This is a genomic window from Aeromonas sp. DSM 116730, assembly GCF_046581335.1.
Lineage (GTDB): Bacteria > Pseudomonadota > Gammaproteobacteria > Enterobacterales > Aeromonadaceae > Aeromonas > Aeromonas rivipollensis.
The window spans coordinates 2097131-2211129 of record NZ_CP144265.1 but is presented as its reverse complement, the minus strand read 5'-3'; the positions used below and the strand labels follow the sequence as shown (position 1 = coordinate 2211129).

Sequence of the window (113999 nt, the reverse complement as noted above, 5' to 3'; positions counted from 1 at the left end):
CGCGCACCCCGGCCGACGGTCTGGCCGCCGGCATCGCCTATATCTCCGAGGATCGCAAGGGGGATGGCCTGGTGCTGGAGCTCTCGGTGCGTGAAAACATGAGCCTCTGCGCCCTCGGCGAGTTCATCAGTCACGGCAAGATAGATGGCAAGGCCGAGCGCCAGGCGGTGAGCGACTATGTGCGCCTGTTCAACATCAAGACCCCGAGTCAGGATCAGCTGATAAAGCTGCTCTCAGGCGGCAACCAGCAGAAGGTGGCCATCGCCAAGGGGCTGCTGACAAGGCCCAAGGTGTTGATCCTCGACGAACCTACCAGGGGCGTCGACGTGGGGGCCAAGAAGGAGATCTACCAGCTCATCAACCAGTTCAAGAAGGAGGGGATGAGCATCATCCTGGTCTCCTCCGAGATGCCGGAAGTGCTCGGCATGAGTGATCGCATCCTGGTGATGCACGAAGGGCGCATCAGCGCAGAGTTCAACACCCGCGAGGCCAATCAGGAAAAACTGATGGCGGCGGCAGTCGGCAAACAGTGGCAAGCAGAGCAAGAGGCAGCACAATGACAACCCAAACCCTTCCCCGCCGTGGCGTCATGAGCAAGGCCTGGTGGATCGAGAACAAATCCCTGGTGGCGCTGCTGGTGCTGATCGGCGTGGTCTCCTTCCTGAGCCCCAACTTCTTCACCGCCGACAACCTGCTCAACATACTGCGCCAGACTTCGGTCAACGCCATCATGGCGGTCGGCATGACGCTGGTCATCCTCACCGCCGGTATCGATCTGTCGGTCGGCTCCGTGCTGGCCCTGTGCGGCGCCCTGGCGGCGACCATGGTGGCCATGGAGCTGCCGATCTGGCTGGTGGTGCCCCTCACCCTGGGTGCCGGCGCCCTGCTTGGCAGCGTCAGCGGCCTCATCATCGCCAAGGGCAAGGTGCAGGCCTTCATCGCCACCCTGGTGACCATGACGGCCCTGCGCGGCGTGACTATGGTCTACACCGAGGGACGTCCCATCTCCACCGGCTTCAGCGACGGCGCCGATCACTTCGCCTGGCTGGGGACCGGCTATCTGTTCGGCCTGCCGGTGCCCATCTGGCTGATGGCCATCGTCTTCCTGCTGGCCTGGTACCTGCTCAACCACACCCGCCTCGGCCGTTATATCTATGCCCTGGGCGGCAACGAGTCAGCCACCCGCCTCTCCGGCATCAACGTGGCCAGGGTCAAGCTCGCAGTCTACGGCCTGTGCGGCATGCTGTCGGCCCTGGCCGGCCTCATCGTCACCTCCCGCCTCTCTTCGGCCCAGCCGACTGCGGGCATGGGTTACGAGCTGGATGCCATCGCCGCCGTTGTGCTGGGTGGCACCAGCCTGATGGGGGGCAAGGGCCGCATCATGGGGACCCTGATCGGGGCCCTCATCATCGGCTTCCTCAACAACGCCCTCAACCTGCTCGACGTCTCGTCCTATTACCAGATGATCGCCAAGGCCAGCGTCATTTTGCTCGCCGTGATGATCGATAACAAAAGCAATCGTTAATAACGTAAGCCATGCACACACAAGGAATGAAATGATGAAAAAGCTCAATACCCTGCTCGCTGCCGCCATCATGTCCGTGCTGGGTACCGCCCAGGCCGCCGATCAGACACTGGCCATGGTGGTCTCCACCCTCAACAACCCCTTCTTCGTCACCATGAAGGAGGGGGCCGAAGCCAAGGCCAAGGAGCTTGGTTACGAGTTGGTGGTGCTGGACTCCCAGAATGACCCGGCCAAGGAGCTCTCCAACGTGGAAGATCTCACCGTGCGCAAGGTCAATGCCATCCTGATCAACCCCACCGACTCCGAAGCCGTGGGCAACGCCATCCGCCTGGCCAACAAGGCCAACATCCCTGTGCTGACCCTGGACCGCGGCGCGGCCCAGGGTGAGGTCAAGGCCCATATCGCCTCCGACAACGTGGCCGGTGGCAAGCTGGCTGGTGACTTCATCACCGAGAAGCTGGGGGCCGGCACCAAGGTGATCCAGCTCGAAGGGATAGCCGGTACCTCCGCCGCCCGTGACCGTGGCGAAGGGTTTGCTCTGGCCGTTGCCGCCAACAAGCTGCAGGTGCTGGCTTCCCAGCCCGCCGACTTTGACCGCACCAAGGGTCTGAACGTCATGGAGAACCTGCTGGCGGCCCACCCGACCGTGCAGGCGGTGTTCGCCCAGAACGACGAGATGGCGCTGGGTGCCATCCGCGCCGTGCAGGCGGCCGGCAAAGAGGTGATGATAGTCGGCTTCGACGGCACCGACGATGGCAAGGCGGCGGTAGCCAAGGGTAAACTGGCCGCCACAGTAGCCCAGCAGCCGGCGCTGATCGGTGCCATCGGCGTGGAAACCGCCGACAAGGTGCTCAAGGGCCAGCCGGTGGAGAAATCCATCCCGGTACCGCTGCAAATCGTCAGCAAGTAAGCATGACGGGGGAGGTTCGCCTCCCCCTTTGTCTCCTGTGCGCAGGCAGAGCCTCCCGGCTTGGGCTCACTCAAGCCAAGATGTTCTCAATCAAGGGTGATCGATATGAATCGTCTCGTAGTTCTCGGCAGCGTCAATGCGGATCATGTGCTGCGCGTCCCCCACTTTCCCCGTCCCGGTGAAACCCTGACCGGCCATAGCTATCAAGTCGTCCCCGGTGGCAAGGGTGCCAACCAGGCGGTGGCCGCCGCCCGCCTCGGGGCCGCCGTCTCCTTTATCGCCCGCATCGGCGATGACGCCATCGGCCAGCAGATGAAAACCGGTTTTGCCAACGACGGCATCGACGTGAGCGCCGTCGAACTCGACGACAAGCTCCCCACCGGCATCGCCATCATCTATGTGAGCGATGAGGGGGAGAACAGCATAGGCCTCTCCACCGAGGCCAACGGCGCCCTCGACAGCGCCATGGTCAAACGCCATGAGGCCATGATCGCGGGCGCCCATACCCTGCTGCTGCAGCTGGAAGTACCGCTTGAAAGTGTGTTTGAAGCCGCCAAGCTGGCTAGATCCCACGGCACCCGGGTGGTGCTCAACCCGGCGCCCGCCCAGCCGCTCTCGGCCGATCTGCTGGCGCTGGTGGATCTCATCACCCCCAACCAGACCGAGGCCGAGCTGCTGACCGGGGTCAAGGTGACGGGCGAGGCGAGCGCGGCGCAGGCGTCGGCCCGTTTCCACCAGATGGGGATTGCGGATGTGATGATCACCCTAGGCTCCCAGGGGGTCTATTGCAGCAACGGCCAGCAGCAGGCGCTCATTCCGGGCTTTCGGGTCGAGGCGGTGGACACCACGGCCGCAGGCGATACCTTCAACGGCGCCCTGCTGGCCGCCGAGCTGGCTGGTGCCGATTTCCACAGTGCTGTGCGCTTCGCCCACGGGGCGGCGGCCCTCTCGGTGACCCGCTTCGGAGCCCAGAGCTCGATCCCGGGCAAGCAGGAGGTCGATACCTTCCTCCAGTCCCAAGCGGCGCAGGGGCTCTGATGGCCAACATCAAGGAGGTGGCGGCGCGGGCGGGGGTCTCCACCACTACCGTCTCCCACGTCATCAACGAGACCCGCTTCGTGGCCGAGGAGACCCGGGAGCGGGTCTTCAGTGCCATGCGCGATCTCAACTACGCCCCCAGCCTGGTGGCCCGCAGCCTCAAGGTGAAGGAGACCAACAGCATCGGCATGCTGGTCACCACCTCCAGCAACCCCTTCTTCGCCGAGGTGGTGCGCGGGGTGGAACGCTACTGCTTCGAGCAGGGTTACAACCTGATGCTGGGCAACACAGAGGGGCAGGCCGAAACCGCCCTCTCCTACCTCAAGATGATGCTCAGAAAACGAGTGGATGGCCTGCTGATCATGTGCAGCGAGGGGCAGCAGGAGGTATTCAACCAGCTCGACTGGCTCAAGAGCCTGCCTGTGGTGGTGATGGACTGGGGTATGGAGAGCAAGGAGGTGGATCTCATCGCCGACAACTCCCATCGCGGCGGCTATCTGGCGACCCGTCATCTTCTGGCCCTCGGCCACACCGATATCGGCTGCATCACAGGGCCCCACAGCCGCGCCCCCGCCAACCAGCGCCTGGCGGGCTTCGAGCAGGCGATGCAGGAGGCGGGGCTCACCGTCAATCCCGGCTGGATCCAGGAGGGGGACTTCGACTGCGCCAGTGGTTTCAGCGCCATGGAGCGGCTGCTTGCCCTGCCTGCGCGCCCCAGCGCCCTTTTTGTGTGCAACGATATGATGGCCATGGGGGTCATCAGCGCCGCCCATCGCGCCGGACTTCAGATCCCGCGGGATCTCTCCCTCGTCGGCTATGACAACGTGGCGCTGGCCCAGTATATGTCCCCGCCGCTGACCACCATCAATCAACCCAAGGAGGAGCTGGGTCGCCTCGCCGTCACCCGGCTACTGGCACGGATCAATGGCGAGCAGATTGATAATCGTATGATCACCGTGGACCCTGACCTGGTGATCAGAGACTCCTGCGCCCCCTTGTCGCCCTCCACCGGCCCCCAGCAGCATTGATTTTCGCACAATGACAAGGGCGGCCGAGGCCGCCCTTGTCATTCTCTATCCGTCACTACCAGGTCAACGGGGCTCCCCCTGTCTCCTTATCTCCCCTTCCTGCACCTCTGCCGGACAGCCCAGCCGCAGCAGCCCCAGTTGCTGCGCCAGGGGCTGCAGCAAGACATCGTGATCCGAGGGATCGGGCAACCAGTAGCGCACCGGCCAGCCCGCTCGCAAGAGTACGGGGACCCGACTGCCCAGTTCACGCAATGCCAGCACGCAGCCGCGCTGGCTCAGTTTCTCCAGCAGCAGGGCATCCTCCGTCAGGGTCGGCAGCGCCAGGATAAGCGTTCGCTCTCCCAGGGGCGGCAGATAGGCCAGCACATGGGCCAGCTGGGACTGCTGATGGAGCATCAAGAGCAGCGGCAGCCGCTGTTCGGCATCCGTCAGCAGCCGTGCCACCACAGGGCCCAGGATACCGCGCTCCTGCATCCAGTCCATGTCGCACACCTGCTGCCCCACCCGCCAGCGCAGGCTGATGCCCAGCACCTGTTGCCCCCGCTCGTCCTCCAGGGTCTCTGAGATAGTCTCCAGCGGCGAGGGCGCCGCCCCCGCCAGCCACTCCCGCAGTTGATGCAGCTGGCGCTGGCCCATGCTCAGGGAGGCCTTCATCGCCGGCTGGTACCAGATCAGGGTCGCGTTGTCCCGCTTGGCCTGGTTCAGCGCCAATATGGCCTGCTCCAGCAACTGATCCGCATCCTCTCCCTCAATGGCCCTGGCCACCCCGAAGCGGCAGGCCAGATCGAAGCTGCTCTCCCGGGTCACGAACTCGAACTGCAGCAGGCTCACCATGGCCTCCATCTCGGCTTCGAGACCGGGCTGCTCGCCGGCCAGGACCACGGCAAATTCATCTCCCCCCAGCCGGTAGGCCCGACCTGGATAGGCCTGCCGCAGCCTTGCGGCCACCGCCTGCAGCAGGCGATCCCCGACCTGGTAGCCGAGCAGATCATTGACCTGCTTGAACCGCTTCAGATCCAGTACCACCAGGGCCTGGACACGGCCACGCTGCAGGGATTGCCTGAGCTGGCCCTGCAAGGCGCGGCGATTGCCGAGTCGGGTCATGGGGTCTAGCAGGGAGAGACGGCGATTCTGCAGATTGGTGCGGATCAGGGCAAACACCAGCATACCCCCCATCACCAGCAGGATCAGTTGCCAGATCTGGATCCAGAACAGGCTCTGGCGCAGCTGATTGAGCGAGGCTTCCCGCTCCTGTCCCGAGAGGATCTGATCCCCTATCTGCTCCACCTGGCGGGTCAGCTCGGCAATCCGGGCCTGGGAGCGATCGAGAGCCTCCCCCTCCTGCAGCGCACCAGCCTGTATCTGGGGCTCGAGCGCCTTGATCTCGTCAAACAGCCCGGCCAACACAGTCCCCAGGCCATGGCGGGCGCGGGCATCTGCGGTCTCGCTGCTGATCAGGAACACATCCAGTCGATTCCACAGCAGATCGTAATCCAGGCTCAGGGCCTCCATCTCGAGGCCCCCCGCCCGATAGAGGCGCAAGCCATAGAGGAAACGCTGGGACTCCAGCATGACCTGGCTGATGTTCCAGTGGGTGTTGCGATAGAAGATATCGACCAGCTGCTCGTGCCGGCTCTGCAGCAGCAGCCCCCAGACGGAGGAGAACAGAAACAGCAGGGAGATGGCCGCCAGCAGCAGGTTATGACGGTGGCGACGAGTCACGGGATGACCTCGATGCGCACCAGCTGCCACACCATGAAGCTGTGAATGGGAGAGACATCGAACTCTGGGTATTCAGAGAAGGGCATCAGCAGCCATACGGGTCCCTTGTTGCGACGGGTCAGCGGCTTGTCATCCTGATAGCGCACCAGGGTCAGCGGCACCTGGGCAAACGGGGCGAGATCGAACTGCTGCTGATAGCCATTGAGGCCAGTCACCCTGACATGAGTGACATCCTTGAGCCCCTGCGCCGCCAGCATCGCCTTCAGTGTCGGGCCACGATAGCGATGAACCCCGGCGGTCCAGGGAGTCGCGGTCTCGAACTCGGTCTGTGGCAAGGCGGCCAGCGCCGCCTCATCCAGGGGGATCTCCCGCTTGTCTGGCAGGATCAAGTGCAACAGTGGTGAAGAAGCGGTTGCCTGAGTGCCGAACGCCGTCAGCACCAGCAGAAGAAACGCGATTCCATGCTTGAAAATGTCCATATCCCTTGCGCCAGCTGCATCTTCTATTTTACGGGTCAGTTTGGCGGCTTCATTGAGTCAATGCAACTATGTTGTTACTCAATAGTTATGGCCCACGCATCTCCATCCAGTTATGACCGTCGATCTGTTTGGGCTGATGCACCCCGCAGCTTTGCAGCAATTCGTCCACGAAGGCGGGTACCAGCAGGGAGGCAGGGCCATAGCGCTTCTCGTCAAACTGGCTACCCACTTCGCTTGGCTCCAGGTTGAGTTCGACGGTGTGCGCACCATTGAGGCCCGCCTCATGGACGAAGCCCGCCGCGGGATAGACGGCCCCCGAGGTCCCTATGGAGATGAAGAGATCGCATTGTGCCAGGGCGGAATAGATGCGATCCAGCCCGAGGGGCATCTCGCCAAACCAGACCACATGAGGCCGCAGCGGCTGCGGCAACTGGCAGCAGGAGCAGAGCTCGTGCTGGTGGAGATCCCCGCGCCACTCGATCACCTGTCCCGAGCCCGGGCAGCGCGCCTTGAGCAGCTCGCCGTGCATGTGGATGAGGTGCTTGCTGCCCGCACTCTCGTGCAGGTTGTCGATGTTCTGGGTGACCAGGGTCACTCGCCCCGGCAACAGGCGCTCTAGGCGCGCCAGGGCATAGTGGGCAGGATTGGGGTGGATCTCGGCGCGTTGCAACTGATGGCGCCGCGCGTTGTAAAAGCGCTGAACCAGTTCGGGATCCCGGGCGTAGCCCTCCGGAGTGGCCACGTCTTCCACCCTGTGCTCCTCCCACAGACCGTCGCAGGCCCTGAAGGTCTTGATACCGGATTCGGCCGAGATGCCGGCACCTGTGAGGATCACGATATGTTTGGCTGACTGCACCATGGTTGACTTCCTCCAACGGATCACAGGCTGACCTTAGCACAGCCGGCTGGCCCGGCACATTCGCCCTTGGTCTTAGGAATGCCGGGGCACCAGGGTGCCCAGTATGCTCAAGTCCAGCCTGACAAAGACCATCTCCCGCCCCGTCACCAGGGTCAGCGGCAGCCCCAGCCCCTTCAGCAGGGCCAGCATGGGGCGATTCTGGCCGAGCACCTCGGCGGTCCACTCGCGGATCCCCTCCCCGTGCGCCAGCAATGCCAGCGCCAGCAGGATGCGGCGCCCGGCCCCTCTATGCTGAAAATGATCCGCGACTATGCAGGAGAACTCCGCCCTGTCCGGGTGCAGACGCCGCCGGATGGACTGAGCCATGGCCAGCGGGGCCCCTTGTTCGTCGGTGAGCAGCAGCCCTATCTGGGGCGCTCTGGGGTAGTCAAGAAAAAAAGAGAGCTGATCGGCGGTGGCAGGCTGCTTGGCGCGCATGAAGCGCAGGTAGACACTCTGCTCGCTCAGCGCCTCGTAGGCCGCCTTCAGCAGCTCGGGATCGGATCCTGCCAGCTCCTGCAGTCGGCAGGGAATGCCACCCACCTCCATCATCAGGGGCAGAGAGGCCCGCGAGCCGGGGTGTACCCAGCCCGCCAGCGCCCGGAGCAGGCGCGCCTCGTCGGGAGGCCAGCAAAGGTAGCGCGGCACGGGCTACCAGCGCCCCGCCATGCCGAGATCCTGCCACTGGGCAGGATCCTGGAGGTTGAAGGGATCGTCGAGATAGAGGGCCATGCCGAGCTCGCGAGCACGCTGGATGAAGCGGGCGAGCAGAGAGTCGGCGGCCATGGCCTCCAGCTCCGGCAGCAGATGCTGCCCCAGCAGCAGGCTCTGGATCGGCAGCCGCTCCAGCTGATCGAAAGGCAGGTGCTGGGCATTGTCCAGCAGCAGGGCAAGCCTGGCCCCGGCAAGACTCGCCTGCAGCACCAGGGCGAAGCGATCCGCCTGGTTCAGCAAGTTATCCCGCCGATGGATGACCAGGGTCAGCTCGCTCGCCTGCCTGCCATGCTGCTCCAGCCATGCCTTGAGGGGCTCCCAGTGAGGGGTCAGGCTGCTCACGGCCAGCCAGATTGGCAGGGGGCTGGAGGCCGCATCCGCCTGCAGACCAAGCTGACCCCGCGCCCCTCCCTGCCAGCTGCGAATGGTACGCTTCAGGCCACCCAGCCTGCGCTGGCGCTGCGGCCCCAGATAGAGCGCCTTGAGCAGGCGCAACAGATCGTCGCTCTGCAGCGGCTTGGCCAGGGCAGCCAGCACATTGAAGCCGGCGTCGTGCAGCAGGCGTCTGGCACCGTCGATCAGGGTCTGATCGTGGGCGGACAGCAGTATGATGGGCAGGCCGCTGTGACGGTACTGGGGATGGCTCATCAGGAGACTGATGGCATCCTGCTCCGCCAGGCTGAGATCGCAGATCAGCAGCCCCACGCCCCCCTCTTCCAGCGCCTGCAGGCAGCCGTCGCCATCCTGCACCCAGTGGCAGGGAAGTCCCAGCATCTGGATCTCCTGCTGGATGCAGGCCCCCTGGAAGGGGTGATCCTCGAGCAGCAGGATCTGGAGCCGGGCGAGCCAGTCCCGCCACCCCTGCTCCCGCGCCTGCAACCCCTCAAGCCAGGGATCCGACAGGCGGTAGATCCCCACCCCCGGGGTCTGCAGATGGGGCAGATAGTCGGCCCCCCCGTGGGAGGCGGGATCGAACAGGGCGATGGCCCCGGCGGCGAACAACCCCTCCCACTGCCAGCTCGCGTCCGGCCGGGTACGGTGCAGGCTGGCATAGGCCGGCAAGCCCGCCTCCTTTGCCGCCTGATGGGAGACGGCGTCCAGGGCATAGACGCTGACGGGGTGAAATACGGGTTCCTGGCTGACATCTGACTCCAGCAAGGCCAACAACTCTTCATCTGTGATGATCATCTCATGCTCTCTCGCCCAGTTGTCGGCAGACGTCTTCCACGGCCTGCTGCAATTCTTCCACCAAGGGGTGCCCAGGGGCGCGCTGCCAGCGCTCTATCACCTGTACCAGGGCGGCGGCCCCCACCATTTTGGCGGCCCCCTTCATCTTGTGTAAAGCCGTATTGAGGGCGCCTTCATTCCCTGCCGTGACGCACCCCTCAATGTCGGCCAGATCCTGACGAGCCGACACCAGATAGAGGTTGATGAGCGCCGGGTTGAGCAGTGTCGTCATGGGGGTGGACTTGACCGAAGTCTCCACCAGGGGCGCACTGCTGCGACCGGAGACGGTGCGCAGCAAGATGGCCAGCTCCTTCAGCAGGACGGGTTTGTCCAGATGGCCCTGGCAGCCGCAGTCGGCCAGACGCTGGGCCGCCTGCTCACTGAGATCGGCGGTGATCACATAGACGGGCAGCTGCTGCCAGCGCGCCGAGGCCCGCAACTGCTTGCAGAGCTCGGCACCGTCCATCACCGGCATCTGCAGGTCGGTCAGCACCAGATCGACAGATTCCCGCCCCAGGATCTCGAGGGCCAGGCGGCCATTGGCGGCGCTCAATACCCGGGCGCCCAGCTGACTCAGCTGCATGCTGATCAGCACCCGGTTCACCTCGTGATCTTCCACCAGAAGGACCCGCATGCCGGCCCCCGGCAGATCCGCGACCTCCCCGCCCCCCTGAACCAGCCTGGGTTGCAGCAGGCTCACCACGGCGCCCGGGATCCAGGGCTCCCCCTGCCAGGACCAGGCACGCAGTCCCTGTTCATCCTGGGTGGCGGCAAGACCGGGCGCCGTCGCCTCCTCGGTCACGCCAAACTCGGCGAGCCAGGCCCGCACGTACGCCAGCTCCTCGGGGGGGAGCTGCAGGGAAATCTGTTTGAACCTTGGCTGCCAGGGCGCCTTCTCCTGCGTCTCTTTGAGGGGCCATGCGCAGATGAAGCGGCTGCCGCCAGTGGCCACCGGCTCGACCCGGATCTCCCCTCCCATCTGCTCCATCAGCTGGCGACAGATGGCCAGCCCCAAGCCGGTGCCCTGGGCCCTGAGCTGACCCAGCTCCTCCCCTTGCTCGAAGGGCTGGAACAGCCTAGGCTGCAGCTCGGCACTGATGCCGGGCCCCTGATCGTCCACCCCGCACCAGACCCAGTCCCCGTGCCGGCGGGCCCAGAGCACCACCTCGCCGTGCTCGCTGAACTTGATGGCGTTGGAGAGCAGGTTGTGCAACACCTGCTGCACCCTGTGGGGATCGAGCGCCATCAGGGCGGGCAGTGCCGGGTCCAGGTTGAGGCGCATCTGCAGGTGTTTGGAGCGCGCCTTGGACCAGTGCACCGCCGCCACATGCTCGCACAGCTCCACCAGATCGGTCGGCTGCATGGTGAGCCGCAGCTGGCGGTTCTCGTTGCGGCTGAAATCGAGCACGTCGTTGAGCAGCCCGAGCAACTCGTTACCCGCCTGCCTGACGTGCGCCAGCACCGAGGTCTGCTCCGCGGAGAGCTCGGTCTGATCCAGCCACTCCAGCAAGCCCAGGATGGCGTTCATGGGGGTGCGGATCTCGTGGCTCACGGCGGCGAGGAAGCGCCCCTTGGCGAGCACGGCCTGCTGGGCCTGCTCGTGGGAGAGTTGCAGGGAGTGCTCCTGCTCGACCCGGTTGGTCACATCCTGCACCACCCCAAAGACGCGCCACCCCTCCCCCTGACGGCGCCCTCTGCCGGAGAACTGCAGCCAGCGCGTGCCCTTGGTCGGATGCTGGTAGCGCAGCAGATGGGAGAAGGGGCGCCCGGCCTGCAACATGGTCAGCATGGGGGCGCGCATCTCCCGCCTGTCCTGGTGCGAGATGCGGGTGAGGGTCTCGTTGGGATTGAGGCGGATCTGTTGGCTGGCCAGCCCCAGCAGCTCATGGCTGCCGCGGCTGACAAACTCCACCCGGGTGATGGCGCCGCCTTGCAGGGTGAACTGCAGCACTACCCCGGGCACCGTATTGGTGAGGGCCCGCAGGCGGCGCTCCGCCTGGCGCAGCAAGCGGGTGCGCTCGCGCAGGGCGCTGATGTCTGACAGGGCGATGAGATCCCCGGCCGGGGCCTGGGGCCCCAGGCGCAGCGGGATCTGGGCATAGGAGTAGACCTGATCCCGCAAGGCTATCTCCCCCTCAGCCCCTTGCAGCTGCGGGGACGGCAGCACGAGATCGGTGGCGTAGCGCGCCTCCATCCGTTTGGCACGCTTGTTGCGCTTGATCACTTCCCCCTTGTCATTGCGCAAGAACACGGGCACGGGCAACGCCTGGAACAGGGACTCCCTGAACTTGCTCTCCAGCGCCAGCGCCTGCTCCGCCTTCTGGCGCTCGCGCGCCTCCTGGGCCAGCTGCTGGCGGGAGCGCCAGATTGACCAGATCACCCCCGCGCTGATCAGGAGTGCCAGCAAAATGGAGCCAAGCCAGAAGCCGTAACTGACCCCCTCTTGCTGGTTCAGGACGAGGCGCCGCCAACGCTGGACCAGCTCGCTCACCTGGCGATCGTTGATCGTCGTCAGGCTCTGCTCCAGCACCCCGGCGAGCCTTGGCTGATCCCGCCTGATGGCAAAGCCGAGGCCAAACACCTCAGGCAGCTCTGTGATGCTCAGCTCGCTCAGCTGGTTGTTGCGCAGCGGATATTGCAGTTGATAGAGCTCGGCCAGCATGGCATCGGCCTCACCGCTCTGCACCGCCGCCAGCCCTTGCAGCAGGTTGTCGGTCACCCCCCAGTCGTGTGGCCCGAACCGGGCCAGCAGGCTGGGGTCGTAGAGCATACGGGGCACGACCACCTTGCCCTTGACCTCGGCAAGGGCGTGATAAGCCCCCCCCTTGCGGCTGACCAGGGCATAGCGACTGGTTGCCACCGCACGGGTGAACTCGAACTCCTCGTGCAGCGTCGGGGACTCCAGCAGACCGGCCATCATGGCGGCCTCCCCGCTGCGCAGCCTGGCCAGCGCCTCCTCCTTGCTGGCAACGGGGATCAGTTCGAAATTCAGCCCAGTCTGGCGGCTCACCTCCCGCAGCACATCGCCGCTCCAGCCGATGAGTTCACCCTGCTGGTTGACGCCGCTGTAGGGCATGAAGCCGGGATCCGCCACCAGCTTGATGGTGCGCGCGCTGCCGACCAGCCAGGCCTGCTCCTTGTCGGTGAAGTGCAAGGGGTTGATGTCCTGCTCGCTCTGGGGCAGATAGCGCCCCAGATCCCGATAGAGGCTGCCCGGCGGCAGGAAGCGGATCGCCGTGTCTATCAGCTCCTGCAACTGCGGCTTGTCGTCCATCATCAGCCGGTAGCTGATCACCAGATCGTCGCTGCGCATCCGCCGCAGGCGAAGCCCCTCGTCCGGGAACTCCCGCATCAGGTAACGCAGTTGCAGATAGTCACCGAGGTAGGCGCTGCCCCTGCCCGCCACCAGGGCCCCGTACCAGTTTTCCGCATCGGTCAGGAGCAGCTGGGACGAGTGGGGATAGAGCCGCTGCAGGGTCTCCTCTGCCTGCCAGATGGGCGAGACCAGGAAGGTCGCCTGCTCGAGCTCCCCCCGATAGAGGATGGCGGACTCCGCCTCCAGCATGGCCCGGCTCAAGGCCGTGCCGGGCATGGTCTCCCGGGTTGGTCCCACATGGGGGATGAGATCGCACTGCCCGCGCTGCAAACCCTGCAGGGTCGCCGCCCAGTTTGGCAGTTTTTCAAAACGCAGCGGCACCGGCAGTTGCAGGGCCAGTCGTTTCATCTGATCGATGAGCAGGCCCCCCTGCGCTTCCAGGTAGGGCGGACGCTGCAGGGCCGGGTAGCAGAAAGTCAGCCCGGTGAGCGTATCGGCATAGGCCTGGGTCTCGGCTGACAGGGGGAGCGTGGCGGCACGCAGCGGCAAGGTCAGCAGCGCACCAAACAGGAAGAGGGTCTTTATCATCGAAACGCAAAAGCCAGGCGGTTGCCTGGCTTTTCATCACTCATTGGGTTCAACATTTTCTACCCTGGCCTTGAGCTTCTGGCCAGGCCGGAAGGTCACCACGCGACGGGCGCTGATGGGTATATCCTCGCCCGTCTTGGGGTTACGTCCGGGACGCTGGTTCTTCTCACGAAGATCAAAGTTACCGAAGCCTGAAATCTTGACTTGTTCACCGCGCTCGAGCGCCTGTCTGATTTCCTCAAAGAAGGCTTCCACCATGTCTTTGGCTTCACGCTTGCTCATCCCGAGCTGGGTGAACAGGTGCTCTGCAATGTCGGCTTTGGTAAGCGCCATAGATCAATCCCTCAAGGATGCATTCAACTCTTCACCAAGGGCCCGCACGACATTGTCTACGGTCTCGGCAATCTCTTTCTCCTCCAGGGTGCGCTGGGTGTCTTGCAACACTAGACTGATGGCCAGGCTCTTCTTGTCCTCTGCCATACCAGCACCCTGGTATACGTCGAACAAGTTTATTCCAACTAACTGATTTCCGCCAACTTTTTTAATTACTGCCAGGACGTCACCGGCCAGAACCGCAACGTCGACCACCACGGCGATGTCACGGCGATTGGCCGGGAAGCGGGAAACTTCGGCTGCAACCGGCACCTTGGCAGGAGTCAGCTTGTCCAGTTCCAGCTCGAACATCACGGCACGGCTCTTGAGACCCAGCTTCTTCTCGAGGCTCGGGTGGATCACGCCGATGTGGCCGATGACGGCGCCATTGCGCAGTATGGCGGCACTCTGACCAGGATGCAGGGCGCTGTGCTCGGTGCGCTCGAAGCTGAAAGTAGCCCCTTCGGCGGTGAGATCCAGCACAGCTTCCAGATCCCCTTTCAAATCAAAGAAGTCGCTGCCACGGCTCTTGACGTCCCAGTGCTCGTCGCTCTGGTTGCCGGTGATGATGCCGGCCAGCATGGGCTCCTGACGGATGCCGTTCTCGGCGCTCGCGTCCTTGATGAAACGCAGGCCCTGCTCGAACAGACGCACACGGCCCTGCTGGCGGTTCTGGTTGTAGACCACAGCCTGCACCAGACCCGGGAAGAGCGATACCCGCATGGCGGACATCTCGACCGAGATGGGGTTCGGCAGCACTATGGCATCGCTCTGGGGGAACAGGGTCTGCTGGGCCTTGGGATCCACGAAGCTATAGGTGATCGCTTCCTGGAAGCCTCTGTCGACCAGCAGGTCACGCACCCGCTTGAGGGTCACCTGGCCTTCGGCCTGCTCCACCATCGCCAGGGAGGCGGCGGGTTTCAGGTTCGGGATCTTGTTGTAGCCGTAGATGCGGGCCACTTCCTCGATGAGATCTTCCTCGATGGCGATGTCGAAACGCCAGGAGGGGGCCAGTGCGGTCCAGCCGTCGGCGTCCACCGTCACCTGCATGCCGAGGCGGGTCAGGATCTCGAGCACCTGGGCGTCGGCCACGCTGATGCCGATCACCTTGTCGAGCTTGGTGCGGCGCAGTTTTATGGGGGCAGCCTTGGGCAGATGGGCATCGGATTTGACCTCGATGACCGGACCCGCTTCGCCGCCGCACTCTCCGCCACAAATGTCCAGCAGCAGGCGGGTGGCTCTGTCCATCACCTTGGCTTGCAGCAGCGGATCCACCCCGCGCTCGAAGCGGTGGGAAGAGTCTGTGTGCAGGCCATAGGCACGGGCACGACCGGTGATGGAGAGCGGCGCGAAGAAGGCGCACTCCAGCAGGATATCGGTGGTGGACTCGGAAACACCGGTGCGGTTGCCGCCGAAGATACCGGCCATGCAGGCAGGGCCTTGTGTATCGGCAATCACCAGGGTGTTGTCCTTGAGCTTCACCTCGGTACCGTCCAGCAGGGTCATGGGCTCATCGCTCTTGGCGCGGCGCACCACCAGTTCCCCTTCCAGCTTGGCCAGATCGAAGGCGTGCATCGGCTGACCATATTCCAGCAGCAGGAAGTTGGTGATGTCGACGATAGCGTCGATGGAGCGAATGCCGCCACGGCGCAGTTTCTCCTGCATCCAGAGCGGGCTCTGTGCTTGCAAGTTCAGCCCCTTGATAACGCGGCCCAGATAACGGGGGCAATCGGCTGGCGCTTCAACCCGGATCGGGAAGGTCGCGTCTATGGTAGCGACAGCAGGGGTCCAGCTCGGCTCGACCACATCGACGCTGTTGAGCACGCCAATCTCGCGGGCAAGCCCTGCAATCCCGAGGCAATCGGCCCGGTTCGGGGTCAGATCCACGTCGATGGCGACGTCGTTCAGATTCAAGTAGTCGCGAATGTCGGTGCCGATGGGGGCATCGGCCGGCAGCTCTATGATGCCATCCGCTTCAACGTCAATACCCAGCTCGCTGAAGGAGCAGAGCATGCCGTGAGACGGCTGACCACGCAGCTTGGCCTTCTTGATGGTGAAATCACCCGGCAGGGTCGCTCCTACCTTGGCCACGCAGACCTTGAGGCCGGTGCGGCAGTTCGGCGCGCCACAGACGATGTCCAGCAGATCGCTCTCGCCCACGTTGACCTTGGTCACCCGCAGCTTGTCGGCGTCCGGGTGCTGGGCACACTCGACCACTTCACCCACCACCACATTGTTGAACTGGCCGGCCACCGCTTCCACGGCGTCCACTTCCAGGCCGGCCATGGTGATCTGCTCGGCCAGTGCGTTGTCACTCAACTCGGTGCGGACCCACTCCATCACCCAGGATTTACTGAATTTCATGTTCTCTCGCCCTTACTTGAACTGCTTGAGGAAGCGCAGATCGTTTTCGAAGAAGGCACGCAGGTCATTGACCCCGTAGCGCAGCATGGTCAGGCGCTCAACGCCCATGCCGAAGGCAAAACCGGAGTATTTTTCCGGATCTATGCCGACCGAGCGCAGCACGTTCGGGTGCACCATGCCGCAGCCCAGCACTTCCAGCCACTTGCCGTTCTTGCCCATGACGTCCACTTCGGCGCTCGGCTCGGTGAACGGGAAGTAGGAAGGACGGAAGCGAATGGTCAAGTCTTCCTCGAAGTAGTTGCGCAGGAAGTCGTGCAGTATGCCCTTCAGCTCGGTAAAGCTGGCATGCTCGTCCACCAGCAGACCTTCAACCTGATGGAACATCGGGGTGTGAGTCATGTCGTAGTCGTTACGATAGACGCGACCCGGCGCTATGATGCGAATTGGCGGCTGTTGCTGCTGCATGGTGCGGATCTGCACACCGGAAGTGTGGGTACGCAGCATCAGATCGGGATTGAAGTAGAAGGTATCGTGATCGGTACGCGCCGGGTGATGGGCCGGAATGTTCAGCGCATCGAAGTTGTGGAAGCCATCTTCAATCTCGGGACCGCGCTCTACCTTGAAACCCATCTCGCCAAACAGGCGCTCGATGCGTTCAATGGTGCGGGTCACCGGGTGCAGGCCACCGTTCTCGATGCGACGGCCCGGCAGGCTGATGTCGATGGTCTCGGCGGCCAGCTTCTGGTTCAGCACGGCAACTTCGAGGGCTTCACGGCGCGCGTTCAAGGCATCCTGAACCAGCTGCTTGGCCTGGTTGATCACGGCGCCTGCGGCGGGACGCTCCTCAGGCGAAAGGGCGCCCAGGCCCTTCATCTGCTCGGTGAAAAAGCCCTTTTTACCCAGATATTTGACCCGGATTTCGTCGAGGGCGGCGATATCGCTTACGCCCTCAATTTCGGCCTTGGCCTGGCCGACTACTTCTTCAAGCTGTTGCATGTCTTCCTCGTCACCACTCCCGATACAGGAGCCTTTAGGCTAAATAAGGTCAAGAGGGGAATAATACAAAAAAAGCCCCTTGGCTGACCATAGTTATGGCGGGCTTTTCTCCCTATAAATCATTTTGTTATATCAAGCGAGTCTCAAGCTCTCCCCCCGCCCGCTTCAATTTCTGATGTTCGACCTTGGTTTGTTGGCATATCAGACATTTTCGCATCAGCCACCAAGACGGATGGCGCTGTACGGCACAACATCCTGAAAGCAAAAAACGGGCAACAAAAAAGGAGGCCTGAGCCTCCTTTTATCTTTCATAACAGAACCGGATTAAACCAGAGCTGCTTTGGCCTTTTCAACCAGGGCGGTGAAAGCCAGCTTGTCGTGAACGGCGATATCGGACAGGATCTTGCGATCGATCTCGATAGAAGCCTTCTTCAGACCGTCGATCAGACGGCTGTAGGACAGACCGTTCTGACGGGCTGCAGCGTTGATACGCGCAATCCACAGCTGACGGAACTGACGCTTCTTCTGGCGACGGTCACGGTAGGCATACTGACCAGCTTTGGTTACCGCTTGTACCGCTACGCGGTAGACACGGGAACGGGCGCCGTAGTAACCCTTGGCGGCTTTCATTACTTTCTTGTGACGAGCGCGAGCAGTCACACCACGTTTAACTCTTGGCATTTTTCACATCCCCCTTATGCGTACGGCAGACAAGCGACAACACGTTTGTGGTCGGCAGCAGAAACCATGAACTTCGGCCCCAGCTTACGCTTACGCTTACTGCTCTTCTTGGTCAGGATGTGACGCAGGTGGTTGTGCTTGCACTTGAAGCGACCTGAGCCAGTCTTCTTGAAGCGCTTTGCAGCACCCCGGTTGGTTTTCATCTTCGGCATTTCATACTCCGCATTGTGAGTGACAACAAAATCGCAAGGCGAACCGACTCATGGGGCGAACCCATGAGTCAATTTCTTGTGGGCCTTAAGATTTCTTCTTGGGTGCGAGGACCATCACAGCTTGACGGCCTTCGACTTTCGGGAACGACTCGACTACGGCCAACTCTTCCAGATCGTTCTTGACTCGCTCCAGAACCTTGATACCAAGATCCTGGTGGGCCATTTCACGACCACGGAAGCGCAGGGTGACCTTCGCCTTGTCCCCGTCTTCCAGAAAGCGAACCAGGTTGCGTAGTTTTACCTGATAGTCGCCTTCGTCAGTGCCAGGACGGAATTTGATTTCCTTTACCTGGACGACTTTCTGCTTTTTCTTCTGTTCTTTGGTGGTCTTGCTCTTTTCGTAGAGGAATTTGCCGTAATCCATGATTCGGCAAACGGGCGGCTCAGCGTTAGGACTGATCTCGACCAGATCCACTCCGGCTTCAAGGGCCAAGTTCAGTGCATCCTGAATGGTAGTGATGCCAATGGCCTCACCGTCCAAACCAGTCAGACGAACTTCTTTCAGACGGATCTCTTCATTGATCCGGTGAGCGCGGGCTTGCGGTTGCTTGCCCAGTTTTTTTCCGCCTTTTATAGCTTATTCCTCCACTTTCTTTTGTCCGCGGGTCTGAACTTCCTGGGTTAACAGAGCTATCAGCTCTTCAACAGGATAAGAACCCAGGTCAGCCCCTTTACGAGTCCGTACTGCAATCTTGCCGGCTTCTACTTCTTTATCGCCGCAGACCAGCATGAAAGGCACTCGCTTCAAAGTATGCTCGCGGATTTTAAAGCCAATCTTCTCATTTCTCAAGTCCGCTTTTGCGCGAAGGCCCGCATCATTCAATGCCTTGGCAACTTTCACCGCATAATCGGCCTGATTATCCGTGATATTCATGACCACGGCCTGAGTCGGTGCCAGCCAGGTCGGGAACAGTCCGGCGTACTCTTCGGTCAGGATACCGATGAAACGCTCGAGGGACCCGAGAATGGCCCGGTGGATCATCACGGGTACGTGACGTTCGTTGTCTTCGCCCACATAAGTGGCGCCAAGACGGCCCGGCAAGGCAAAATCGAGCTGCACGGTACCACACTGCCACGCACGATCAAGACAATCGTGCAGGGTGAATTCGATCTTGGGACCGTAGAACGCCCCCTCCCCCGGCTGCAGATCGTACTTCAGACCGTTTAGCACCAGGGCTTCAGCCAGGGCGGCTTCCGCGCGATCCCAGGCTTCATCGGAACCGATGCGCTGCTCCGGACGGGTGGAGAGCTTGACCACGATGTTTTCGAAGCCAAAGGTGCCGTAGACGTCATAGACCATGCGAATACAGGCCGAGACCTCTTCCATGATCTGATCTTCGGTACAGAAGATGTGCGCGTCATCCTGGGTGAAGCCACGCACCCGCATCAGACCATGCAGGGAGCCAGAGGGTTCGTTGCGGTGGCAGGAGCCGAACTCGGCCATGCGCAGGGGCAAGTCCCGGTAGGACTTCAGACCCTGGTTGAAGATCTGCACGTGACCCGGGCAGTTCATCGGCTTGATGGCGTACTCGCGGTTCTCGGACTGGGTGGTGAACATGGCCTGGGCATACTTCTCCCAGTGGCCGGAGCGTTCCCACAGCACGCGATCCATCATGAAGGGGCCTTTCACCTCCTGATAGTCGTACTCCTTGAGCTTGCCGCGGATGAAGGTTTCCAGCTCACGGAAGATGGTCCAGCCATCATTGTGCCAGAACACCATGCCGGGGGCCTCTTCCTGCATGTGGTACAGGTCGAGCTGCTTGCCGATCTTGCGGTGGTCGCGCTTGGCGGCCTCTTCGAGACGCTGAAGGTAGGCCTTGAGCTGCTTCTTGTCGGCCCAGGCGGTGCCGTAGATGCGCTGCAGCATCTTGTTGTTGGAGTCGCCGCGCCAGTAGGCGCCGGACATCTTCTGCAGCTTGAAGTGGTGGCAGTGACGCATGTTCGGCACGTGGGGGCCGCGACACATGTCGACGTACTCTTCGTGGTGATAGAGACCGGGCTGGTCATCACGGGCGATGTTCTGATCCAGGATCTCGACCTTGTAGGTCTCGCCGCGGGCCTCGAACACGTCGCGCGCCTCCTGCCAGGAGACCTTCTTCTTGACGACGTCGTAATCCTTGGCGGCCAGCGCCAGCATGCGCTCTTCCAGGGCAGCCAGATCTTCATCGGTCAGGGTGCGGTCGAGATCAACGTCGTAGTAAAAACCGTTGTCGATCACAGGACCTATGGCCATCTTGGTCTGGGGCCAGAGTTGCTTGATGGCATGACCCAGCAGGTGGGCACAGGAGTGGCGCAGAATGTCCAGACCGTCTTCGTCTTTGGCGGTGATGATGGCCAGGGAGGCATCGGCTTCGATCAGCTCGCACGCATCCACCAGTTCACCGTTCACCCGGCCAGCAATGCACGCCTTGGCGAGACCGGGACCTATGTCGGCGGCGACGTCCATGACGGAAACGGCGTGGGGAAATTGACGTTGGCTGCCGTCAGGCAGAGTAATGATTGGCATTAGGTGTTTCCTTATACAGTGGTGCCCCCTACCAAAGGGCACATGCAGGTTGGAGAAAACTTTTCATTTCAAGCAGTTCACTCCTGAGTTTCACCGTTCACAATACGGTTGGTACACAGGAGTGGTACACACCCTCTTGGGTGTGCAAGGCCATCAATTGACAGGTACAGCGGAGGATTGTATCAGACGTCACGACTCAGACAAGTTGCCTTGCCGATTTTGTATACCATGGAAGGGGAAAGCGAGGTGCGCCGTCATCAGTTGATTTGCCTGGTGTCACAGAGGCAGTCGGGACGGTGCACATGCGATGCGGGTCCCGTGGCGCCCTCTCTGTGCTAGGGTTCCAGTGAGGCGTCTGCCTGAGCAAGGAGAGCATGATGTACACCTATGAGATTTCGTTTCCGGAGCATGCGGAGAAGATTGTCCACCCGGACCACCTGCTGACGACACACTGCCCCGTCCATCTCGGGGAGCTGGTGATCCTGAGCGATGGCAGCAAGCGAGAGGTATGCAGCATAGTGCACAGCGCCGATCGCAGTACCCTCTATGTCACCGACGTGACACCGGGCAAGATCACCGCCAGCCGCTGAGGGGCTAACCCTCCCCCAGCAGTGACTGGCCATTGAAATCGAAGGCGCTGCGACCCTCTTCGGCCAGCGCCAGCTCCTGCAATACCGTCAACGCCAGCTTGTTGCCCTTTTGCGAGGCCTGATAGAGCCACTGCTTGGCCTCGGCCATGTCGACCCGGCCGTTGGCCCCCATCAGATGCAGCACCCCCACCTTGAGCATGGCGGGCACATCCCCGTTGCGGGCCGCTCGCTCCATCCAGTGAAAGGCGATACGTAGATCCCGTGGCACACCGACCCCGCGCAGATAGAGCTCCGCCAACCGGTACTGGCCAAACGCATCTCCCGCCTCGGCGGACTGGCGATAGAGTCGGATGGCCTGCACCAGATCCTGTTCGCTCCCCTGCCCCAGCTCATGGCTCCACCCCATCAGCGCCTGCGCCCTGGGTTGACCCTGTTCGGCCAATGGCTGCCAGATACCGGTCGCCTGCTCGAAGTGACCTACCCGCCAGGCGCGGTTGGCCGCCGCCAGCTCCTGCTCGGTGGAGAGCGGGAGCAGACGCCAGGTGACCAGGGCAATGAGGGCGATAAACAGCCAGCGGTAAGTGGTGGGGCTCATGACGATTTCCGTGATCCAGTTCGCATTTTGTTTATGTAAACGAAATGTAGCGACAGATCAAGCAAGAGATCCCGTTCTTTGGCCGAGTGAAATAAGGGAAGACTGGCCGGACTTGATGTTTGGCACTATCCCGAGCAGAATAACTGTATATATAAACAGTGCATGGTGTGATGAGATGGCAGGACGAGGCAGCACCCACAATATCGAACACCGTTTCAGCGGCCCGCAGATCGATGCCGTCGACGATGGCTGGCAGGCCGTGGAATGGGAGGCGGCATTTCGTGCGTCCCAGCCCAGAACCGAGGTGCGGGAGATCCATGCCAAGAGCATCATCAGCCACAACCTCTCGCCGGATGTCCCCTTCGGCCGCTCCATCAATCCCTATCAGGGGTGCGAACATGGCTGCATCTACTGCTATGCCAGACCCAGCCACGCCTACCTGGAGCTCTCCCCCGGCCTGGATTTCGAGACCCGGCTGTTCGCCAAGCTCAATGCCGCCGCGCTGCTGCGGCGGGAGTTTGCCAAGCCCAGTTATCAACCGCAGACCATAGTGCTCGGGGCCAATACCGATCCCTACCAGCCTATAGAGCACCACTATCGCCTCACCCGCGAGCTGCTGGAGGTGATGCTGGCCCATCGCCACCCGGTGGGGATCATCACCAAGAGCGCCATGATATTGCGCGATCTCGATCTGCTGGCCGAGCTGGCCCGGGAGGGGCTGTGCCAGGTGATGGTGTCGGTCACCACCCTGAACGAGACGCTGAGGCGACAGCTGGAGCCCCGCGCCAGCACGGGCGCGGGTCGGCTCAAGGTCATCGAGAAGCTGGCACAGGCCGGGATACCTGTGGGGGTGCTGGCGGCCCCCATGATCCCGAGGCTCAACGAGCCCGAGCTGGAGCAGATCATCAAGGGCGCCGTGGAGGCGGGTGCCGGCTGCGCCGACTATATCCTGCTGAGACTGCCCCACGAGCTGACCACACTGTTTAGCGACTGGCTTGAGGAACACTACCCCGGCCAAAAGGAAGCCATCCTGAACCAATTGCGGGCAAGCCGGGGCGGCAACCTCAACAGCCCCGCCTTCAGTACCCGCATGCGCGGAGAGGGGCAATTCGCCGACTTGCTCGCCCAGCGCTTTCGCCTCATCAGCAAGCGCCTTGGTTTGGGCAAGCGCCACGTGCAGCTCAATGTGGAGCGCTTCTTGCGCCCCAACGAGCAGTTGCGCCTGTTCTGATGGCTGCGGCTATCTCTGATCAGCCCCTGGGCCTGGGCGGATAAGGGCGCACCGACTTGCCCTGCGCAATCAGCTCGGCGGGCAGGCGCGATGGCTCATAAGCGACCTCCTCCTGCTCGCTGTGCGCCAATGCCTTGGCATCCTCTCCCCACATCCGGCTCCACCAGATCTCCCACATGATCCAACTGGTCATACCCTGCTCCTTCTGGATGATATTGCCAACGCCGGGCTCGGGCATGGTCGTGCCCTTGCCCCACCTGAACAGCCGCAGTCTGTCCCGCCGGGATGACAACCAGATGACGTCGGGATGAAGGATTGGGTATGAGAATGAACTGGCGCCCAGACTTGGGCAGAGTGGCGCCCTCACGTCGATGTGGCTCGGAAGAATTCGGGTGGATCGCCACGGCGGGAGCGAACGGCGACAAGGGCAGGACAAACAAAAAGAGCGGCCCAAGGGCCGCTCTTTTTTATCGAGGCAGGTAACGATTATTCGTCGTCAGCCACACCCTCTTCGCTGGAGCCAGCATCGTCGGCAGCACCGGCGTCTGGCGCAGTCTCTGCCCCTTCCACCTGCTCGCCGTCGATGGCCATGCCCTCAGTGACCAGAGCGTCGTTCTCTTCCTCGTCGCTCTCGGCGATGCGCTGCAGACCGACCACGGTCTCGTCTTCACCGGTACGGATCAGACGGACACCGCCGGTGTTACGGCCAATGACGCTCACCTCGGCAACGCGAGTACGGACCAGGGTGCCGCCGTTGGTGATCAGCATGATCTGGTCGGTATCTTCGACCTGGATCGCATCGATCACCTTGCCGTTGCGCTCGTCCACCTTGATGGAGCGAACGCCCTGGGTACCACGGCTCTTGGTCGGGTACTCTTCGAGTGCGGTACGCTTGCCGTAACCGTTCTCGGTGGCGGTGAGGATGGCACCGACCCCGCGCGGAACGATAAGGGAAACCACCTTGTCGCCAGCGGCCAACTTGATGCCGCGCACACCGGCGGCGGTACGGCCCATGGGACGCACGCCCTTGAAGGTACCCTTGCTTTCGGTGCCTTCAGTGCCTTCGCCGTTGTCGCTGCCATCATCGTCGTTGCCGGCGTCGTCGTCGGTCTCGACGTCATCACTGGCATCCGCATCGGCTACATCGGCGCGACCGCTGCCTTCAGCGAAGCGAACCACTTTGCCCGCGTCGGAGAACAGCATGATCTCGTTGCTGCCGTCGGTGATGTCCACCCCGATCAGCTCATCACCCTCTTTGAGGTTGATGGCGCGAATACCGGAGGAGAGCGGACGGCTGAAGTCGGACAGGCTGGTCTTCTTCACGGTGCCGTTGGCGGTGGCGAAGAAGACGTACTTGTCGGCATCATATTCCTTCACCGGCAGTATGGCGGTGATGCGCTCACCCTCTTCCAGCGGCAGCAGGTTGATGATGGGACGACCACGGGCGCCACGGGACGCTTCCGGCAGCTGATAGACCTTGAGCCAGTAGACCTTGCCACGGGTGGAGAAGCACAGAATGGTGTCGTGGGTGTTGGCCACCAGCAGACGCTCCACAAAGTCCTCTTCCTTGATCCGGGTGGCCGACTTGCCACGACCACCGCGGCGCTGGGCCTCGTAGTCGGAGAGCGGCTGATACTTCACATAGCCCTGGTGAGACAGGGTGACGACCACGTCTTCCGGGGTGATCAGATCTTCGATGTTGATCTCGGCACTGGACATGCTGATCTCGGTGCGACGCTCGTCGCCATACTGCTCGCGCACGGCCAGCAGTTCATCGCGGATCACTTCCATCAGGCGTTCCGGGCTTGCCAGGATGAACAGCAGCTCGGCGATGAGATCCAGCAGAGATTGGTACTCTTCCAGGATCTTCTCGTGCTCGAGGCCGGTCAGCTTGTGCAGACGCAGGTCAAGGATGGCCTGGGCCTGGATCTCGGTCAGGAAGTACTGCCCTTCACGGATACCGAATTCCGGCTCCAGCCACTCAGGCCGTGCCGCGTCGTCGCCCGCTTTTTCCAGCATGGCGGCCACGTTGCCGAGTTCCCAGCCCTTGGCAACCAGGCCCGCTTTCGCATCCGCCGGGGTCGCACTGTGGCGGATCAGCTCGATGATGGGGTCTATGTTGGCCAGCGCCACCGCCAGACCTTCCAGGATGTGCGCCCGATCCCGCGCCTTGCGCAGTTCGAACACAGTCCGGCGAGTCACCACCTCACGGCGGTGCAGCAGGAAGGCATCCAGGATCTCTTTGAGATTCATCACCTTGGGCTGGTTGTTATCGAGCGCCACCATGTTGATGCCGAACGTGGTCTGCATCTGGGTGTGCTTGTAGAGATTGTTCAGCACAATCTCGCCGGACTCGCCGCGTTTGATCTCGATAACGATGCGCATGCCGTCTTTGTCAGACTCATCGCGCAGGGCACTGATGCCCTCGACCTTCTTCTCTTTGACCAGCTCGGCGATCTTCTCGATCAGCCGCGCCTTGTTCACCTGATAGGGGATCTCGTGAACGATGATGGTCTCGCGACCCGTCTTCTCGTCCACTTCCACCTCGGCCTTGGCCCGCACATAGACGGAGCCGCGACCGGTGCGGTAGGCCTGTATGATGCCGGAACGCCCGTTGATGATGCCGCCGGTGGGGAAATCGGGACCGGTGACATAGGTCATCAGCTCGTCAATGGTGAGGGCGCCATTCTCGATCAACGCCAGACAGCCGTTGACTATCTCGGTGAGGTTATGAGGAGGAATGTTGGTCGCCATGCCCACCGCGATACCGGAGGAGCCGTTGATCAACAGGGTGGGTACCTTGGTGGGCATGACAGCCGGGATCATCTCGGTGCCGTCGTAGTTCGGCACCCAGTCCACTGTCTCTTTGTCCAGATCGGCCAGCAACTCGTGGGAGATGCGCGCCATCCGCACTTCGGTGTAACGCATGGCCGCAGCGTTGTCGCCATCGACCGAGCCGAAGTTGCCCTGACCATCGACCAGCATGTAACGCATGGAGAAATCCTGCGCCATCCGGACAATGGTGTCATACACGGCGCTGTCGCCGTGCGGGTGATATTTACCGATTACGTCACCGACCACACGGGCCGATTTCTTATAGGGCTTGTTCCAGTCGTTCCCCAACTCGTTCATAGCAAACAGAACGCGGCGGTGAACCGGTTTCAAGCCATCACGCACATCCGGCAGAGCTCGTCCTACGATCACGCTCATGGCGTAATCCAGATAGGAACTCTTGAGCTCTTCTTCGATGTTGACCGGCGTGATCTCTCTGGCCAGATCGCTCATAGAAAGCCTTAATCCCTAATTAGTTGTTCTTTGGCTTAAACAGCGCGACATGGTAACACACTGAGCCAAATACCTTAAGCCACAAATCCGGGTAACACGTCGGGCTGGTGTGACCAAGTCCGTCCGTTATAATGCCCGCCAGGACAATAGATTGCGCGCGCCCTGCCCGCTGCGCGCCCTGCCACAGGATCATCAAAAAATGAACAGTGATGCCAATGTCGATCTGACAGAAATCGCCAAATTTGAAGCCATCGCCTCCCGCTGGTGGGACATGGAGGGCGAGTTCAAACCCCTGCATCAAATCAACCCGGTGCGCCTTGACTGGATCACCGACAAGAGCGGCGGCCTGTTTGGCAAACGCGTGCTCGACATCGGCTGCGGTGGCGGCATCCTCTCCGAGAGCATGGCCCGCCGTGGTGCTCGCGTGACCGGCATCGACATGGGCAAGGAGCCTCTCGGGGTCGCCCGTCTGCACGCCCTGGAACAGGGGGTGGAGCTCGAATACCGCCAGATGACCGCCGAGGCCCACGCGGACGAGGCCCCGGGCCAGTATGACGTGGTCACCTGCATGGAGATGCTGGAGCACGTGCCTGATCCCGCCTCAGTGCTGCGCGCCATCGCCACCCTGGTGCGCCCGGGTGGCAAGGTGTTCGTCTCCACCATCAACCGCAACCCCAAGGCCTACCTGATGATGATCCTGGGGGCCGAGTACCTGCTGAAGATGGTGCCCAAGGGCACCCACGATCACAAAAAGTTCATCACCCCCGCCGAGCTGTGTCGCATGGGTGAAACCGCGGGCCTCTTGGTGCGGGACATGAGCGGGGTGCACTACGCGCCGCTCTCCAACAGCTTCAAGCTCGGCAAGAACGTCGACGTCAACTACATGGTGGCCTTCGTGCGCCCGGAGTCAGTCTGATGAACACCGACAAGGCTCCCCTGCGCTGCGTGCTGTTCGATCTGGACGGCACCCTGCTCGACACGGCCCCGGATCTGGGGGCCGCCGTCAACCATGTGCTGATAAGCGAAGGCTTTGCCCCGCTGCCCGAGACCATCATCCGCCAGACCACCTCCCACGGGGCGCTCGGGCTGCTCAGGGCGGGCCTTGGCGACGATCTGCTGGAAGAGCTGGGGGCCACGCGCCTTCGCACCGCCCTGCTCGACCATTACGCGGCCAACCTCTGTGTCGGCACCCGTCCCTATGAGGGGATGCTGGATCTCATCGAATGGCTCGATGAGAAGAAGCTGCCCTGGGGCATAGTCACCAACAAGCCGGGTTTTCTCACCGAGCCGCTCTTGGCAGCCCTGCCGGCGCTGGCCAGCTGCGGCGTCACCGTCAGTGCCGATACCCTGCCGGTGCGCAAGCCCGACCCCGCCCCCATGTTCTTTGCCTGCGAGCGGCTCGGGGTCGAGGCGAGCCAGTGTCTCTATGTGGGGGATCATGTGCGTGACATCGAGGCGGGGCGCAATGCCGGCATGCGTACCGCGGTGGCGGGTTGGGGCTATCTGAGCGATGACGAGGATACCGCCGACTGGGGCGCCGATCTGCAGTTCGACACCGTGCAAGCCCTCCACCATTGGCTGCGCTACGAGCTGACCTGATCCAGACCAACACTGCATAAAAGGTATTAGTGGAACATCGGGGTATGTATCTGCAGTTCGACGCCCAGCAAGGCAGGCCCTTCACCATTGGCTGCGCTACGAGCTGAGCTGATCCAGACCAACACTGCATAAAAGGTATTAGTGGAACATCGGGGTATGTATCTGCAGTTCGACGCCCAGCAAGGCAGGCCCAGCACCACTGGCTGCGCTACGAGCTGAGCTGAGCTGAGCTGAGCTGAGCTGAGCTGAGCTGAGCCAGCACAACATAACGCTATAGATGGATCATCCGGGCAGCTTTAGCGTCAGAGGGTTCCCAGATGAGCACGGCGCTCATTCACCGAGCCGCACAATGGCAATGACAGGGGGCGCAGATGCGCCCCCTGTTTTGAGGGGATGACAACTGCATGCCTGCGGTGACAGGACAGCTTTTGACCCTGGCTGCACAAGGGATAACCAGGCTGAATTTGCTAGTAAAAACACCCTCTTTTCGCAAGCAAAAAAAGTTATTTAAATTTTCCATCTTCGATCATCGGACTTGCATTTGCCGGATCGGACGGATGAAAACCCACTCACTGTGAGCAGTCACTAACTCGAGCCCGAACACCCACAATTTATCCACAGCTAATGCGTTATCCACAGATTGCAATGCCGTGCCGACCTCACTATCTTGTAGTTCGAATTTAAAATAACACTATATCTTGTGATTCATGGCGCACTTCGCCCCCAGGCCACCCTAGAGAAGGGAACCCTGGATGCGTGGCGCCATGGTTTTTCGGGAATCAACTAAAGGTCATCAGCCAATGAACTTGTTTGTGACGAAGCGTAACGGCCACAAAGAACCCATCGATCTGGATAAAATTCACCGCGTGCTCGACTGGGCCGCCGAGAAGCTCGACAACGTGTCGGTCTCCCAGGTGGAGCTCAAGTCCCACATCCAGTTCTATGACGGTATCCGTACCGCCGATATCCACGAAACCGTCATCAAGGCCGCTGCTGACCTGATCTCCGAACAGAGCCCGGATTACCAGTACATGGCCGCCCGCCTGGCCATCTTCCACCTGCGCAAGAAGGCCTACGGCCAGTTCGAGCCGCCCCACCTCTACCAGCATGTCGCCCGTCTGGTAGACATGGGCAAGTACGACAAGCACCTGCTGACCGACTATACCCAGGCCGAATTCGAGGAGCTCAACGGCTACCTCGACCACTGGCGTGACATGGACTTCTCCTACGCTGCCGTCAAGCAGCTCGAAGGCAAGTACCTGGTGCAGAACCGCGTCACCGGCGAGATCTACGAGAGCCCGCAGTTCCTCTACATACTGGTGGCGGCCTGCCTCTTCTCCAAGTATCCGAAAGATACCCGTCTGGACTACATCAAGCGTTTCTACGATGCGGTCTCGACCTTCAAGATCTCCCTGCCCACCCCCATCATGAGCGGCGTGCGCACCCCGACTCGTCAGTTCAGCTCCTGCGTGCTGATCGAGTGCGATGACAGCCTGGATTCCATCAATGCCACCGCCAGCGCCATAGTGCGCTACGTCTCCCAGCGCGCAGGCATCGGCATCAACGCCGGCCGCATCCGTGGCCTGGGCAGCCCCATCCGTGGCGGCGAAGCCTTCCACACCGGCTGCATCCCCTTCTACAAGTACTTCCAGACTGCCGTGAAGTGCTGCTCCCAGGGCGGCGTGCGCGGCGGTGCAGCCACCCTCTTCTACCCCCTGTGGCACACAGAGGTGGAGAGCCTGCTGGTCCTGAAAAACAACCGCGGCGTGGAAGAGAACCGGGTCCGTCACATGGACTACGGGGTACAGATCAACAAGCTGATGTACCAGCGCCTCATCAAGGGCGGCGACATCACATTGTTCTCCCCCTCCGATGCGCCGGGTCTGTACGACGCCTTCTTCGCGGATCAGGACAAGTTCGAGCAGCTCTACGTCAAGTACGAGCAGGATCCGTCCATTCGCAAGAAGACCCTCAAGGCGGTGGATCTCTTCTCCCTGATGATGCAGGAGCGCGCCGGTACCGGTCGCATCTACATCCAGAACGTGGATCACTGCAACACCCACAGCCCCTTCGATCCGAGCGTGGCCCCAGTGCGCCAGTCCAACCTCTGTCTCGAGATTGCGCTGCCCACCAAGCCGCTCAACAACGTGGATGACGAAGAGGGCGAGATTGCCCTGTGCACCCTGTCTGCCTTCAACCTCGGCGCCATCGAGAAGCTGGAAGACCTGGAAGAGATGGCGGATCTGGCGGTGCGCGCCCTGGATGCCCTGCTCGACTATCAGGACTACCCGCTCAAGGCCGCGATGAAGGGCAGCATGAACCGCCGCACCCTGGGGATAGGCGTCATCAACTACGCCTACTACCTGGCCAAGAACGGCGCCCGCTACTCCGATGGCTCAGGTCTGGCCCTGACTCACCGCACCTTCGAGGCGATCCAGTACTACCTGCTGAAGGCATCCGTGCAGCTGGCCCGCGAGTTCGGCCCCTGCCCGGCCTTCAACGAGACCACCTACGCCCAGGGGATCCTGCCCATAGATACCTATAAAAAGGATCTGGATGTGCTGTGCAACGAGCCGCTGCACCTGGACTGGGAGTCCTTGCGTGAAGAGATAAAGACGGTGGGTCTGCGCAACTCCACCCTGACCGCCCTGATGCCGAGCGAGACCTCCAGCCAGATCTCCAATGCCACCAACGGCATAGAGCCGCCGCGCGGCCTGGTGTCGGTCAAGGCCTCCAAGGACGGCATCCTCAAGCAGGTGGTGCCCGAGTACCATCGCCTGAAGGATCAGTACGAACTGCTGTGGAAGCAGCCGAGCGTCGACGGTTACCTGCAACTTGTCGGTATCATGCAGAAGTTTGTGGATCAGGCGATCTCCGCCAACACCAACTACGACCCGGCCCGTTTCGAAGGCAACAAGGTCCCGATGAAGCAGCTGCTCAAGGACTTGCTGACCGCCTACAAATACGGCCTCAAGACCCTCTACTATCACAACACCCGTGATGGTGCGGACGATGCCCAGACCGATCTGCAAGATGACGGTTGCGCCGGCGGGGCTTGTAAAATATAAGTCGCAGCACGATCTGATGAACCGGGCGGGAGCATTAAGCTCCCGCCCTCCTGTTTCCTCTCATTCAAGACATTCAAATCACCATGGCTTATTCAACTTTCTGCCAGACCCAGAACGACCAGCTCAAGGAGCCGATGTTCTTCGGCCAGTCGGTCAACGTGGCCCGTTATGATCAGCAAAAACACGACATCTTCGAGCGGCTGATCGAGAAGCAACTCTCCTTCTTCTGGCGTCCGGAAGAGGTGGATGTGTCCCACGATCGCATCGACTACCAGGCCCTGCCGCCCCACGAGCAGCACATCTTCATCTCCAACCTGAAGTACCAGACTCTGCTGGATTCCATCCAGGGTCGCAGCCCGAACGTGGCGCTGCTGCCGCTGGTCTCCATCCCGGAGCTGGAGACCTGGATCGAGACCTGGGCCTTCTCCGAGACCATCCACTCTCGCTCCTACACCCACATCATCCGCAACATCGTCAACAATCCGGGGCAGGTGTTCGACGACATCATCACCAACGAGCAGATCTTGAAGCGTGCCGGCTCCATCAGCCACTACTACGACGATCTGATCGAGGCGACCGCCCTCTACCACCTGCACGGTGAAGGCACCCACAGGGTGGGTGAGCGCGAGTTGACCATCACCCTGCGGGGGCTGAAGAAGAAGCTCTATCTGTGCCTGATGAGCGTCAATGCCCTGGAGGCGATCCGCTTCTACGTCAGCTTCGCCTGCTCCTTTGCCTTCGCCGAGCGCGAGCTGATGGAAGGCAACGCCAAGATCATCAAGATGATCGCCCGCGACGAGGCCCTGCACCTGACCGGCACCCAGCATATGCTGAACCTGATGCGCAATGGCCTGGACGATCCCGAGATGGCGGAGATTGCCGCCGAGTGCGAGCAAGCCTGCTTCGAGATCTTCAAGGAAGCCGCCATTCAGGAGAAGGAGTGGGCCGAGTACCTGTTCCAGGACGGCTCCATGATAGGCCTGAACAAGGACATCCTCTGCCAGTACGTGGAGTACATCACCAACCTGCGCATGAGTGCGGTCGGTCTGCAGCCAGCCTTCGCCGGCGCCAAGCAAAACCCCATCCCCTGGATCAACACCTGGTTGTCGTCCGACAACGTGCAGGTCGCCCCCCAGGAAGTGGAAGTGAGCTCCTACCTGGTCGGCCAGATCGATAGCGAAGTGCATGCAGACGATCTCGGTGACTTCGAGCTGTGATGAGGTTTACCCTGATGACCTCGGTGACATCGCGCCGTGAGTGACGCCACCAACATGCTACCCCCTGCCCCCTGCTCTGCCTCCGCGCAGAGCGAGGCGGGTTCGCCACGGGTGCATACCCAGGATGGCGTCCTGCACGCCCATCCCGGCGAGAGCCTGTTGGAGACCCTGGAGCGCCACGGTCACAGGCTGGAGTTCCAGTGCCGCAGCGGCTATTGCGGCGCCTGCCGCACCCCGCTGCTGGCAGGCAGAGTGCACTACCCCAGCGTGCCGCTGGCATTCGTCTCCCCAGGGGAGTGCCTGCCCTGCTGCTGCAAACCGGTCGGTGCCATCCGGCTGGATATCCAGAAGGATTGACCCCACCCAAGGTTGAATCGCACCCAACAAAAAGCCGCCGGAGCAATCCGGCGGCTTTTTGTTGGGTCATCTGATCAGGGCGCCCTGCGCAGGCGCCCGAACCCTCACAGGGTCATAACCAGGGAGCGGCGGTCGGCCCCTGGTGCAGGCCCAGCTTCCAGACCCGGCCAAAGTGCTTGTAGTGACCCGCGGCCACACCGGCCTTCTCCCCCATGCCGTGATAGAGATCGAGGTGACCCTTCTTCACGGCGCCGCCCACATCCAGCGCGATCAGCAGGCGCAGCTGGTGTTTGCCGGTCCAGTTGCCGGCTTTGTCGAGCAGCGGCACTTCCGCGAGGATAGGTGTCCCCATGGGCAGCAGCGTCTTGTCGGCGGCCACCGCCGCCATGGGCAGCAGCGGAATGCCGGCGGCGCCCACCACGTCGTTGGTGGGGCGACGTTCGAAGAAGACGTAGGAGGGGTTCTGCTCCACCAGCTCCTTGACGTTCGCCTCCGGCTGGCGGTTCGCCCACTCCTTGATGGCCTTCATGGACATCTGCTCCTTGGGCACCTCGCCCCGGTCGATCAGCACCCGACCTATGCTGACATAGCCGTGGCCGTTCTTGCCGCTGTAGCCGAGGTACTGCAACCTGTCGTCATCCCCGTAGTGCACGAAGCCGGAGCCCTGCACATCCATCAGGAAGTTGTCGATGAGGGACTTGCTGTAACCCAGCTCCAGACCACGGTTGGCCAGGGCCCCCTGATGGATCTCGGCACGACTCGGGCAGCGGCCACCACACTTGGGCATGGCATAGATGGGGTACTTGTACTTGGCATCCGGGCGGTGGCGCACCTCCAGCACCGGCGAGTAGTAGCCGGTGAAGAGCACGTTGCCCATGCGATCGGCACCGCCGAGCTGGGCCAGGCTGATGCCGTACTGGGTGATATGGGCAGGATCACCGCCATTGGTCACCCAGCGGGAAAGCTGGCGATAGAGCTCGCCATAGCGGCGGGTCATCTTGCCGGAGCGCTCCAGCACCAGTCGGCTCTGGGGGCCGAACTTGCTGTAGTCGGCACGCTGGCGACTGTTGACCCGCTCCACCCGCACCAGATCCCCGGGCAGGGCACCATCCAGATACTGCTTGCCCAGATTCTCGGGCACCTCGCAGTTCAGAAAACATCTGGATTCCGCCTTCTTCTGGGGCACCTTGGCGGGTTCAGGGTTGCCCGCACAACCGGCCAGCCCCACGACGGCGGCGGCAAGCCAGTACGCATGTTTATTCATATGTCCTCATATAACACCGAGCATCATGTTCGGCGGGGAAGATGCCAAATTTGCCGGGGGAAAGCAAACGCCATCCGCCCCCGGGCGCCCTATTTCTCCAAAGGGGATCTTCTGGGTTATAACAAGGTGACAAGATGTGAGAGGTCGTGGATGGAACAGCTCGAAATCTTCCCCCTGACAAGCCCCTGTGTCGGGGTCTGCGAAGTGAACAACAAGGGATATTGCAAGGGGTGCCTGCGCAGCCGGGAAGAGCGCTTCAACTGGCAGGTCATGACCCCGACCCAGCAGCAGGAGGTGATGCGCCTGTGCCGCAATCGCAAGGCGCGGGTCGACGCCGCCCGCCGCAAGGCCAGAGAGGGTGACCCCGTCGAGCCGCCATCGCAACCCGGCTGGGATTTCTGACCCCTTCCCTGCCCTCCTTCTGCCCACCAAAACAAAAGGCGGCCCGCAGGCCGCCTTGTCATTCATCGGAGTGATGCCCGTCAGGCCGTTGCCAGCTTGGCCTGCTCCTCGCCGCGCTTGAGCATGGCGTAGGAGACCCCGGTCAGGAGCGAGCCTGCGGCAATCGCCAGTATGTACATCATCACGTGGCTGATGGCGTTCGGGATGAAGAGCACGAACAGACCGCCGTGGGGCGCCACCAGTTCGCAGCCGAACAGCATGGAGAGCGCACCTGTCAGGGCACCGCCCACCATGCAGGCCGGGATAACCCGCATCGGATCCTTGGCCGCGAAGGGAATGGCCCCCTCGGAGATGAAGCACAGACCCAGCACGAAGGAGGCCTTGCCCGCTTCCTGCTCCGCCTTGATGAACTTCTTGCTGGCCAGGAAGGTGGCTATCCCCATCCCCAGGGCCGGCACCATGCCGGCGGCCATCACGGCAGCCATGGGGGCATAGGTCTTGGAGGCGAGCAGGCCGACCCCGAAGGCGTAGGCCGCCTTGTTGACCGGGCCACCCATGTCGAAGCACATCATGGCGCCGATGATGACACCCAGCAGCACGGCGTTGGCAGAGCCCATGTTGTTGAGGAACTCTGTCATGGCATTCATGATGCCGGCCACCGGGCCGCCCACCACGTAGATCATGACGAGGCCGGTGAACAGGCTGGCAAAGAGCGGAATGATGAGGATGGGCTTGAGCGCTTCCAGGGTCACCGGCAGGCGCACCTTGTCGCTCAGGTACTTGGCACTGTAACCGGCGAGGAAACCGGCGACTATGCCGCCGAGGAAACCAGCGCCCAGCGAACTTGCCAGCATACCGCCAATCATGCCGGGAGCCAGGCCCGGACGGTCGGCAATGGAGTAGGCGATGTAGCCGGCCAGTACAGGGATCATCAGGGCGAAGGCGGAGCCGCCGCCAATCTTCATCAGGGCAGCCGCCAGGGTACCCTCTTCCTTGAACGCCTCTATGCCGAAGATGAAGGAGAGCGCGATGATGAGGCCACCGGCCACCACCATGGGCAGCATGAAGGAGACACCGGTCAGCAGGTGCTTGTAGGGGCCGGCCTTCTCCTCTTTCTTGGCCGCGGCGGCGCCGCTGTGGCGATAGGTCTTCGCCTCTGTCCACGCCTTGTCGAGCTCGGCGCGGGTCTTCTTCAGGGCTGCTCCCGTGCTGGTGCGATAGACGGGCTTGCCATCGAAGCGTGCCATGTCCACTTCGATGTCGGTGGCGAGGAACACCAGATCGGCGGCGGCGATCTCATCCGCAGTCAGGGCGTTCTGGGCACCGACCGAACCCTGGGTCTCGACACGGATCTGGTGACCCAGCTGCTTGGCCATGGTCTCCAGCGCTTCCGCCGACATGAAGGTGTGGGCCACGCCGGTCGGGCAGGCGGTGACGGCAACGATGCGCTTGGCACCTGTGGTCGCCTTGGGAGCGGCAGTGGCAACCACGGGCGCGGCCTGATGGCGATAGAGGCTGGCACCACTCGCGGCGGCTTCCAGCAGGGCGGCAGGATCCTGCAGCGCCAGATCCATGCTGCCCTGATAGAGGCGCTTGCCGTCATAGGCGGCGAGATCCACAGGGGCACTAGCGACTACCAGCACCAGTTCGGCGGCGGCAATCTGCTCTTTCGAGGGAACCTGGCGGGGCTGCACGCTGGAGCCGACGTCGAGGGTGAGCTCCCAGCCCGCCAGCTTGGCCTGCTGTTCTATCCGTTTTGCAGCGAGAAAGCTGGTGGCAATGCCCGCCGGGCAAGCCGTAACCAGAATTGCTTTCATTGGGCATCTCCTGAGTGTGTCATCGAAAGGGGATTGGATTGAGCCGGTGCCAGGTCATCCAGACGCTGCACGCGCACCTGCTCGAGTAAGGGGGTGAGTACCTTGATATCGTCAAAGCCGACCGCCACCTGGCTCACCGCCAGGGCAGAGACGGCGGTGGCCAGGCGCAGGGTCTGCTCCGGCGCCCAGCCAAGGCTCAAGCCATGGGCCAGCCCCGCCACCAGGGAGTCGCCGGCACCGACTGTGCTGACGACATTCATGCGCGGCGGAATGGCCTGCCAGACGGCATCGGGGCCAAACCAGATGAGGCCGTCGGCGCCATTGGAGATCACCACATGGGGGATACCGGCGGCCTGCAGGGCGCGGGCACAGTCGGCCTGATCGCTCAGGGTCTTGATGGGGCGACCTGCCCACTGGCTGAGTTCTTCCAGATTGGGCTTGACCAGGGTCGGCGCCGCCTTGATGCCCTCGCTCAGGGCCGCGCCGCTGCAATCGAAGATCACCTGCTTGCCCTTGGCCTTGAGCAGGCTGATGAGCTTGGCGCAGTAGCCAGGCTCGACCCCCTTGGGCAGGCTGCCCGCCAGCACGAACCAGTCGGCACGCGGCGCCAGTTTCTCTATCTCGGCCTCCAGCGCGGCCACTTCCGCCTGGTGCACGTCAAGCCCCGGCAGATTGAGATCCGTGACCCGACCCGATTGCTCGGAGATCTTGACGTTGATGCGGGTGCTGCCCGCCACGCGCACGAAGTGATCGGCCAGTGAGCGTTCGGCAAACAGGGAAACAAAACTCTGCTGGTTGTCAGCCCCGAGCCAGCCGGTCAGGCCCACGTCACGGCCGAGATCTTTCAGGACCATGGCGACGTTGATCCCCTTGCCCGCGGCGCGCAAGGAAGCCTCGCTCACCAGGTTCACCTCCCCCAGGCTCATGGTGCCCAGACGGGCGGTGAGATCCAGCGCTGGGTTGAGGGTGATGGTCACTATGTCCATCAGTGTGCCCCCTCGCCCAGACCGGCGGCAATGGCTTCGCCTATGCCCTTGAGGGCCGCCTCGGCATCCGCCCCTTCTGCACGGAACGCAAGACGGTGACCGCACTTGACACCAAGGCCGATGACCTTCATCAGGCTCTTGGCGGAGACGGCTTCGCCGCTGCCATCCAGGTTCGCCACCCGGATGTCGGATGCAAACTCCTTGGCCACCTTGACCAGCATGGCGCCCGGGCGGGCGTGCAGGCCATGGGGGTTGATGATGGTGAAAGTCTCGGCAAGACCGCTCGCCGGCCCCGCCTGCAACATGGCCAGCCCGTCACTGCCCGCGAGCGTCCCGAGCTGACCGGCGGCAGCCAGCTTGGCCAGGTTCTCCAGCTGGGGCAGATGGCTGCTGTCTGCGGCGCACAGCAGCAAGAGGGCGCTGACCGGCAGCTCCCCTGCGCTGAGCGCGTTGCTCGGAGTCGCCAACACCCAGCCGGTCTGGGCTGCCGGCGTGCGGGCCAGCCAGACGCCATCCCCCAGATAGACAGGCTCGCTTGCCAGCAGGGAGGTCACCATGGCGGCCTCCCCCCAGCCGGCGGATTTGGCGCGGGCGGCGGCTCCCAGCAGCAGCTGGTCGCGATCGTCGGCCGGGAAGTCCGCCAGGGTCAGGTATTGCACCTCTTTGGCCGCGGTCGCGCCGGTGAGGATGTTGATGATGGTCTCTTCATCTGTGGCCTCTTTCAATTGCGCGGCCGCCTGCTCGTCACCCAGTACATGGGTGAGCTGGCGCAAGATGCCCAGATGCTCGTCGGACTTGGCGGCGATGCCGATGGCCACATAGGCAGTCTGCCCCTCATCCCACTCGATGCCATGAGGGAACTGGGCCACCATGACACCTGTGCTCTTGACCAGATGGCGGGTGTCCGTGGTGCCGTGGGGAATGGCGATGCCGCTGCCAAGGTAGGTGGCGTGCTGGGCTTCCCGCGCCAGCATGCCGTCCACATAACCGGCCTCCACCAGACCCGCTTCGGTCAGTTTGCCTGCCAGCAGGGCGATGGCGTCCGCCTTGTTCGTCACCGATTGTCCCAGCAGGATTTGCTGTCGCGCCAACTTCAACATAGAGATTCTCCATCAGGTCCGGCTTCGCCTCGCGGCACACCGGCTCAACTCAACTTGGATTTCGGGTAATTTGCCTGCTGACAATAGACGGGAATCTTCCCCCGGGGATGCCGCTGCGGCATTTCCTGGTCGAACATTCATCGCTTACTGACAAGCTGAATCGTTTCACTTACACTCAGACTGAATCGTTTCAGCCAATTGTTCAAGATCCCACTGAGAGTGCTTTTCAATGATATGATCCCGCGCACACTTTTCGGTGCCCCCACCTGAAACCGTCGCGGGCCTTGCAACTCAAACAGAGCCAATATGATGAAACTGGATGAAATCGCCGCCCTGGCCGGTGTCTCGCGTACCACCGCCAGCTATGTGATCAACGGCAAGGCGGATCAATATCGCATCAGCCAGGCCACCCGTGACAAGGTGATGGCAGTGGTCCTGGCCCACAACTATCAGCCGGACAGCCGCGCCGCCTCCCTGCGCGGCGGCCAGACCAGGACCCTGGGCTTCATCCTGCCGGACCTTGAGAACGCCAGTTACGCCAAGCTCGCCAAGCGCCTCGAGCAAGGCGCCCGGGCTCAGGGCTATCAGCTGCTGATCGTCTGCTCGGAAGACGAGCCGGAGACCGAGAAGGAGCTGGCCCGGATGCTGGTCAGCCGCCATGTGGATGCGCTGCTGGTGGCGAGCTGCCTGCCACCGGCGGATCCTTTCTATCGGGAGCAGCAGACCCATGGCGTGCAGATCCTGGCCATAGACCGGGCCCTGGCCGCCGAGCACTTCATTACAGTGGCGAGTGAAAACCAGAAGGCGAGCTGCGATCTCACCGCCTCCCTGCTCACCCCCGCCCTTCGCCACCTGGCCCTGATCACAGCGCTGCCAGGTCTCACGATCAGCCAGGAGCGCCGCGCCGGTTTCGAGCAGGCGTTGAGCAGCCACGCCAGCGCCGCCCTGCTGACACCCCATGTCTGCGAGGGAGCCCACTTCTCCCGCGCCGAGGGCTATCGTCTGATCAAGGAGCTGCACCAGCGGCTCGGCCAACTGCCCGAGGCGCTGGTCGCCACCTCCTACATATTGATGGAGGGGGTGCTCGACTATCTGCTGGAGCAGGAAGCCGACATGAGCCGGATTGCCATGGCCACCTTCGGGGACGATCGGCTGCTGGACTTCCTCCCCTTTGGCATCAACTCACTGCCCCAGCAGCACGACGCCCTAGCTGCCCAGGCCCTTGCCCTCGCCTTCGAGGCCATCAACGGCCACTACCGCTCTGGTCTGCACTATGTGAGCCGCACCCTCAAGCGTCGCCGCTGACGCCCCCTCACGCGCCGGCGGCCTCCTGCCACGCTGGCGCGCTTTTCCACCAGTCAAGACCGCTTACTGTCATCTTTTATTTCCACTCATTGCCACCTCACAGTACAAAATCCGCCTTTTCAGGCTTGTTTCCACTATTTTGATCCGTTAACGTGGCAACCATATTTTACAATCCACAGGGTTTTCGTAACGATGCGTCCACTCCGATATTGCTAGCCTCCGGTCTCGCCCCCGGAGGCACCCGGCCAACAGCGCCACTGACACGCTTTTTTGAATACGCAGTTTCTCTATCTGGATGGACACCATGAACACCAAAACCCTGGGTTGCACCCTGCTGATTGCCGGCACCACCATAGGCGCAGGCATGCTGGCCCTGCCGCTGGCCTCCTCGTCGCTGGGCGGCCCCGCCACCCTGCTGCTGATGGTCGGGCTCTGGGCCCTGATGGCCTTCACCGCCATGCTGCAGGTGGAGGCCAGCCTCAATACCGGCAAGTGGTACCTGCACCAGTTGGCGGATCACCTGCTCGGCCCCTGGGGCAAGCGCATCGCCTCCTTCTGTATCCTGATGCTGTTTTACTCGCTGGCCTCCGCCTACATCAGCGGCGGCAGCAGCCTGTTGGCACAGGCGCTGGCCGATGCGGGCACCACCGTCAGCCAGGAGCAGGCGGCCTGGGCCTTCACCCTGCTGTTTGGCGGCATGGTGTGCGTCGGCACCAAACAGGTGGATTACCTCAATCGACTGATGTTCACCGTCAAACTGGTGATCATGGTAGGGGTGCTGGCACTGCTGCTGCCCCGCGCCGAGGGGCAACATCTGCTCTCCATGCCGCTCGGTCAGGGCTTGCTGCTGGCGGGCCTGCCGGTCATCTTCACCTCGTTCGGCTTCCACGGCTCCATCCCGAGCGTCATGCTCTACCTCGGCGACTGCCCCAAGCAGCTGCGCAGGGTCTTTGTGTGGGGCTCTGCCCTGCCGCTCATCCTCTATGTGCTGTGGCAGGTAGCCATCCTCGGCCTGCTCGGTCAGCAGACCCTGATCCAGACCGGCGGGGCGCTCGACAGCCTGCTCGCCAGCGTCGGCAACCTGGTCAGCTGGCCCGCCTTCAATCAGGCGATGCACCTGTTCGCCGATCTCGCGCTCGCCACCTCCTTCCTCGGGGTGACCCTGGGGCTCTTTGACTTCATGGCCAAGGTGACCCGCCGCAAGGACAACTGGCAGGGCCGCAGCCAGACAGGCATGATCACCTTCGTGCCTCCCCTACTGTTTGCCCTTTACTTCCCGCAAGGCTTCATCATGGCGCTGGGTTACGCCGCCATTGCCCTGGCTGTGCTGGCGGTGCTGCTGCCGGTGGCCCTGGTGTGGCAGAGCCGCAAGCAGGCCGAGGCGCACCACTACCGTGTCCCGGGCGGCGTGCTGGCCCTCGGACTCGCCGGCGCCATGGGGGTGCTGATCGTTGGCGTCCAGGTGAGCGTCAGCCTCGGCATGTTGCCCGAGCTCTAAGCCGCGACCTTCCCTGCGGCTCGCGAGAGGCCCCGCCAACCCGGTTGGCGGGGCCTCTCATCATTTACCCGCCCAGCAATGGGACGCCGCACCTTGCAGCCTCTCTATTCGTGTCCCGATATGAACAAAATTACACATGCATGTACATATATGGACAATTTCGCCATACTGAGGACAAGGCAAACTCACACCGAGGTTCGCCCCGATGCAACCCATAAGGAGGAGCCATGGTCGCCACAGCACAAGCCAACCACCGGGACACTGCCGTCGATCCCAGCAAGGCGCTGCCGGTGGTGTTCCGCATTCTGGACAAATGGCGGTGCAGCACGGATGAACAGCTGACCCTGCTCGGTATCTCTTCCCGTTCGACCTTGAGCAAGTACAAGGAGGCGAGCGGTGGCATCCGGCTCAGCGCCGATCTGCAGGAGCGGATGAGCTACATCCTCAACATCCACAAGAGCCTGCGGGTGCTGTTCAGCGTCGATGAGAGCATCTACGGCTGGGTGCGCAAGCCCAACAGCCACCCCTTCTTCGCCGGGCGCAGCGCCATGGATGTCATGCAGGGGGGCCGCGTCGCCGATCTCTATGAAGTGGCCAACCGGTTGCACGCCTGGCGTGGAGGCATGGCCTGATGTCCGCGATGCCGCCATCGAGCGAGCTACAGGATCAGCAGGCCTTTCGCATCATCCCGAGCCGCTATCCCCCCATCTGCCTCTATGAGGACGTGGCCAACGCGGACGAGCTGGAGGCGGTCTGGGCCGTCGAGGCCCTGACCAACGATCGCCTGCGGGAAGAGGCCGGGGAGCTGGCGCGAGTACCGAAAGAGGATTGGCTGGTGGGACTGGCCGGTGGCAGCTATGTGATGGCCGCCTTCACCCACCTCAATCCGGAGGGGGCCCGCTTCACCACGGGGGACTTTGGCGGCTACTACTGCGCCCCCCTGCTCGACACCGCGGTGAAAGAGACCGTCTATCACCAGGAGCGGGTCTTCGGCTACACCCAGGAACCGCCCCAGAAGCTGCAGATGCGGGTGCTGCACACCGAGTTTTGCGCCAAGCTCGTCGATATCCGCGGGGATGGTTACCTCACCTCCCCCCTCTATCACGCCACCGACTATGGCCACTCCCAGGCCTTCGCCCAGGAGCAGAAGCGCGGAGGGGCGGACGGCATCCACTATCGTTCGGTGCGCCACAGCGGCCACGACTGCTATGTGCTCTACCGCCCCCGCCTTATCACCAAAATTCACCAGACCCAGCATCTGGAATACCACTGGAACGGCAGCGCCATCGCCAATGTGCTGCAGATAAGGCTCTATGGGGAATGACTCTCCCATCTTGGCATAATAAAGCCCGCCAGATTGGCGGGCTTTATTATGCCATGAAACCCTGGAGCTATAGTGGTACAGTATTATCTAACTTGGTCCAAGCAAGGTATCAATTCCAGTCCGGTGCCAAGTAATAACTAGTTATGTACATACAATTGTTATCTTCTTTCATCAATCCAGCTCTTTATGCTTGTGAGAGGCTGCTGTCCGACAACGGTAGGATTCTGATGCAAGATGCAAGATGCAAGATGCACGATGCACGATGCACGATGCACCAGATTATCCCAGCTCCAAATAGCGATATAAGTGTGTTTTCACTATGCCTGCTTCTGATCCACAAGCTAATAAAACCCCATTGGCGAATTTAAAATAAATAACAATGACAATAATATATCCACCAACAAGCTAAACAATCACTTTTTTAAAAAGTCAGTAACTAAAAGATATAATGTAATCGATGTTCCAGCAATAACCCCGTATACTATAGCTCGCTCTACATCCTCCCAAGATGTGATTACCTGCCCCTTTGTAACATAAAAAAACAACGTTCCTACAACACCTAAAAAGAAACATAGAAAAATACAATACAAACATGAATAAACCCACACTTTAATGTAATCTTTCATTTTGTTACAACTTTTTTTCTTTGCCGGTATTATTATCTATATATTTATTTGCAAAACCAGTGAATAACTCACTTCCGAGAGCGCTTGTTGCCTCGAAAATAAATTCTGGAACTCTCCCATCACTAATAGCTTTTCCTACTACTTCAGGTGCATATCTACCATCCCCCCTCCAGTGCAGAACCGGTTTCTTAAATAGCTTTTTTGTCTAGCTTGAAGTCGTCAATTATTAGAAGTGACCCAATGGCCACACCTATATCACCCTTTATCCCATGACCAGGGGATACTGCCCCAGCAACAGCAGCAAGGGTGGCAATGATGCTTCGGGTTTCTCGCCAATTCGCCACATCTTGCTGCTACCCTCAGAGGCAAGCCATTGAGGCGCCAAGCAATATCAAAGCAAACACATCCACTCGAGAGCCAGATACCATGACCATAGTGCCCATCTACGCAGCCCTGCTCGCCCTGCTCTTTGTCTTGCTCAGCGTGCGCACCATTCGCACCCGCCATAGTCGGGGGGTGGCGCTGGGGCACGGGGAAGATCCCGCCATGCTGCGGGCCATGCGGGTGCACGCCAACTTTGCCGAGTATGTTCCCCTGGCCCTGCTGCTCATCTATTTTGTCGAAGCCTCCAGCCAGACCCCCTGGCTTGTTCATCTGATGGGAGCCAGCTTGCTGTGCGGCCGCCTCTGCCACGCCTTTGGCATGAGCCGCACACCGGAGAACTTCCGCTATCGGGTGGTGGGGATGGGGCTGACCTTCAGCGTGATCCTGGTGAGCGCGGCTCATATCTTGACCACGGCGCTCATCCCCTGACCATTTCACTGCTGGCCACAAACAAAAAGCCCGCACCAGATGGTGCGGGCTTTTTTAGCAACCGAACAGCCGGGGAGCCTGGCTCCCGAGCCGCTTACTGGTTGTGGCTGGCGCGGCGGGGACGACGGGCCTGGGCCGGTTTGGCGGCACCCTCGGCCGGACGCTGTCCACCTTGCGGCTTTGGCTTGCCCGCGTTGCCACCGGTGCGCGCACCGCCAGCATTGCCGGAGCGACCGGCCCCCTGACGCTGACCCTGCGGGCGCGGCGCACGGCGCTCTTCGCTCGGATCGCGCGGCTCTTTGCGAAGGGGCGCGCCTATGCCACGGGCGATGTTGTCCAGTGTCTCGCGGGAGGCTTCAAAACCGACCACCTGCTCGCACTTGATGTTCTGCTTGGTCAGACGCTCGATGGCCTTGATGAGCTTGCCTTCATCGGCCGCCACCAAAGAGATGGCGTGACCAGCGGCGCCGGCACGGCCGGTACGACCGATACGGTGCACGTAGTCTTCCGCCACGTTGGGCAGCTCGAAGTTGACCACTTGCGGCAACTTGTCGATGTCCAGACCACGGGCGGCGATGTCGGTCGCCACCAGCACCTTGACACTGCCTTCCTTGAAACCGGCCAGGGCACGGGTACGGGCACCCTGGCTCTTGTTGCCGTGGATGGCGGCGGCGCTGACGCCGTTCTTGTCGAGGGTCTCGGCAACACGGTTGGCCATGTGCTTGGTACGGGTGAACACCAGTACCTGCTGCCAGTCGTTGCTGGTGACCAGGTGGCTCAAGAGCGCGATCTTGTTGGCCTTGTCACAGGGGTGCACCAGCTGCTCGATACGCTCGGCGGTGCTGTTGCGCGGGGCCACTTCGATCACCGCCGGGTTGTCCAGCAGACCGGTGGCCAGCTCGCGGATCTCGTCGGCGAAGGTGGCGGAGAAGAGCAGGTTCTGGCGCTTCTTCGGCATCAGGGCGAGGATCTTGCGGATGTCGCGGATGAAGCCCATGTCGAGCATGCGGTCCGCTTCGTCCAGTACCAGGATCTCGACTTCGTCGAATTTCACGGCGTTCTGGTTGTAGAGATCCATCAGGCGGCCCGGGCAGGCCACCAGCACGTCCAGACCACGGCGGGTTGCCATCATCTGCGGGTTGATGCTGACACCGCCGAAGACCACGTGGCTGCGGATCGGCAGGTGCTTGCCGTAGTTGCGCACGCTCTCGCCCACCTGGGCAGCCAGCTCGCGGGTCGGAGTCAGCACCAGGGCACGAATGCGGTTCGGGGATACTTTGCGCTTGCTCTCGGTGAGGCGCTGCAGCATCGGCAGGGTAAAGCCTGCGGTCTTGCCGGTCCCGGTCTGGGCGGCGGCCATCAGGTCACGGCCAGCCAGGACGGCCGGGATCGCTTGTTGCTGGATGGGAGACGGGGTGTCGTAGCCTTGCTCGGCAACGGCACGCAACAAGGGTTCGGCCAGACCGAGGGAAGTAAAACTCATAATTACCTGCTAGGGATAGGGGCGCCGGGGATCTGTGGTGGGGCTCCTCTGCTGAGCCGATGCCATCTCACAGGATCTGGGCCTATAGAGAAAACAACGATTTCCCCGGGGAGCAGAGCAAAGGGGAAAGAATAGAGGCGCAGTCTAACGGAGTTGGCGCACTTAGACGAGGAAAATGTGATATGCCTCCCAGCGCGGCTGGAAAAGCCCACTTTGGCGGGGCAGAATGGCGATGATGACGCTCGCCAGGGCCCCTGCCCATTCTGGGGTGCATATTCATACACTCACGACACAGAACAGGGAGGTTCTGCTTGATCAGAAGACATATCCAGGCCGCCATCCGCTCTGCATTGAGCCTGGGACTGCTGCTCACACTGAGCCTGCCTCTGGGCGCCAAGGAGACACTGTCGGTGGCCTGGAGCCACTGGCCCCCCTTCAGCGAGATCGAGGCCGATGGCGAGCTCGGCGGGCTGGACGTGACCCTGACCCGCCAGATCCTCCGCGGCGCCGATCTTGAGCCCGCGTTTCGCAACCTCCCCTGGGCCCGGGCCCTGCACCTGATGGCACGCCAGCAGCTGGATGTCGCCATGGGGGCCCTGAAGACCCCGGAGCGGGAGCGTTTCGCCCGCTTCTCGGCCCCCTACAGACGCGCCAGCTTCGTGCTGCTCAGCCACAAGGCGGCCCCCGGGAATCCAGATCGCTGGCAGGGGATAAGGGGCCTCGCGGATCTGTGCCAGCAGACGGGGCTGCGCCTTGGCAAGCTGCGAGGCACCCGTCCCCTCCCCCTGAGCGACGCCTGTGCTTCCCTCCGGCAGGCGAGCGAATACAACTCGGATGACAGGCTGATCGCCCTCTTGCTGGCGCGGCGCCTCGATGGGGTCATCATAGAGTGGCAATATGCCCGCCATCGGCTGGCCCAGCTGGGGGCAGAGGAGTTCACCCTGTGTCAGGTGCTGTTGCACCAGCAGCAGGTCAGCCTGATGTTTGCCAGCCAGGCGGTGAGCGACGCAGAGCTCGCCCGCATCGATGCCGCCATCGCCGACCTCCCGGCGCCGGACGCGGCGTTTGCCCCGCCGGTGTGCCGCCTCGATGGCAGCCAACCCCGGGAGGAAGGCACTCAGGGCTGACCCTGACGACACCGCACAAACGAGAAAGGCGACCCTGGGGTCGCCTTTTTTGCAGAGCATGGTGATCAGCTGACAGCGCTGCTTGCAGATCAGCGCAGCAGCGGGGTCTGGGTATGCACGCCCTGGTTCTGGGCACGGTGGCGCAGCAGGTGATCCATCAGCACCAGGGCCAGCATGGCCTCGGCGATGGGCACGGCACGGATGCCGACACAAGGATCATGGCGCCCCTTGGTGATCATCTCGGTGGCCTCGCCGCTGGTGTTGATGGTCTTGCCCGGCACAGTGATGCTGGAGGTGGGCTTGAGCGCCATGCTCACCACTATGTCCTGGCCGGAGGAGATACCGCCGAGAATGCCGCCCGCATGGTTGCTGGCAAAGCCGGCCGGGGTCATCTCGTCGCGATGCTCCGAGCCTTTTTGCTCCACCACGGCGAAACCGTCACCTATCTCGACCCCTTTCACCGCATTGATGCCCATCATGGCGTGGGCGATGTCGGCGTCGAGCCGGTCGAACACCGGCTCACCCAGTCCCACAGGCACGTTGCGCGCAATGACAGCCACCTTGGCGCCTATGCTGTTGCCCTCTTTCTTGAGGGCCCGCATGTACTCGTCGAGGGCCTCCAGCTTGCCCGCATCGGGGAAGAAGAAGGGGTTCTGCTCGATCTGGCTCGCATCGAAGGCCTCGGCCTTGATGGGACCAAGCTGGGAGAGAAAGCCCACTATCTCGATACCGTGCATCTGCTTGAGGTACTTCTTGGCGATGGCCCCCGCCGCCACCCGCATGGCGGTCTCGCGCGCCGAGGAGCGGCCACCGCCACGGTAGTCACGCTGACCGTACTTCTGGTGATAGGTGTAGTCGGCGTGGCCCGGACGGAACAGGTCCTTGATCTCGGAGTAGTCCTTGGAGCGCTGATCGGTGTTCTCGATGAGCAGCCCGATGGAGGTGCCCGTGGTGCGTCCCTCGAACACCCCGGCCAGGATCTTCACCTCGTCCGCTTCGCGGCGCTGGGTGGTGTAGCGGGAGGTGCCGGGCTTGCGCCTGTCCAGATCGATTTGCAGATCCGCTTCGCTTATCTCCAGCCCCGGGGGGCAGCCGTCGACCACGGCGCCAAGCGCCAGGCCGTGGCTCTCGCCAAAGGTGGTGACCCGAAAGAGTTGGCCAAAACTGTTCCCTGCCATGGGTGCTCCTTGCTGCTTAGCTCTTGTAAATCGCGAAATGGGCCTGGTACTGCACCAGCTCGGCGCGGGTCATCACGAAGACGCCGTGACCGCCGTTCTCGAACTCGACCCAGGTAAAGGGTACCTCGGGGAATTGGGCTTCCAGGTGGATCATGCTGTTGCCCACCTCGACCACCAGCACGCCGTCATCCTTGAGGAAGTCCGCGGCATTGGCCAGGATGCGCTTGGTGAGCTTGAGGCCGTCGGAGCCCGATGCCAGCGCCAGCTCCGGCTCGTGGCGAAACTCCTCAGGCAAGTCCGACATGTCCTCGGAGTCCACATAGGGCGGGTTGGAGACGATGAGATCGTACTTGTCGCCGGCGGGCAGGTCGCGCATCAGATCGGAGCGGATCGGGATGACCTGCTGCTCGAGGCCATGGTCGTTGATGTTGCGCTCGGCCACGTTGAGGGCATCGACGCTGATGTCGATGGCATCCACTTCCGCATGGGGGAACTCGTGGGCCATGATGATGGCGATGCAACCCGAGCCGGTGCAGAGATCCATGATCCGGGTCGGTTCATGTTTGAGGAAGGGGGCGAAGCGGTTAGCCACCATCTCGGCGATGGGGGAGCGCGGGATCAGCACCCGCTCGTCCACGTAGAACTCCCAACCCGCGTACCAGGCCTTGTTGGTCAGGTAGGCGGCAGGCACCCGCTCCTGTACCCGGCGGATGATCAGCTCGGCGATGCGGTGGCGCTCGCTGGTGGTCAGGCGGGAGTGGCGCATGCCCGGATCCACGTCCGGCGGCAGATGTAACGCGGGCAGCACCAGTTGCACGGCCTCATCCCAGGCGTTGTCGGTACCATGTCCGTAGAAGATCCCGGCGTCGTTGAAACGACTCATGGCCCAGCGCAACATGTCCTGGATGGTGTGCATCTCGGCAACCACCTCGTCGATAAATATCTTGTCCAAATCCACCTCCAAGTCGAGTAATATCCGGCCCGAGAATTCTATACAGCGAGCAAGACGAGTACCTGATGAAAAAATCGCCCTCACCCACAGACGAGGAAAGCCTGCTGTTTCGTGATGCTGTCAAAGGTACCCGGAAAATTAAGCAAGATACCATAAGGGCCTCCTCAAGCCCGGTCAAGCAGAAACGCGAACTGCGCGAAAGCCGCGAAAAGCTTGGGGTTGACCACTTTTTCAGCGACGAGTACCAGCCTCATCTGGACGAAGAGGGCCCGACCCGATTTGTGCGTGAAGACGTGTCAAAATTCGAGCTGAAAAAGCTCAAGCGCGGCCTCTATCCGCCGGAGATCTATCTGGATCTCCATGGCATGAGTCAGCTCCAGGCCAAGCAGGAGCTGGCCGCCCTGCTCACCCTGTGCCAGAAAGAGAACATTCACGTCGCCTCCGTGATGCACGGCATCGGCAAACATGTGCTCAAGCAGCGCATTCCGAGCTGGCTGGCCCAGCACCCCAATGTGCGCGCCTTCCATCAGGCCCCGCGGGAATGGGGGGGCGAGAGCGCCATCCTGGTGCTGCTGGATATCGAGGAGTAGCCCGGCGCCGGGCAGGAGAAGCTTGATCGAAAAGCGCGTCTCAGGACGCGCTTTCCATATAGCGTTTGAAGTTGTCGAGTATGCTCTGCCAGCCGGCGCGCTGCTGCTCGCCGCTGTGTTCGGATTCGGCGTCGAACTCCTCGTGCACCCGGGTGCCTCCCTGCTCCTCCACGAACGTCACCCTGACGGCGCGGCCGTCGTCCATGACATAACCCAGGGAGGTTAGGGGCACCACCTCGGTGAAGGTGCCCTCGAAATCAAACCCCATGCTGCCATCCCGGGCTTCCATACGGTGACAAAAAAGCCCGCCGACCCGCAGATCCACCCGGCTGCCGGGGCAGTGCCACTCGGGGGAGGCGGCGTTCCATGCCATGATGCTGGCGGGGGTGTTCCACCCCTCCCATACCAGAGCGAGTGGCCGCTCGACCCGAACGCTGACACTTATCTTCATCCCTCTTCTCCTCTATTTACCTGCTGATCCGGCGCGGCGGCAGGCAGACCCCTGCGCAGCGACACGACATCGGCTCCTGTTGCGCCTTCAGGGCGTAGGGTGCTGCGTCAGATGGTGGGCCACCAGGGCATTGGCATGGCCGTGGCCCAAGCCGTGCTCGGCCTTGAGCCAGGCCACCAGCGCCATGTGTTTGCGCTCCTCCCGGCCCGCCAGCAGGGCCAGCCAGTGGGCAATCGGCTGCCCGTAGGTTTTCTCGATGGAGGGAAAATAGGAGGCAGGCCCCCTCACCTTCTGTTGCTCATCCATGACAGTCTCCTTGGGGTTTTGCCGACACTGCTGGCGCAGCGACGGGCTCAGGGTTTGGGGGCGAACTGCTCGAACACCTGCTGCCCGGTCAGGGTCGGGGTGTCGTTTTTAAGCTCGTAGAAGTCCGGTTTCTCGTCGATAAAGATCTGCCCGGTGAGCTCGAACGCCTGTTCCTGAAACAGCCCGGCACAGAGGATGTACTCGTCCGTCGGCAACAGATGGTAAAAAAGGTGGGTGCCGCAGGTGGGGCAGAAGCCGCGCTCCGCCCACTCGGACGAGCGGTAGGCCACAGGGCTGAGCCCCTTGAAACTGACCCCCTTGCCGCCATGCACCGCGAACATGGGCCCGCCGGACCAGCGCCGGCACATGGCGCAGTGACACAGGTTGACCTCCTTGTGATCGCCGCTTGAAACGGTGATCCCGCCACACAGACAATGACCTTCCATGATGCCTCCTTGAGTGCTGAGCGGCAGACGGGGCTAAGTGGATCTTGACTCCTTGCCGCACCAGATGAAGTAGCACGGGATCCGGGCGGCGGCAACTGACCATCCCGGGGCCCCACCGCGGGGCCCACGACCCTGGCCTCCCCCCAAAAGGGGAAATCCGCCGCCTTCATTCATGACACGAATGATTCAATAACCCCCATGCACCGGATGAATAAAACTCAGAGCCCCTCCTGCAGGGCGATGCGGTTGCCTTCGCAATCCCTGAGCTCGGCCACCCGGATGTGCTCGTTCACCCGGGTGATGGTATAGAGACACTCCCCTCCCGCTGTCAGCGCCCGGGCCATGGCCCGCTCTATGTCCGCGACCTTCAGATAGACCCGGGTACCGTCCTGGCTCGGCACATAGCTCTCCCCCTTTGCCAGGGCGCCGGAGCAGCCCGCCATGCCGTCAAACAGTGGGAACAGCGCCATCTCGTTGTCATCTATGTGCGCCCGCTCGAGGGTTATCTCGAAGAGCGCTTCATAGAAGCGGATGGCTCGCGTCAGATCCTGCACCGGAATTTCAAAATGGATGGCGATATTCATGTGTCACTCCTCTGTGTGGGATGAGCTCCCAAGCTCCCTCGAATAGATGAAGAGCGCAGGCAAGTGCCCGCCGGGCCCGTCAGAGGCCCCCTTGCGCCGGATCCCCATGAAAGAGGGGAAGAGAGGCCCATCACCCCCCTTCCCCATCATGACTGATGACGCGGCCTGCCGGGCTCAGTTCACCGGCGCCCAGGGATCTCCCTTGCCCGGCTCGTTGCCCTGGGTCCACCACTTCGCCTGATACACCACGCCCTTGTGGCTGACTTTATTGCCTGCGGTGTAGACCTTGCTGGCCACCCAGGCAGGCACATCTCCCACGGGCGGGTCGGTCGGATCAACGGGCGCGGGATCGAGCTTGGCCACCACCCGCACCTTGGGCCAGTTGGCGTGGGAGCCGTAAAAGTTGGTCACGCACTTCTCGTAATCCCCCGGCACCAGGGCCGAATAGGCGGTCTGGAATCCCACCAGCTCGCACTCGAACGAGTAGCCACCTGGCCTGTCGGCATAATATTTCCAGTTGCCGTCCCAGTTGGTGTAAAGCACGTCGGTGGCGCCGTTCAGGTTGAGGCTGCCATAGGGAGTCTGCTGCCAGCAGGTGTTCTTCTCGTCCGCCAGGACAGGGATCCCGTAGTGGGCGGCCAGCCCTTCCCAGTAACGGATGCGGTTGACCGGCTGCCCCTTGTTCTTGTTCTGCTCGCCACACTCTATGCCGCCGTTGATGACATTGATGGTGGTGCCAAAGCCATAGCCGATGCCCGCCGCGACCTCGCGCTGGGAGGGCACCCAGGTTCTGTCGATGACATGCAACATGGCGGGTTTGGGGGCTTGCGGCGTCAGGAAGAACCAGATGGCGGAGGCGAGGTTGAGCCAGGAGTCGGCCACCAGGCCGGGGTTGTTCAGCAGCACAGAGGCGTTGCCGTCAAACATCGCCTCGGAGAAGGCGCCGTAGTTGAAGTGATAGGAGAGCTGTTTAGCGCCACGGCCAAAGTAGCCCTGCCCCGTGCTGCAGGGCCATTTCCTGTTCTGCCAGTCATTCTGGCCACAGCCCGTGGTATAGCCGAGTTGTCCCTCGGCCCAGCCCATCTCGCGCACATGCACCAGCGCCTGCTGCCACTCCTCGAGCCCCAGCGGGTTGTCGGACACATTGTCCTTGCCGATATGGCCGCCCGTCTCCTGGGCGAAGTGGGCGAAGGCGGTGACGATGGATTTCTTGCAGATGGCGTCCGCATTGCGCCCGTCCGTGTAGTCGCCGCAGAAGGCGGGGAACTTGCCGACCGCCCGCAAGAAGCGCTCATAGGTATATTCAGGGGCCGCCATCTGGGTCAAAAAATCCCAGTCCGACTCGGTAAAGACCCGCTCGACCCGTTTGACGTTGTCCGGGTTGTCGGCTCGCCTTGGCACAATCGCCTCCACCAGGGTGTTGGGTCGAGTGGCCAATGCCTTTGACCAGATGCCGTACATGGGGTTGGCCGTCTTGGCCTTTTCAACGGCAGTTATATCGGAGGCGGCAATCACATAGCCACCGCTATTTTGTGGGTCGGGCTGAATATTCATGGCCGCATAAGTTGGCGAGGCGCAGAGCCCCGCAACCAGCCAGGCGCTGTGCTTGAGTGTGAACATAGATAACAATCCTTGTCTCGATGTGAAGTTCAGGGCGAGCATAGACGCCCCCATAACTAAATTCACGACAAGAATTAAGAGTTTGGCGATTTTGTGAGCCATTTCACTCTGCACTCAGATGAAACCTCGCCACGGCCTCATGTTGGCCCCTGCTCGCTCGCTTTTTATGCAGCCTGAACGCGCACCGCCCGGATCAGCAGATTGCGAGGAGTCATGGGCTTGTCGCAAAACGCCCCCAGCTCTACCTCATAGCCCTGCTCCTCGAGGAAGAGGGCGCGATCCAGGGCGAGCCAGATCTCCAGCGGACGGCGAAACAGATGGCGCACCAGCTCCATGCGGGCGACGTCCCCAAAGCGCCGCTCCCCCCTGGCGAGGAAATCGCCATGGTCTATCCCCCCGGGCAGCACCATCCCCTTGCGCTCGGCGGCCCAGTCACAGAAGGCCTCGAAACTGCCCGCCAGCAGGCTCTTTTGCAGGTTGGGCACCGGCAGGTACTGATCCACCCCGCGCACCTCCCGTTGCAGGCAATCGAAGGCGAGACGCCAGATCACCTCCTGCTCGCGCAGGCGGGAGATGCGGGCACCACCGGTCACCGTCTCCTGCAGCGGCAGCTTCAGGTCACTCTTGCCAAGGTGCAGGGCGCTGGCCTTGGCGGCCTGTGACAGGGGGCGGTAATGAGAGGTGCGGATCAGGTGATAGCAACAGGGGGAGAGGGTCACGCCCCGGGCGCCGCGCTCGGCCACCTGCTCCAGCAGATGGGTATGCAGCTCACCACAGGCATGGAGCGCCATGGCGTGATGGTGCGGGGCTATGAGCGCCCCCGACTCGGCGGCGAAGGCGTCGGCCTCCACAAACTGCATGCGGGCACCATCCCGCGCCGCGAGCTGCCGCCCCTCCTCGCAGAGCGTGCGCTGCAATTCGAGGCTCAGGATCTCGGCCCCCCTGTGCAGGGAGACCAGGCGCCCCAGGTGGCCCTTGCCGGCGCACCACTCCAGATAGGGACCCTGATGGGCGGGCAGGCAACCGGTGAAGGCTTCTATCTGCGCCTGCTTGCGCCCCGGCATGTACATCGCCATGGCCCTGGCACAGTGAATGGGTTCGGGGACAAAGGTGTCGAGCTCGCTCAGGACATGGAGCTCGGCCCCTGCCGGGATCCAGGGGGCAAGCAGGGTGCAAAGCGCCCCCATGTCGCCGTCAAGCCGCGCTATCTCGTCAAGGCTGAGGCCATTCAGGCAGGCGGCAAGCTCGGGAGCCTCGGCGGCGAAGGCCAGGCTCAGATGATGATAGGGCTGGTATTGCCACCAGCGTCTCTCGTCGGTCAGCAAGCGATCCAGTTGTCGAAAACGGTGAGCCAGCACGGTGAGCTTGTCCTGCTATCCAAAAGGGAGGCTCATTCTAGCGATCTGCCATCAAAAAGCACTCGCCAGCGCGCCTGCCCCCACCCCTTGCTGGTAGCCTGACAAAAAGCAGGGATTTGTGCTATATTCCGCCCCCTCATTAGCGCGACTCGCCCACGCGGGTCGTTTTATCCATATGAACGGAACCAAAACATGACCATCAATGCCATCCTGCAAGCGCGTGCGGACGCCAAGTGTGAGCTGTGTGGAGCAGAACATGCGCTGACTGCCTTCCCGGTGCCACACTCCCCCGCCAGTGACGATGACCACAGCGTGGCGCTGTGCACCACCTGCCGTGGCCAGCTGGAGCAGCCGGACACCACAGAGGTCAACCACTGGCGCTGCCTGGGTGACAGCATGTGGAGCCAGGTGCCGGCGGTGCAGGTGATGGCATGGCGCCAGCTTAAGAACCTGTCCGCTCGGGGCGAGATCTGGGCCCAGGACATGCTGGACATGATGTACATGGAAGAAGAGACCAAGGCCTGGGCCGAAGCGGGCGCGGCCCGCGACGATGACGACAGCGTGCCCACCGTCGACTCCAACGGCGCCGTGCTGCAGGAGGGGGATTCCGTCACCCTGATCAAGGATCTGGAGGTCAAGGGCGGCGGTTTCACCGCCAAGCGTGGCACCCTGGTCAAGGGCATCCGCCTGACCAACAACCCGCTGCACATCGAAGGCAAGGTCAACGGCGTGCAGATAGTGCTGGTCGCGGCCTACCTGAAGAAGGCCTGATCCCCTCGCTTGTGGTTCGGATGATGCAAAAAGCGCCCCCAGGGGCGCTTTTTTGTTGCCCGGCCACCGACAATGTCGGCGCGGCAGAAGTGGCGCCGCCGGAAAACTGGACTATCCTGCAAACCAGTCCCGATGAGCGAGCCCCCCTTCGCCGGATTTGCGTCAGGGGAGCATCCGCTCCCGGAACCGCGAAACACTGGCCCGGATGGAATTCATGTGGCACTCTGGGCTCTTCACATGGACAGATCCTGAACATCATGACCCCATGATGACCTCTTGACACAAGGAGCACTACCTATGGCCAAAGCCAGCAAGAAAGATATCAAGAAGAAAATCGCCGCCCGCAAGGATAAAATTGCCAAGCACGAAGGCAAGATCAAGAAGCTGAAGAAAGCCCTGAAATAAGGGTCGGCACCATAAAAAAACCGCCCACTTCACAAGGGCGGTTTTTTATTGTGCGATTTCCCTCTCAACACCAAGTGCCCATAACTGCCAGCGTCTGGCTGTGACCAGGACTTCTTGTTCCAACCAGGCTTTATTGGCTGTCAAATGAGCCAATACCTCTGCCAGCACTGTGCCCCCCTGAACGGGTGCTATGTTGTCTCGCCAAGCAATTTTGCCTCGCTGCCTCTTTTGTTCTTTCGGCTGACGGAGTAAGTCGCGGGCATAGTGATGGACGTAATCCATGAGATTGTCGGGTAACCAGAGCGCCAGAGGACGACCCAGAGCCCCCGCCAGTTCGGTGGCAATGTCCAGGCCACGTTGATCCAGATCCCCAAAGTGTGCCCAGGGGAGGCTCTCTGGCAATAGGGGGAGCAGTTGCTTTGCCAGGGTGGTATTGCGGCCAGGGACATACAGCAGCAATTCGCCCTCTTGCAGCGGGTAGTCCACGAAGGCACCCTTGTTTTCCACCGTGACTAACTGCCGCCCTTGCCATTCCATGCCTTCCAACCCGACCAAGGCTCGTTCTGGCAATGCCAACTCCCCCAGAAGCACCATCACAGCGGTCATGTCGTGCCGTCCGCCCTCCACATCGACCAATATCAGTGGTGTCAAGGTACGTAATCGTATGACCTCATCACCAAATACCCTAAGCCCCAGCGCTGCAACCTGCTCCATGTGATTCTGTGACAATCTGACCTTGCAGTCTCGGTGCCAAAGGCCACTCAGGGTTGCACCGTTAATTCGCCGAGGCAGTTGGCAACCCAACTCTGTCAGCACGGCATCACCCGACCAAACATTGTCGTCTGCTGCCTCTGCGAGCTTGTCCATCAAAAAACCACGACCCCGCTCGGTAAGCTGACGCCGCGCACCCAAACCGAGCGGTTGCACACCGCCAACGCGCTTGAGCATGTCATCCAACTCTCGGCCTGCGGCACTAGTCAGTAGCATCCCCTGCCCCTGTGACAACCCCAGCAGCTTTTCGCTCAATGCACGAATATCCGCTCGCTCAAACAATCCCATCGACATCGTCCTCCTGCCTCAATTGACGTGGTATTGCGTATGATGCCGGTTCAGATCCACCGCGCCCCGCCTGACACCCGAATTGAACTGCCGGATTCCGCCGGGATCTCGGCATGCAACCGCGACGGCATGCCCATGTCTTCCCCCTGCACTATGTCGATGGCGCCGCCGTGGGGCCAGTGGAGATCGCGCAAATAGCCGGCGAAGGCGGCTGTCGCGGCGCCGGTGGCCGAGTCCTCATAGACGCCGCCGTAGGCGAAGGCATTGCGGGTGTGGAACAGCCTCTCCCCGGCCACATGCACCAGCAGAATAGTCACCAGGCCCTCGCGGCGCATCAGCAGGCGCCCCTGAGCCTGCGAATAGTGCATGGCCGAGAGCGTTGCGCGATCCTTGAGCGCCAGCACCAGATGATCGGCGCCGCCGTGAATGATCGCCGGGGGTATGCGGGGATCCAGGCTGGCCGCATCATAGCCAAACAGCGCCAGGGTTTCGCGCATCAGATCCGCCGGCGCAGGTTTGCTGCGGGTTGGCGGGGATTGCAGCGCCGCCTGCCATTGCCCCTGCTCATCCTGCCAGCCCGAGACCCGAATCTGGGTCTGGCTGAGACGCAAGGCATGGTCCCCTGCCCCGAAGCGGCGCGCCAGCGCCACCCCGAGGGCTATGGTGGCATGGCCGCAAAACGGCACCTCCGCCTCGGGAGAGAAGTAGCGCACCCGCCATTGGCGCACCTCTGCGCCTTGCCCTTCGCTGTGCAGCGGGGCGGCGAAGGCCGTCTCCGAGAATCCGACCTCTGCGGCGATCCGCTGCATCTCCTCCGCCGTCGGCAGTTGGGCCCCTACCCAGACACCGGCGGGATTGCCCCCGCGGGATCCTTCGGAAAAGGCGGCGATCCGCACCAGCTCAGTGACCAGCTCCGTCATGACAACTCCTTGGCTTCTTGCTTCACGAAAAGTGGGGTTCATAGGCTCATCCTTGCGGCCCCTTCCGGGGGAACCCATCAGGGGGTCAGCTTACCCATAAAATTAACGGCCGCACAGGTGCCGCTTGAGCGCCGCGGATCCGGGCACTGGCGGCTAGAGTTGGGAAACCTGTCTGTATATGCGCCTGCAGTGGAGTGCCATATGTATTCATACACCCTCATCTTCAGGGAAGAGGCCGACAAGCTGACGGCCCCCGAACACGAGATCCTCTTGCAAAGCCCGGCCCAGGCCGGGGATTTCGTCATCCTCTCCGACGGCAGCCGCCACCAGGTGATGTTCGTCACCCATCGCGCCCACTACAGCAGCCTCTACCTCGACAAGGGGATAAGAGTGCCCCAAAGCTGAGTACGCGGGCTCAGGGATCCCCTGGATGGCACCTATTTTTCCGCCCCCCTGTGCGAGTCCCGTTCCAGCTGCTAACGTGAAACAGGCCTGCCACCTCGCACCCAAGATATTGCCGCGAACCCAGGCTGTTGCTCATGGCAGTCAAGGCTGCGATGAACCGGCAAGACTCACATTTTGAGGGATGAATTATGTCCAGGAATGCTGCACTGATCGTGACCCTGCTTGGCATGGCCCCGGCTCACGCCATCAACGCAAAATATGCCCAGCAGCTGGAGCGCTCCGGCTGCACCCAGGTGACCGAGGCCCAGGGCTGCGATATTCACAAGACCAAGGCCGAGAACGCGGCCGCCGGGTTTGGTGAGGCTCCGGCGGCCACCAGCGCCAGCCCCTACGCCGGCAACTGGGTCGCCACCTTCCCCGAGACGGGCGCCACCGTCGCCACCATCCGCATCGACGACAAGGATCAGGTGTGGGTCAACGACAAGAAGGTCAGTGCCAAGAAATCCGACGGGGCCCTGGTGTTCAAGGACGGCATGGTCATCTACACCATACAGGGGGATCGTCGCATCAAGGGGGAGGATGGCTGGGTCGATAACGATGCGGGCACCAAGGGGCCGATCGCCGCCAAATAAGCGACATGACGGGAATGTGAAGGGGAGCCTGGGCTCCCCTTCTTGTTTGATCTCTTGCCAACTTATTCACCAGACCCCGGTGAGCGACAACCCTGCGCTTCCTCTTGCTATTCACTTACCCCTTTTTCGGATAGTCGAGCACGGCAGTCACCGGCCTTTGCGACGCGGCGGCCGACCAGGAGGGGGCGTCAAAGGTGAAGCGGGCGACGGCGCAGGTCGGCATCCGGGTGATCTTGCCGGAAAAGCGGTGGGCAAGGTCGGTGAACTCGGGATCGTGACCAAAGAGCATGACGCACCTGAACTCGTCACCAAGCTCACCCATCACCTTCATCAGGGTCCTCACATCGGCGCCATAGAGCCGCTCGTCCGTCATTATCTCCTCTGGCCGGTAGCCGAGCACCTCGGCGATGATGTTCGCCGTCGACAAGGCCCGGCAGGCGGGGCTCGAGAGGATGAGATCGGGTCGCACCTTATCGTGCGCCAGCCGTCTGCCCATCAGGGGCGCATCGCGCAGGCCCCGCTCGGCGAGCGGCCGCGTCCTGTCAGGCAGCCCCTGCTCTTCCCAGCTCGACTTGCCGTGACGCACCAGGATCAGGGTTCTCTTCATGACGTCTCCCGTGACGGCAAACCATGGGCCCAGTACCACCTTTGGCTAGTGACAGCCGGGTTTGCATGCCGCGCCCTCAGTCCCAGTCACTTCGCCCTCTCAATCATAGCGAAGCCGCACCGTTCGGGAACATGGGGCAAGCGAACGGGCAGGCTCTCAGCCCGGCCCCATGGTCGATGGCGGGCTCACCTCTTCCATGAAGATGAGGCGAAGGGGCTCTGCCAGCAAGTCGTCCGCCTGGCGGGCGAAGGCCTGGAAATAGTCCGTCTCGCAGTGGGCATCCAGGGCGGCCTGACTGACGAAGGCTTCTCGCATGTAGAAGGTGCCGGGTTCGTCTTTGAGCTCGAACAGCACATAATCGAGATTGCCAGGCTCCCGGCGGGTGGGCTCTATCAGCGCGAGCAACTCGTGGCGCAGGCGCTCTCTCATGCCGGCTTTGGCCTTGAGCACGGCGATCGACACTATCTTGTCCGACTCTCTCTTCATCCCTACTTCTCCACTGTCACATCATCAAGAGACCGGGAGGTGCCTGCCCTCTCATGGCAGCCGCCTCCCTCAACATGGCGCCCAGTGTAGGCATGGCGGCCAGGTCGATATAGAGGGGCAGGATGGACAGAGTGTTCACCCGGGTGAACAACGGGACTACGGCAGAGACATAAGCGCGGCCAGAGGCAAGAACGTGGCTCGCCGTCAGGGCCTGCTCCAGATCTAAACGCTGAAGTAATAGGTGGTGAAGGTGTGCCCCGACAGTGTCGTCTTTGTCACCCTGGTGGCGCGCCTGGCGAGGGACTTGTATAAGGGGCGTGTGCCAAGCAGATGAAAGACGACCTCCTGATGGCCCATGCTGCGCGCCCAACCCATCATCTCGTTGAAGATGGCGAGCCCCCTGCCCCAACCCGCCCTGGCGATGACGATGGCTATCTCTATCCCCTCCTCATCGGGCTGGAGACCGCACCACCCCGCAAGTCGGCCATCGATGAGGACGGCGCGCACGCGGCAACCGGGCAGCGCATCTATCGCCATCTTCTCCTCCATCCAGCGCCGCACCGTGACCAGCTCGAAGGAGGGATGGTCTATCAGGTGCTTTCGCAGCGTCTCGTCGTTGACCAGGGGCAGAAAATCCTCTGCGCGCACCTCACCTAAAGGTATGAATTTCATAGGCTTATCATGCTTTCCCAAAGAGTGATGGGCCCCTAATAGGGGGGCCCGTCCTTATGTCTGGCAGCCCAGGCGCCATCGGCGCCCTGAATCAGGGCCAGATCGTCGTCAGGGTATTGGACTGTGTCCCCCGCCAGCCTGTCCCCCAGCTCGAGATAAACCGCCTCCACCTCCCCAGGGTTGAGCAACTGGTGGGCCAGGCCGTTGCCGCCCTTGAAGCCGATGCACTCCCCCGGCGACATCAGGTACTCCTCCTCCCCATAGCGCAGCATAGGGGTGCCCGAGAGCACATAGATGAACTCATCCTGCTTGCTGTGGTGATGTTTGAGCGCAGAGATGGCGCCCGGCGCCAGGGTCGTCAGGTTCACCCCAAGATTGGCAAGACCGAAGTGGTCCCCCAGCCTGCGTCTGGTGCGGTGTTTGACCAGGGAGGCGAAGGGCTCCGGATAGAGGGACTTTGCCTTGTTCTCCGGGATCTGTGTGGCCTGAATGGGCGTGCGGTTCGTCATCTCAACAACCTCCATATTGGCGCCCTGGCGAGGGGCAGCAAGAGACAAGCCGAGTGCCTTGAGCGGCAGTCATGCAATAACACAGATACGACTGGAGGCTGGAGGCTGTCAACGCTGAGATGCAGTGTCCGGGGCCTTGCCGTTTCCCGCTGTGCAATGGGCCGGGCTTATGGCCCTCTACAACACCTCGACCTTGACCTTGAGAAGGCCGGATCGGGTGTTGCCTATGCTGCTAAATGCCGCCCTTGAGAGATCGATGATCCGGCCTCTGGGGAAGTTGCCCCTGTCATTGACCCGCACCACCACGCTCTTGCCGTTGGCAAGGTTGGTCACCCGCACCATGGCGCCGAAGGGCAGCGTCATATGGGCGGCGGTGTTGGCGCTCTTCTGGTAGGGCTCGCCGCTTGCGGTGCGCTTGTTGTGGTAGCGATCGGCATAGTAGGAGGCCAGCCCAGTCTGGGTATAACCTCGCCCGTTGCCCGCACTGCCCGCATCAGGCTGGCTGCTGCAGGCCGCGAGCAGCAGGCACAGGGAGGCCAGCAGCCCTTTTTGTAATTTCCACGTCATGCTTTATTCCCTCGATGCGATGTCAGGTTGATGTGCCGTGGCCGTTACCCTGCATCGCCAGTCTGGATCCCGCGAACAGGCGCCTACTCTCTCATATTTTCCATGGAAAACGGGAGGCCCAAGCCTCCCGTTTGTGTGTTCACCCGTCAGCCCCTGTCAGGGGAAGAGGTCAGGCGATCAGCTTGTCATCGGCGAAACCGAAGCCCCGCAGCCCCACCACGTGCACGTGCTCGTGCTTGCCCTGCACCTTGCGGATGAGCTTGTAGGTGGTGCCCTTCTCGGGACTGATGTTCTCCGGCGCCGCGATGAGCAGCTGCATGTCCTGGCGCTCGCACAGCTCGAACAGGGTGGCGATGGACTTGCCGTCCAGGCGCGCCGCTTCGTCGAGGAACAAGAGACGGCAGGGGGCTATGTCCTTGCCGCGCAGACGGCGGGACTCCTCCTCCCAGCTGATCAGCACCATCAAGAGGATGGCCTGACCTGTACCAATCGCCTCGCCGGTGGAGAGGGCGCCGCTCTCGGCACGCAGCCAGCCATCGGCACCACGCTGCACCTCGATTTCGAGCTCTAGGTAGTTGCGATAGTCCAGCAGCACGTCCCCCATCACCTGATAGTTGCGCTCCCCCTGCTCTATCTGCGGGTTCAGGCGCTGGAACAGCTTGGCCATGGCCTCGGAGAAGCTGAGCTCCTTGTCGGCGAACAGATCGTTGTGCATGGCGCTCTGATCGGCAAGCGCGGTCAAGAGACGAGTGTGGGCCTCGCGGATGTTGACGTTGAGGCGCACCCCGCGCACCAGGCCGAAGGCGATGTTCTGCAGGCCCTGGTTGAGCACCCGGATGCGGTTCTGCTCCCGGCGTATGATGTTGGTGATCTTGGCCGCCACCTCGTGGGAGGAGAGGGACAGATGGTTCTCCCGCTGCTTGAGCTCGTCGGCAAGCCGCGCCAGCTCGATCTCCATCTCCTCGATGGCCTCCACAGGATCGTCCGAGCGGATGATGTCGTTGCGGATGCGATCCTTGAGGTAACGGTAGACCTGCACGTAGAAGGCGACCTTCTGCTCCGTGCTGCGGTTGCCCTCGGAGAGGCGCAGCGCATCGCGCAGGGCCTCGTCGTGGGCCACCGCCACCCGCAGGGCGCCGAGGGCCTTGTCCGACATGGAGCGCAGCTCGTCGCTGTCAAGATAAGCCAGCTCGCGCTTGTTGAGGCGCTTCTCGACATCGGTCTCCCGCGCCAGCCGCACCACCCGCGACCAGTTCGCCTTGTGGCCCACCAGGGATTTACGGGCGCCGAAGTAGTCCTTGCCCTCCAATTTGAGACGACCGCCCAAGGATTCAATCTCGCGCTTGGTCACCTGCAACTGGGCCTCGGCGCTGGTGCGACGGGAGCGGGTGCGGATGAGCAGCTCTTCGATCTCCTTCTTGTGGGCGCGGGATTTCTCTTCCATGTCGTCGGACAGGGTGAGCCCCATGGCCCCCAGCTCCTGCTCGAACTCCGCCAGGGTCTGGCCCTTGGCCGAGGCGCTGGAATCGAGCGCGGTGCGCAGTTGCAGCGCTTCGGTGTGACGCAAGGCAATCTGCTTGTGCTGCTCACCAGCGGTGCGGGCCGCCAGCTCGGCGGCTTTGAGCTTCTCTTTGAGTCGCTCGCTCATCTCCGAGGCCTTGCCCAGCAGGTCTTGCGCATCCTGATAGGCAAAGTGCGGCAGACGGGCCACCAGCTGATCCAGCGCGTAGCAACGCCGCTTCTGCTCGGCCAGCAGTTCGCTCGCCTCGTCAAAGGCTGCCTGCAGGGCAGAGAGATCCTGGGGATCCTGGCGCAGCACCTGCACCAGGGTCTCGAGCTTCTCGAGCCCCTTGCCGTGCTGGGCCACAAAGGCTTCGGCTGTTTTAAGGGCTTCCACATCGGCGTGGGCCGCCTCGAGACGGGCCGCCAGATCAGTCTCGGCAAACAGATGGGCAAAGGGCAGCATCCCCTGTACCAGCTGGATATGGCGAGTCAGCTGGGCGGCGGCCGCTTTGGCCTCACTCAGCTGCTTGTCGCACTCGCCGATGGCCCCTTGCAGCGCGCGCAGCTCGGCCTGTTTGGCCTGCACTTCGGCTTCCGGATCGGGGCGGAAGGCGATATCTAGGTGCTGGCCGATAAAGTCGCGAAAATGCCCGTAGAGGCGGTGGTACTTCTGCTGCTCAAAGGCGGCCTTGGCGTAGCCCTCGATAAGATTTTCCCGCTCAAGGTCGAGCTGCTCGATGCGTTTCTCCCGGGCGGCGCGGCCAAAGAGCGGCAGCTCGGGGTAGCGGGAGAAGCGCACCTGGCGCTTGCTGGTGCGCACCAGCACGGCATCACCCAGTTCGTCCGCTTCCACCAGATCCTCGTCAAAGGAGTCGGGGTTGCCCTGGATGAGGTAGATATCTTCCGGGCAATCTTCCAGCTTTTTCAGCCGCTCTATGGCGCCCTCAAGGTCGAGCACTACCAGGGCGCTGCGAGCCGGGCCATAGAGCGCCGAATAGTAAGGGGCATCGTCGATGGAGATGTCGTCATAGACGTCGGAGAGCAGCACGCCCCCCACCTGCTCGGCGACGCGGGCCAGGCGCGGATCCGCCTCACCGGCCCCCAGCTGCAGGTTGCGAATTTGCAGCTCCAGCGCCTGCTTCTGGCCCTGGATGCGGTTGCTCTCCTGCTCGAACTCCCGCTCCTTGTCGAGCACTGTCTGCATACCGGCCGAGAGTTCTTCGGCGGTGGCGAGCGGCAATCCGCTCTGCTCGCGCAGTTGTTCGAGCTTCTCGAACGACTTGAGCCAGCGCGGCGCCAGCCTGGTCAGCTCGGCAATATCGCGGCCCAGCTGGACGCCCTGATGCTCGAGGCTGGCGCGGCGCTGGTTCGCCTCCGCCTGCTGATCGGCGAGCTCTTCCTGACGGTTGCGCTGGGCCTCAAGAAACAACTCCAGCTCGTCTTGGCTCGCGATCAGCTGGCCAGACGCCTGCTGCAACTCATCGCGCAAGCGGAAGAGCGCCTGCTGGCTGTCGCTCTCTTTCTCGAGGCGAGCCAGCGCGGCGCGCAGCCCCTGCCCCTGCGCAATGCGGGCCTTGTCTTCGATGTGACGCTTGAGCAGCGCCTGCGCCGTGGGCCAGGCGGCCTCGCGGGCGGTCTCGGGGGCAATGCTCAAAAGCAGCGTCAGCGCGGCCTGATGCTCGGCCACCGCGGCCTTGGCCAGCGCCAGCTGCTGCTCGGCCCCCAGTACTCGACTGGTAAGGCTCTGCTCGGCGGCGCGGAACTGGTGCAGGCTGTCGCTCGCCTGTTCGGCGGTCAGTCCCGGCAGTTCGCACTGCGCGCGGGCCGTCTCCAGCGCCTGCACCGCCTGGCGGTACTGGATGGCGCGGGTCTGCTGAATGTCCAGTGCCTGCTGATAGTCGGCCAGCTGGGTCTTGAGGCTGTCCACCTCGGCCTGGGCCAGCTCCTTGCGCTCCTCCACTTCCAGCAACTGGCCGTGGATCTCTTCCACCACCGCCTGCTGCTGTTCGAGCTTGTCGTTGAGCTCCCGCAGATCGGCGCGATACAGCTCTATCTTCTTTTGCAGCGCCACTGCCGCCATCACCTTGGCCAGGTGCTCGGCGGCGGATTCCAGCTCGTCGGTCAACAGCTTCTCGCGGTTGGTGAGCTGATCCACCTCGTCCGCCAGATAGATGGCGCGCTGCTTCTCTTCCGCCAGCAGGCGACGCTTGCCGGCGAGCTCAGCGCGCGCCTTCAGGGCCAGCTCGGAGAGACGGCTCTTCTCGGCGGCGCCCCGCACATACTCGGCCGCCACGTAGTGGGTGGTCTCGGTAATGAGGTTCTTGAACAGATCCCGCTGGCCCTGGGTCTCCTTGATGGCTTCCAGGGTGCGGCGGTTCTCGTAGATGGCCGCCTCCATGTCCTGGAACGCCTTGCGCACCCCGGAGTTCTCCGGCAGCAGGTATTCCCGCAAGGAACGGCTGATGGACGAAGAGATGCCGCCGTAGAGGGAGGCTTCGATCAGGCGATAGAACTTGCCGCGATCCTTCTGGTCGCGCAACTTCTTCGGGGTGATGCCGAACTCGAACATGAAGTTGTGATAATCGGTCACCGTATTGAACTTGGCGACCTTCATGGCCCCCAGCTCGGCGGCGGCCCCCTTCAGATCGGTGAAGGCACGCACCCGGCCCTTGCCGTCATGGAGTTTTTCCAGCAGCAGATCCGTGGGTTGCAGCTGCTCAGGCACGTCCACCAGGGCGAAGGGGGTGATGTTGACCTTGTTGTCGCGATTCGCCACCTGCTCCAGGTGTACGCCGACCCAGATCCGCTGCTCGCGGCTGTTCATCACTTCCAGCAGCGAATAGCAGTGGCCGCGCTGCAGCTTGCCGTAGAGCCCCTTGTCACGGGAGGCGCTGCTGGAGCCCGCTTCCGTGGTGTTGCGAAAATGCAGCAGGGACTGATCCGGGATCAGGGCCGCGATAAAGGCCGCCATTGTGGTGGACTTGCCCGCCCCGTTGCCGCCGGACAGCGTGGTCACAAGCTGGTCGAGATCGAAGGTTCGGGCGAAGAAGCCGTTCCAGTTGACCATGGTCAGGGATTTGAATTTGCCTCTCACGCCGCACTCTCCATCAAACCGGCCAACTCCATCTGTGCCAGAACATTAACGTTGCAGATCATCTTCCACCTCCAGCTCCAGCTGCTCTTCATCCAGATCTCCCTCGATGTCGTCAAACAGCGAATCGCTGCTCGGCATCTCGTCGTCGTGGAAGATGGCCTCCCCTTCCTGGATCATCCGCAGCTGCACGGCGCGGGGATCCTCGTCGGAGCGCACGTCGGCGGCAAAGCGGAACACGGATTCGTTGACCCGGAACTTGTCGCTGTTGCCAAGGGCGGTGATCATCCCGAGGCGCTTGAGGCGGCGCATGGAGGTGCGGATCTTCTCGAGCAGCTTCTTCTTGTCCAGATCGGTGCCGCCGGAGCGGCTGTTGACCATGCGCAGCAGCTGCTTCTCGTCGGCCAGACCGAGCACCTCCTCCTGCAACTCGCCCATGGTGAAGACACCCTCGGAGGCGAGCCTGTCCGGGCTCAAATAGAGGTAACAGAGCACCTTGCCCACCAGCATGTCGAGCTCGGAGAGCACTGTGGTGCCGATGTCGGCGCTGGGGCGCGGACGCAGGTAGAAGAAGCCCTCAGGCGCCTTGATGAGTTCGACCTGATAGCGGCCGTAGAAGATCTCCAGCTCGCCATGGAACTCCACCAGGGCCGAATGCTGTTCGAAATCGTCGGCACTGATGTGGCGCCCCGAGCGCAGGGCGGTGTCGATGCGCGGAAACAAGGGGTTGGCGATGGCCTCTGCGAGCCGCAGGGGCAAGGGAAACTCAGAATTGATCAATGACATAGGCCTGAACCTTGGATCCAGCTTGGTTAATGGGTTTCCATGCGGGTTGGCGGTGCAGCTCGCGCTCACCGCTGGCATGGCCGAGGCGCACGGCCTGGTCTATCAGCAGACGCGCCACATCGAAGTGGGCGTGGGCCGGGAAATCGAGCAGGTATTCCCGCAGCACGTCGGCCAGGTCCATCTGCTGTCCCTGCTCGGGATAGCGGGCCAGATAGCGCTCGATGCGCTCCGCCAGCGCCTGGTTGATGTCCACCATCTCCATGAATTCCATCTCGAGGGGCACCTCGCCGGTCACCTCCTCGTCGTGGATGGCGATGGTTTCGTCCCGCAGCTCCAACAGGCGCGGCTCCTCGGCCACCCGCAGCAAGAAGTTGTGCTGCTCGAAGTTGCGAATGGATTCCCGCAGCCGCTGGCTGAAGGCGCGGTTCTTGTCCATGTCGATGGCGTTGCGGATGAACTTGTGGACGTGCCTGTCATAGCGGGACCAGAGCTCGATGCACTGCTGGCCCCAGGAGGTGATGACGTCGAGCCGCCCCTGCAGGGCATGGGTCAGCTCCTCGACGTGGAACAGATCGTCGCGCCCCTGGGCCGCTTCCTGAATGTTGAGCAGCCCCGCCTGCAGCCGGTGGCCGGCGGCGTCCAGGGTATCCTGCAACTCGCGCAGGGTCTGGCCGGTCTCGCGCAGCAGCTTCTCGCAGCTGTGGATGGCGTCTATCCAGTTCTGGGTCAGCAGGGCCGCTATCTCGTTCTTGACCTGATTCTGCTGCTCGTCCATGGCGCGCTGGGTGAGATCGATGCGACCGAGCGTCTCCTCCAGGGAGAAGGAGAGGCGCGGCAGCACCTCTGCATCCCACTGCTCCCGGGTATTGGTCTCAAGCGCCGCCTTGCGGGCGGTGTCGAGCTCGGATGCCAGGTGTTCGAGCAGGATGGAGAGCTTGATGGAGTCGACCTGGCGCTGATCCATGAAGAAGTCGACGATGCTCATGCCAAGGCGCGACAGGCGATAGAGGCTCTCCCCCGCCACCATGTCGGTGGTGAAGCGCGACAGCAACTGCTGGCGAATGAGATCGTTGATGGCGTTGTTGGCGCGACCGATGAGGGTCTCGTCCATCTGGCCGAAGGCGCTGCTCACATAACCGAAGGCGTCGTGCAGCGCGGCCTCCGAGAGATCAGACTCGTCCTCGGACAGTGTCTTGATCGCAATCAGAAAGGCCAGCCTGTCGGTGGGCAGATTCAAGGAGAGGCCCTCCTGTCTGACCCATCCCACCGTCTCTGGCAGGGTACGGGATGTACTCATCATGACGTTATCATCTCGTTGTTATAAACGGGGGCACAAGACCCCTCGTGGTGATTTGGACCCGGGGATGGGCAACCCCGGCGGCGGTATCCCGGCCGCATAAACCCTTGCATCCCGACCATTCAGGCCCCCATGACCACCCTCAGCCGACCGGCTTCTGGGCCATCACATGGATGTAGCGCCCGAGGGAAACAAAGGGTTCCTGACGACAGTAGTGCTGCTCCATGGCCAGCAGATCATCGAATTTCTCGACCTGCTCCTGCTTGTGGCGCATGTAGTCGTGAATGACCCGCACCCCTGTCTTGCCGATGATCTTGAGGCCCCCCCGGCCTATCCAGTCATAGACCTGTTCCGGCAACTGGGGGTTGGTGGGCGTGAGCGCGGTCTGACGCTTCTTGTTCAGCCCCTGGCGCACATAGTCGAAATTGCCCACCACCAGGCTCTGGAACAGCAGACCATGACGATTGTAAAAAAGCAGCGACAGTATGCCCCCTGCATTGACGAAAGGGAACAGACCGAGCAGGGTCTGGCGGGGCTCGGCGAGCCACTCCAATACAGCGTGGCAAAGCACCAGATCAAAGGTGACGGTCACATGGGCCTTGAGATCCTGAATGGGGCAATGGATGAGACGGATTCTGTCTTCAAGCCCCTTCTCGGCGATCTGGACCCGGGCCAGTTCCAGCATTTCTGCCGAGAGATCGCACAGCTCCACCTGGTGGCCCATGGCCGCCAGCTTCTGGGCGAAGTAGCCAAAGCCGCCGCCGGCATCCAGGATGCGCAGGGGTCTGTTGCCAAGGCGTGCCAGGCAGGCTTCGATGTCGCTCCACACCACGGCGGTGCGAATGCGCCCCTTGGTGGAGTCATAAATGTTGCGGGCGAACTTGTCGGCGCGCCCGTCAAAACTCTGATCTTGCTTCAAGACACACTCATCTTCGGCCGCCCCGCTGTGGGGGCTCGCAGGAGGAACCACACAGGATTGGGCCACAGGAAAAAAGAGGGGTATTCTGTCACATCCCGGATCCGCTGAAAACTCAAGGACGACACCACAGTGTTTGAGCTTAAAAAATGGTTAGGCCAGTTGCTGATGCCGCTGCCCTTCTCCCTCTCCTTATTGCTGCTGGCGCTCGCGCTGCTCTGGTTCACCCGCTTTCAGAAGAGCGGCAAGCTGCTGGCGACCCTCTCCTTGGTGATCATCGCCCTGATGGGGATGAGACCCGTCAGCTATGAGTTAGCCCGTTCACTGGAGCAGACCTATCCGCCCTTCGAGGTGAGCCAGCATCCGGATATCGAGGCCATAGTGGTGCTCGGCAACGGCCATGTGAGCGATCCGGCGGTGCCGATGCGCAGTTGGCAGAACAACATAGCCCTGGCCCGCACCCTGGAAGGAGTACGGCTGGCCCAGGCCTATCCAGAAGCCGAGCTGGTCTTCTCCGGTTATGTGTCCGGGGATCCCCTGTCCAATGCCGAGGTCAACGCCCGCATGGCGCAGAGCTTAGGGGTAGACAGATCCCGAATGACGTTGTTTGAAAACAACAAAGACACCCATGACGAGGCGGTCAGCATCAGCGCCCACCTCAAGGGCAAGCGGGTCGCCCTGGTGAGTTCGGCCACCCACCTGCCCCGGGCCATGGCGCTCTATCGCGGCCAGGGACTCGATGCGGTGCCGGCCCCCACAGACTACACCGCCAAGCAGAGTCAGGTGGCGCAGCCCCTCTACAGCTACCTGCCCAAGGGGCGTTACCTGATGTATTCCGAGGCTGCCATTCACGAGTGGATTGGGGTATGGTGGGCCCGTTTGCGGGGGCAGGTTAACGATTGAGCGATCGGTTCTTGCATTCCTGATTTGGATCAGGAAAGCGAAAAAAAATTACGTCATTTGCCGCCGGGTCAGCTATCTTGGGCTCGGTTCAATTCATATAATGTTGCGCAATCAAATGCCTAGGAGATTGAGAAGATGAGACAGCACCTGGTAATGGGTAACTGGAAACTGAACGGCACCAAAGCTTCTGTCGAAGCTCTGATCAAAGGACTGACCCCGGCTGCTGCCGCTCATCCTTCCGTGCAAGTCGCCGTCTGCCCGCCGGTTATCTTTTTGGGTCTGGTTGAACAGCTGACCGCTGGCAGCAAGATTGCTTACGGTGCCCAGAACGCCGACGTTCACGAGTCCGGCGCCTTCACCGGCGAGAACGCCCCCTCCATGCTCAAAGCCTTCGGTTGCACCTACTCCCTGGTCGGCCACAGCGAGCGTCGCACCCTGCACGCAGAGACCGACGACGTGGTTGCTGCCAAGTACGAAGCCATCCAGAAAGGCGGCCTGGTGCCGGTTCTGTGCATCGGTGAGACCCTGGAGCAGTTCGAAGCCGGCGTGACCAAGAACGTGGTCGAGACCCAGCTCAAAGCCGTCATCGACCGTTGCGGCATCGCCTCCTTCGAGAACGCCGTCGTGGCTTACGAGCCGGTATGGGCCATCGGCACCGGCAAGACTGCCACCCCGGAAATCGCGCAATCCGTTCACGCTCACATCCGTCAGTACCTGGCCGGTTTCGACGCCGCCGTGGCTGCCAAGGTACAGATCCTGTACGGTGGCTCCGTCACTGGCGCCACCGCTGCCGATCTGTTCGGTCAGCCGGACATCGACGGTGGCCTGGTGGGTGGTGCGTCCCTGAAAGTGGACGACTTCTCCCAGATCATCGCTGGCGCAGCCCAGTAAGTGACGCAAGAGAGGGGCCTGGCCCCTCTCTTGATATCGCTTTCCTATGGGTCCCCTTCTTCCATAGGAAAGCCGATATAGTAAAAACGGCTGGCCCCATTTTCAGATATTGATATTCGACAACTCAGATCCAGAGGCACTCATGACCAAACAAATCAAACGTATTGGTGTTTTGACCAGTGGTGGTGACGCACCGGGTATGAACGCAGCCATCCGCGCCGTGGTGCGCGCCGGTCTGCATCATGGCCTGGAAGTCTACGGCATCTATGATGGCTACCTCGGTCTGCATCAGGACAGGATCGTCAAGCTCGAGCGCCACAGCGTCTCCGACGTGGTCAACCGCGGCGGCACCTTCCTGGGTTCTGCCCGTTTCCCTGCGTTCAAGGACCCTGCAGTGCGCGCCGAAGCGATCGAGAACCTGAAAAAACACGGCATCGACGCCCTGGTGGTGATCGGCGGTGACGGCTCCTACATGGGTGCCAAGAAGCTGACCGAAGAGGGTTTCCCCTGCATCGGCCTGCCGGGCACCATAGACAACGACATCGCCGGTACCGACTTCACCATCGGCTTTGACACCGCCCTCAACGTGGTGGTCGACGCCATCGACCGTCTGCGTGACACCTGCAGCTCCCACCACCGCATCTCTGTGGTCGAGATCATGGGCCGCCACTGTGGCGATCTGGCCATGTCTGCCGCCGTTGCCGGTGGCGCCGAGTACGTGATAGTGCCGGAAGTGGCTTTTGACAAAGAGAAGCTGCTGCAACAGATCAAGGAAGGCGAAGCCAAAGGCAAGAAGCACGCCATCATCACCATCTGTGAGCACGTCACCGACGTCAACGCCCTGGCCAAAGACATCGAAGCCATGACAGGCCGTGAAACCCGCGCCACCATTCTGGGTCACATCCAGCGTGGCGGCTCGCCGACCGCTCGTGATCGCATCATGTCCAGCCGCATGGGCGCCTTCGCCGTCGAGCAACTGCTGGCCGGTCAGGGTGGCCGCTGCGTCGGTATCCAGGGCAACGAGATGGTGCACCACGACATCATCGACTGCATCGAGAACCTCAAGCGCCCCTTCGATCAGGAGCTGTACGATCTCTCCACCACCCTGTTCTAAGCCCCCTGGCGCTTCATGCAGGTTGTTGTGACAAAAACCCTCCGTTGGAGGGTTTTTTCATGCCTGCCGGTTGTCATCAGCGCCCCCTGCTGGCAGACACAGGCCACCGCCCTCCCTGCCCCATCCATAAGCCAGCCTGCCGATCCGCACCCTGCTGCGTTTCTGCCAGATAAGGTGGCGAGATAGGCGCGCACTCTTTTCTCTCCTTTCTCTTTTCACCTTTCTCATTCACCCCTCTTCAGCAGACGCCTGCTCCCTTCACTCCCCCGTCTTGCGCGCACTCTTGCCGGCACTTCTGCCTGCCCCTGGGCCATAGGGCTTGCTCGGCCTGGAACCCGCACGTCCCTGGCCGATGTGCTTCTCAAGGCGGCTCTCGTCCTGCCCCTTGCGCCCTCTGACAGGAGCCCCATGCCTCGTGCGTGCCTGTCTCTGTGCACCTGTGAATGCAAGCTCATGCCCCCAACCATGACGCAGCCCAAAAAGAGCGGCTTGGCGGGCTGTGCTGCGGGTCTTTCTCCTGCCGAATGTCTGCTGTTTTGCCCTGTTTTCCTCTGTGAATTGAAATTCTGCCGGGAGGTGATGACGATAAAGCACCGCCCAGACTGGGCTTATCCCATGGCGGGCAGGTAAAAGTGATGAGACAAGGGAAATGGTGATACCAGCGAGCCAACCCATCATTGGCGACACTTTCAGGCGCATCGCCCTGCCATTTTCCGTCACAAAAGTTGAAGACAATTAAATGAGCCTCGTACAAAACCCATCAAAAAACACAAACGAAAAACAGTAACTATATGTATATAAAGAATATTATTGTATTGAAGACATGCGAAAAGTTGACCACCCTATGATTAGACGATAAAACAGCCACAAAATTACAAAAACATGGCACTACATCACCACCAAGTGAAATTGGTCATATAAATACATTTTTCATTGTTATCCCCTGTCATTGTGGTATCTTGGTTTCATCATCAGTCAGCCAAGGGAGACAAAATAATGAAAGAGTTCGTTGTTACCGCCGTTTTTACCGTGTTTTTCACTCTGGTTGCCGTCTCTCTGCCCTCGCTGGCACAGCTCTAAGGCGGTTAATCGGTCAGGAAGCCGCTTGCCCTGGGTCTTGATAGCGTCACCAGGCCGCAAAAACACCCACAAAGATGGATTTTTGAAGCTTTGTGCAAGAACAGGATGTCAGTCAGGACTTATTGGCTATCTGTGAGCATTTAACGACCAGGGCGTCATGATCGCCGTTCTTGCAAGGGGAGCCTCAGTGCTCCCCTTGCCGCATCTGTCTCTGCGGGATTTACTCTTGCCCCCCTGCCCGTCACAATGTCCGCTGGATTTGCCATGCAGGAATCACCATGACTCAGGATGCTCTGCGCCACTGGCGCCGTGACCTTCACCGTCTCCCCGAAGCCGCCTGGTGTGAATTTCGCACCAGTGCCCTCATCGCCCACCACCTTTCCGAACTCGGTTTTTCCGTCATGCTGGGGGACAAGCTGCTGGCCAGCAACCTCATCATGGGACGGGAGATCGACGTCGCGGCCCAGAAGGAGCGAGCCCTGCGTCAGGGGGCACACCCCGACTGGCTGGCTCGCATCGACGAGATCACCGGTGTGATGGGGGTCTGGGACAGCGGCCGCCCCGGCCCCACCCTGGGGTTTCGTTTTGACATAGATGCGGTAGAGGTGGAAGAGAGCCGGGATCCGGCGCACCAGCCCTGCCAGGAGGAGTGGCACTCCGCCAACCCGGGCTGGATGCACGCCTGCGCCCACGACGGCCACACCGCCATCGGGCTGGTGCTAGCCGAGCGGATCAGCGCCCTGGCCGAGCGGCTCAACGGCCGCATCAAGCTGTTCTTCCAGCCTGCCGAAGAGGGGTGTCGCGGCGGCAAGGCGCTGGCGGCGGGTGGTCAGCTCGACGACGTGGATGCCCTGCTGGCGCTGCACATCGGCATTCATGCCAACAGCGGCGAACTGGTGGTCAATCCCACCGAGTTTCTCTGCTCCACCAAGTTCGATGTGGAATTCATGGGGCGCGCCGCCCACGCGGGGCTCGAGCCCAACGCCGGCAGCAATGCCCTGGCGGCGGCCTGCACGGCCACCACCGCCATGCTCGGCATTGCCCGCCACCGGGACGGCATGACCCGCATCAACATAGGCCAGCTCAATGGGGGTAGCGGTCGCAACGTGATCCCGGGTCACGCCCGCCTGCAGGGAGAGACCCGGGGCGCCACCCCGGCGCTTAACGACTACATGTTTGGCCAGGTGCAGCAGATAGTGGAAGGGGCCGCCATGATGCAGGGGGCCAGCTACCTCATTCGCAAGCAGGGGGAAGCCATCGGCATAGAGAACAGTCCGGCCCTGCTCGAGGAGATAGTGCCCCTGGCCGAGGCGCTCAAGCTTGAAACCATCCACAGCCGCCGTTTCGGTGCCAGCGAGGATGCCGGTTTTCTCATCGAGCGGGTGCAGCAAAATGGCGGCCAGGCCGCCTACCTGATCCTGGGGGCCAATCTGGCGGCGCCTCATCACCATCCGGAGTTCGACTTCGACGAGGCCGTGCTGGCCCCAGGCGTCGCCCTGCTCGAGGCCTGGCTGCTCAGCCGCCTCGGCACCTGAGAACGCCTCAGATGAAAAAAGGCAGCCCGAGGGCTGCCTTTTGTGTCTTTGCGGATCCGCTTAGCGCCTGGCTCAGCGTCCCAGCACTATGTCAGAGAGGTGGGCGAAGTGATGGATCTCGTGAGTCGCCTCGCAGGGCCCCTGCTGGCGGGCGGGGTTGTACCAGCAGGTCGCCAGCCCCTGGGCGGCGGCACCGGCGATGTCGGTCTTGGGGTTGTCCCCCACCATCAGCACTCGCGCCGGGCTCGGTTGCCCCATCAGATCCAGAGCATGCTGGAAGATGGCGGCGGCCGGCTTGGTCACCTGCACCTCGTCGGAGATAACGAGGGGCTCAAACCACTCATTCCAGCCCAGCTTGTCGAGACGACCGCGCTGGGGCAGGCTGAAACCATTGGTGATGATCCCCATCCTGACCCGGCTCTTCAGGGCCAGCAGGGTCTCCTCCACCCCCTCCAGCGGCACGCTCAGGGCGATGATCTGCTGCAGGAAGGTGTCATTCATCGCCATGGGTGCCACGTCCACCTGCTCGGCAAACATCGAAAACCGGGTCTGCTGCAGCCAGGTGGCGTCTATCTCGCCTGAGTTGTATTGCTGCCACAGCTTGTGGTTCAGCTCGTGATAGGCCGCCATCCTGGGGGGCGTCGGCGTCACGCCATAGATCTGCAGGGTGCGCTCCAGTGCCTTCGCGACCGGGAAATCGAGCAGGGTCTCGTCCAGATCGAACAACACCCAGTCATAGCTTGCTTGTTTCACGCTTGTCCTCATTGGTTGTACTTGGCGATTCATGTGGCGGGCTCGGCCGTCCCGAGCGGGCTGGCGAGCAGCGTCAGCGACAGCCTGACGCCAAACCCGGTCACTTCGCTGCCGACCACGCCGTTGCCCCCCTTGTTGCGAAAACCGCTCAAGTCGAGGTGCAGCCAGGGTGTCTGCCCGGGCACGAAGCGGCTGAGGAAGCGGGCGGCGTCGATGTGATCCGGCGAGGTTCCCGGCGCGCACTGTAACAGATCGGCCCACTCGCTATCGAGGTTGTCATCGAAATCCTCGTCCAGCGGGAAGGGCCAGATGCGTTCACCGCTCTGCTGCCCCAGGCGTATCAGCTCGGGAAGCCAGTCGGGGCGATTGGTGAAGGCGCCGCTGTAACGGCTGCCGAGCGCCCGCTTGCAGGCGCCGGTCAGGGTCGCGTAGTCAATCAGCAGATCGGGCTCCCCTTTGGCCGCCAGCGCCAGGGCATCCGCCAGCACCATGCGCCCCTCGGCGTCGGTGTCCACCACCTCTATGGTGGTGCCATTGAGGGCGGTCACCACCTCCCCCGGTCGGTAGGCACGGGGGCCTATGTGGTTCTCGGCGATGGCGAGCCAGCAGTGTACCTCGTAGGGCAACTTGGCCCGGCTGATGGCATGCAGGGTCCCGAGCGCCACAGCGCTGCCCCCCATGTCCAGGTGCATGCCATACATGCTGCCGCCGACTTTCAGGTTATAGCCCCCGGAGTCGTGACAGATCCCCTTGCCCACCAGCGCGATGCGACGCACCGGATTGGCCGGGCAATAGCTGAGCTTGACGATGGCGGCCTGGTTGTCCTCAGAGCCCCTGGCCACCGCCAGGAAGGCGCCGGCACCGAGCTTGGCGAGGGCCGTCTCGTCGAACTCCTCCCATTGCCAGCCCTCCGCTTGCGCCAGCTGCCGTGCGAAGGCACGGTAGCTGGCGGCGTTCAACTCGGAGGCGGGCAGCACGGCCAGATGACGGGCCAGCCCGTTGCCCTGAGCCTCGGCCTCGATGCGGGCCAGATCCAGGATGCAGGGGGGAGACAGGGTCAGGCTCTGATAGCCGATGGGCGCCTCGTCGGCGCGTTTCTGGGTGGGCAACGGCACATTGGCCGCCAGCAAGGTGGCGAGCACCAGCTCGGCCAGCAGCGCCCGGGGCGCCTCATTGAAGCCCTCCAGGTGCAGCGCCAGCTGCGCCACCTTGAGAACCGCAAGGGGGGCGGTCCAGGTGCGGACCTGCTTGTAGAGCCGATGATCCAGCACCGGCGCCGAGTCCACGAAGAGCACCAGCTGCAGGCCCTGGCCATCCGCCAGCCGGTAAGGGGCCGGCAGACCCAGGGCTATCTGGGCCGCCACCCCGGCGAAGGCCGGTTGCGCCAGCAGGGCGTCGCGCCCGGTCTCGGCTACCAGCAGCAGTTTGACGGGAATGTCGCTCGCCATCACCTCGTTCAGGGTGCTGGTCTGCATGGTTATCTTGGGGGCAAGGTAGTTGAAAGCGTGCATCACAGGGAGAGGCCTCATCCATGAACAGAAGCCAGAATGATACCGAACAAATGGGACAAAGGATCGCCACCACATAAATTAATGTGCTGGATCAGGGTGATAGACGGGAGGGTCGAGATGGATATGGAGAAGGGGAAAAGATAATAAGTTGGTTGCGGGGGCCGGATTTGAACCGACGACCTTCGGGTTATGAGCCCGACGAGCTACCGAGCTGCTCCACCCCGCGTCCGAATTGTGCGTCCGTTGCCAGACCTTTCCCGCAAGCTGCCGAGCAGTAGCAGCTTGGGTCTTCGTCTCACCGCAGCGACCTGAGCCGCGCCATGAGGACAAATAGTTGGTTGCGGGGGCCAGATTTGAACTGACGACCTTCGGGTTATGAGCCCGACGAGCTACCGAGCTGCTCCACCCCGCGTCCGAATTGTGTGTCCGTTGCCAGACCTTTCCCGCAAGCTGCCGAGCAGTAGCAGCTTGCGTCTTCGTCTCACCGCAGCGACCTGAGCCGTGCCATAAGGACAAATAGTTGGTTGCGGGGGCCAGATTTGAACTGACGACCTTCGGGTTATGAGCCCGACGAGCTACCGAGCTGCTCCACCCCGCGTCCGAATTGTGTGTCCGTTGCCGGACCTTTCCCGCAAGCTGCCGAGCAGTAGCACCTTGCGTCTTCGTCTCACCGCTGCGGTGCAACACCGAGCCATGAAGACAAATAGTTGGTTGCGGGGGCCAGATTTGAACTGACGACCTTCGGGTTATGAGCCCGACGAGCTACCGAGCTGCTCCACCCCGCGTCCGAATTGTGTGTCCGTTGCAGGACCTTTCCCGCAAGCTGCCGAGCAGTGGCACCTTGCGTCTTCGTCTCACCGCTGCGATGCAAGACCGAGCCATGAGAACAAATAGTTGGTTGCGGGGGCCAGATTTGAACTGACGACCTTCGGGTTATGAGCCCGACGAGCTACCGAGCTGCTCCACCCCGCGTCCGAATTGTGTGTCCGTTGCCGGACCTTTCCCGCAAGCTGCCGAGCAGTAGCACCTTGCGTCTTCGTCTCAGCGCAGCGACCTGAGCCGTGCCATGAGGACAAATAGTTGGTTGCGGGGGCCAGATTTGAACTGACGACCTTCGGGTTATGAGCCCGACGAGCTACCGAGCTGCTCCACCCCGCGTCCGAATTGTGTGTCCGTTACCGGACCTTTCCCGCAAGCTGCCGAGCAGTAGCACCTTGCGTCTTCGTCTCACCGCTGCGGTGCAAGACCGAGCCATGAGAACAAATAGTTGGTTGCGGGGGCCAGATTTGAACTGACGACCTTCGGGTTATGAGCCCGACGAGCTACCGAGCTGCTCCACCCCGCGTCCGTATTTTTTCCGAAGTGGCCGAGCAGTAGCCAGTTCGAATCGTCTTCATCACTTCTCACCTTGTGGGTGTTGTCGATGTCGACACTCAGATGGTTGCGGGGGCCGGATTTGAACCGACGACCTTCGGGTTATGAGCCCGACGAGCTACCGAGCTGCTCCACCCCGCGTCTGAGGTGGCCAATAATAGGCTCCAACGCTGAGATTGCAAGTAAATATCCTAAAAAAAGTTTACCAGGGGATTAAACCATCAGATGCTGTGTTCTTTTGCAACAAACCGTAGTTTTTTCAGTCAACTAGGTGCTCCCCTTGCCGCTCAGGGCACTCCCCTGCCAGGTTGGGCTGCTGGATCCGGCGTGCCATTCCCCTCTCTCTATGTATGAAAAAGCCCGCGCCTATGGGACGGCGCGGGCTTCTCTATTCTTCATGACGCGTTGCGGCGGGCTCAGACTAGCTGATGCAGCACGCTGGTCGCCGCTATCTGGGCGATGATGAGACCGCACAGGGTCACGGACAACACCACGGGAGCCGTCTCCTGCTGCCGGTAGATTGGGCTGAACCAGAGCAGCAGGGCGGCGATGAGCAAGCCCGCCTGGGTCAGTACCCCGGGGATCAGGGCATCTAGCCCGGCGCCATTGTCCTGCCCGCTCACCAGCACCGCCAGCCAGATCAGGCTCAGCATGGCGGCCAGCAGCCCCGCCAACGGCAGCAGCAGGTTGAAGGCTTGCAGACGGTGGCGGGCACGCAGCAGCATCAAATGTGCGAAGGCCGAGCCCAGCAACACCATCTGCAGTGCCCCGTTCAGCCAGCCCTGGATCTGCAGCAGACCCAGGCCATAGAGGGCGAGCGGCATGGCAGGCAGCCACAGCAGGCTGGCGGGAATGGCGCGCTTGCCCTCGAGGCGGGACTGGGCCAGGGACAGCACTATCCCCAGGATAAGGGCGGCGCCCCCGCACCAAATCAGCCAGCCGGTTACCCCGGCTTCGATCCCCAGCATCAGGGAGAGGCCGGTGATCACCCAGATGGAGAAGAGCTGGTTGGTGATCCGCGAGCGCTGGCCCGGGCAGAGATCCCCGCGCCACAAGACGATCACGAGCGCGATCAGGGCCCCCAGGGCCATCAGGCCGGTCAGGGAAAAGAGCCAAAAAGGAAGTTGGACGAACATAGGGTCTCCGGCAACAAACAGAGGACAGGGCCCAAGGGCCCCGGCAACAAAAAACGAGGGGCGAGTATACCCAAACCCGCCCCCATCCCCAACGCCTGCGAGACTAGCTCTGGCCGCGGGCCAGGGCGACCACTCGCGCGAACATCTGCTTGAGCATGGGGGGAATGTGTTCGCTGCCAAGGCGCTCCGCCTCCTCCACCACGGCCAGGGCCAGGCCAGGCTTGCTGCGGTGATGGATGGCCTTGGAGATGATGCGCCCGGCGTTGAGGGTGGATCGCCCCCCGACCCCGGCCTCGCGCCGAAACACCGCCTCGAATCCGTTGTGGTAGAGGTAGTGCTCTATGTCCGCCGAGGGCAACTGGGTGATCCTGTCCCGCTCCCGCTCCCCCTTGAGCAGGGAGCGGGCGGAGCTCGCGTACTTGGCGCCCGCCTCGTCGCCGTCGGTGAGCAGGTGCCACTCTATGCCAAAGTCGCGGGCCACCTTGATGAGGGGGGCCTGACCGCACTGGGCGAACTCTATGATGCGCACCCCTTCCGCCCGCAGGCTGTAGCCGCAGATCTGGGCGAGCTCGGAGAGCAGCCAGATCTCTGTCTCCCCCTCCACCAGCAGCCAGCAGCGGGCAAACATCGACATGGGCCTGTTGATCCGCACGTGAAAGGCAATCTTGCGCAAGTCGTCGCTGCTGTAGCGCTCCCCCCCCAGCTGATGACAGAGGATGTCATGCTGGCGGCGTACCAGGCGGCGCACCTGGTTGAGTGGCAGGGAAGAGAGCAGATCCCCCGAGTTGGTGGTAAGCAGCTTCTGGCCGGGCAACTGCTCGAGCAGGCCCCAGGCCAGCGCCAGCATGGTGGGATGCAGGCGGCTCTCGGGATCTTCCAGCATCAATATGGGCCTGGCCCCCTCCTCCAGCTCCCGGTTGCCGCGGGCATGGAGCAGCATGGCGGCCATGCCTGCCATGGCCAGTTGCAGGGCCCGGTTGTCCGCACTGCGCAGCAGCACCTGCAAGTTGCCAGGGTTGCGCAGGGTCATGGGGCGATTGACGATTTCCCGCTGGCTGCGGGGCTTGTGCTTGATGGGGGCCAGGGCGCTGAAGTAGTGCTCCATCAACTGCTGCACCGCCTGCAGCGCCTCCTTGAGCTCGGGCTCGCCGATGCGCTGGGGCTCGTCGGTCAGCTTGCCGGCGAGCTCTCCGAGCCGCTGCTCGGAGAGATCGTCCCAGGGCAGCTGCTCTATGCCGTCGCGGGCCGTACGGGCATCCCGCAGCCGGAACACCGGGTTCATGGTGATGAGCAGGCGCACCAGCTCCGCGTTGTTGTCGATGGCCAGGCTCTTGCCGATGCCGTCGAGAAAGTCATGGGTGCTCTGCACGCTGCCATCGTCCAGCAGCTCGGCGCTGGCGCGATAGTGGATACGGTGGAACTTGTCCCTGTGGGGGATCCAGGCCGCACCAAGGCGCGCCAATCGGCGGGAGTGCTGGCACATCTGGGGGCGGTACTCGCTGAAGGTGAGCACCAGTTGCAGGGTGCGCGATGGGCTCAGCTCGGGGTCTTCGGGCTGATGGAAATCATCGCGACTGAATTGATAGGGTTCGGTATCCCCCAGCAGGCACCAGAGGGCACGCAGCAGGCTGGACTTGCCCCAGGCATTCTCACCGATGAGAACAGTGGTGTGATCCAGCCCGAGCGAGAGCCGATTTATCCCGCGAAAACCTTTGACTTCAATGCGTTCCAGAAACATGCGGCCATATCCAGTCCATCCTGATGGCGCAATAGTGGCAAAGTTGCCGGGAAAATCCTATCGGGTCTTGGGGTTTTCAGCGGGAACTGTGAGGCACTACGGGTTCGGGAGGGGTGGGCAGGCAGGCGCGATCCTGAGGGGCATTCCAGTGGCTGAACCAGAGGTGGCGGGTGCGGGTCTGACGTTTGCGATGATTCAATGGGCATTCCTTTTTATGGGTAAGTGGTAGAGGGTACACCTCTTTCACCCAGAGTCTCAGCGTTATCTGTGACAGGAGAATGACAATTGGGCGCGCCACTGCCCCGGGCTCAGGCCGAAGGCCTCCCGAAAACGATTGCCAAAATGGGCCTGGGAGGAGAAGCCGCACTGGGCGGCGATGCTGGCCAGGGGATCGCTTCCCGCCAGCAACTGCTTGGCCCGCTGGAGCCTGAGCCCCTGCAGGTAGCGATGGGGCGGGCAACCCAGGCTCTGGCCGAACATGCGGGCGAAGTGATATTCGCTCAGGCCCGCCTCCCGGGCGAGTTCGCCCAGAGTGACGGGCTCGGCCAGGTGGGCCAGCAGATACTCCTGCACCCGCCGGATCACCACGGGGGCCAGGCCGCCCCGCACCTCGGGGAGCCCAGGCGCTTCACGGGTATGGTGACGATAGGCATGGAGCATCAGCATCCAGGCGCCGTGGGAGAGCGCCATGCGATCGACCCCGTGCTGCCAGTCCAGCTTCATCAGCTGTGCCTGCACCAGGGCTGCGGCCTGGGGATCCTCGATGAAGGTCTTGTCCTGCAACACCAGATGGCGCCCCTCCTTGTCGCACACCTGTTCGGCGATGCGGCAGAGGTGCTCAGGGGTGAAGTAGAGGTGGAAGAAGCGAAACTCCTCGCGCACCAGCCATTCGGATCTGTGGTGATCCGGCATGATGCACACCTTGCCGGTGCCACCGTGGCCGCCGGGACCGTCGAGGCGCTCGGTCTGCTCGCCCCCCTGCAGATAGACGCTGATGGTGTGGTGACCCGGCTTGTGGTAGCGGGTCTGATCGTAGCGGTTGCGCCAGCTGGCCACCCCGAGCCCGGGCTCCAGCCAGCAGGAGTCCTCCAGCCGTGCCCCCGTGCTGACCAGGGCATCGAACACCCCCGCCTGTCGTCTCTGCTGCACCTGTCTGCCTCATCCTTGTTCCCGTGCCGACATCTTATCGCGGTGGCTCGCCAAGCGCTGCAGCCGGCCACAAAAAACCGCAAGATGGTGCAAGCCAGCTCACGCCATCAGGCCCATGCTGATCCCCATGTCACTCCCCTTTTGCCCGGATCCGCTTATGAACCTCCTGCTGTATGTTTCCACCGTCCTCATCTGGGGCAGTACCTGGATCGCCATCGCCTGGCAGCTCGGCCCCATTCCCATCGAGGTCTCTGTGCTCTACCGCTTCGCCCTGGCGGCGCTGGCGCTCTTTGCCCTGCTCACGTTAAGCGGCAAGTTCCCGCGCCTGCCCTGGGCGGGCCAGCGTTATGCGGCCCTGCTCGGCGCCCTGCTCTTCTCCACCAACTTCCTCTGCTTCTACCACGCCACCCTCTATATACCGAGCGGCCTGTCGGCGGTGATCTTCGCCAGCGCCAGCATCTTCAACGGCCTCAACCTCTGGCTGTTCGAGGGCAAGCGCCCCGGCATGCGCTGGTTGCAGGGGTCGCTACTGGGGCTCATGGGCACACTGCTGCTGTTCTGGCCCGTGCTGGCGGATGCGCAACTGGGTGCAAACGGCTGGAAGGGGCTGTTGTTTGCCTGTGCGGGAACCCTCTGCTTCTCCCTCGGGAACCTTGTCTCGGCTCGCGGCCAGCGCCAGGGCTATCAGGTGTTGCAGATGGTGCCCTGGGGCATGGTGTACGGGGTAGCGCTGCTGCTGGGCTGGGTCATGGTGCTGGGTCAGTCCCTGACCCTGCCGACCGAACCCCGCTACCTCGCGGCCATGGTCTATCTGGCCATCTTCGGCTCCGTCATCGCCTTCACCGCCTACCTCACCCTGGTGGGGCGCATCGGCGCCAGCAAGGCGGCCTATGCCACTGTGCTGTTTCCCCTGGTGGCGCTGAGCCTCTCCACCCTGTATGAGGGCTTCGTCTGGCAGACGGTCTCCATCCTGGGTGTGGTGGTGAGCCTTATCGGCAACCTGGTGATCTTCGCCCCGCCCGTCAAGACATGGCGCTGGCCGCTGTCACGGGTGACAGACGGGACTTGCCCCTGATGCCGGCAGCCCCTAAGGTAACCCCTCCCAACAGAGGTTGAACGGAGGAAGCATGTTACTGGAAGGGCTGGAGACACTCTGCCTGCTGGCGAGCGAGGGCACCATGGCCAAGGTCGCGAGCCGCCTCTATATCAGCCAGTCGGCGGTGAGCAAGCGCATCACCCAGCTGGAGCAGCGCCTTGGCAAGCGGCTCATCGAGCCGGATGGCCGCCAGACTCGCCTCACCCCCCAGGCCCGGGAGCTGCTCGCCCGGGTGGCCCCGAGCCTGGCGGAGATGAAGGGGGTGCTGGCGGACAGCCAGACCCTCACCGACCAGACCCCCCTGCCCGTCGCCTGCTCCGAGACCCTGCTGGCGGGCTACCTCGCCCGTTTCATGCACGACTACCTTGAGCAAGATCCTCACCTTGCCCTCTCCACTCACCACACCCCGGTGATACTGACGCGGGTGCGCGGTGGCGATGCCCTGCTCGGCATCTGCGCCGGCCGGCTGCCCCCCGGCCACGGCCTCTGTGCCGAGCTGCTGCTGGAGGAGCCCTTCTATCTGGTGGGGGACGATCAGGAGACGGCGGCGCAGCCGGATCACAGGGTTGCCTCGCCAGACAGGGCGAGTGGCAAGCCATTGACACAAAGAGATCTGGGTGAGGAAACCCTGGTACAGGAGAAGGTGCGCAAGATCCTGACCATGGATCTGGAGAACCCCTCCAATCGCTATCTGCGGGATCCCCTGGCCGCGCTCGGGCTGGTGCCGGCCATGGAGCTCGACTCCTACCTGGCGCTGATCGAGCTGGCCAAGGCGGGCATAGGCCCGGTGCTGCTGCCGGCCGGTCTGCTGGCCCTGGTGGGGGATCAGGGGAAACGGGCGCGCGCCCTGCCGGGGCTGGCGCGCCCGCTGCACCTGGTCTATCGGCCGAGCAGCCTCAAGCGGGCGCGGATCCAGCGCCTGGTCGAGGGGATCCGGGCCCACTTCGCCCGGGTGAGCCAAGGCTAGAAATGACTCATACGAGCCAGCTGAACAGCTCGGGGTACTGACTCCACACCAGCTTGGCGGACATCACCAGGGAGACGGTCACCAGCAGCGGCTTGATGAGCTTCACCCCCTTCTTCAACACCAGCTTGGAACCGAAACGGGCCCCGATGAACTGGCCCAGCGCCATGCAGAAGCCCACGCTCCACACCACCTTGCCGCCGAGGGCAAAGAACAGCAGGGAGGCGATGTTGGAGGTGAAGTTGAGCAGCTTGGTGTGGGCAGTGGCTCTGGCCATGCCAAAGCCTGCCAGGGCCACAAAGCCGATGGCGAAGAAGGAGCCGGTGCCGGGGCCGAAGAAGCCGTCATAGAAACCGACCCCGCCCCCCACCAGCAAAGCGAACAGCATGGGGGTGAGACGGCGCTGGCTCTCCGCATCGCTCACCCTGGGGGAGAAATAGAAGTAGCAGGCGAACGCCATCAGCAGGAAAGGCAGGAGGCGCTCCAGGATGGCGGCGTCTATGGTCTGCACCGCCAGGGTGCCGATGGCCGCCCCGATGAAGGTGCAGATGACCGCCGGCCAGATGATGGCCCACTCCAGGAGCCCCTTGCGGGCATAGAACCAGGTGGCGGAGAAGGAGCCGAAACTGCTCTGCAACTTGTTGGTGCCGAGCACCAGGGCGGGCGGCATGCCGGTGGCAAGCAGGGCCGGCACCGTCAACAGACCGCCGCCCCCGGCGATGGCGTCGATAAAGCCGGCGATAAGGGCGACCCCGAACAGGGCAACCAGGGTGAGCAGTTCCAGTTCCATCCATAAACCTCGTGTGATGCGGCCACCCGCGGCAATCCCGGGTGTCCTGTTTGAGCACAATGCAGGTCGCTATCCTAACGGGGGCGGGCTCATGAGGCTAACGAAACAATGGCAGCCAACTGATTCCTGATTTTCATCAATCTGGACGCTGCCTTGCCATCGTCTGCCAAAGCGAACGACACAGTGGCAGACGATCGATTCAACTCCTGATTTTCATCAATGTGGACACTGCCTTGCTATCGTCTGCCAAAGCGAACGACACAGTGGCAGACGATCGATTCACCTCCTGATTTTCATCAATAGGTCGCCACCTTGGCATCGACCGCCAAAGCGAACGAAACAGCGGCAGGTGGTGAATCCAATTCCATCCATTTCTGATCACAGGCACGGCAATTGGGGCAATCAGCTTGTCCGATGATGCCCATGCCCTACCTTCGCCATTCAGCCGAGCCGGTTAAACCAGGGTTGCCACGCTGGCCTCGCCCCGATCAGCGGCAGACTCGGCAACCTCCCCCTTGATCGCCTCCAGGGCCTGCAACAGCGGGGTCTCGTCCTCGCCGGGCGCCCGACTCACTCTGCCTGCCATATAGCGGCTGCTGAACAGATTGAACCAATGTTGCAACGCCTGGCCTGCCTGCAGCTCACCGGCCACCTCCAGCACGCAGGCCGCCACCTCGGCGGTGCACAGGTGCTCATCGCAGTGGGCGACTCGCATGCCATAGGTGGAGAGCGCGTCCGGCCGCACCGACAGCACGGGGAAGCCATCCAGATAGGGGCTCATGTTGAACATCTTGCGCGCCTCGGGCCAGGTACCGTCCAGCAGGATGAAGAGTGGCTTCTTGCCAGGGGCAAGGGCAACCCGCTCGGTCACCCGGGCCGGGTTCTTCTCGCAGGCGGGGAACACCACATAGGGCTGCCAGGCGGGATCCGCCAGCAGGGCCAGCAGCTCGGGATGGGGCTGGGTGCGTTTCCAGAGAAAGGCCCAGGTCGTCTGGGGCAAGACATCGGCGATAAGACGGCCGGTGTTGGACGGCTTCATGGGTTCGCTGTCATACATCAAGAGGCAGAAGCCCGCCTCGGCCTTGAGCTCGGGGCGCCACTCGCAGGCACACCAGGCATGACGCAGCTGGCAGGCCTCGCAGCGGGGCACGCTGCCACCACGGGCGAGAAAGGGACGGGTAGAGATGCTCTTGCGCCAGATGCGCAGGCGATTGACGGCATGATCGGGGATGGGCTTCATGGGGCGCGGCTCGGCGACAGGGTCTGCGGGAAAATGGGGGCAGATTGTAGCGAGCGCGCCATGGGGCTGCAAGGCTCCCGAGGGGGAGCACTGGGAGGCCAGGGTACACCCGGGGCAGCTCGCCGGATAAGCGCGGCGACCCCTATGACAGAGGGGCCTGCAGGCCCCTCTTTATCATCTTCTGCATGGGGCCGCGACTCAGGCCTCTTTGCGCAGGATCTGCTCGAGGAAGCGAGCGAAGCTGTGACCGTGATGCTCCAGCAGTTTCGGGAACATGGAGATGGAGGTCATGCCCGGGAAGGTGTTGATCTCGTTGAGCAGTATCTCGCCATCCTCGGTCAGGAAGAAGTCGATGCGTGACAGATGGGTCAACTTCAGCTGACGGAAGGCCTTGAGGGAGTAGGCGTGAATGGCGTCAGACTGGGCCTGGGTCAAGCCTTCGGCCTTGAGCGCCGTCTCGGTGTGGCTGGCGCTGCTGTACTTCTCCTCATAGGTGTAGAACTTGTCCTGGGGCACGCAGATCTCCCCGGGATAGGTGGCCACCAGCTCGTCGCCGTACTGGTAGACAGCCACTTCCAGCTCGCGGGGCTTGACCGCTTTTTCGATCAGCACCTGCTCGGAGTAACCGAAGGCATCCTTGATCCCCTGCAGCAGCTCGGCCTCGTTGCTGGCGGAGTAGCAGCCCACGGATGACCCTTGCGAGGCGGCCTTGATAAATACCTTGCCCCACTTGGCCAGCGCGGCTCTCGCCTCGCTCAGTGCCTCGTCGCCCTGCTCGGTCAAAAACAGATAGGGGGTGTTGGGGATGCCGATGGCGGAGAGCCACAGCTTGGTGCTGATCTTGTTGAAGCAGATCTTGCTCGCCTCGGCATCGCACCCCAGATAGGGCAGGCCCGCCAGCTCGAGGAAGGATTGCAGATCGCCGGTCTCACCCGGATAGCCGTGGATGCAGGGCACCACGTAGTCCACCGGACGGGCCACGCTGTCAAAGGAGAGCAGCTTGTCCAGCCCCAGCTTGCACTCGCGGCCGTCGGCACTGAGCCAGCGGTCGGCGAACATCTCGACCCGGGTCACTTCGACCCCAGGCAAAAGACCGAGCTGTTGTTCGAGGAAATTGGCACTGCGCAGAGAGACTTCGTGCTCGGCGCCACCGCCGCCGCACAGCAGCAAGACATGCATGTTCTTCATTAGATGTGATCCCTTGGGAGAAGCGGCTTCGTCATGGCCGGGGAAAATCCGGCTGCGCGACCTGCGCACCAAACAACGGGCGAAGCCAGATACGAACATAAGTGCGGCCAGTGTAGCAAGGGAGAGGAAGCCTTGTCAGCCGATGGGGCCGCCATCCCCCCATCCTGGCCCGTAAAAAGAGGCGCCTGTGTCAAAAACGGGACGAAACGGACTCAGCGAGGGGGATCTACCCGCCCGGCGCCATTGCCATTGACCCGAAACCAGCCGGCGATGCTGTAACGCTCCTCGCTCGCGGGCAGCACCTCGTGGGGAAACTCCTCCGACAGGAAGAGCACCAGCCGCCCTCCCTTGGGGGAGACATCCATCAGAAACTGCTCGTCGTTGTCATAGACCCGCAACACGCCCCCTGCCTGGGGCTGCCAGCCGTTGTTCAAGTAGAACACCGAGGTGAGGCGGCGGTTGGAGCGCCCGGCAAAGGCGTCGCGGTGAGTCGCATAGAAGTCGCCGCTGCGGTAGCGGGCGAAGTGGGCCTCGTAGTCAAACAGCCCCAGCATCAGGTTGCGATTGGCCGCCAGACGCAGGGACTCCATGCGGGCCAGATAGTCGGCCACGGGGGCGCCCAGGGAGGGATCCAGCCAGTGGATCTGATCACGGCGGATCGCCGGATTGCCCTGATGCAACCCCTCCCGCCCTATCCCCGCAGGCTGCCACTCCCCCGGCAGGCAGGCCCGCAAGGCATCCACCTCGGAGGCGGTTAAGAAATCATCCACAATCACCCATCCCCGGGTGTAAATGGCATCCATGACGGCTTGATAGTCCAAGATTGACTCGCAGCGAGTGGAGAGAGTGCGCTTTGTAGCGACTTCCCCCCCTGGGCACAAACCGGATTGCTTCTCTTGAGAAGTCCCGCCATCAATAAGGGCCCGGCCCCGGGCGCCGATTTCCCCTTGCCCCGCAGCCCCTGGCCCGCTAACGTGAAAACAAGGCCCGAATCGGGTCTCCCTCTGCATCCATGACTCAGGAGAGCGCCATGCCCTTGCCCACCATTCCCCTGCAACGACTCGATGGCAGCGAGTTTCCCGGTGACGCCCTGCAAGGGAAGGTCCTGCTGGTGGTCAACGTGGCCAGCCGCTGCGGCTTCACCCCTCAATACACCGGGCTGGAGGCGCTTCATCGCCAGTTTGGTGAGCAGGGCCTGGTGATCCTGGGCTTCCCCTGCGATCAGTTCGGCCACCAGGAGCCCGGGGATGCCGAGGAGATAGCCCGCTTCTGTTCGCTGGATTACCCGGTGAGCTTCCCCCTGATGGCCAAGTGCGAGGTCAACGGCGAGCAGGCCCACCCCTTCTATCGCTGGCTCAAGCAGCAAAAACCCGGGCTGCTCGGGAGCGAGGCCATCAAGTGGAACTTCACCAAGTTCCTGCTCGATCGGGAGGGCCGGGTGGTGGATCGCTTCGCCCCCCAGACCAAACCCGAGGATCTGGCGGGGGCCATCCAGGGGCTGCTGTGAGCCGGGCACCCCGGGCGACAGACGGCCATGGCCCTCTCCCATCGGACTCGACGCAGCCCCTTTGTGCCCCGGGTCCTCATTCGTGACGCCGTTACTGCGTGCCTGCGTCACTTCTGCTATATTACGCGCCCATTATCTTTTTCGTGTCGTAGCGCCCGCGGGACGGGCCTGAAGGGATCAGGCCCTGCCCTGACCCGCTACCCACCTTCTTCCATGTCGTGACGGGCCCAGGCTGTCGTCACCCGTTGAGCCCAAGGCTCGGAGTTTCTCTCGAACATGTCATTCAATGAACTGGGTCTGTCACCGCACATCTTGCGGGCCGTCAAGGAGCTGGGTTACGAACAACCCACCCCCATACAGCAGCAAGCCATCCCGGCCATTCTGGCCGGTCAGGACGTGCTGGGCGGCGCCCAGACAGGCACAGGCAAGACCGCCGGTTTCACCCTGCCCATGTTGCACCGTCTGCTGGCCAACCACGGCCGTGGCGGCCGCCGCCAGGTCCGCGCCCTGGTGCTGACCCCGACCCGGGAGCTCGCCGCCCAGGTGGGCGAGAGCATCATCAAGTACGCCCACCATCTGCCGTTCCGCACCCTGATCGCCTATGGCGGCGTCAGCATCAAGCCGAACCTGGACGCCATCAAGCTCGGGGTCGACATCCTGGTCGCCACCCCGGGCCGCCTGCTGGATCTGCTGACCCAGGGGGCTCTCACCCTGAGCTCTCTGGAAGTGCTGGTGCTGGATGAAGCGGACAGAATGCTCGACATGGGCTTCATCACCGACATTCGCCGCATCATGAAGGCGCTGCCGGAAGAGCGGCAGACCCTGCTCTTCTCCGCCACCTTCTCGAATGACATCAAGGCGCTGGCGGACGATCTGCTCAATGATCCCACCCTGATCGAGGTGGATCCCAGCAACACTGCCGCCGATCAGGTGACCCAGCGCGTCATCCAGGTCGACCGGGAACGCCGCCGCGAGATGCTCTCCCACATGATCGGCCGTGGCAACTGGCAGCGGGTGCTGGTGTTCGTGCGTACCAAGCAGATCGCCGACCGCCTCGCCCAGCAGATGCAAAAAGATGGCCTCAATACCGTCGCCATTCACGGCGACAAGAGCCAGGGTGCCCGCAACCGGGCGCTGGCCGATTTCCGTGAGGGCAAGGTGCGGGTGCTGGTCGCGACCGACATCGCCGCTCGCGGCCTCGACATCGATCAGCTGCCCCACGTGATCAACTTCGAGCTGCCCCAGATGGCGGAGGATTACATCCACCGCATCGGCCGCACCGGCCGCGCCGGCCGTGGTGGCGAGGCCATCTCTTTGGTGAGCCAGGACGAGCTGGGTCAACTCAAGGATATCGAGGCCCTGATCGGCCAATCCCTGACAGTGGAGATCCTGGAAGGGTACGAGCCGAGCGGCAAGCCGAGCCGCCAGACCCTGCCAGGCAGCAAGCCGGTGCAAAACCCGCCCCGTGACCGCGGCCATGCCAACGCCAAGAGCAACAATGCCAAAGGCAAACCTGACGGGGCCAAAGGCAAGGGCAAGGCCAAAGGGGACGGCCCCAAGAAGCCGGCTCCGGCCCGCAAGCGCGAGGTCGTGGGGGAAGACATCGGCTTCACCCCCATGCGCCGCCTGCCCAAGGCCCAGCGCGACGACTATCAGGACAACTCCAGCGAGGAGTAAGGCAAGCTGTTGCCGACCTGACACAAAAAACCGCCCCCTTCACGAGGGCGGTTTTTTTATGCTCTGACGCCCCTACTCGGCGGCCAGGGCCATGTGTAGCAGGGGATAGGGCTTGCCCTGGCCATCCAGGGGAGAGCGCCCCGTCACCTCGAAACCCAGGTGCTGATAGAAGCCGAGGGCCTGGGCATTCTGCTCGTTGACGTCCACCCGTCTCGCCCCTTGCCGCTGGATGGCGTGGGCCACCAGCAGGCGGCCGACCCCGCTTCCTCTCGCCTCGGGGGCGATGAAGAGCATCTCGATGTTGCCATCGTGCACGCCGCAAAAACCGGCTATCTCCCCCTCCTCTCCCCTGGCGCAGACCAGATCCACGGCCGCAAAATAGTGCTCCAGGATCAGGGGTTTGAGGGTGGTGATGTCCGCCTCTTGCAGGAAGTGATGGGTGGCGCGCACCGAGGCCTCCCAGAGGGCGATCAGAGTCTGGTAATCCCCGGCGTCCGCTTGTTCAATCTTCATGGTGCGTTGATTCCATCTGTGGTGAAAAGGCCAATGCCGGGCCCAGGGGCCGGGCGCCGGGCGCCGTCAGGGGGTTGCCCTGGCCTCGGCCTGCTTGATGACAAAGCCCTTCTCGATGCCGGCCTTGAAGCCCAGCTTTTCGTACAGGCGATGGGCCCCTTCGCGCCCCTCCCCCGACAGCAGCATCACCTTGTAGCAATCCAGCTCCCAGGCCAGGGTCAGGGCCTGCGCCAATAGCTGCTGGCTCACCCCCTGTCGCCGAAACGCAGAGGCCGTCACCACGTGTTCTATGATGGCAAAGGGCCTGCCGCCGTTGGTCAGGGTCGGGATCACTCCGAGCTGGCAGGTGGCGGCCAGCTGGCCCTCCACCTCGGCCACCAGGAGTCGTACTTCGGGCTCGGCCAGCAGTCGCCTCAGCGCCTCCCTCGCCACCGACGGCGCCAGCACGGGATCATTGGGCCTGAGCTCGGCGTAAAGACTGAGCAGGCCCGCCAGATCCTCTTCCTTGCACTCTCTGATCACCACAATGGCAACCCTCCTGATCTTCTGTGTTCCCCGGCGCCCTATGCGGATCTGGGGGCAAACATGATAATTGCCATGCCCGTCAGGGCGACGCCGGAACCGACCCAGTCCCACACAGTGGGTCTGATCCCATCCACCGCCCAGAGCCAGAGGATGGCCACGAAGATATAGACGCCCCCATAGGCGGCATAGACACGGCCGGCGGCGGTCGGATGCAGGGAGAGCAGCCAGGCAAAGAGGGCCAGACTCAGGCCCGCCGGCAGCAGCAACCAGGCGCTCCGCCCCTGGGTCAGCCACAGGTAGGGCAGATAGCAGCCGACGATCTCGGCCAGCGCGGTGATCAGGAACAGCCCGATCGTTTTGAACTCCAGCATCATGGGTCTCTAGCAAGGGTGCAATAAGAGCTGAATGTTAAAACAACGCATTGGGTTATGTAAGCACGGCGGCGCAGCAGGCCAGGAGGAAGGGAGGGCAAACCTTCCCCCACGGGCGAGGGGGAAGGAAGGGGGTCAACGGACCCTGACTGCCTGGAGCAGGGCAGAGACATCCGGGCCAAAGGTGCGGGCGCGGATGGCCTCGCGAATATCCGCTTCGCCGTAGCGGCTGGCCGGGTAGACCACCACGCAGGCGGTGTCGCCGGGTGCGAGGAAGTGGGTCTCGCCGAAGGGGGTGTAGCGGGTGGCGCCTATGCTGATGAGGGCGTGGGCCGGGCGCCCCGCCTGGGCCAGCAGCCCCTGGATATGCTCGGCCGGGCCTTCATCCTGCTGATGGTTGAACTTGTCGATGGCCCAGTCGAGCAGCTGCTGATGGAAGTAGCTGTAGTCCACTGCCGCGCTGTCAACCCCATAGGGGTGCAGCTCGCCATCGCGCTCCAGATAGCAGGCGATGCGATAGTCGTCGAGCTCGCAACCCGGGGCAAAATGGTTAAGGGGCAACAGAGTGGCCGCCAGCCCCTTGCTCTCCTCCCCCCAGTTCTTCTTCTCGCTGATCTTCCTGGCGTTGGGGCGACGGATGGAGCAGTCGTTGTAGGCGCCAAACGCCTTGGGATGTATGGCCACCACCTGCTCCCCGTCGTACGCCAGCTCGCACCAGAGCGCCACTTCGGGTTCGATTTGCACCTTCTCGTCGCCGCTCACCGCCGCCTCTGGCAGCAAGATGGCCTCGCCGCTCAATGGGAAGACGCCGAGCTGGCCCGGATGGCCTGGCACATAGAAGGGGAACAGCGCCTTGGGGGCAACCTTGTCCGCGACCTTGACGGCGACGAAGTCCGCCGCCTCGCCGGCCTGCTCCAGATGGCCGGCGAAGTTGCCCGCCACCCCCAATCCGATGAAGTTGCTCAATTCAGTGATCTGCATCTGTGGCTCCATTGGCGCGGCCCGGGCCGCCGCCTCGTTGTCTATGTTCAGGGCGGCAGGGCTACCGCCAAAGAGGGAGCTTATTAGAGCACAGCCCCCTGGCTGCGCCCAGTCGCCCCGCCGCAAGCTGTGCACCAGGGCGGATTTTCCCTCACCATATGGTCATAAAGAGAGCAGTCAGCGCCAAGCTGTGATCCCGGTGCTTGGGCGAGCCCCGCGCTTTTGCTAGTCTGCCCTATTCATTTTCCGTTTGGGTGCCGGTGCCGAGCCATGACCACACATTTTCAGGGTCGCTTCGAGGTGGAGTTCAAATACCGCCTGGCGGATAGCGCGGCCTTCCTGCGTGCCCTCGAGGCCCTCGGCCCCGAGCTGATGGTGGCGGACAATCATGAGCAGGACTGCTACTTCGACACGGCGGACCGCGCCCTGGCGAGGGAGCAGAAGAGCCTGGTGATCCGCACCATGGCGCCCTCCGGCATCCGGCTCTGGATAGTCAAGGGACCGGGGCCCGATCGCTGCGAGGCGGTCAACATCACGGATGCGGACAAGGCCATCAGCATGGTGCGCACCCTGGGCTACCAACGGGTGCTGACCATCGCCAAGCGGCGCAGCATCTACTTCCTTGGCCCCTTCCACCTGACCCTGGATAGCCTGGCCGGGATAGGGGATTTTGCCGAGCTCGCCATCATGACCGACGAGGAGGCCGCACTGCCCGCTTACCGGGAGCAGTTGCTGGCGCTGGCCGCCCGGCTGGGGCTCAGCCCCGAGATGCGGGAGACCCGCTCCTATCGCACCCTGTGCGAGCAGTCAGCTCACCTTCGAACCTGTGAAAAGAGGAAACAAGAGGAATCAGCCCCATGATCGACAAACTCGCCTGGCTCACCTTCAAGGAGGGGCAACTGCTCTGTGCCCGCTCCCACGGCAAGGCACTCTATTACATCCCCGGCGGCAAGCGTGAGCCGGGGGAGAGCGACGAGGCCGCCCTGGTGCGGGAGATAGCGGAGGAGCTGGCGGTCAGACTCAAGCCCGAGACCCTGCGCCTCGCCTGCGAGTTCAGCGCCCAGGCCGACGGCAAGCCGCAAGGGGTGCAAGTCAGGCTGCGCTGCTACACAGGGGAGGCTGACGGCAGCCCCACCGCCTCGGCGGAGATCGCCGAGCTGCGCTGGCTGGACAGCCGTCATCTGAGCGAGGTCTCCCCTGTCTCCCGCCTGCTGTTCCAGTGGCTGGCTGAGCAGGGGCTGATCCGCTAGAAAACTGACTCGTGAACAGCCTTCCCGCTCCGCCCCTGGAACACCGGCTGACAGAGATGGCTCGTGGACAGGCTTCCAGCCCCGCCGCAGTGAGACTGGCTGACAGAGCAAGATTGAACCGTTAATACCGAATGGATTGGCAATTGGATACAAGAAGAGGAGTTTCAATGGAGATCCTTGAGGTCGATAGCACCAGAGGCATCAAGCCTGCGTTGATCACACTGCTGCAAGATTGCGTGGCCAGCGGCGCCTCGGTGGGCTTCCTGCCGCCCCTGCAGGAAGAGCGGGGATTGGAGTACTGGCAAGGCATCGAAGGGGAGCTGGCCGACGGGGTGCGCAAACTCTGGGTGGCCTTCGATCAGCACCATCTGGTGGGTGCCCTGCAGCTCGCCCTGTGCACCAAGGCCAACGGCGGTCACAGGGCCGAGGTGGAGAAGCTGATGGTACACAGCCAGGCCCGCGGCAAGGGGGTGGGTCGCGCCCTCATGCAGGCCATGGAGCAAGGGGCCCGCGAGGCCGGGCGCACCCTGCTGGTGCTGGACACCCGGGTTGGCGACATCGCCTCCACCCTCTACCGCCAGCTGGGCTACCAGGAGGCCGGCCAGATCCCGGACTTCGCCCGCAACGCGGACGGCACCCTGGCGGCGACCCAGTTCTTCTACAAGCAGCTCTGAGGGGCGAGAGCCCAAAGGCCCAACGCAACAAGGCCAGCCCCCAGGCTGGCCTTGTTTATTGGTGCGTTCACTGCTCAAATGGCCCCTTCATCCAGAGACGGCAAGGAGCCATCATGATATTGGAAGTCGCCCCGCTGCAAATCATCCCGGGCCAGGCTGCCGCCTTCGAGCAAGCATTCGAGCAGGCCCAACGCATCATCAGCACCCTGCCCGGTTACGCCGGCCACCAGCTGCAACGCTCACTGACCGACCCACACCGCTACCTGCTGCTGGTCAACTGGCAACGGCTAGAGGATCACACCCAGGGCTTTCGCGACTCCCCCCAGTACCAGGAGTGGAAGGCGCTGCTCCATCACTTCTACGATCCCTTCCCCACTGTGGAGCATTTTCAGGCCATACAACCTTGATCAGCCCAGGATGAACTTGGCCGATCAGGGTTGAGGCATCACGCCACCTCGCCTGCCAGGCGCTCGGCCCTGTGTGCGATCCGCGGCTCGGCGAAGTCGGCCTGGGCCGCGATCAGCTGCAACTCGTAGGCATCCGCCTGCCAGGTCTGGCGCAGCACTTCATCGACAGCGGCGTTGGTGCGCTCGAAGGCGGCCACCGCATCAAACCCCGCCTGCAGGTTGGCCAGCATCAGGGCGCTGATGAGATCCCCCACCCCCACCGGCTGGCGGGCAAACTGGTAGAGCGGCCGCGCGATGAGATAATCCCCCTGCGGGGTCGCCAGCAGCATCTCGAAACGGCCGGGATCACTGGCGGCGCGCCCCAGGTGCTTGACCAGCACCATCTTGACGCCGCTTTCCAGCAGCTGGTGAGCGGCTGCGCGAGTCTGGGCCAGGGTCGTCAGGTGGACGCCGCACAGGGTCTCCAGCTCCAGCAGGTTGGGGGCCATGATGTCCGCCACCGGCAGCGCCTGCTCGGTGAGGAAGCGGGTCACGCCGGGGGCGACTATGCACCCCTTCTCCGGGTGGCCCATGACGGGATCGCAAAAATAGATGGCCGCCGGATTGGCCGCCTTGACGGCCGCGACCACCGCCAGGATCTCGTTCCCCTGCTCCGCCGATCCCAGGTAGCCGCTCAGCACCGCATCGCAGCGCCCCAGCACCTCGATATCCATCAGCCCCTGACAGAGAGCACTGATATGACCGGCGGGCATCGCCATCCCCTGCCATCCCGCCGCGTACTGGGTGTGATTGGAAAACTGCACCGTATTGACGGGCCAGACCTCCATGCCGAGACGGCGCATGGGGAAGACGGCGGCGCTGTTGCCGGCACAGCCAAATACCACGTGGGACTGGATAGAGAGAATGCGTTTCATCGACACCACCACTGAAGAAGCATGAGGAAAGCGGGCAATATATCGGATGCAGAGCGGGCTCTGCCAGCGATTCCCGGCAACCCTCGCCATTTATGCGGCAAAAAGACCATTCAATGGAGTGTTACACCAACTTCCCCCGCCCTTGCTCAGCCTGTCGAACCAAACCGCCTCGGTCGCGTCGGTGTGATATGGGCTCTCCACACTTTTGTTTGATGGCATATGATGGCATTTTTAATACAAGGTGGCGGATGGCGGGAGAAAGCGTCGAGGAAGAGCAACGAGGCGCGGCGGCAGGCAAGCCGGGGCCGACGCCCCGGGTTTCGTACTTAAGGCTTAAGGCCTGACGAAGTGATAGACCCAACCTTCGTCCAGGGGGAAGTCGGAGGGCGCAGAGACAAGGTTTGGCAGGGAGGCGACGGCCCCACCGGCGGCGTATTGCAGCGCCATCAGGGCGCAGAGGGCGGCGTCGTAACGATCCGTCCCGGCCACCACATCAGGTGGCAAGAAGGCTACTATCTCCGCCCTGGCCGGTGAGGCCTTGCCTGCTACCTTGGCAAGAGCCGGATAGACCTCCAGCACGGCGCGATCGGCGTGGGGCTGCTGCCTGGGCACAAGCTGCAGATCCCCAAGGCGCGGCAAGATGGAGAGCGCCAGGGTGGCGTTGTTGCCTAGCCTGTCGAAGGTGGCCGACAACGGCTTCTTGCCGTATTGCTGATGCAGCCAGCGCTCGCAGTCCCGATAGGCATAGGGGTTGTCTATCTCCCGCTGGGGCACGGCGCACTCGACTCCCCTCCCCGCCAGCAGATCGCCGAGGGCACGGGGAAAGGCCAGGGGGGCATCGATGCCGAGCGCCAGTCGCGGGCAGGCCAGCACCTGCATCAGCGCCATCTCGTCTTGCAGCGCCGGGCGCAGCAAGGCGTCCAGATCCGGCGCCACCCGGGAGCTCAACCTGAACAGGGGGGAGACCCCGAGCCAGTGCAACTGCTGCGTGCGGGCCTGCCAGCCCACCACGGCCACCGCCTGGGCATTGCCCTGCCAGCCCCTCACATCCCAACCGATGCCGATGGCATCCAAATGTTCCGTTGTCATGCCCCTGTCACCTCTGCGCACTATTGATGGTGCACAGGGTAATGGCTGCGTCCCCTAAAGCAAGGCTGGCGGCACCGCTTAGAAGGATTTCTTGAAGTTGATCAGCGGCAAGATGGGGAAGATGCCGTTCTCGGCGTAGTTGGCGAGGCCTATCTGCAGGCCATCGAGGTGCTTGGTGGCATTGATGAAGCCAAGCTGGAAGGTGGTGCGCTCGGCATAGTTGACGAAGCCGAGGTTGGCCAGGGCATTGCCCTTGGCGATGTTGACCGCCCCCCAGTTAAGCCCCTGCACGTTGTTGGTCAGGTTGACGAAACCCAGGTTGACCCCGGTGTCCTGCCCCTCGTGCCAGTTGACGGCGTTGATGGCGACCCCGCCGAACTGATGGCGCACCCGGGCGGCGCCGAAGAAGATGCCAAGCTGCAGACCGGTGAACTGATCCACGTCGGAGAGCGCGAACACCGGCAGATCTATGCCCTTCACCTGACCGGTGCGGCCATACAGGAAGGAGGCGCGCGCCCCTTCCACCTGGTGGGAGGAAGGCAGGTTGATGCCGGGCAGGGAGATCTGGACCGGGGTGCTGGCCTGGGCCACGCCAGCGAGGGCCAGCGCGGAGCAACCGAGCAGCAGGGCGAGAGGTTTCATCGGGATTCCTTGGCAGTCTGAATGACGTGCCAGCCTAACAGTGCGGCGCCGGTGCGGCGAGGGCGCGCCGGGCCCAGTGCGTCACCTCTCGTCTGATCCGCCTCCCTCGACGGGTGTCGCTGACAAAAAAATTCAAACAGAAATTAACATTTATGTCATTTACACCAAACCGCATTTGGTTGCAGAATGCTCAAACGTGTGTTTGAACAGAGCAAGCAACACGTAAACAGGGATGACATGCAGTACCCGTAAGAAGGGCCGATTGGCCCACAACAACACTGTTCTGCCGAACTGGAGACCGATGATGAATATGGACGTGATCAAGAGCTTTACCGAGCAGATGCAAGGCTTCGCCGCCCCCCTCACCCGCTACAACCAGCTGCTGGCCAGCAACATCGAACAGCTGACCCGGTTGCAGCTGGCCTCCGCCAACGCCTACGCCGAACTGGGCCTCAACCAGTTGCAGGCCGTGAGCAAGGTGCAGGACACCCAGAGCCTGGCAGCCCTGGGCACAGTGCAACTGGAGACCGCCAGCCAGCTCTCCCGCCAGATGCTGGATGACATCCAGAAGCTGAGCGCCCTCGGCCAGCAGTTCAAGGAAGAGCTGGATGTCCTGACCGCAGACGGCATCAAGAAGAGCACGGGCAAGGCCTGATAACCCCTGGCTGCCCGTTCGGGCAGCCACATCTCCCCACGACTCGACGGTACGGGCGAGCTCCCGCCTCGGGTGTGGGTGAAGGAGAGCACATGAGCCAACCATCTTATGGCCCGCTGTTCGAGGCCCTGGCCCACTACAATGACAAGCTGCTGGCCATGGCCAAGGCCCAGACAGAGCGCACCGCCCAGGCGCTGCTGCAGACCAATCTGGACGATCTGGGCCAGGTGCTGGAGCAGGGCAGCCAGCAACCCTGGCAACTGATCCAGGCCCAGATGAACTGGTGGCAGGATCAGCTCAAGCTGATGCAGCACACCCTGCTCAAAAGCGCAGGCCAGCCGAGCGAGCCGGTGATCACCCCGGAGCGCGGCGATCGCCGCTTCAAGGCCGAGGCCTGGAGCGAACAACCCATCTATGACTACCTCAAGCAGTCCTACCTGCTCACCGCCAGGCACCTGCTGGCCTCGGTGGATGCCCTGGAGGGCGTCCCCCAGAAGAGCCGGGAGCGGCTGCGTTTCTTCACCCGCCAGTACGTCAACGCCATGGCCCCCAGCAACTTCCTGGCGACCAACCCCGAGCTGCTCAAGCTGACCCTGGAGTCCGACGGCCAGAACCTGGTGCGCGGGCTGGCCCTCTTGGCCGAGGATCTGGAACGCAGTGCCGATCAGCTCAACATCCGCCTGACCGACGAATCCGCCTTCGAGCTGGGGCGAGATCTGGCCCTGACCCCGGGCCGGGTGGTGCAGCGCACCGAGCTCTATGAGCTCATTCAGTACAGCCCGACTACCGAGACGGTGGGCAAGACACCTGTGCTGATAGTGCCCCCCTTCATCAACAAGTACTACATCATGGACATGCGGCCCCAGAACTCCCTGGTCGCCTGGCTGGTCGCCCAGGGCCAGACGGTGTTCATGATCTCCTGGCGCAACCCGGGCGTGGCCCAGGCGCAAATCGATCTCGACGACTACGTGGTGGATGGCGTCATCGCCGCCCTGGACGGCGTGGAGGCGGCCACCGGCGAGCGGGAGGTGCACGGCATCGGCTACTGCATCGGCGGCACCGCCTTGTCGCTCGCCATGGGCTGGCTGGCGGCGCGGCGCCAGAAACAGCGGGTGCGCACCGCCACCCTGTTCACCACACTGCTGGACTTCTCCCAGCCAGGGGAGCTTGGCATCTTCATCCACGAGCCCATCATAGCGGCGCTCGAGGCGCAAAATGAGGCCAAGGGCATCATGGACGGGCGCCAGCTGGCTGTCTCTTTCAGCCTGCTGCGGGAGAACAGCCTCTACTGGAACTACTACATCGACAGCTACCTCAAGGGCCAGAGCCCGGTGGCCTTCGATTTGCTGCACTGGAACAGCGACAGCACCAATGTGGCGGGCAAGACCCACAACAGCCTGCTGCGCCGTCTTTACCTGGAGAACCAGCTGGTGAAGGGGGAGCTCAAGATCCGCAACACCCGCATCGATCTCGGCAAGGTGAAGACCCCTGTGCTGCTGGTGTCGGCGGTGGACGATCACATCGCCCTCTGGCAGGGCACCTGGCAGGGCATGAAGCTGTTTGGCGGGGAGCAGCGCTTCCTCCTGGCGGAGTCAGGCCACATCGCCGGCATCATCAACCCGCCGGCCGCCAACAAGTACGGCTTCTGGCACAACGGGGCCGAGGCCGAGAGCCCGGAGAGCTGGCTGGCAGGGGCGACGCACCAGGGCGGCTCCTGGTGGCCCGAGATGATGGGCTTTATCCAGAGCCGTGACGAAGGGTCAGAGCCCGTCCCCGCGCGGGTGCCCGAGGAGGGGCTGGCCCCCGCCCCCGGCCACTATGTCAAGGTGCGGCTCAACCCCGTGTTTGCCAGCGCCACAGAGGAGGACGCCGCATGAGTGCACTGCCTCTTGAAGTGGGCCAGAAGGCCCGTCTCAGCAAGCGGTTCGGGGCGGCGGAGGTAGCCGCCTTCGCCGCGCTCTCGGAGGACTTCAACCCCCTGCACCTGGACCCGGCCTTCGCCGCCACCACGGCGTTTGAGCGGCCCATAGTCCACGGCATGTTGCTCGCCAGCCTCTTCTCCGGGCTGCTGGGCCAGCAGTTGCCGGGCAAGGGGAGCATCTATCTGGGTCAAAGCCTCAGCTTCAAGCTGCCGGTCTTTGTCGGGGACGAGGTGACGGCCGAGGTGGAGGTGACCGCCCTTCGCGAGGACAAACCCATCGCCACCCTGACCACCCGCATCTTCACCCAGGATGGCGCCCTCGCCGTGACGGGGGAAGCCGTGGTCAAGCTGCCTTAAGCACCGGCGGCACGCAGACACAATCAGCCCGGCCCCTGCCGGGCTGATTGTTCTCCCCCGCTCCGCTTGCCCCCTTTTTCGGGGCAATTCGGCCCTGCCCCTTTCCCTGCCCCGCCTAACTGCCTAAAATGGCCGCCCTGCCGTGTAGGCATTCATCCAGCTAGAGGAATTCCCATGGAGACGTTTCTGCTCGAAGGTCACCCCTTCGTTGCCTTGTGTGACCTGATCAAGCATCAGGGTTGGGCCGATTGTGGCGGTGCCGCCAAGGCGCTGGTCGCCGAGGGCCTGGTGGAAGTGGACGGTCAGGTCGAGACCCGCAAGCGCTGCAAGATAGTCGCCGAGCAAGTGGTCAACTTCAACGGCATGAAGGTGGTGGTGAAGGAAGGCGTCAGCCCCGAGATCCTCTAAGCCCGAGGTCTGCCCCCGCAAGCGCTACCCAGCACAGTCGCCGAGCAGGTGGTCAACTTCAACGGCATGAAGGTAGTGGTGAAGGAAGGCGTCAGCCCCGAGATCCTCTGATCCCTGCTTGAATAAGGGCGCCAACGCGCCCGTCAGCATTCAGCTGGCCTTGATCGACAGGGTCAGCACGAAGCGCGCCATCGCCTCATCTCCGTTGAGCGACGGGCAGGTGGCCACCACCTGGATGGGGCGGTTGATGCGCTGCCCGGTCGCCAGGGACTCGTCTATCATGGCGTCTATGGCCTCCCCGGCCGCGCAGTCAAACTGCACGTCCCCCTCGGGGCGCTTCAGAAACTCCCCCTGCACATCCTTGAAGGCAAAGTGCACCTTCTTGCGCCGCGCCCGCCCCTTCTCCATCACCAGCAAGCCCCCCACCAGATCGGCGCCGGTGGCCAGCGCCCCGAAGTACATGCTGCCCAGGTGGTTGCGGGTACGCCAGCCGAGGGGAATGCGGATGCGCAGCGCCTTGGCATTCATCTCTTCGATGACGGGGGCACAGAATCCGATGACGGGAATATAGCGCCAGGCGAACAGGCGCAGTGCCAGATTGGCTTTGAAGCGTTGCAGGTCCATTGCAAACTGATCCGATGAGTGATTGTGACCGAAATGTTGCCAGCCCCCACCCCAATAGACAAGTCCCTGTTGCCGTCGTTGTGAGGGCGATCGACTCCCGAGTGCATTTGAAAATCAAATGATGGGCGCCGCTGCATTCGATGGGCAAATGATAACCCCGGGCATTCGCCGCCACAGCGACGTCATTTCCTCCTGATGGCGGAGTTTTTTTCAAGAAAGAACTCATATGGCACTTTCATGACGACCCTAGCCGGCTGAAAGCTAACGATAAACGGGATTGCCCCGGCGCTAGCCCACTCATCCGCCAGCGCCACTGGGATTAATCACAGTAACGAAATGCCTCCCCCCTCGCTAGGCTCTGCTGGCTCGTGAATGGCCAGCTGGCACCGAGTCATCCTGTGACACCAATCTCAGCATAAGGATAGAGAGATGAGTAACGTTCAACAGCTGTTCAACGGGGGCGAGAGCGCCGGTACCTTCCTGCTCAACTTCAACAACAACCGTGCCTTTGAGCTGTTTGGCCGGGAGTACCTCAAGTGCTACGCCAACCTGGCGGTCAAGGGCAAGATGAGCAAGCCCCTGCCCACAGGGCCGCTCAGCTACGCCGTCGACTTCGCCATGGATTGCGGCTGCAGCTCTGTGCTGTTCGACTTCAACCTCGCCTACAAGAAGACCTTTGGCAACCAGGCCCAGGCGCCCCTGTGGCGCGAGTCGGACTACGAGGCCGAGATAGTGCTCTGCCAGCTGGTGCGTGAGGCCCCCGCCAGCCGCCTGAACAACCGTGATCAGTTCGCCGAGGCCGAGGCCTTCTTCAACGACGTCAACCTGCCCACCAACGCCAGGAACCTGGGCAGCGACCCCTATGCCGACAAGGATGGCCTGGTGGAGTTCATCGTGGCCAACGAGCTGCTGGACGATCCCGCAGTCATGGCCAAACTGGCGGAGCAGAAGGCCTACCTCATCGCCATCACCTCAGTGGTCACCGCCTACATCAACCGCTACGCCGAGGCCTATGGCGAGCAGTACAAGACGGACGCGGATCTCTGGGCCCGGGCCCTCTCCAAGATCCCCCTGATGGGGCCGAGCAAGATCGATCAGCAGAGCTACAGCCGCCACATCAAGGGGCTCAGCATCGCCACCGACTTCATCAACTTCATCATGGACGTGGTGGTAAGCCAGGGCACCACGGCGCTGGCGAGCTTCAACAAGTTCCTGCAAAAGCAGGGGGATGCCATCCGCTTCGGGGTGGAGAACAACAAGGACTTCTACAAGACCATCACGGTCGGCATCACGGTCGAGGTGTTCAAGGTGGGCAGCGAGCTGGTCTATGTGCCCAAGATCAAGCAGTACCGCATCAACTTCGACCGCCAGAACAGCAAGTTCACCTCCGCCTGTGCCAGCGCCGAATTCGTCGACATCCACTTCAACTACCTCTATGCCGCCAATGTGTTCGACTACGAGGCGCTCAAGGATCCGGAGATCAAGCGCGACTTCGACAGCTTCATCCAGAAGCAGCGCAAGGCCCAGATCGAGGAAGCCGATACCTTCTTCAACGACGACTTCCCGCCTCTGCAACCCAAGCAGATCGCACGGAGCAAAGCCACGGTCTGATCTTCCCCCATCTTGGAAACAAAACAGCCGGCATCTGCCGGCTGTTTTTTATAAAGGGCTTCAGGCCCTCTTCTCTTCGAGCCAGGCGCCCTGGCTCTGCATCTCGAACAGCTGGGCGTAGTGGCCCCCCAGCGCCATCAGCTCCCCATGGGTGCCGCGCTCGCTCACCTGACCGCGGGAGAGCAGCAGTATCTCGTCCGCATCCACTATGGTGGAGAGCCGGTGGGCGATGGCGATGGTGGTGCGGCCACGGCGCGCCGCCGAGAGCGCCTGGGAGAGCGCCAGCTCGGTCTGGGAGTCCACGCTGGCGGTCGCCTCGTCCAGGATGAGGATGCGCGGATCCCCCACCAGGGCGCGGGCAAACGAAAGCAGCTGACGCTGACCGGCGGAGAGGTTCTTGCCCCCCTCCTCCATCAGGGTCTCCAGGCCCTTGGGCAGATGGCGCACGAACGCGGCCAGCTGCACCTCCTCCAGGGCCTGCCAGAGCCGCGCCTCATCGATGCCGTCACGACCAAGGCGCAGGTTTTCTGCCAAGGTCCCGACGAAGATGAAGGGATCCTGCTGCACCAGGCCTATGCTGCGGCGCACCGCCGAGAGCGACAGCGTGCTCATGGGGTGATCATCGAAACGGATGCAGCCCTGATCCAGCGGGTAGAAGCCCATCAGCAGGCTGATGATGGTGGACTTGCCGCTGCCGGTGTGGCCCACCAGCGCCAGCATCTGGCCGGGACGGGTGGCGAAGCTCACCTCCTGCAGCACAGGCTGCTGGCCATCGTAGGAGAAGCTCACCCGCTCGAAACGCACCCGTCCCGCCAGGGGCAGCGTCTCGCCTTGCGTGCTCTCCCGGGATTCGTCCAGCAGGGCGAACACCCGCTCCCCCGCCACCATGGCCTGCTGCAACTGGTTGAGCTGGTTGGTCATCTCGATGAGGGGCTCGATCATGCGCCCCAGATAACTGATGAAGGCGTAGAGCACCCCCACCTGGATGGCGCCACCCGCGCTCAACCCCTCCTTGGCAAACAGGGCCAGCAGGCCGATGAGCACCATCATGTAGAAGAGATCGATGAGGGGGCGCAGCAGTATGCCGTTGATCTTGAGGCTCTTGATCCTGGCCTGCCAGTGCTGCTGGTTCACCTCGGCAAAGGCATTGGCGAAGTGGCGCTCCTGCACCATGGCCTGAATGACCGGCATCCCCTGCAGGGACTCGTTGAGCCGGCTGTTGATGTCGGAGAGCAGGCTGCGGGTCGCCCGCACCACGGGCACGCTCAGGCGCTGGTAGAGCCACATCACGGCCCCCACCGCCGGCAGCAGGGTGGCGCACACCAGCATCAGGCGCAGATCCAGCAGCGCCATGGAGATGAGGATGCCGCACAGCAGCACCACTTTTTGCACCAGCAGCCCAATCACCTGCACATAGAGGTTCATGATCGCCTCTGTGTCATTGGTGATGCGGGAGATGAGGGAACCCGAGCGATGCTTGTCGAAATAGCGGGCAGGCAGCCGGATGGCGGTGGCAAACACCTGTTCGCGAAGGGTCTGCACCACCGCCTGGGCGATGCGGTTGAAGCGCAGGGATTGCAGGTAGAAACCCGCCGCCGAGAGCACCTGCAACCCCAGATAACCGGCGGCCAGGGCGGCGATGTGGGGCCACACCAGCTGGCGCGGCGCCAGATAGTCATCGATGAAGAGCTTGATAAGCAGGGGCCCGGCCACTTCGGCGCCGGTGGCCAGCAGCAGGCAGATGCCCGCCTGCACCAGCCAGCGAGGATAGCGGGCACAGTAGGCGAGCAGGCGTTTGATGGTTGGATTCACAGACTTGCCTCCAGCACAGCGTTCCCAAGGAATTGACTCTCTTTGCCCCCTTCTCCCCTCGCGGGAGAAGGGGTGATGGGAACCACGCGTCTCATTATCAAACTCACAGGCTCTCCTCCACGTCTTGTTCGAGACGCTGATAGCGCACCATGTCCGCGTACCAGCCGTTGTGGGCCATCAGGGCGCCGTGAGCACCGCGCTCGCTGATGGCTCCCTGATCCAGCACCAGGATCTCGTCTGCCTGCTCCACCGCCGTCATGCGGTGGCTGACCAGAATGAGGGTCCGTCTGTGGGCCTTGAGCGCTAGCAGTATCTGCTGCTCTGTGTGGGCATCCACCGCCGACAGGGCGTCATCCAGCACCAGGATAGGCGCCGCCAGCAGCAGGGCGCGGGCGATGGCGAGGCGCTGCTTCTGGCCCCCGGAGAGGGTCACCCCCTTCTCCCCCACCTCGGTCTCATACCCCCTGGGGAAGCGAACGATGTCGTCGTGGACGCAGGCGATGCGGGCTACCCGCTCTATCTCCTCCCGGCTCGCCTCCGGTTTGCCGAGGGCGATGTTGGCGGCGATGGTGGTAGAAAAGAGGAAGGGCTCCTGGGGCACGTAGGCAAACTGGCTGCGCAGGGTGCCCAGGGGCAGCTGGTCGATGGGCACTCCCCCCATGGCAATGGCACCGGCCGTGGGATTGGCCAGCCGCATCAACAGCTTGAGCAGCGAGCTCTTGCCAGCCCCGGTGCGCCCCACCACCCCCAGCATGGCGCCGTGTTGCAGGGTGAAATCCACGCCATGCAGCAGGCTGCGTTGCTCCAGCCGATAGCCCAGGCACCTGGCCTCAAGCGGCAGGGCCGAGACAAAGGCCGCGGGCCGGGCCGGCTCTTCGATGTCGCTGCGCTCCCCCAGCATGCTCTCGATGCGGGAATAGGCGGCGCTGCCCCGCTCTATGATGTTGAACAGCCAGGCGATGGCGAACATGGGCCAGATGAGCTGCCCCAGGTACATGGTGAAGCTGGTGAGCTCCCCCAGGGTCAGCTTGTCTTGCAGTACCAGGGCACTGCCGCCGGCCACCGCCAGGAAGTAGGAGCAGCCGATGCAGAGGTAAATCACGGGATCGAACTTGGCATCGATGCGAGCCACCGCCATGTTGCACTCCCCCGCCTGACGGGTCAGCTCGGCAAAGCCCTTGTCTTCCAGGGACTCTACCGCATAGGACTTGAGCACCCGCACCCCGGAGAGGGCCTCCTGGGTCTTGTTGTTGAGGCGGGAGAAGGCCCCCTGCGCCGCCTTGAACTCCTTGTAGATCTGGGTGCCGAAGCGGTTCATGAAGAAGGCCATCACCGGCAGCGGCAGCAGGGAGAGCAGGGTCAGCTGCCAGGAGTACTGGCTGCACATGATGGAGAGCACCAGGATACCGACGATGAAGGAGTCCACCAGGGTCAGCACTCCTTCGCCTGCGGTCATCTCCACCGCCTGGATGTCGTTGGTGGCGTGGGCCATCAGATCGCCGGTACGGTGGCGCTGGTAAAAGTCCGGGCTCATGCGGGTGAAGTGGCTGAACAGGCGGTTGCGCAGCACATAGGCGAGCCGGTAGGAGGCGCCAAACAGCATGACCCGCCACACGTAGCGCAGCAGGTAGATGAGCAGGCCAAGGCCCAGCAGCCCCGCCAGATAGCCCATCAGGGTGCCGTCATCGAGCCCCCCCCTGGCGATGCCATCCACCACCCAGCCCACCACCTTGGGGGGGATCACGGTCAACAGGGCCACCATCATCAACAGGGAGATGGCCATCAGATAACGCCGCCACTGATCCTTGAAAAACCAGCCAAGCCGCAAAAATACGCTCACAGTAAAGTCCTTGCTCGCGGCACAGCGGGGGCCGCGTGGTCATAAGAGAAGCTCAATACAATCGCCCCCGAGGTGGGGGCGATGGGAGTGGGTCATCATAGCCTGAAGCGGACGACTTGAGAACGATTGCTATCTCACCGGTTCACAGCCGCTTGTCCGGGGAAGAGAACGGGAAGGCGACCGACTCCTGCTGCTCGCCGGTCAGCAGGAAATGGGAAACCTCTTCCCGGGTCTGGGTGAAGACTTGCTGCAACTGGGTCAGCTCGCCTTCGCTCAGCTCCTCTTGCAGCCGCAGCCGCCACTCCAGCTCGCCGGCCAGCAGTTGCAGGCGGGAGGCGGAGATGTTGGCCGACACCCCCTTCAGGGTGTGCAGCAGGCGGCAGGCCACCTCGGGTTGCTGGCGGCGCAGGGCGGAGCGAATGTCCCACAGATCGTCCTTGTGCTCGGAGAGGAACAGCTTGAACAGGATCTGCAGCGCCTCCCTGTCCTGCTCCAGACGGCGCAGCGCATCCTCCAGATCCAGCACCCCCATCAGATCCGGCGGCTTGACCTCGAGCGGCACTCGCCGCTCGCCGCTGGCGTTCTTCACCCACTGCAGCAGGTTGTTGTAGAGATCCAGCTTGCTGACCGGCTTGGTGACATAGCCGTTCATGCCGACCCCGAGGCAGCGCTCCCTGTCCCCCGGCATGGCGCTGGCGGTGAGCGCTATGATGGGGACGTCGTGCTTGTCCACCATCTTGCGGATCTGGCGGGTCGCATCCAGGCCATCGAGCACCGGCATCTGCAAGTCCATCAGGATGACGTCAAAGGGCTGCTCCGCCACCTGCTCCACCGCCTCGCGCCCGTTGTCCACCACTGTGACCACGGCCTCGACCCGGCGCAGGTACTCCATGATGAGCTGCTGGTTGACGCGGTTGTCCTCGGCCAGCAGCACCCGGGTCCCGTGCAGCAGTTCCCTGAAGTGCTGCTGATCCCCCTGCGCCTCGGCCTGACGGACCTTGCTGTCGTGGGAGCTGCCGTTGAGCAGCTCATCGACCTTGGCCAGCAGGGCGTTCTCTGTCATGGGCTTGGCCAGGAAGTGGGTCAGCCCCATGCTCTCCATGCGCCCGTGCAGCCCCTCCCTGGACCAGGCGCTGGTCATCAGTATGGGCAGGCGCCGCCACTGGCTGTGCTGATACATCTCGAGGGCGAGATCCAGGCCGTCCTCCTGTCCCATGCGCCAGTCGAGGATGGCGAGCCGGATGTGGTGGCCCTCCTCCCGCAACACCTGGCGGGCACGGGAGAGGCTGTTGACCGCGATCACGGAGGCACCGGCCCGGCCCAGTATGTCCTTGGCCAGCTCCAGCACCAGTTCGTTGTCATCCATCATCAGGATGAGGGGCTGGTGATCGAAGAAGACCCGGCGCCCGGAGACCCCATAGACGGCCTGGGACAGGGGGATCTCGAACAGGAAGGTGGAGCCCACCCCGGGCTTGCTCTGCACCCTGATCTCCCCCCCCATCAGCCCCACCAGCCGCTGGGAGATGTTGAGCCCGAGCCCCGAGCCGCCATATTTGCGGGTGTTACCCGCCTCCAGCTGGGTAAAGGGCTGGAACAGCTGTGCCTGCTTCTCCGGCGCTATGCCGATGCCGGTGTCCCGCACGCTGAAGCACACCCGCATCGGGTATTGATTGACTAGAGTGATGGCCACCTCCACCTCCCCCCGTTCGGTGAACTTGATGGCGTTGTTGACCAGGTTGACCAGCACCTGGCCGAGCCGCAGCGGATCGCCGCGCAGAAAATCGGGCACCGCAGGCGACTTGTTGATGATGACCTCGATCTGCTTGCGCTCAGCCAGATCCGCAAACATGGCGGCCAGGGAGTCGAGCTGTTCGCTGAGATCGAAGTCGATCTCCTCCAGGGTCAGCTTGCCGGACTCCACCTTGGTGAGATCCAGGATGTCGTTGATGAGCAGCAGCAAAGTATCAGACGAGGACTTTATCTTGTTGAGATAGTCCCGCTGCTGCTGATCGAGGTTGGTCTGCAGCGCCAGGGCGCTGAAGCCGATGATGGCATTCATGGGGGTGCGGATCTCGTGGCTCATGTTGGCCAGGAAGTCGCTCTTGGCCTGGGCCAGCAAGGCGGCGTGGCGGGACAGCTCGCTCAGCTTCTGGTTGCGGCGCCACAGGGTCGCGGCCACCAGCGAGAAGCAGAGCAGCGCGCCCCCCAGCACCATCAGGTAGAAGCGGCTCTTGAGGGAGGAGGCCAGATCCAGCTTGCTCTGTTTCCAGGCCGGCAGCGAGGCCAGCCCCTTCATCTCGACGATCTGGTTGCGCAGGCGGTGGTATTCCATCACCTGCTGATTGAGTTCCTGGCTGAGCTGGGTCAGGGCCGTGACTTTGGGCTGCCCGGGGTAGGTCTCCATCAGGTGCAGTTGCAGTTGCCGCAGTTGATTCTGTTCGCTGGTGTCCCAGCTGCGCCTGAGATAGTGGCTCAACCGGGAAAGCTCGGTGAGATCGCGGGCTTGTTCGGCCCCGGCCGGCAGGGTTGCCAGCAGCGCCTTGAGCTGGCTCTGGAAACGGGGCGCCAGGTATTCGATGGTCATCTCCATGGTGTAGAGCCTGGCGAGATCCAGCAGATAACCGTCGATGTCCCGTTGCAGCGCCAAGGACTTGGGATCATCCACCGACCCCGGGTCTTCGCGCACCTGGCTCACGAAGCGATCCAGACTGTTCGACAGCAGGCTGAGGCGCTGCTGCACGCTGCCATCGCTGGCCTTCTCGCGCCCCAGCAGATAGACGGTGTCGGTATTGACCCGGTTGAGCACCAGCTCTGCGGCCACGCTCAGATCGGAGGCGCGTTGTTGCTGGCTCAGCAACTGCCAGCAATAGGCAGAGAACGCCAGCAGCGATACGATGATAAGGCCAAAGACAACACGATGGTCCCGTGCAACACTCTTCATCCCGTCTCGATTCTCATGTCATGGTCGGCCATCCGGTGCCCCAGGGTCAGGGCCGAACAGCCGAGTGTGAAAAACAACTGAGCGCTATGTTACCGTTAGTCTGCTCTGTGAATGCAATAAAGATGTTGCCGGGCCATGAGTAAAGGAGCCAATTATGTCACTTGTCACTACCTATTGTAGCCACTGCTTTACCCGCAATCGCCTGCCCGGCGACAAGGTGGATGCCAGTGCAAAGTGCGGTCGCTGCCACCAACCGCTGTTTTCCCACTCCCCGGTGTCGGGTCGCCTGGCGCACTTCGATGCCCTGATCCAGTCCGACATACCGGTGGTGGTCGACTTCTGGGCCAGCTGGTGCGGCCCCTGCCTGCAGTTCGCCCCAGTCTTTCAAGAGATAGCCCAGGAGCTCGAACCCCGCATCCGCTTCGTGAAGCTAGACACCGAACAGGAGGCCGCCATCGCCAGCCGCTACGCCATTCGCAGCATCCCGACCCTGATGATCTTCAAAGGGGGAGAGATCCTGGCTCAGCGCAGCGGCTCCCTGCCAAAGAGCCTGTTCAAGGAGTGGCTGCTTTCCGTCACGGCAGCGCCCAAATGAAAACAGAATGTTTAATTTATGTTTAATAGCAGATCCATTTTCACTTGACTCTGTGAGTCGCCACATGATTTGACCACATCCCCCTGTTTCAAACAGGGGGATAAATGTAACCTCGGCAACACAACAACAACCATAAATTAACCGAGAGAACAACATGCATACCTCTGCAGTCCCTTCCGCCCCTACACGCTGGCTGGACATCAAGGCCGGGATCGTCATCCTGGACGTTCTGCTGCTCTGCGCCATGCTCGCCTGGCTTCCGTTTGATCCCATGATCAACAAAGGCCTCGGCATCCTGATCTTCATCGCCATCCTCTGGCTGACCGAGGCGGTGAACATCACCATCACGGCCTTGTCCATCCCGGTGCTCGCCACCCTGCTCGGGGTGTTTGACATGAGCAAGTCGCTGACCGACTTCGCCAACCCTGTCCTCTTCCTCTTCTTCGGCGGCTTTGCCCTGGCGGCGGCCCTCTCCAAGCAGGGGCTGGATACCCAGATCGCCGCCAAGGTGATGCAGCTGGCCAAGGGTCACCTCGGCTGGGCAGCCATAGTGCTGTTCACCATCACGGCCGCGCTCTCCATGTGGATCAGCAACACCGCCACCGCCGCCATGATGATGCCGCTCGCCCTCGGCATGCTCAAGGGGCTCGATATTCACAAGGAGCGCCGCACCCTGGTCTTCGTCCTGCTTGGCGTCGCCTACAGCGCCAGCATCGGCGGTATCGGCACCCTGGTGGGCAGCCCCCCCAATGCCATCGCCGCCGCCCAGATGGGCCTCGGCTTCACCGACTGGCTGAAGTTCGGCATCCCGGTGGTGCTCATCTTCATGCCGGTGGGCATAGGCCTGCTCTATTGGGTGACGCGCCCCAACCTGTCGCACCAGGTCAGCACAGAGCGGGTCACCATAGAGTGGACCGGCCAGCGCAAGACCACCTTGCTCATCTTCCTGACCACAGTGCTGCTGTGGATTGGCTCCCAGCCGCTGGCCGCGGCCCTCGGCGGCATTCCCCAGTTCGATACCCTGATCGCCATGGGCGCCATCCTGGCCATCGCCGTCAGTCGGGTCGCCAGCTGGGATGACATCAACCAGAACACCGACTGGGGCGTGCTGCTGCTGTTCGGGGGTGGCCTGACCTTGAGCGCCATCCTCAAGCAAACCGGTGCCAACGCCTTCCTGGCGGAGCACCTCTCCAGTGCGCTCTCCACCATGCCCATCTTCATCATATTGCTCTGCCTTGCCGCCTTCGTGGTGTTCCTGACCGAGCTGGTCTCCAACACCGCCACCGCCGCCCTGCTGGTGCCGCTGTTCGCCGGTGTGGCCGAGGCGCTGGGGGTCTCCCCCATAGTGGTGTCTGTGCTTATCGCCGTCGGCGCCTCCTGCGCCTTCATGCTGCCGGTGGCCACCCCGCCGAACGCCATCGTCTTCGCCAGCGGTCACATCCAGCAGCGGGAGATGATGCGAGCCGGTCTGGTGCTGAACCTGGTGTTCACCGTCATCCTGACCCTGCTGGCCTATTTCTTCGGCGATATACTGCACTGACCCCGGTGCCAGGCTGATGGGCCCCGCCCCTGCGCCGCCGCACACCCCAAACCCGCTAACACACCAGAGCCCCGCACCCTCGGGGCTCTGTTTATTCTTCCTTCCCAGCGCCTCCCCCAGCCTCTCCCCCTCTCCTTGCCACTGGCCCTGCCCCTGTGACGCGCCCCGGGCCATTAACACGGCCTTAAGAAAGTACCTCCATGATGCGGGCAACGGCGCTCCGGCAACAGGCGTATGGAAAGCCGGTATGCATCACAACGAGAGGAAAAAAATCATGGAGAAAGCGATGGAAAGCGGCAAGGCCATCAGGGTGTGGGATCCCCTGATCAGGGTGTTTCACTGGGCAACCGTCCTGCTGTGCGTGCTCAACCTGTTCATCCTGGATGAGGGCAGACGCAATCACCGCTATGTCGGATACGCCCTGGCCGGGTTGCTGGTGCTGCGCATCCTGTGGGGATTTGTCGGCTCAGACTACGCCAGGTTTGCCCAGTGGTTTCCGACCCCGGCCCGTCTGGGCCGCTACCTGCAGGCCAGCTGGCAGGGCAAGCACCCCTATCATGCCGGCCACAATCCGCTGGGTGCCTTGATGATACTGCTGCTGTTGACCTGTCTGGTGGGGACAGCCGTAACCGGGATCATGACGGGGTACGAGCAGCTGTTTAATGAGGATCTCATGGAGGAGCTGCACGAGTTCTTTGCCAAGGCGCTGCAGATCGCCATCTTCATCCATGTGCTGGCGGTCATCGTCCTCGATCGCCTGACCCGGGGCGATCTCATCAGGGCCATGATCACCGGCAGGAAGCGCGTGCCGGCTGGCACCGAGATCGTCGACAAGCGCTGAAGCCTCCTTGACCAGAGGAGATAAAAAAACCCCGCGATGCGGGGTTTTTTCATATTGGGTGTGGTCAGCCGACGTTGCAGCTCTTCAATTTCCAGATCCGATCCACGTAGTCCTGGATGGAGCGGTCGGAGTTGAACTTGCCCATGGTGGCCGAGTTGATGATGGCCTTCTTCGCCCACAGCGCCGGATCCCGATACCAGGTATCGATCAGCTTGTGTGCTTCCGAGTAGGAGGCAAAATCGGCCAGGGTCAGGTAAGGGTCTCCCCCTTCCAGCAAGGAGCGCTTGATGGAGGCGAGTTCCCCCGGGCGACCCGGCGTGAAGTAGTCGGTGTCGAACCAGTCCAGCACCGCCTTGAGCTCGGAGTTGGCATAGTAGAAGTCGTACGGGTTGTAACCGCGCGCCTTCAGGGACTTCACCTCGTCCACGTTCAGACCGAAGATGGCGCAGTTCTCGGCCCCCGCCTCTTCGGCGATCTCGATGTTGGCCCCATCCAGCGTGCCTATGGTGATGGCGCCGTTCAGTGCCATCTTCATGTTGCCTGTCCCTGAGGCCTCGTAGCCTGCGGTGGAGATCTGCTCGGAGACATCCGCCGCCGGGATCAGCTTCTCGGCCAGGCTGACGCGGTAGTTCGGCATGAACACCACTTTCAGCTTGCCCTGGATGCGAGCGTCGTTGTTGACCCGCTCCGCCAGCTTGTTGATGGCGTAGATGATGTCCTTGGCCAGCTTGTAACCGGGCGCCGCCTTGGAGCCGAAGATGAACACGCGCGGGTGCATGTCATAGTCCGGGTTCGCCAGCAGACGACGGTAGAGCGCCATGATGTGGATGAGGTTCAACTGCTGACGCTTGTACTCGTGCAGACGCTTGATCTGGACGTCGAAGATCGCCTCGGCCGAGACATCGATACCGGTTTCGGCCTTGATGACCTTGACCAGCTTCTCCTTGTTATGACGCTTGATGGTCATGAACTGCTGCTGGAACGCCTTGTCGTCGGCAAACTTGGTCACGCTGCGCAGCTTGTCCAGCTGCAGCGGCCACTCCTTGCCCACCACCTCGTTGTAGAGGGCGGCAAGCTCGGGGTTGCAGGCCAGCAGCCAGCGACGGGGGGTCACGCCGTTGGTGACGTTGCACATCTTCTCTGGCCACAGCTCGGCATACTCGGGGAAGAGATCCTCTTTCACCAGCTTGGAGTGGATCTCGGCCACGCCGTTCACCTTGGAGGAGCCGATGACGCACAGGTTGCCCATGCGCACCTTGCGCACGTCCCCTTCTTCGATGATGGAGAGCTTGGCCTTGATGGCATCGTTGCCCGGCCACTTGGGCTCCACCAGCTCGTTCAGGAAGCGAGCGTTGATCTCGTAGATGATCTCGAGATGACGGGGCAGCACCTTCTCGAACAGGCTGAC

105 protein-coding genes and 8 tRNA genes (2 of these 113 running past the window's edge) are annotated in these 113999 nt (G+C 62.5%); 43 read left to right on the top strand and 70 right to left on the bottom strand.

The window, feature by feature from the left end:
- The 5 genes from rbsA to Aeroheme_RS10040 all read left to right on the top strand — a co-directional run.
- Positions 1–560, top strand: partial view of a ribose ABC transporter ATP-binding protein RbsA gene (gene rbsA, locus Aeroheme_RS10060; protein WP_411167196.1) — the final stretch only. Its footprint begins 970 nt before the window's first position; the window shows 560 of its 1530 coding nt (coding positions 971–1530); its start codon lies off the left edge, out of view; the stop codon is at positions 558–560.
- Positions 557–1525 (top strand): ribose ABC transporter permease, encoded by a 969-nt coding sequence (rbsC, locus tag Aeroheme_RS10055; RefSeq protein ID WP_411167195.1) that lies wholly within the window; start codon positions 557–559, stop codon positions 1523–1525. Before rbsA ends, rbsC begins: the two co-directional genes overlap by 4 nt.
- A 34-nt stretch (positions 1526–1559) precedes the next feature.
- Positions 1560–2435, top strand: coding sequence for a ribose ABC transporter substrate-binding protein RbsB (gene rbsB, locus Aeroheme_RS10050; RefSeq protein ID WP_106886740.1), 876 nt, complete (start codon positions 1560–1562; stop codon positions 2433–2435).
- Positions 2436–2540: 105 nt separating this feature from the next.
- On the top strand, positions 2541–3473 hold the full coding sequence (gene rbsK / locus Aeroheme_RS10045; protein WP_411167194.1) for a ribokinase: 933 nt from the start codon (positions 2541–2543) through the stop codon (positions 3471–3473).
- Positions 3473–4501, top strand: coding sequence for a substrate-binding domain-containing protein (locus tag Aeroheme_RS10040; protein WP_111910637.1), 1029 nt, complete (start codon positions 3473–3475; stop codon positions 4499–4501). Before rbsK ends, Aeroheme_RS10040 begins: the two co-directional genes overlap by 1 nt.
- Before the next feature lie 63 nt (positions 4502–4564).
- Here Aeroheme_RS10040 and Aeroheme_RS10035 read toward each other — a convergent pair whose 3' ends face one another.
- The 13 genes from Aeroheme_RS10035 to thrS form a co-directional block, all read right to left on the bottom strand.
- Positions 4565–6223 carry a diguanylate cyclase domain-containing protein gene (locus Aeroheme_RS10035; protein WP_411167193.1) on the bottom strand — a complete coding sequence of 553 codons (1659 nt, stop codon included), beginning with the start codon at positions 6221–6223 and terminating at the stop codon, positions 4565–4567.
- Complete coding sequence (locus Aeroheme_RS10030; RefSeq protein WP_139743864.1) at positions 6220–6702, bottom strand: hypothetical protein; 483 nt, start codon at positions 6700–6702, stop codon at positions 6220–6222. The genes Aeroheme_RS10035 and Aeroheme_RS10030 overlap by 4 nt, the downstream gene beginning before the upstream one ends.
- An 85-nt stretch (positions 6703–6787) precedes the next feature.
- Positions 6788–7561, bottom strand: coding sequence for a Sir2 family NAD+-dependent deacetylase (gene cobB / locus Aeroheme_RS10025; RefSeq protein ID WP_106886735.1), 774 nt, complete (start codon positions 7559–7561; stop codon positions 6788–6790).
- A gap of 72 nt (positions 7562–7633) precedes the next feature.
- Positions 7634–8248, bottom strand: a complete 615-nt coding sequence (locus Aeroheme_RS10020; RefSeq protein ID WP_289982431.1) for a GNAT family N-acetyltransferase — start codon at positions 8246–8248, stop codon at positions 7634–7636.
- A gap of 3 nt (positions 8249–8251) precedes the next feature.
- Complete coding sequence (locus Aeroheme_RS10015) at positions 8252–9502, bottom strand: response regulator (protein ID WP_111910641.1); 1251 nt, start codon at positions 9500–9502, stop codon at positions 8252–8254.
- A 1-nt stretch (position 9503) separates the two neighbouring features.
- A complete protein-coding gene (locus Aeroheme_RS10010; protein ID WP_411167237.1) occupies positions 9504–13427 on the bottom strand; it encodes an ATP-binding protein in 3924 nt (1307 codons plus the stop codon).
- 54 nt (positions 13428–13481) lie between these two features.
- Positions 13482–13778: an integration host factor subunit alpha gene (gene ihfA / locus Aeroheme_RS10005; RefSeq protein ID WP_005300715.1), complete on the bottom strand. Its 297-nt coding sequence runs from the start codon at positions 13776–13778 to the stop codon at positions 13482–13484.
- 3 nt (positions 13779–13781) lie between these two features.
- Complete coding sequence (pheT, locus tag Aeroheme_RS10000; RefSeq protein ID WP_411167192.1) at positions 13782–16181, bottom strand: phenylalanine--tRNA ligase subunit beta; 2400 nt, start codon at positions 16179–16181, stop codon at positions 13782–13784.
- Positions 16182–16193: 12 nt separating this feature from the next.
- A complete protein-coding gene (pheS, locus tag Aeroheme_RS09995; protein ID WP_106886730.1) occupies positions 16194–17177 on the bottom strand; it encodes a phenylalanine--tRNA ligase subunit alpha in 984 nt (327 codons plus the stop codon).
- A 324-nt stretch (positions 17178–17501) separates the two neighbouring features.
- Entirely contained in the window at positions 17502–17858 is a 357-nt protein-coding gene (gene rplT / locus Aeroheme_RS09990) for a 50S ribosomal protein L20 (RefSeq protein WP_010674800.1), read from the bottom strand.
- Between the two features lie 14 nt (positions 17859–17872).
- Positions 17873–18070, bottom strand: coding sequence for a 50S ribosomal protein L35 (gene rpmI, locus Aeroheme_RS09985; protein WP_005315535.1), 198 nt, complete (start codon positions 18068–18070; stop codon positions 17873–17875).
- An 85-nt stretch (positions 18071–18155) separates the two neighbouring features.
- Complete coding sequence (gene infC, locus Aeroheme_RS09980; RefSeq protein WP_205597183.1) at positions 18156–18686, bottom strand: translation initiation factor IF-3; 531 nt, start codon at positions 18684–18686, stop codon at positions 18156–18158.
- Positions 18687–18707: 21 nt separating this feature from the next.
- On the bottom strand, positions 18708–20636 hold the full coding sequence (thrS, locus tag Aeroheme_RS09975) for a threonine--tRNA ligase (protein ID WP_043131783.1): 1929 nt from the start codon (positions 20634–20636) through the stop codon (positions 18708–18710).
- A gap of 377 nt (positions 20637–21013) precedes the next feature.
- Here thrS and Aeroheme_RS09970 point away from each other — a divergent pair, with 377 nt between their 5' ends.
- Positions 21014–21226: a hypothetical protein gene (locus Aeroheme_RS09970; RefSeq protein ID WP_025327037.1), complete on the top strand. Its 213-nt coding sequence runs from the start codon at positions 21014–21016 to the stop codon at positions 21224–21226.
- Between the two features lie 4 nt (positions 21227–21230).
- Here Aeroheme_RS09970 and Aeroheme_RS09965 read toward each other — a convergent pair whose 3' ends face one another.
- Complete coding sequence (locus Aeroheme_RS09965; RefSeq protein WP_289982427.1) at positions 21231–21821, bottom strand: tetratricopeptide repeat protein; 591 nt, start codon at positions 21819–21821, stop codon at positions 21231–21233.
- Positions 21822–21996: 175 nt separating this feature from the next.
- Between Aeroheme_RS09965 and Aeroheme_RS09960 the strand changes: the two genes are divergently transcribed.
- Positions 21997–23052 (top strand): PA0069 family radical SAM protein, encoded by a 1056-nt coding sequence (locus Aeroheme_RS09960; RefSeq protein WP_411167191.1) that lies wholly within the window; start codon positions 21997–21999, stop codon positions 23050–23052.
- A 19-nt stretch (positions 23053–23071) separates the two neighbouring features.
- On the opposite strand, the gene Aeroheme_RS09955 is transcribed toward Aeroheme_RS09960, so the two are convergent.
- Both Aeroheme_RS09955 and gyrA read right to left on the bottom strand, forming a co-directional pair.
- Positions 23072–23245 carry a hypothetical protein gene (locus Aeroheme_RS09955; protein ID WP_289980123.1) on the bottom strand — a complete coding sequence of 58 codons (174 nt, stop codon included), beginning with the start codon at positions 23243–23245 and terminating at the stop codon, positions 23072–23074.
- Between the two features lie 293 nt (positions 23246–23538).
- A complete protein-coding gene (gyrA, locus tag Aeroheme_RS09950; protein ID WP_411167190.1) occupies positions 23539–26337 on the bottom strand; it encodes a DNA topoisomerase (ATP-hydrolyzing) subunit A in 2799 nt (932 codons plus the stop codon).
- A gap of 199 nt (positions 26338–26536) precedes the next feature.
- Here gyrA and ubiG point away from each other — a divergent pair, with 199 nt between their 5' ends.
- The 5 genes from ubiG (at position 26537) to yfaE (ending at position 32578) form a co-directional block, all read left to right on the top strand.
- Positions 26537–27253 carry a bifunctional 2-polyprenyl-6-hydroxyphenol methylase/3-demethylubiquinol 3-O-methyltransferase UbiG gene (gene ubiG / locus Aeroheme_RS09945; protein ID WP_411167189.1) on the top strand — a complete coding sequence of 239 codons (717 nt, stop codon included), beginning with the start codon at positions 26537–26539 and terminating at the stop codon, positions 27251–27253.
- Positions 27253–27936 (top strand): HAD family hydrolase, encoded by a 684-nt coding sequence (locus Aeroheme_RS09940; protein ID WP_411167188.1) that lies wholly within the window; start codon positions 27253–27255, stop codon positions 27934–27936. The genes ubiG and Aeroheme_RS09940 overlap by 1 nt, the downstream gene beginning before the upstream one ends.
- Before the next feature lie 800 nt (positions 27937–28736).
- Entirely contained in the window at positions 28737–31004 is a 2268-nt protein-coding gene (gene nrdA / locus Aeroheme_RS09935) for a class 1a ribonucleoside-diphosphate reductase subunit alpha (RefSeq protein WP_005329715.1), read from the top strand.
- Between the two features lie 83 nt (positions 31005–31087).
- On the top strand, positions 31088–32221 hold the full coding sequence (gene nrdB / locus Aeroheme_RS09930; protein ID WP_393938113.1) for a class Ia ribonucleoside-diphosphate reductase subunit beta: 1134 nt from the start codon (positions 31088–31090) through the stop codon (positions 32219–32221).
- A gap of 36 nt (positions 32222–32257) precedes the next feature.
- The gene (gene yfaE, locus Aeroheme_RS09925; protein WP_411167187.1) at positions 32258–32578 is read left to right on the top strand and encodes a class I ribonucleotide reductase maintenance protein YfaE; all 321 of its coding nucleotides are present in this window, start codon (positions 32258–32260) and stop codon (positions 32576–32578) included.
- Between the two features lie 112 nt (positions 32579–32690).
- On the opposite strand, the gene mltA is transcribed toward yfaE, so the two are convergent.
- Entirely contained in the window at positions 32691–33842 is a 1152-nt protein-coding gene (mltA, locus tag Aeroheme_RS09920; protein ID WP_411167186.1) for a murein transglycosylase A, read from the bottom strand.
- Positions 33843–33992: 150 nt separating this feature from the next.
- On the opposite strand from mltA, the gene Aeroheme_RS09915 reads away from it, so the two are divergent.
- Positions 33993–34244: a DUF1289 domain-containing protein gene (locus tag Aeroheme_RS09915; RefSeq protein ID WP_111910651.1), complete on the top strand. Its 252-nt coding sequence runs from the start codon at positions 33993–33995 to the stop codon at positions 34242–34244.
- An 80-nt stretch (positions 34245–34324) separates the two neighbouring features.
- Here Aeroheme_RS09915 and fruA read toward each other — a convergent pair whose 3' ends face one another.
- Genes fruA through fruB form a run of 3 tightly spaced genes read right to left on the bottom strand, consistent with a single transcriptional unit; the run spans position 34325 to position 38147 of the window.
- Entirely contained in the window at positions 34325–36061 is a 1737-nt protein-coding gene (gene fruA / locus Aeroheme_RS09910; RefSeq protein WP_408864060.1) for a PTS fructose transporter subunit IIBC, read from the bottom strand.
- Positions 36058–37047: a 1-phosphofructokinase gene (gene pfkB / locus Aeroheme_RS09905; RefSeq protein WP_411167185.1), complete on the bottom strand. Its 990-nt coding sequence runs from the start codon at positions 37045–37047 to the stop codon at positions 36058–36060. The genes fruA and pfkB overlap by 4 nt, the downstream gene beginning before the upstream one ends.
- Positions 37047–38147, bottom strand: a complete 1101-nt coding sequence (fruB, locus tag Aeroheme_RS09900) for a fused PTS fructose transporter subunit IIA/HPr protein (RefSeq protein WP_411167184.1) — start codon at positions 38145–38147, stop codon at positions 37047–37049. The genes pfkB and fruB overlap by 1 nt, the downstream gene beginning before the upstream one ends.
- A 306-nt stretch (positions 38148–38453) precedes the next feature.
- Between fruB and cra the strand changes: the two genes are divergently transcribed.
- The 5 genes from cra (at position 38454) to Aeroheme_RS09875 (ending at position 43713) form a co-directional block, all read left to right on the top strand.
- Positions 38454–39452 carry a catabolite repressor/activator gene (cra, locus tag Aeroheme_RS09895; protein WP_411167183.1) on the top strand — a complete coding sequence of 333 codons (999 nt, stop codon included), beginning with the start codon at positions 38454–38456 and terminating at the stop codon, positions 39450–39452.
- Between the two features lie 304 nt (positions 39453–39756).
- On the top strand, positions 39757–40950 hold the full coding sequence (locus Aeroheme_RS09890) for an aromatic amino acid transport family protein (RefSeq protein ID WP_408753196.1): 1194 nt from the start codon (positions 39757–39759) through the stop codon (positions 40948–40950).
- Between the two features lie 227 nt (positions 40951–41177).
- The gene (locus Aeroheme_RS09885; protein WP_404836342.1) at positions 41178–41582 is read left to right on the top strand and encodes an antitoxin Xre-like helix-turn-helix domain-containing protein; all 405 of its coding nucleotides are present in this window, start codon (positions 41178–41180) and stop codon (positions 41580–41582) included.
- Positions 41583–41590: 8 nt separating this feature from the next.
- Positions 41591–42274, top strand: a complete 684-nt coding sequence (locus Aeroheme_RS09880; RefSeq protein ID WP_408753241.1) for an RES family NAD+ phosphorylase — start codon at positions 41591–41593, stop codon at positions 42272–42274.
- 1052 nt (positions 42275–43326) lie between these two features.
- Positions 43327–43713 (top strand): MAPEG family protein, encoded by a 387-nt coding sequence (locus Aeroheme_RS09875; protein WP_106886716.1) that lies wholly within the window; start codon positions 43327–43329, stop codon positions 43711–43713.
- A gap of 94 nt (positions 43714–43807) precedes the next feature.
- Here Aeroheme_RS09875 and Aeroheme_RS09870 read toward each other — a convergent pair whose 3' ends face one another.
- The gene (locus tag Aeroheme_RS09870) at positions 43808–45196 is read right to left on the bottom strand and encodes a DEAD/DEAH box helicase (RefSeq protein ID WP_106886715.1); all 1389 of its coding nucleotides are present in this window, start codon (positions 45194–45196) and stop codon (positions 43808–43810) included.
- Positions 45197–45510: 314 nt separating this feature from the next.
- On the opposite strand from Aeroheme_RS09870, the gene Aeroheme_RS09865 reads away from it, so the two are divergent.
- Positions 45511–46323: a substrate-binding periplasmic protein gene (locus Aeroheme_RS09865; RefSeq protein WP_411167236.1), complete on the top strand. Its 813-nt coding sequence runs from the start codon at positions 45511–45513 to the stop codon at positions 46321–46323.
- Positions 46324–46412: 89 nt separating this feature from the next.
- Here the strand turns inward: Aeroheme_RS09865 and aroC are convergent, their stop codons facing one another.
- Positions 46413–47501, bottom strand: coding sequence for a chorismate synthase (gene aroC / locus Aeroheme_RS09860; RefSeq protein WP_025327059.1), 1089 nt, complete (start codon positions 47499–47501; stop codon positions 46413–46415).
- Between the two features lie 16 nt (positions 47502–47517).
- Positions 47518–48453, bottom strand: a complete 936-nt coding sequence (prmB, locus tag Aeroheme_RS09855) for a 50S ribosomal protein L3 N(5)-glutamine methyltransferase (RefSeq protein ID WP_106887942.1) — start codon at positions 48451–48453, stop codon at positions 47518–47520.
- A gap of 65 nt (positions 48454–48518) precedes the next feature.
- Between prmB and smrB the strand changes: the two genes are divergently transcribed.
- A complete protein-coding gene (gene smrB / locus Aeroheme_RS09850; RefSeq protein WP_025327061.1) occupies positions 48519–49043 on the top strand; it encodes an endonuclease SmrB in 525 nt (174 codons plus the stop codon).
- A gap of 40 nt (positions 49044–49083) precedes the next feature.
- Here smrB and Aeroheme_RS09845 read toward each other — a convergent pair whose 3' ends face one another.
- The 6 genes from Aeroheme_RS09845 to Aeroheme_RS09820 form a co-directional block, all read right to left on the bottom strand.
- Complete coding sequence (locus tag Aeroheme_RS09845) at positions 49084–49494, bottom strand: SRPBCC family protein (RefSeq protein WP_411167182.1); 411 nt, start codon at positions 49492–49494, stop codon at positions 49084–49086.
- An 87-nt stretch (positions 49495–49581) separates the two neighbouring features.
- A complete protein-coding gene (locus tag Aeroheme_RS09840) occupies positions 49582–49800 on the bottom strand; it encodes a DUF4287 domain-containing protein (RefSeq protein WP_411167181.1) in 219 nt (72 codons plus the stop codon).
- A gap of 47 nt (positions 49801–49847) precedes the next feature.
- Entirely contained in the window at positions 49848–50246 is a 399-nt protein-coding gene (locus Aeroheme_RS09835) for a GFA family protein (RefSeq protein ID WP_025327064.1), read from the bottom strand.
- A gap of 218 nt (positions 50247–50464) precedes the next feature.
- Entirely contained in the window at positions 50465–50830 is a 366-nt protein-coding gene (locus Aeroheme_RS09830) for a VOC family protein (protein WP_411167180.1), read from the bottom strand.
- 174 nt (positions 50831–51004) lie between these two features.
- Positions 51005–52450 (bottom strand): chitinase, encoded by a 1446-nt coding sequence (locus Aeroheme_RS09825; protein WP_411167179.1) that lies wholly within the window; start codon positions 52448–52450, stop codon positions 51005–51007.
- A gap of 164 nt (positions 52451–52614) precedes the next feature.
- Positions 52615–53808, bottom strand: a complete 1194-nt coding sequence (locus Aeroheme_RS09820; protein WP_394293436.1) for a methyltransferase — start codon at positions 53806–53808, stop codon at positions 52615–52617.
- Positions 53809–54000: 192 nt separating this feature from the next.
- Here Aeroheme_RS09820 and Aeroheme_RS09815 point away from each other — a divergent pair, with 192 nt between their 5' ends.
- The gene (locus Aeroheme_RS09815) at positions 54001–54579 is read left to right on the top strand and encodes a PhnA domain-containing protein (RefSeq protein WP_163147634.1); all 579 of its coding nucleotides are present in this window, start codon (positions 54001–54003) and stop codon (positions 54577–54579) included.
- A gap of 450 nt (positions 54580–55029) precedes the next feature.
- Here the strand turns inward: Aeroheme_RS09815 and Aeroheme_RS09810 are convergent, their stop codons facing one another.
- Complete coding sequence (locus Aeroheme_RS09810) at positions 55030–56043, bottom strand: Wadjet anti-phage system protein JetD domain-containing protein (protein WP_411167235.1); 1014 nt, start codon at positions 56041–56043, stop codon at positions 55030–55032.
- A gap of 50 nt (positions 56044–56093) precedes the next feature.
- On the bottom strand, positions 56094–56963 hold the full coding sequence (locus Aeroheme_RS09805; protein ID WP_394293437.1) for a PhzF family phenazine biosynthesis protein: 870 nt from the start codon (positions 56961–56963) through the stop codon (positions 56094–56096).
- Positions 56964–57164: 201 nt separating this feature from the next.
- Here Aeroheme_RS09805 and Aeroheme_RS09800 point away from each other — a divergent pair, with 201 nt between their 5' ends.
- Positions 57165–57368, top strand: coding sequence for a hypothetical protein (locus tag Aeroheme_RS09800; protein WP_234676827.1), 204 nt, complete (start codon positions 57165–57167; stop codon positions 57366–57368).
- Between the two features lie 188 nt (positions 57369–57556).
- The gene (locus Aeroheme_RS09795; protein ID WP_411167178.1) at positions 57557–58000 is read left to right on the top strand and encodes a hypothetical protein; all 444 of its coding nucleotides are present in this window, start codon (positions 57557–57559) and stop codon (positions 57998–58000) included.
- A 115-nt stretch (positions 58001–58115) separates the two neighbouring features.
- Here Aeroheme_RS09795 and Aeroheme_RS09790 read toward each other — a convergent pair whose 3' ends face one another.
- From Aeroheme_RS09790 to cmoM, 9 genes are all read right to left on the bottom strand, one after another.
- Positions 58116–58607, bottom strand: coding sequence for a SixA phosphatase family protein (locus Aeroheme_RS09790; protein ID WP_411167177.1), 492 nt, complete (start codon positions 58605–58607; stop codon positions 58116–58118).
- 156 nt (positions 58608–58763) lie between these two features.
- Positions 58764–59093 carry a putative quinol monooxygenase gene (locus Aeroheme_RS09785; RefSeq protein ID WP_411167176.1) on the bottom strand — a complete coding sequence of 110 codons (330 nt, stop codon included), beginning with the start codon at positions 59091–59093 and terminating at the stop codon, positions 58764–58766.
- 222 nt (positions 59094–59315) lie between these two features.
- A complete protein-coding gene (locus tag Aeroheme_RS09780) occupies positions 59316–59765 on the bottom strand; it encodes a GNAT family N-acetyltransferase (protein ID WP_411167175.1) in 450 nt (149 codons plus the stop codon).
- A gap of 35 nt (positions 59766–59800) precedes the next feature.
- On the bottom strand, positions 59801–60274 hold the full coding sequence (locus Aeroheme_RS09775) for a cupin domain-containing protein (RefSeq protein WP_411167174.1): 474 nt from the start codon (positions 60272–60274) through the stop codon (positions 59801–59803).
- A 177-nt stretch (positions 60275–60451) separates the two neighbouring features.
- Positions 60452–60841 (bottom strand): septal ring lytic transglycosylase RlpA family protein, encoded by a 390-nt coding sequence (locus tag Aeroheme_RS09770; RefSeq protein ID WP_106886699.1) that lies wholly within the window; start codon positions 60839–60841, stop codon positions 60452–60454.
- 169 nt (positions 60842–61010) lie between these two features.
- A complete protein-coding gene (gene mukB / locus Aeroheme_RS09765) occupies positions 61011–65438 on the bottom strand; it encodes a chromosome partition protein MukB (protein WP_411167173.1) in 4428 nt (1475 codons plus the stop codon).
- A 45-nt stretch (positions 65439–65483) separates the two neighbouring features.
- The gene (gene mukE, locus Aeroheme_RS09760; protein WP_041205837.1) at positions 65484–66221 is read right to left on the bottom strand and encodes a chromosome partition protein MukE; all 738 of its coding nucleotides are present in this window, start codon (positions 66219–66221) and stop codon (positions 65484–65486) included.
- Positions 66202–67521 (bottom strand): chromosome partition protein MukF, encoded by a 1320-nt coding sequence (gene mukF / locus Aeroheme_RS09755; protein WP_411167172.1) that lies wholly within the window; start codon positions 67519–67521, stop codon positions 66202–66204. The genes mukE and mukF overlap by 20 nt, the downstream gene beginning before the upstream one ends.
- Before the next feature lie 139 nt (positions 67522–67660).
- Positions 67661–68437, bottom strand: a complete 777-nt coding sequence (gene cmoM / locus Aeroheme_RS09750; protein ID WP_411167171.1) for a tRNA uridine 5-oxyacetic acid(34) methyltransferase CmoM — start codon at positions 68435–68437, stop codon at positions 67661–67663.
- Between the two features lie 129 nt (positions 68438–68566).
- On the opposite strand from cmoM, the gene elyC reads away from it, so the two are divergent.
- The 4 genes from elyC to Aeroheme_RS09730 all read left to right on the top strand — a co-directional run bounded on the left by elyC (position 68567) and on the right by Aeroheme_RS09730 (position 73957).
- Positions 68567–69337, top strand: coding sequence for an envelope biogenesis factor ElyC (gene elyC, locus Aeroheme_RS09745; RefSeq protein WP_411167170.1), 771 nt, complete (start codon positions 68567–68569; stop codon positions 69335–69337).
- 135 nt (positions 69338–69472) lie between these two features.
- Positions 69473–70228 carry a triose-phosphate isomerase gene (tpiA, locus tag Aeroheme_RS09740; RefSeq protein WP_111911896.1) on the top strand — a complete coding sequence of 252 codons (756 nt, stop codon included), beginning with the start codon at positions 69473–69475 and terminating at the stop codon, positions 70226–70228.
- A 142-nt stretch (positions 70229–70370) separates the two neighbouring features.
- Entirely contained in the window at positions 70371–71342 is a 972-nt protein-coding gene (gene pfkA / locus Aeroheme_RS09735) for a 6-phosphofructokinase (protein ID WP_163138008.1), read from the top strand.
- A gap of 1358 nt (positions 71343–72700) precedes the next feature.
- The gene (locus Aeroheme_RS09730; protein ID WP_139743826.1) at positions 72701–73957 is read left to right on the top strand and encodes an amidohydrolase; all 1257 of its coding nucleotides are present in this window, start codon (positions 72701–72703) and stop codon (positions 73955–73957) included.
- A gap of 72 nt (positions 73958–74029) precedes the next feature.
- Here the strand turns inward: Aeroheme_RS09730 and yjjG are convergent, their stop codons facing one another.
- The 14 genes from yjjG to Aeroheme_RS09660 form a co-directional block, all read right to left on the bottom strand.
- A complete protein-coding gene (gene yjjG / locus Aeroheme_RS09725; protein ID WP_106886692.1) occupies positions 74030–74710 on the bottom strand; it encodes a pyrimidine 5'-nucleotidase in 681 nt (226 codons plus the stop codon).
- Between the two features lie 29 nt (positions 74711–74739).
- Complete coding sequence (locus Aeroheme_RS09720) at positions 74740–76224, bottom strand: M17 family metallopeptidase (protein ID WP_411167169.1); 1485 nt, start codon at positions 76222–76224, stop codon at positions 74740–74742.
- 146 nt (positions 76225–76370) lie between these two features.
- Positions 76371–76447: transfer RNA gene (locus Aeroheme_RS09715), tRNA-Met, on the bottom strand.
- A 109-nt stretch (positions 76448–76556) separates the two neighbouring features.
- Positions 76557–76633 (bottom strand) — tRNA-Met (locus Aeroheme_RS09710).
- 109 nt (positions 76634–76742) lie between these two features.
- Positions 76743–76819, bottom strand: a tRNA-Met gene (locus Aeroheme_RS09705).
- Between the two features lie 110 nt (positions 76820–76929).
- A tRNA-Met gene (locus Aeroheme_RS09700) sits at positions 76930–77006 on the bottom strand.
- A gap of 110 nt (positions 77007–77116) precedes the next feature.
- Positions 77117–77193, bottom strand: a tRNA-Met gene (locus tag Aeroheme_RS09695).
- Positions 77194–77302: 109 nt separating this feature from the next.
- Positions 77303–77379: transfer RNA gene (locus tag Aeroheme_RS09690), tRNA-Met, on the bottom strand.
- Positions 77380–77489: 110 nt separating this feature from the next.
- Positions 77490–77566: transfer RNA gene (locus Aeroheme_RS09685), tRNA-Met, on the bottom strand.
- A gap of 93 nt (positions 77567–77659) precedes the next feature.
- Positions 77660–77736: transfer RNA gene (locus Aeroheme_RS09680), tRNA-Met, on the bottom strand.
- A 275-nt stretch (positions 77737–78011) separates the two neighbouring features.
- On the bottom strand, positions 78012–78731 hold the full coding sequence (locus Aeroheme_RS09675) for a hypothetical protein (RefSeq protein ID WP_411167168.1): 720 nt from the start codon (positions 78729–78731) through the stop codon (positions 78012–78014).
- Between the two features lie 103 nt (positions 78732–78834).
- Positions 78835–80469 carry an ATP-dependent endonuclease gene (locus tag Aeroheme_RS09670; protein ID WP_411167167.1) on the bottom strand — a complete coding sequence of 545 codons (1635 nt, stop codon included), beginning with the start codon at positions 80467–80469 and terminating at the stop codon, positions 78835–78837.
- Between the two features lie 76 nt (positions 80470–80545).
- Positions 80546–80668 carry a hypothetical protein gene (locus Aeroheme_RS09665; RefSeq protein ID WP_262110571.1) on the bottom strand — a complete coding sequence of 41 codons (123 nt, stop codon included), beginning with the start codon at positions 80666–80668 and terminating at the stop codon, positions 80546–80548.
- A gap of 62 nt (positions 80669–80730) precedes the next feature.
- Complete coding sequence (locus tag Aeroheme_RS09660; protein WP_411167166.1) at positions 80731–81618, bottom strand: helix-turn-helix domain-containing protein; 888 nt, start codon at positions 81616–81618, stop codon at positions 80731–80733.
- Between the two features lie 157 nt (positions 81619–81775).
- On the opposite strand from Aeroheme_RS09660, the gene Aeroheme_RS09655 reads away from it, so the two are divergent.
- The gene (locus tag Aeroheme_RS09655) at positions 81776–82693 is read left to right on the top strand and encodes a DMT family transporter (RefSeq protein ID WP_162627306.1); all 918 of its coding nucleotides are present in this window, start codon (positions 81776–81778) and stop codon (positions 82691–82693) included.
- A 52-nt stretch (positions 82694–82745) separates the two neighbouring features.
- Positions 82746–83681 carry a LysR family transcriptional regulator gene (locus Aeroheme_RS09650; RefSeq protein WP_395950089.1) on the top strand — a complete coding sequence of 312 codons (936 nt, stop codon included), beginning with the start codon at positions 82746–82748 and terminating at the stop codon, positions 83679–83681.
- Positions 83682–83688: 7 nt separating this feature from the next.
- On the opposite strand, the gene Aeroheme_RS09645 is transcribed toward Aeroheme_RS09650, so the two are convergent.
- The 4 genes from Aeroheme_RS09645 to Aeroheme_RS09630 all read right to left on the bottom strand — a co-directional run bounded on the left by Aeroheme_RS09645 (position 83689) and on the right by Aeroheme_RS09630 (position 87717).
- Positions 83689–84468 carry a TSUP family transporter gene (locus Aeroheme_RS09645; protein WP_025327090.1) on the bottom strand — a complete coding sequence of 260 codons (780 nt, stop codon included), beginning with the start codon at positions 84466–84468 and terminating at the stop codon, positions 83689–83691.
- Positions 84469–84922: 454 nt separating this feature from the next.
- The gene (locus tag Aeroheme_RS09640; protein WP_411167165.1) at positions 84923–85708 is read right to left on the bottom strand and encodes a tRNA-uridine aminocarboxypropyltransferase; all 786 of its coding nucleotides are present in this window, start codon (positions 85706–85708) and stop codon (positions 84923–84925) included.
- A gap of 198 nt (positions 85709–85906) precedes the next feature.
- Entirely contained in the window at positions 85907–86896 is a 990-nt protein-coding gene (locus Aeroheme_RS09635; protein WP_404838861.1) for a D-alanine--D-alanine ligase, read from the bottom strand.
- 212 nt (positions 86897–87108) lie between these two features.
- Positions 87109–87717, bottom strand: coding sequence for a 2OG-Fe(II) oxygenase (locus Aeroheme_RS09630; protein ID WP_213345061.1), 609 nt, complete (start codon positions 87715–87717; stop codon positions 87109–87111).
- Positions 87718–87926: 209 nt separating this feature from the next.
- Between Aeroheme_RS09630 and Aeroheme_RS09625 the strand changes: the two genes are divergently transcribed.
- Together Aeroheme_RS09625 and Aeroheme_RS09620 are read left to right on the top strand one after the other, a co-directional pair.
- Positions 87927–88403 (top strand): glutathione peroxidase, encoded by a 477-nt coding sequence (locus Aeroheme_RS09625; protein ID WP_163157386.1) that lies wholly within the window; start codon positions 87927–87929, stop codon positions 88401–88403.
- Positions 88404–88679: 276 nt separating this feature from the next.
- Entirely contained in the window at positions 88680–90080 is a 1401-nt protein-coding gene (locus Aeroheme_RS09620; RefSeq protein WP_411167164.1) for a DEAD/DEAH box helicase, read from the top strand.
- Positions 90081–90152: 72 nt separating this feature from the next.
- Here the strand turns inward: Aeroheme_RS09620 and Aeroheme_RS09615 are convergent, their stop codons facing one another.
- The 4 genes from Aeroheme_RS09615 to Aeroheme_RS09600 all read right to left on the bottom strand — a co-directional run bounded on the left by Aeroheme_RS09615 (position 90153) and on the right by Aeroheme_RS09600 (position 92470).
- On the bottom strand, positions 90153–90593 hold the full coding sequence (locus Aeroheme_RS09615; protein WP_411167163.1) for an acetyltransferase: 441 nt from the start codon (positions 90591–90593) through the stop codon (positions 90153–90155).
- A 66-nt stretch (positions 90594–90659) separates the two neighbouring features.
- Complete coding sequence (locus tag Aeroheme_RS09610) at positions 90660–91121, bottom strand: N-acetyltransferase family protein (protein WP_408819623.1); 462 nt, start codon at positions 91119–91121, stop codon at positions 90660–90662.
- 35 nt (positions 91122–91156) lie between these two features.
- Positions 91157–91489 carry a YnfA family protein gene (locus Aeroheme_RS09605; RefSeq protein ID WP_139745331.1) on the bottom strand — a complete coding sequence of 111 codons (333 nt, stop codon included), beginning with the start codon at positions 91487–91489 and terminating at the stop codon, positions 91157–91159.
- 135 nt (positions 91490–91624) lie between these two features.
- Positions 91625–92470: a DUF5718 family protein gene (locus tag Aeroheme_RS09600; protein WP_411167162.1), complete on the bottom strand. Its 846-nt coding sequence runs from the start codon at positions 92468–92470 to the stop codon at positions 91625–91627.
- A gap of 270 nt (positions 92471–92740) precedes the next feature.
- Between Aeroheme_RS09600 and Aeroheme_RS09595 the strand changes: the two genes are divergently transcribed.
- The 4 genes from Aeroheme_RS09595 (at position 92741) to Aeroheme_RS09580 (ending at position 94801) form a co-directional block, all read left to right on the top strand.
- On the top strand, positions 92741–93331 hold the full coding sequence (locus Aeroheme_RS09595) for a class IV adenylate cyclase (RefSeq protein ID WP_411167161.1): 591 nt from the start codon (positions 92741–92743) through the stop codon (positions 93329–93331).
- Positions 93328–93720, top strand: a complete 393-nt coding sequence (locus tag Aeroheme_RS09590) for an NUDIX hydrolase (RefSeq protein WP_411167160.1) — start codon at positions 93328–93330, stop codon at positions 93718–93720. The genes Aeroheme_RS09595 and Aeroheme_RS09590 overlap by 4 nt, the downstream gene beginning before the upstream one ends.
- Positions 93721–93887: 167 nt before the next feature.
- Positions 93888–94394: a GNAT family N-acetyltransferase gene (locus Aeroheme_RS09585; protein WP_106886678.1), complete on the top strand. Its 507-nt coding sequence runs from the start codon at positions 93888–93890 to the stop codon at positions 94392–94394.
- Between the two features lie 113 nt (positions 94395–94507).
- A complete protein-coding gene (locus tag Aeroheme_RS09580; protein ID WP_171276231.1) occupies positions 94508–94801 on the top strand; it encodes an antibiotic biosynthesis monooxygenase family protein in 294 nt (97 codons plus the stop codon).
- 38 nt (positions 94802–94839) lie between these two features.
- Here Aeroheme_RS09580 and pdxY read toward each other — a convergent pair whose 3' ends face one another.
- From pdxY to Aeroheme_RS09565, 3 genes are all read right to left on the bottom strand, one after another.
- On the bottom strand, positions 94840–95715 hold the full coding sequence (gene pdxY / locus Aeroheme_RS09575) for a pyridoxal kinase PdxY (protein WP_168235185.1): 876 nt from the start codon (positions 95713–95715) through the stop codon (positions 94840–94842).
- 333 nt (positions 95716–96048) lie between these two features.
- Complete coding sequence (locus tag Aeroheme_RS09570) at positions 96049–96804, bottom strand: DUF429 domain-containing protein (RefSeq protein WP_411167159.1); 756 nt, start codon at positions 96802–96804, stop codon at positions 96049–96051.
- Positions 96805–96882: 78 nt separating this feature from the next.
- Positions 96883–97446, bottom strand: coding sequence for a VC2662 family protein (locus Aeroheme_RS09565; RefSeq protein WP_234690855.1), 564 nt, complete (start codon positions 97444–97446; stop codon positions 96883–96885).
- Positions 97447–97750: 304 nt separating this feature from the next.
- Here Aeroheme_RS09565 and Aeroheme_RS09560 point away from each other — a divergent pair, with 304 nt between their 5' ends.
- The 4 genes from Aeroheme_RS09560 to ybcJ all read left to right on the top strand — a co-directional run bounded on the left by Aeroheme_RS09560 (position 97751) and on the right by ybcJ (position 100787).
- Positions 97751–98101, top strand: coding sequence for a phasin family protein (locus Aeroheme_RS09560; protein WP_025327108.1), 351 nt, complete (start codon positions 97751–97753; stop codon positions 98099–98101).
- A gap of 92 nt (positions 98102–98193) precedes the next feature.
- Positions 98194–99978 (top strand): class I poly(R)-hydroxyalkanoic acid synthase, encoded by a 1785-nt coding sequence (locus Aeroheme_RS09555; protein WP_393935833.1) that lies wholly within the window; start codon positions 98194–98196, stop codon positions 99976–99978.
- Positions 99975–100379: a MaoC family dehydratase gene (locus tag Aeroheme_RS09550; RefSeq protein ID WP_290071108.1), complete on the top strand. Its 405-nt coding sequence runs from the start codon at positions 99975–99977 to the stop codon at positions 100377–100379. Before Aeroheme_RS09555 ends, Aeroheme_RS09550 begins: the two co-directional genes overlap by 4 nt.
- 174 nt (positions 100380–100553) lie before the next feature.
- Positions 100554–100787, top strand: a complete 234-nt coding sequence (gene ybcJ, locus Aeroheme_RS09545) for a ribosome-associated protein YbcJ (protein WP_010674882.1) — start codon at positions 100554–100556, stop codon at positions 100785–100787.
- Between the two features lie 150 nt (positions 100788–100937).
- Here ybcJ and Aeroheme_RS09540 read toward each other — a convergent pair whose 3' ends face one another.
- Entirely contained in the window at positions 100938–101411 is a 474-nt protein-coding gene (locus Aeroheme_RS09540) for a DUF4442 domain-containing protein (RefSeq protein WP_025327111.1), read from the bottom strand.
- Positions 101412–101840: 429 nt separating this feature from the next.
- Between Aeroheme_RS09540 and Aeroheme_RS09535 the strand changes: the two genes are divergently transcribed.
- Entirely contained in the window at positions 101841–103022 is a 1182-nt protein-coding gene (locus tag Aeroheme_RS09535; RefSeq protein WP_411167158.1) for a hypothetical protein, read from the top strand.
- A 60-nt stretch (positions 103023–103082) separates the two neighbouring features.
- Here the strand turns inward: Aeroheme_RS09535 and Aeroheme_RS09530 are convergent, their stop codons facing one another.
- The 3 genes from Aeroheme_RS09530 to Aeroheme_RS09520 all read right to left on the bottom strand — a co-directional run bounded on the left by Aeroheme_RS09530 (position 103083) and on the right by Aeroheme_RS09520 (position 109615).
- The gene (locus Aeroheme_RS09530) at positions 103083–104834 is read right to left on the bottom strand and encodes an ABC transporter transmembrane domain-containing protein (RefSeq protein WP_163137889.1); all 1752 of its coding nucleotides are present in this window, start codon (positions 104832–104834) and stop codon (positions 103083–103085) included.
- Positions 104835–104937: 103 nt separating this feature from the next.
- Positions 104938–106674: an ABC transporter transmembrane domain-containing protein gene (locus Aeroheme_RS09525; RefSeq protein WP_411167157.1), complete on the bottom strand. Its 1737-nt coding sequence runs from the start codon at positions 106672–106674 to the stop codon at positions 104938–104940.
- Between the two features lie 142 nt (positions 106675–106816).
- The gene (locus Aeroheme_RS09520; protein ID WP_411167156.1) at positions 106817–109615 is read right to left on the bottom strand and encodes a response regulator; all 2799 of its coding nucleotides are present in this window, start codon (positions 109613–109615) and stop codon (positions 106817–106819) included.
- Between the two features lie 154 nt (positions 109616–109769).
- Between Aeroheme_RS09520 and trxC the strand changes: the two genes are divergently transcribed.
- From trxC to Aeroheme_RS09505, 3 genes are all read left to right on the top strand, one after another.
- Positions 109770–110210, top strand: coding sequence for a thioredoxin TrxC (gene trxC / locus Aeroheme_RS09515; protein ID WP_289981581.1), 441 nt, complete (start codon positions 109770–109772; stop codon positions 110208–110210).
- A gap of 154 nt (positions 110211–110364) precedes the next feature.
- Positions 110365–111750: an SLC13 family permease gene (locus tag Aeroheme_RS09510; RefSeq protein WP_395950073.1), complete on the top strand. Its 1386-nt coding sequence runs from the start codon at positions 110365–110367 to the stop codon at positions 111748–111750.
- 286 nt (positions 111751–112036) lie between these two features.
- Positions 112037–112591 (top strand): cytochrome b/b6 domain-containing protein, encoded by a 555-nt coding sequence (locus Aeroheme_RS09505; RefSeq protein ID WP_411167234.1) that lies wholly within the window; start codon positions 112037–112039, stop codon positions 112589–112591.
- 64 nt (positions 112592–112655) lie between these two features.
- On the opposite strand, the gene Aeroheme_RS09500 is transcribed toward Aeroheme_RS09505, so the two are convergent.
- Positions 112656–113999: the 3' portion of a glycogen/starch/alpha-glucan phosphorylase gene (locus tag Aeroheme_RS09500; protein WP_111911836.1), read on the bottom strand. Its footprint extends 1131 nt past the window's final position; 1344 of the gene's 2475 nt are visible here — the last part of the coding sequence; its start codon lies off the right edge, out of view; it ends in the stop codon at positions 112656–112658.

What these genes read in the sequence shown, in the direction of transcription:
- Aeroheme_RS09560 (WP_025327108.1), top strand. Translation starts at nt 97,751, where the DNA reads ATGAATATGGACGTGATCAAGAGCTTTACCGAGCAGATGCAAGGCTTC.
- Aeroheme_RS09620 (WP_411167164.1), top strand. Translation starts at nt 88,680, where the DNA reads ATGTCATTCAATGAACTGGGTCTGTCACCGCACATCTTGCGGGCCGTC.
- Aeroheme_RS09960 (WP_411167191.1), top strand. Translation starts at nt 21,997, where the DNA reads ATGGCAGGACGAGGCAGCACCCACAATATCGAACACCGTTTCAGCGGC.
- pheS (WP_106886730.1), bottom strand. Translation starts at nt 17,177, where the DNA reads ATGCAACAGCTTGAAGAAGTAGTCGGCCAGGCCAAGGCCGAAATTGAG.
- pfkB (WP_411167185.1), bottom strand. Translation starts at nt 37,047, where the DNA reads ATGGACATAGTGACCATCACCCTCAACCCAGCGCTGGATCTCACCGCC.
- Aeroheme_RS09845 (WP_411167182.1), bottom strand. Translation starts at nt 49,494, where the DNA reads ATGAAGATAAGTGTCAGCGTTCGGGTCGAGCGGCCACTCGCTCTGGTA.
- Aeroheme_RS09640 (WP_411167165.1), bottom strand. Translation starts at nt 85,708, where the DNA reads ATGAAGCCCATCCCCGATCATGCCGTCAATCGCCTGCGCATCTGGCGC.
- Aeroheme_RS09585 (WP_106886678.1), top strand. Translation starts at nt 93,888, where the DNA reads ATGGAGATCCTTGAGGTCGATAGCACCAGAGGCATCAAGCCTGCGTTG.
- Aeroheme_RS09915 (WP_111910651.1), top strand. Translation starts at nt 33,993, where the DNA reads ATGGAACAGCTCGAAATCTTCCCCCTGACAAGCCCCTGTGTCGGGGTC.
- Aeroheme_RS09825 (WP_411167179.1), bottom strand. Translation starts at nt 52,450, where the DNA reads ATGTTCACACTCAAGCACAGCGCCTGGCTGGTTGCGGGGCTCTGCGCC.
- Aeroheme_RS09570 (WP_411167159.1), bottom strand. Translation starts at nt 96,804, where the DNA reads ATGACAACGGAACATTTGGATGCCATCGGCATCGGTTGGGATGTGAGG.
- Aeroheme_RS09970 (WP_025327037.1), top strand. Translation starts at nt 21,014, where the DNA reads ATGTACACCTATGAGATTTCGTTTCCGGAGCATGCGGAGAAGATTGTC.
- mltA (WP_411167186.1), bottom strand. Translation starts at nt 33,842, where the DNA reads ATGAATAAACATGCGTACTGGCTTGCCGCCGCCGTCGTGGGGCTGGCC.
- Aeroheme_RS09670 (WP_411167167.1), bottom strand. Translation starts at nt 80,469, where the DNA reads ATGTTTCTGGAACGCATTGAAGTCAAAGGTTTTCGCGGGATAAATCGG.
- gyrA (WP_411167190.1), bottom strand. Translation starts at nt 26,337, where the DNA reads ATGAGCGATCTGGCCAGAGAGATCACGCCGGTCAACATCGAAGAAGAG.
- Aeroheme_RS09625 (WP_163157386.1), top strand. Translation starts at nt 87,927, where the DNA reads ATGCCCTTGCCCACCATTCCCCTGCAACGACTCGATGGCAGCGAGTTT.
- rplT (WP_010674800.1), bottom strand. Translation starts at nt 17,858, where the DNA reads ATGCCAAGAGTTAAACGTGGTGTGACTGCTCGCGCTCGTCACAAGAAA.
- Aeroheme_RS09565 (WP_234690855.1), bottom strand. Translation starts at nt 97,446, where the DNA reads ATGAAACCTCTCGCCCTGCTGCTCGGTTGCTCCGCGCTGGCCCTCGCT.
- Aeroheme_RS09880 (WP_408753241.1), top strand. Translation starts at nt 41,591, where the DNA reads ATGCCGCCATCGAGCGAGCTACAGGATCAGCAGGCCTTTCGCATCATC.
- Aeroheme_RS09795 (WP_411167178.1), top strand. Translation starts at nt 57,557, where the DNA reads ATGTCCAGGAATGCTGCACTGATCGTGACCCTGCTTGGCATGGCCCCG.
- Aeroheme_RS09635 (WP_404838861.1), bottom strand. Translation starts at nt 86,896, where the DNA reads ATGAAGAACATGCATGTCTTGCTGCTGTGCGGCGGCGGTGGCGCCGAG.
- cobB (WP_106886735.1), bottom strand. Translation starts at nt 7,561, where the DNA reads ATGGTGCAGTCAGCCAAACATATCGTGATCCTCACAGGTGCCGGCATC.
- smrB (WP_025327061.1), top strand. Translation starts at nt 48,519, where the DNA reads ATGAAAAAATCGCCCTCACCCACAGACGAGGAAAGCCTGCTGTTTCGT.
- pfkA (WP_163138008.1), top strand. Translation starts at nt 70,371, where the DNA reads ATGACCAAACAAATCAAACGTATTGGTGTTTTGACCAGTGGTGGTGAC.
- Aeroheme_RS09810 (WP_411167235.1), bottom strand. Translation starts at nt 56,043, where the DNA reads ATGGGATTGTTTGAGCGAGCGGATATTCGTGCATTGAGCGAAAAGCTG.
- nrdB (WP_393938113.1), top strand. Translation starts at nt 31,088, where the DNA reads ATGGCTTATTCAACTTTCTGCCAGACCCAGAACGACCAGCTCAAGGAG.
- rbsB (WP_106886740.1), top strand. Translation starts at nt 1,560, where the DNA reads ATGAAAAAGCTCAATACCCTGCTCGCTGCCGCCATCATGTCCGTGCTG.
- Aeroheme_RS09785 (WP_411167176.1), bottom strand. Translation starts at nt 59,093, where the DNA reads ATGAAGAGAGAGTCGGACAAGATAGTGTCGATCGCCGTGCTCAAGGCC.
- pheT (WP_411167192.1), bottom strand. Translation starts at nt 16,181, where the DNA reads ATGAAATTCAGTAAATCCTGGGTGATGGAGTGGGTCCGCACCGAGTTG.
- mukE (WP_041205837.1), bottom strand. Translation starts at nt 66,221, where the DNA reads ATGTCATTGATCAATTCTGAGTTTCCCTTGCCCCTGCGGCTCGCAGAG.
- Aeroheme_RS09540 (WP_025327111.1), bottom strand. Translation starts at nt 101,411, where the DNA reads ATGGACCTGCAACGCTTCAAAGCCAATCTGGCACTGCGCCTGTTCGCC.
- Aeroheme_RS09940 (WP_411167188.1), top strand. Translation starts at nt 27,253, where the DNA reads ATGAACACCGACAAGGCTCCCCTGCGCTGCGTGCTGTTCGATCTGGAC.
- nrdA (WP_005329715.1), top strand. Translation starts at nt 28,737, where the DNA reads ATGAACTTGTTTGTGACGAAGCGTAACGGCCACAAAGAACCCATCGAT.
- Aeroheme_RS09815 (WP_163147634.1), top strand. Translation starts at nt 54,001, where the DNA reads ATGACCATCAATGCCATCCTGCAAGCGCGTGCGGACGCCAAGTGTGAG.
- Aeroheme_RS09650 (WP_395950089.1), top strand. Translation starts at nt 82,746, where the DNA reads ATGTTACTGGAAGGGCTGGAGACACTCTGCCTGCTGGCGAGCGAGGGC.
- Aeroheme_RS09790 (WP_411167177.1), bottom strand. Translation starts at nt 58,607, where the DNA reads ATGAAGAGAACCCTGATCCTGGTGCGTCACGGCAAGTCGAGCTGGGAA.
- Aeroheme_RS09520 (WP_411167156.1), bottom strand. Translation starts at nt 109,615, where the DNA reads ATGAAGAGTGTTGCACGGGACCATCGTGTTGTCTTTGGCCTTATCATC.
- Aeroheme_RS09655 (WP_162627306.1), top strand. Translation starts at nt 81,776, where the DNA reads ATGAACCTCCTGCTGTATGTTTCCACCGTCCTCATCTGGGGCAGTACC.
- Aeroheme_RS09615 (WP_411167163.1), bottom strand. Translation starts at nt 90,593, where the DNA reads ATGAAGATTGAACAAGCGGACGCCGGGGATTACCAGACTCTGATCGCC.
- Aeroheme_RS09505 (WP_411167234.1), top strand. Translation starts at nt 112,037, where the DNA reads ATGGAAAGCGGCAAGGCCATCAGGGTGTGGGATCCCCTGATCAGGGTG.
- Aeroheme_RS09890 (WP_408753196.1), top strand. Translation starts at nt 39,757, where the DNA reads ATGAACACCAAAACCCTGGGTTGCACCCTGCTGATTGCCGGCACCACC.
- Aeroheme_RS09770 (WP_106886699.1), bottom strand. Translation starts at nt 60,841, where the DNA reads ATGACGTGGAAATTACAAAAAGGGCTGCTGGCCTCCCTGTGCCTGCTG.
- Aeroheme_RS09805 (WP_394293437.1), bottom strand. Translation starts at nt 56,963, where the DNA reads ATGACGGAGCTGGTCACTGAGCTGGTGCGGATCGCCGCCTTTTCCGAA.
- trxC (WP_289981581.1), top strand. Translation starts at nt 109,770, where the DNA reads ATGTCACTTGTCACTACCTATTGTAGCCACTGCTTTACCCGCAATCGC.
- pdxY (WP_168235185.1), bottom strand. Translation starts at nt 95,715, where the DNA reads ATGAAACGCATTCTCTCTATCCAGTCCCACGTGGTATTTGGCTGTGCC.
- rpmI (WP_005315535.1), bottom strand. Translation starts at nt 18,070, where the DNA reads ATGCCGAAGATGAAAACCAACCGGGGTGCTGCAAAGCGCTTCAAGAAG.
- ubiG (WP_411167189.1), top strand. Translation starts at nt 26,537, where the DNA reads ATGAACAGTGATGCCAATGTCGATCTGACAGAAATCGCCAAATTTGAA.
- fruA (WP_408864060.1), bottom strand. Translation starts at nt 36,061, where the DNA reads ATGAAAGCAATTCTGGTTACGGCTTGCCCGGCGGGCATTGCCACCAGC.
- Aeroheme_RS09510 (WP_395950073.1), top strand. Translation starts at nt 110,365, where the DNA reads ATGCATACCTCTGCAGTCCCTTCCGCCCCTACACGCTGGCTGGACATC.
- Aeroheme_RS09965 (WP_289982427.1), bottom strand. Translation starts at nt 21,821, where the DNA reads ATGAGCCCCACCACTTACCGCTGGCTGTTTATCGCCCTCATTGCCCTG.
- fruB (WP_411167184.1), bottom strand. Translation starts at nt 38,147, where the DNA reads ATGTTGAAGTTGGCGCGACAGCAAATCCTGCTGGGACAATCGGTGACG.
- Aeroheme_RS10040 (WP_111910637.1), top strand. Translation starts at nt 3,473, where the DNA reads ATGGCCAACATCAAGGAGGTGGCGGCGCGGGCGGGGGTCTCCACCACT.
- Aeroheme_RS09535 (WP_411167158.1), top strand. Translation starts at nt 101,841, where the DNA reads ATGAGTAACGTTCAACAGCTGTTCAACGGGGGCGAGAGCGCCGGTACC.
- Aeroheme_RS09800 (WP_234676827.1), top strand. Translation starts at nt 57,165, where the DNA reads ATGTATTCATACACCCTCATCTTCAGGGAAGAGGCCGACAAGCTGACG.
- Aeroheme_RS09730 (WP_139743826.1), top strand. Translation starts at nt 72,701, where the DNA reads ATGACTCAGGATGCTCTGCGCCACTGGCGCCGTGACCTTCACCGTCTC.
- mukF (WP_411167172.1), bottom strand. Translation starts at nt 67,521, where the DNA reads ATGATGAGTACATCCCGTACCCTGCCAGAGACGGTGGGATGGGTCAGA.
- rbsK (WP_411167194.1), top strand. Translation starts at nt 2,541, where the DNA reads ATGAATCGTCTCGTAGTTCTCGGCAGCGTCAATGCGGATCATGTGCTG.
- Aeroheme_RS09885 (WP_404836342.1), top strand. Translation starts at nt 41,178, where the DNA reads ATGGTCGCCACAGCACAAGCCAACCACCGGGACACTGCCGTCGATCCC.
- Aeroheme_RS09605 (WP_139745331.1), bottom strand. Translation starts at nt 91,489, where the DNA reads ATGCTGGAGTTCAAAACGATCGGGCTGTTCCTGATCACCGCGCTGGCC.
- cra (WP_411167183.1), top strand. Translation starts at nt 38,454, where the DNA reads ATGATGAAACTGGATGAAATCGCCGCCCTGGCCGGTGTCTCGCGTACC.
- Aeroheme_RS09600 (WP_411167162.1), bottom strand. Translation starts at nt 92,470, where the DNA reads ATGCAGATCACTGAATTGAGCAACTTCATCGGATTGGGGGTGGCGGGC.
- Aeroheme_RS09580 (WP_171276231.1), top strand. Translation starts at nt 94,508, where the DNA reads ATGATATTGGAAGTCGCCCCGCTGCAAATCATCCCGGGCCAGGCTGCC.
- tpiA (WP_111911896.1), top strand. Translation starts at nt 69,473, where the DNA reads ATGAGACAGCACCTGGTAATGGGTAACTGGAAACTGAACGGCACCAAA.
- Aeroheme_RS09870 (WP_106886715.1), bottom strand. Translation starts at nt 45,196, where the DNA reads ATGAGTTTTACTTCCCTCGGTCTGGCCGAACCCTTGTTGCGTGCCGTT.
- Aeroheme_RS09555 (WP_393935833.1), top strand. Translation starts at nt 98,194, where the DNA reads ATGAGCCAACCATCTTATGGCCCGCTGTTCGAGGCCCTGGCCCACTAC.
- Aeroheme_RS09645 (WP_025327090.1), bottom strand. Translation starts at nt 84,468, where the DNA reads ATGGAACTGGAACTGCTCACCCTGGTTGCCCTGTTCGGGGTCGCCCTT.
- Aeroheme_RS09590 (WP_411167160.1), top strand. Translation starts at nt 93,328, where the DNA reads ATGATCGACAAACTCGCCTGGCTCACCTTCAAGGAGGGGCAACTGCTC.
- Aeroheme_RS09840 (WP_411167181.1), bottom strand. Translation starts at nt 49,800, where the DNA reads ATGGATGAGCAACAGAAGGTGAGGGGGCCTGCCTCCTATTTTCCCTCC.
- Aeroheme_RS10030 (WP_139743864.1), bottom strand. Translation starts at nt 6,702, where the DNA reads ATGGACATTTTCAAGCATGGAATCGCGTTTCTTCTGCTGGTGCTGACG.
- Aeroheme_RS10015 (WP_111910641.1), bottom strand. Translation starts at nt 9,502, where the DNA reads ATGATCATCACAGATGAAGAGTTGTTGGCCTTGCTGGAGTCAGATGTC.
- Aeroheme_RS09780 (WP_411167175.1), bottom strand. Translation starts at nt 59,765, where the DNA reads ATGAAATTCATACCTTTAGGTGAGGTGCGCGCAGAGGATTTTCTGCCC.
- Aeroheme_RS09675 (WP_411167168.1), bottom strand. Translation starts at nt 78,731, where the DNA reads ATGTTCGTCCAACTTCCTTTTTGGCTCTTTTCCCTGACCGGCCTGATG.
- thrS (WP_043131783.1), bottom strand. Translation starts at nt 20,636, where the DNA reads ATGCCAATCATTACTCTGCCTGACGGCAGCCAACGTCAATTTCCCCAC.
- ybcJ (WP_010674882.1), top strand. Translation starts at nt 100,554, where the DNA reads ATGGAGACGTTTCTGCTCGAAGGTCACCCCTTCGTTGCCTTGTGTGAC.
- Aeroheme_RS09955 (WP_289980123.1), bottom strand. Translation starts at nt 23,245, where the DNA reads ATGACCAGTTGGATCATGTGGGAGATCTGGTGGAGCCGGATGTGGGGA.
- Aeroheme_RS09830 (WP_411167180.1), bottom strand. Translation starts at nt 50,830, where the DNA reads ATGAATATCGCCATCCATTTTGAAATTCCGGTGCAGGATCTGACGCGA.
- rbsC (WP_411167195.1), top strand. Translation starts at nt 557, where the DNA reads ATGACAACCCAAACCCTTCCCCGCCGTGGCGTCATGAGCAAGGCCTGG.
- Aeroheme_RS09875 (WP_106886716.1), top strand. Translation starts at nt 43,327, where the DNA reads ATGACCATAGTGCCCATCTACGCAGCCCTGCTCGCCCTGCTCTTTGTC.
- Aeroheme_RS09595 (WP_411167161.1), top strand. Translation starts at nt 92,741, where the DNA reads ATGACCACACATTTTCAGGGTCGCTTCGAGGTGGAGTTCAAATACCGC.
- Aeroheme_RS09835 (WP_025327064.1), bottom strand. Translation starts at nt 50,246, where the DNA reads ATGGAAGGTCATTGTCTGTGTGGCGGGATCACCGTTTCAAGCGGCGAT.
- ihfA (WP_005300715.1), bottom strand. Translation starts at nt 13,778, where the DNA reads ATGGCGCTTACCAAAGCCGACATTGCAGAGCACCTGTTCACCCAGCTC.
- Aeroheme_RS09550 (WP_290071108.1), top strand. Translation starts at nt 99,975, where the DNA reads ATGAGTGCACTGCCTCTTGAAGTGGGCCAGAAGGCCCGTCTCAGCAAG.
- aroC (WP_025327059.1), bottom strand. Translation starts at nt 47,501, where the DNA reads ATGGCAGGGAACAGTTTTGGCCAACTCTTTCGGGTCACCACCTTTGGC.
- Aeroheme_RS09775 (WP_411167174.1), bottom strand. Translation starts at nt 60,274, where the DNA reads ATGACGAACCGCACGCCCATTCAGGCCACACAGATCCCGGAGAACAAG.